The 113222-nt window shown below is 65.4% G+C and carries 104 protein-coding genes, 2 tRNA genes and 1 other RNA gene; 38 read left to right on the top strand and 69 right to left on the bottom strand.

Annotated elements, in window-relative coordinates:
- Window positions 1-120: 120 nt before the first annotated feature.
- The 6 genes from IIE29_RS15105 to aceE form a co-directional block, all read right to left on the bottom strand.
- On the bottom strand, window positions 121-1365 hold the full coding sequence (locus IIE29_RS15105) for a beta-ketoacyl-[acyl-carrier-protein] synthase family protein (protein ID WP_209326126.1): 1245 nt from the start codon (window positions 1363-1365) through the stop codon (window positions 121-123).
- Window positions 1366-1432: 67 nt separating this feature from the next.
- Entirely contained in the window at window positions 1433-1684 is a 252-nt protein-coding gene (locus IIE29_RS15100; protein WP_009882400.1) for an acyl carrier protein, read from the bottom strand.
- A gap of 117 nt (window positions 1685-1801) precedes the next feature.
- On the bottom strand, window positions 1802-2803 hold the full coding sequence (locus tag IIE29_RS15095) for a beta-ketoacyl-ACP synthase III (protein WP_209326125.1): 1002 nt from the start codon (window positions 2801-2803) through the stop codon (window positions 1802-1804).
- Window positions 2804-2820: 17 nt separating this feature from the next.
- A complete protein-coding gene (locus IIE29_RS15090) occupies window positions 2821-3726 on the bottom strand; it encodes an ACP S-malonyltransferase (RefSeq protein WP_209326124.1) in 906 nt (301 codons plus the stop codon).
- Window positions 3727-3781: 55 nt separating this feature from the next.
- Entirely contained in the window at window positions 3782-4981 is a 1200-nt protein-coding gene (locus IIE29_RS15085; protein ID WP_209326123.1) for a PucR family transcriptional regulator, read from the bottom strand.
- 116 nt (window positions 4982-5097) lie between these two features.
- Window positions 5098-7860, bottom strand: a complete 2763-nt coding sequence (aceE, locus tag IIE29_RS15080) for a pyruvate dehydrogenase (acetyl-transferring), homodimeric type (protein ID WP_209326122.1) — start codon at window positions 7858-7860, stop codon at window positions 5098-5100.
- A gap of 262 nt (window positions 7861-8122) precedes the next feature.
- On the opposite strand from aceE, the gene IIE29_RS15075 reads away from it, so the two are divergent.
- The 3 genes from IIE29_RS15075 (at window position 8123) to IIE29_RS15065 (ending at window position 9495) form a co-directional block, all read left to right on the top strand.
- Window positions 8123-8566 (top strand): DUF3052 domain-containing protein, encoded by a 444-nt coding sequence (locus IIE29_RS15075; protein WP_209326121.1) that lies wholly within the window; start codon window positions 8123-8125, stop codon window positions 8564-8566.
- The gene (locus IIE29_RS15070; protein ID WP_209326120.1) at window positions 8563-9027 is read left to right on the top strand and encodes a redoxin domain-containing protein; all 465 of its coding nucleotides are present in this window, start codon (window positions 8563-8565) and stop codon (window positions 9025-9027) included. The genes IIE29_RS15075 and IIE29_RS15070 overlap by 4 nt, the downstream gene beginning before the upstream one ends.
- 63 nt (window positions 9028-9090) lie before the next feature.
- Window positions 9091-9495: an HIT family protein gene (locus tag IIE29_RS15065; protein WP_209326119.1), complete on the top strand. Its 405-nt coding sequence runs from the start codon at window positions 9091-9093 to the stop codon at window positions 9493-9495.
- On the opposite strand, the gene IIE29_RS15060 is transcribed toward IIE29_RS15065, so the two are convergent.
- Window positions 9483-10250 (bottom strand): MerR family transcriptional regulator, encoded by a 768-nt coding sequence (locus IIE29_RS15060; RefSeq protein WP_209326118.1) that lies wholly within the window; start codon window positions 10248-10250, stop codon window positions 9483-9485. The two genes, IIE29_RS15065 and IIE29_RS15060, sit on opposite strands and share 13 nt — an antisense overlap.
- A gap of 92 nt (window positions 10251-10342) precedes the next feature.
- Entirely contained in the window at window positions 10343-11524 is a 1182-nt protein-coding gene (locus IIE29_RS15055; protein ID WP_209326117.1) for a trans-sulfuration enzyme family protein, read from the bottom strand.
- 109 nt (window positions 11525-11633) lie between these two features.
- Between IIE29_RS15055 and IIE29_RS15050 the strand changes: the two genes are divergently transcribed.
- Window positions 11634-12110: an Lrp/AsnC family transcriptional regulator gene (locus IIE29_RS15050; protein WP_209326116.1), complete on the top strand. Its 477-nt coding sequence runs from the start codon at window positions 11634-11636 to the stop codon at window positions 12108-12110.
- A 48-nt stretch (window positions 12111-12158) separates the two neighbouring features.
- Here IIE29_RS15050 and IIE29_RS15045 read toward each other — a convergent pair whose 3' ends face one another.
- On the bottom strand, window positions 12159-12749 hold the full coding sequence (locus IIE29_RS15045; RefSeq protein WP_209326115.1) for a DUF2249 domain-containing protein: 591 nt from the start codon (window positions 12747-12749) through the stop codon (window positions 12159-12161).
- A gap of 48 nt (window positions 12750-12797) precedes the next feature.
- On the opposite strand from IIE29_RS15045, the gene IIE29_RS17255 reads away from it, so the two are divergent.
- A complete protein-coding gene (locus IIE29_RS17255) occupies window positions 12798-13481 on the top strand; it encodes a helix-turn-helix transcriptional regulator (protein WP_209372802.1) in 684 nt (227 codons plus the stop codon).
- A 38-nt stretch (window positions 13482-13519) separates the two neighbouring features.
- A complete protein-coding gene (locus tag IIE29_RS15035; protein WP_246475975.1) occupies window positions 13520-13867 on the top strand; it encodes a cupin domain-containing protein in 348 nt (115 codons plus the stop codon).
- A 92-nt stretch (window positions 13868-13959) separates the two neighbouring features.
- Here IIE29_RS15035 and IIE29_RS15030 read toward each other — a convergent pair.
- Window positions 13960-14033: transfer RNA gene (locus tag IIE29_RS15030), tRNA-Val, on the bottom strand.
- Between the two features lie 81 nt (window positions 14034-14114).
- Window positions 14115-14612 (bottom strand): TetR family transcriptional regulator, encoded by a 498-nt coding sequence (locus IIE29_RS15025; protein ID WP_209326113.1) that lies wholly within the window; start codon window positions 14610-14612, stop codon window positions 14115-14117.
- An 82-nt stretch (window positions 14613-14694) separates the two neighbouring features.
- On the opposite strand from IIE29_RS15025, the gene IIE29_RS15020 reads away from it, so the two are divergent.
- Window positions 14695-14771 (top strand) — tRNA-Pro (locus IIE29_RS15020).
- 111 nt (window positions 14772-14882) lie between these two features.
- Here IIE29_RS15020 and IIE29_RS15015 read toward each other — a convergent pair.
- Together IIE29_RS15015 and IIE29_RS15010 are read right to left on the bottom strand one after the other, a co-directional pair.
- A complete protein-coding gene (locus IIE29_RS15015) occupies window positions 14883-16346 on the bottom strand; it encodes a uracil-xanthine permease family protein (protein WP_216629807.1) in 1464 nt (487 codons plus the stop codon).
- A gap of 138 nt (window positions 16347-16484) precedes the next feature.
- Window positions 16485-18026 carry a fatty acyl-CoA synthetase gene (locus tag IIE29_RS15010; protein WP_209326112.1) on the bottom strand — a complete coding sequence of 514 codons (1542 nt, stop codon included), beginning with the start codon at window positions 18024-18026 and terminating at the stop codon, window positions 16485-16487.
- Between the two features lie 102 nt (window positions 18027-18128).
- Between IIE29_RS15010 and IIE29_RS15005 the strand changes: the two genes are divergently transcribed.
- Together IIE29_RS15005 and IIE29_RS15000 are read left to right on the top strand one after the other, a co-directional pair.
- A complete protein-coding gene (locus IIE29_RS15005) occupies window positions 18129-18983 on the top strand; it encodes a Nif3-like dinuclear metal center hexameric protein (RefSeq protein WP_209326111.1) in 855 nt (284 codons plus the stop codon).
- Window positions 18984-18997: 14 nt separating this feature from the next.
- Window positions 18998-19726 carry a zinc ribbon domain-containing protein gene (locus IIE29_RS15000; protein WP_209326110.1) on the top strand — a complete coding sequence of 243 codons (729 nt, stop codon included), beginning with the start codon at window positions 18998-19000 and terminating at the stop codon, window positions 19724-19726.
- 28 nt (window positions 19727-19754) lie between these two features.
- Here IIE29_RS15000 and IIE29_RS14995 read toward each other — a convergent pair whose 3' ends face one another.
- The gene (locus IIE29_RS14995) at window positions 19755-20531 is read right to left on the bottom strand and encodes a YaaA family protein (protein ID WP_209326109.1); all 777 of its coding nucleotides are present in this window, start codon (window positions 20529-20531) and stop codon (window positions 19755-19757) included.
- Between the two features lie 140 nt (window positions 20532-20671).
- On the opposite strand from IIE29_RS14995, the gene rnpB reads away from it, so the two are divergent.
- An RNA gene (gene rnpB, locus IIE29_RS14990) (RNase P RNA component class A) lies at window positions 20672-21035 on the top strand.
- 18 nt (window positions 21036-21053) lie between these two features.
- Here rnpB and IIE29_RS14985 read toward each other — a convergent pair.
- The 3 genes from IIE29_RS14985 to map are packed head-to-tail and all read right to left on the bottom strand — an operon-like array spanning window position 21054 to window position 23088.
- Complete coding sequence (locus tag IIE29_RS14985) at window positions 21054-21293, bottom strand: hypothetical protein (protein ID WP_209326108.1); 240 nt, start codon at window positions 21291-21293, stop codon at window positions 21054-21056.
- Between the two features lie 48 nt (window positions 21294-21341).
- Window positions 21342-22163 (bottom strand): polyphosphate--glucose phosphotransferase, encoded by an 822-nt coding sequence (ppgK, locus tag IIE29_RS14980; protein ID WP_343071922.1) that lies wholly within the window; start codon window positions 22161-22163, stop codon window positions 21342-21344.
- Window positions 22164-22179: 16 nt separating this feature from the next.
- Window positions 22180-23088: a type I methionyl aminopeptidase gene (gene map / locus IIE29_RS14975; protein WP_209326106.1), complete on the bottom strand. Its 909-nt coding sequence runs from the start codon at window positions 23086-23088 to the stop codon at window positions 22180-22182.
- Between the two features lie 191 nt (window positions 23089-23279).
- On the opposite strand from map, the gene IIE29_RS14970 reads away from it, so the two are divergent.
- Window positions 23280-24005 carry a FadR/GntR family transcriptional regulator gene (locus IIE29_RS14970; RefSeq protein WP_209326105.1) on the top strand — a complete coding sequence of 242 codons (726 nt, stop codon included), beginning with the start codon at window positions 23280-23282 and terminating at the stop codon, window positions 24003-24005.
- Window positions 24006-24087: 82 nt separating this feature from the next.
- Here the strand turns inward: IIE29_RS14970 and ald are convergent, their stop codons facing one another.
- The gene (gene ald / locus IIE29_RS14965; RefSeq protein ID WP_209326104.1) at window positions 24088-25206 is read right to left on the bottom strand and encodes an alanine dehydrogenase; all 1119 of its coding nucleotides are present in this window, start codon (window positions 25204-25206) and stop codon (window positions 24088-24090) included.
- A gap of 296 nt (window positions 25207-25502) precedes the next feature.
- On the opposite strand from ald, the gene IIE29_RS14960 reads away from it, so the two are divergent.
- The 3 genes from IIE29_RS14960 to IIE29_RS14950 are packed head-to-tail and all read left to right on the top strand — an operon-like array spanning window position 25503 to window position 30119.
- Window positions 25503-25706 (top strand): hypothetical protein, encoded by a 204-nt coding sequence (locus tag IIE29_RS14960; protein ID WP_209326103.1) that lies wholly within the window; start codon window positions 25503-25505, stop codon window positions 25704-25706.
- 4 nt (window positions 25707-25710) lie between these two features.
- Complete coding sequence (gene glnA / locus IIE29_RS14955) at window positions 25711-27069, top strand: type I glutamate--ammonia ligase (protein WP_209326102.1); 1359 nt, start codon at window positions 25711-25713, stop codon at window positions 27067-27069.
- Between the two features lie 5 nt (window positions 27070-27074).
- Entirely contained in the window at window positions 27075-30119 is a 3045-nt protein-coding gene (locus IIE29_RS14950; protein WP_209326101.1) for a bifunctional [glutamine synthetase] adenylyltransferase/[glutamine synthetase]-adenylyl-L-tyrosine phosphorylase, read from the top strand.
- Between the two features lie 9 nt (window positions 30120-30128).
- On the opposite strand, the gene IIE29_RS14945 is transcribed toward IIE29_RS14950, so the two are convergent.
- Both IIE29_RS14945 and glnA (IIE29_RS14940) read right to left on the bottom strand, forming a co-directional pair.
- On the bottom strand, window positions 30129-31598 hold the full coding sequence (locus IIE29_RS14945; RefSeq protein ID WP_209326100.1) for a mycothione reductase: 1470 nt from the start codon (window positions 31596-31598) through the stop codon (window positions 30129-30131).
- A 125-nt stretch (window positions 31599-31723) separates the two neighbouring features.
- Window positions 31724-33148: a type I glutamate--ammonia ligase gene (gene glnA / locus IIE29_RS14940; RefSeq protein WP_209326099.1), complete on the bottom strand. Its 1425-nt coding sequence runs from the start codon at window positions 33146-33148 to the stop codon at window positions 31724-31726.
- A 141-nt stretch (window positions 33149-33289) separates the two neighbouring features.
- Between glnA (IIE29_RS14940) and IIE29_RS14935 the strand changes: the two genes are divergently transcribed.
- Window positions 33290-33730 (top strand): RDD family protein, encoded by a 441-nt coding sequence (locus IIE29_RS14935; protein ID WP_209326098.1) that lies wholly within the window; start codon window positions 33290-33292, stop codon window positions 33728-33730.
- Between the two features lie 298 nt (window positions 33731-34028).
- Here the strand turns inward: IIE29_RS14935 and IIE29_RS14930 are convergent, their stop codons facing one another.
- Genes IIE29_RS14930 through lipB form a run of 3 tightly spaced genes read right to left on the bottom strand, consistent with a single transcriptional unit; the run spans window position 34029 to window position 36517 of the window.
- Window positions 34029-34760 carry a DUF4191 domain-containing protein gene (locus tag IIE29_RS14930; RefSeq protein WP_209326097.1) on the bottom strand — a complete coding sequence of 244 codons (732 nt, stop codon included), beginning with the start codon at window positions 34758-34760 and terminating at the stop codon, window positions 34029-34031.
- Between the two features lie 55 nt (window positions 34761-34815).
- On the bottom strand, window positions 34816-35868 hold the full coding sequence (gene lipA, locus IIE29_RS14925) for a lipoyl synthase (RefSeq protein ID WP_209326096.1): 1053 nt from the start codon (window positions 35866-35868) through the stop codon (window positions 34816-34818).
- 10 nt (window positions 35869-35878) lie between these two features.
- The gene (gene lipB / locus IIE29_RS14920; RefSeq protein ID WP_209326095.1) at window positions 35879-36517 is read right to left on the bottom strand and encodes a lipoyl(octanoyl) transferase LipB; all 639 of its coding nucleotides are present in this window, start codon (window positions 36515-36517) and stop codon (window positions 35879-35881) included.
- A gap of 157 nt (window positions 36518-36674) precedes the next feature.
- Between lipB and IIE29_RS14915 the strand changes: the two genes are divergently transcribed.
- Window positions 36675-38084, top strand: coding sequence for a hypothetical protein (locus IIE29_RS14915; protein WP_209326094.1), 1410 nt, complete (start codon window positions 36675-36677; stop codon window positions 38082-38084).
- A 57-nt stretch (window positions 38085-38141) separates the two neighbouring features.
- Here IIE29_RS14915 and sucB read toward each other — a convergent pair whose 3' ends face one another.
- The 3 genes from sucB to IIE29_RS14900 all read right to left on the bottom strand — a co-directional run bounded on the left by sucB (window position 38142) and on the right by IIE29_RS14900 (window position 43030).
- The gene (gene sucB, locus IIE29_RS14910; RefSeq protein ID WP_209326093.1) at window positions 38142-39992 is read right to left on the bottom strand and encodes a 2-oxoglutarate dehydrogenase, E2 component, dihydrolipoamide succinyltransferase; all 1851 of its coding nucleotides are present in this window, start codon (window positions 39990-39992) and stop codon (window positions 38142-38144) included.
- Window positions 39993-40013: 21 nt separating this feature from the next.
- Window positions 40014-41402, bottom strand: a complete 1389-nt coding sequence (lpdA, locus tag IIE29_RS14905) for a dihydrolipoyl dehydrogenase (protein WP_209326092.1) — start codon at window positions 41400-41402, stop codon at window positions 40014-40016.
- Window positions 41403-41554: 152 nt separating this feature from the next.
- The gene (locus IIE29_RS14900) at window positions 41555-43030 is read right to left on the bottom strand and encodes a leucyl aminopeptidase (RefSeq protein WP_209326091.1); all 1476 of its coding nucleotides are present in this window, start codon (window positions 43028-43030) and stop codon (window positions 41555-41557) included.
- A 97-nt stretch (window positions 43031-43127) separates the two neighbouring features.
- Here IIE29_RS14900 and IIE29_RS14895 point away from each other — a divergent pair, with 97 nt between their 5' ends.
- The gene (locus IIE29_RS14895) at window positions 43128-44234 is read left to right on the top strand and encodes a quinone-dependent dihydroorotate dehydrogenase (protein ID WP_343071921.1); all 1107 of its coding nucleotides are present in this window, start codon (window positions 43128-43130) and stop codon (window positions 44232-44234) included.
- Here the strand turns inward: IIE29_RS14895 and IIE29_RS14890 are convergent.
- Complete coding sequence (locus IIE29_RS14890; RefSeq protein ID WP_209326089.1) at window positions 44209-44820, bottom strand: DUF3043 domain-containing protein; 612 nt, start codon at window positions 44818-44820, stop codon at window positions 44209-44211. The two genes, IIE29_RS14895 and IIE29_RS14890, sit on opposite strands and share 26 nt — an antisense overlap.
- Window positions 44821-44843: 23 nt before the next feature.
- On the opposite strand from IIE29_RS14890, the gene IIE29_RS14885 reads away from it, so the two are divergent.
- From IIE29_RS14885 to IIE29_RS14860, 6 genes are all read left to right on the top strand, one after another.
- Complete coding sequence (locus tag IIE29_RS14885) at window positions 44844-46220, top strand: dipeptidase (RefSeq protein ID WP_209326088.1); 1377 nt, start codon at window positions 44844-44846, stop codon at window positions 46218-46220.
- A 79-nt stretch (window positions 46221-46299) separates the two neighbouring features.
- Window positions 46300-46653: a HesB/IscA family protein gene (locus IIE29_RS14880; protein ID WP_209326087.1), complete on the top strand. Its 354-nt coding sequence runs from the start codon at window positions 46300-46302 to the stop codon at window positions 46651-46653.
- A gap of 29 nt (window positions 46654-46682) precedes the next feature.
- On the top strand, window positions 46683-47360 hold the full coding sequence (locus IIE29_RS14875) for a leucyl/phenylalanyl-tRNA--protein transferase (protein WP_209326086.1): 678 nt from the start codon (window positions 46683-46685) through the stop codon (window positions 47358-47360).
- A gap of 109 nt (window positions 47361-47469) precedes the next feature.
- Window positions 47470-48342 (top strand): aa3-type cytochrome oxidase subunit II, encoded by an 873-nt coding sequence (gene ctaC / locus IIE29_RS14870; RefSeq protein ID WP_209326085.1) that lies wholly within the window; start codon window positions 47470-47472, stop codon window positions 48340-48342.
- Window positions 48339-50036, top strand: a complete 1698-nt coding sequence (gene ctaD / locus IIE29_RS14865; RefSeq protein WP_209326084.1) for an aa3-type cytochrome oxidase subunit I — start codon at window positions 48339-48341, stop codon at window positions 50034-50036. The genes ctaC and ctaD overlap by 4 nt, the downstream gene beginning before the upstream one ends.
- On the top strand, window positions 50033-50434 hold the full coding sequence (locus IIE29_RS14860) for a cytochrome c oxidase subunit 4 (protein ID WP_209326083.1): 402 nt from the start codon (window positions 50033-50035) through the stop codon (window positions 50432-50434). Before ctaD ends, IIE29_RS14860 begins: the two co-directional genes overlap by 4 nt.
- A 1477-nt stretch (window positions 50435-51911) precedes the next feature.
- Here IIE29_RS14860 and qcrB read toward each other — a convergent pair.
- Genes qcrB through ctaE form a run of 4 tightly spaced genes read right to left on the bottom strand, consistent with a single transcriptional unit; the run spans window position 51912 to window position 56108 of the window.
- Entirely contained in the window at window positions 51912-53537 is a 1626-nt protein-coding gene (gene qcrB, locus IIE29_RS14855) for a cytochrome bc1 complex cytochrome b subunit (RefSeq protein WP_209326082.1), read from the bottom strand.
- Window positions 53534-54577, bottom strand: a complete 1044-nt coding sequence (qcrA, locus tag IIE29_RS14850) for a cytochrome bc1 complex Rieske iron-sulfur subunit (protein ID WP_209326081.1) — start codon at window positions 54575-54577, stop codon at window positions 53534-53536. Before qcrA ends, qcrB begins: the two co-directional genes overlap by 4 nt.
- Before the next feature lie 49 nt (window positions 54578-54626).
- A complete protein-coding gene (qcrC, locus tag IIE29_RS14845; RefSeq protein WP_209326080.1) occupies window positions 54627-55412 on the bottom strand; it encodes a cytochrome bc1 complex diheme cytochrome c subunit in 786 nt (261 codons plus the stop codon).
- Window positions 55413-55469: 57 nt separating this feature from the next.
- Window positions 55470-56108, bottom strand: coding sequence for an aa3-type cytochrome oxidase subunit III (gene ctaE / locus IIE29_RS14840; protein WP_436627487.1), 639 nt, complete (start codon window positions 56106-56108; stop codon window positions 55470-55472).
- A gap of 216 nt (window positions 56109-56324) precedes the next feature.
- On the opposite strand from ctaE, the gene trpD reads away from it, so the two are divergent.
- Complete coding sequence (gene trpD / locus IIE29_RS14835) at window positions 56325-57446, top strand: anthranilate phosphoribosyltransferase (RefSeq protein WP_209326079.1); 1122 nt, start codon at window positions 56325-56327, stop codon at window positions 57444-57446.
- On the opposite strand, the gene IIE29_RS14830 is transcribed toward trpD, so the two are convergent.
- Genes IIE29_RS14830 through IIE29_RS14820 form a run of 3 tightly spaced genes read right to left on the bottom strand, consistent with a single transcriptional unit; the run spans window position 57414 to window position 60493 of the window.
- A complete protein-coding gene (locus IIE29_RS14830) occupies window positions 57414-59171 on the bottom strand; it encodes a DEDD exonuclease domain-containing protein (protein ID WP_209326078.1) in 1758 nt (585 codons plus the stop codon). The two genes, trpD and IIE29_RS14830, sit on opposite strands and share 33 nt — an antisense overlap.
- 49 nt (window positions 59172-59220) lie before the next feature.
- On the bottom strand, window positions 59221-59673 hold the full coding sequence (locus tag IIE29_RS14825; RefSeq protein WP_209326077.1) for a hypothetical protein: 453 nt from the start codon (window positions 59671-59673) through the stop codon (window positions 59221-59223).
- Window positions 59674-59701: 28 nt separating this feature from the next.
- Complete coding sequence (locus tag IIE29_RS14820) at window positions 59702-60493, bottom strand: alpha/beta hydrolase (protein ID WP_209326076.1); 792 nt, start codon at window positions 60491-60493, stop codon at window positions 59702-59704.
- 105 nt (window positions 60494-60598) lie between these two features.
- Here IIE29_RS14820 and IIE29_RS14815 point away from each other — a divergent pair, with 105 nt between their 5' ends.
- Both IIE29_RS14815 and IIE29_RS14810 read left to right on the top strand, forming a co-directional pair.
- Complete coding sequence (locus IIE29_RS14815) at window positions 60599-61405, top strand: lysophospholipid acyltransferase family protein (RefSeq protein ID WP_209326075.1); 807 nt, start codon at window positions 60599-60601, stop codon at window positions 61403-61405.
- Between the two features lie 257 nt (window positions 61406-61662).
- The gene (locus IIE29_RS14810; RefSeq protein WP_209326148.1) at window positions 61663-62214 is read left to right on the top strand and encodes a MerR family transcriptional regulator; all 552 of its coding nucleotides are present in this window, start codon (window positions 61663-61665) and stop codon (window positions 62212-62214) included.
- Window positions 62215-62435: 221 nt separating this feature from the next.
- On the opposite strand, the gene IIE29_RS14805 is transcribed toward IIE29_RS14810, so the two are convergent.
- A complete protein-coding gene (locus tag IIE29_RS14805) occupies window positions 62436-63278 on the bottom strand; it encodes a ParA family protein (RefSeq protein ID WP_209326074.1) in 843 nt (280 codons plus the stop codon).
- A gap of 177 nt (window positions 63279-63455) precedes the next feature.
- Here IIE29_RS14805 and IIE29_RS14800 point away from each other — a divergent pair, with 177 nt between their 5' ends.
- Genes IIE29_RS14800 through IIE29_RS14790 form a run of 3 tightly spaced genes read left to right on the top strand, consistent with a single transcriptional unit; the run spans window position 63456 to window position 68246 of the window.
- Window positions 63456-66857, top strand: coding sequence for a pyruvate carboxylase (locus IIE29_RS14800; protein WP_209326073.1), 3402 nt, complete (start codon window positions 63456-63458; stop codon window positions 66855-66857).
- Window positions 66850-67356: a peptide deformylase gene (locus IIE29_RS14795; RefSeq protein ID WP_209326072.1), complete on the top strand. Its 507-nt coding sequence runs from the start codon at window positions 66850-66852 to the stop codon at window positions 67354-67356. The genes IIE29_RS14800 and IIE29_RS14795 overlap by 8 nt, the downstream gene beginning before the upstream one ends.
- Before the next feature lie 35 nt (window positions 67357-67391).
- Window positions 67392-68246 carry a 3-hydroxybutyryl-CoA dehydrogenase gene (locus IIE29_RS14790; RefSeq protein ID WP_209326071.1) on the top strand — a complete coding sequence of 285 codons (855 nt, stop codon included), beginning with the start codon at window positions 67392-67394 and terminating at the stop codon, window positions 68244-68246.
- A gap of 122 nt (window positions 68247-68368) precedes the next feature.
- Here the strand turns inward: IIE29_RS14790 and IIE29_RS14785 are convergent, their stop codons facing one another.
- Complete coding sequence (locus tag IIE29_RS14785) at window positions 68369-69628, bottom strand: aspartate aminotransferase type Ic (RefSeq protein ID WP_209326070.1); 1260 nt, start codon at window positions 69626-69628, stop codon at window positions 68369-68371.
- Window positions 69629-69760: 132 nt separating this feature from the next.
- Here IIE29_RS14785 and IIE29_RS14780 point away from each other — a divergent pair, with 132 nt between their 5' ends.
- Window positions 69761-70480 (top strand): class I SAM-dependent methyltransferase, encoded by a 720-nt coding sequence (locus tag IIE29_RS14780; protein ID WP_209326069.1) that lies wholly within the window; start codon window positions 69761-69763, stop codon window positions 70478-70480.
- A 107-nt stretch (window positions 70481-70587) separates the two neighbouring features.
- On the opposite strand, the gene IIE29_RS14775 is transcribed toward IIE29_RS14780, so the two are convergent.
- Window positions 70588-71052: an Hsp20/alpha crystallin family protein gene (locus IIE29_RS14775; RefSeq protein ID WP_209326068.1), complete on the bottom strand. Its 465-nt coding sequence runs from the start codon at window positions 71050-71052 to the stop codon at window positions 70588-70590.
- Window positions 71053-71135: 83 nt separating this feature from the next.
- Between IIE29_RS14775 and IIE29_RS14770 the strand changes: the two genes are divergently transcribed.
- Window positions 71136-72068 carry an AEC family transporter gene (locus tag IIE29_RS14770; protein WP_209326067.1) on the top strand — a complete coding sequence of 311 codons (933 nt, stop codon included), beginning with the start codon at window positions 71136-71138 and terminating at the stop codon, window positions 72066-72068.
- Window positions 72069-72204: 136 nt separating this feature from the next.
- Here IIE29_RS14770 and IIE29_RS14765 read toward each other — a convergent pair whose 3' ends face one another.
- From IIE29_RS14765 to IIE29_RS14695, 15 genes are all read right to left on the bottom strand, one after another.
- Window positions 72205-72720, bottom strand: a complete 516-nt coding sequence (locus tag IIE29_RS14765; RefSeq protein ID WP_209326066.1) for a ferritin — start codon at window positions 72718-72720, stop codon at window positions 72205-72207.
- Between the two features lie 135 nt (window positions 72721-72855).
- The gene (locus IIE29_RS14760; RefSeq protein WP_209326065.1) at window positions 72856-74289 is read right to left on the bottom strand and encodes an amidase; all 1434 of its coding nucleotides are present in this window, start codon (window positions 74287-74289) and stop codon (window positions 72856-72858) included.
- 4 nt (window positions 74290-74293) lie between these two features.
- Entirely contained in the window at window positions 74294-75526 is a 1233-nt protein-coding gene (locus IIE29_RS14755; protein ID WP_209326064.1) for an amidohydrolase, read from the bottom strand.
- 95 nt (window positions 75527-75621) lie between these two features.
- Window positions 75622-76350 (bottom strand): hypothetical protein, encoded by a 729-nt coding sequence (locus IIE29_RS14750; protein WP_209326063.1) that lies wholly within the window; start codon window positions 76348-76350, stop codon window positions 75622-75624.
- Window positions 76351-76360: 10 nt separating this feature from the next.
- Window positions 76361-77107, bottom strand: coding sequence for a DUF5058 family protein (locus IIE29_RS14745; protein ID WP_209326062.1), 747 nt, complete (start codon window positions 77105-77107; stop codon window positions 76361-76363).
- Between the two features lie 240 nt (window positions 77108-77347).
- Window positions 77348-77857, bottom strand: a complete 510-nt coding sequence (locus tag IIE29_RS14740; RefSeq protein ID WP_209326061.1) for a hotdog fold domain-containing protein — start codon at window positions 77855-77857, stop codon at window positions 77348-77350.
- A 56-nt stretch (window positions 77858-77913) separates the two neighbouring features.
- Window positions 77914-78363, bottom strand: a complete 450-nt coding sequence (locus IIE29_RS14735; protein WP_209326060.1) for a DUF1801 domain-containing protein — start codon at window positions 78361-78363, stop codon at window positions 77914-77916.
- Window positions 78364-78612: 249 nt separating this feature from the next.
- Complete coding sequence (locus IIE29_RS14730; RefSeq protein WP_343071920.1) at window positions 78613-79083, bottom strand: transglycosylase family protein; 471 nt, start codon at window positions 79081-79083, stop codon at window positions 78613-78615.
- A 170-nt stretch (window positions 79084-79253) separates the two neighbouring features.
- On the bottom strand, window positions 79254-81629 hold the full coding sequence (locus tag IIE29_RS14725; RefSeq protein ID WP_209326058.1) for an ATP-binding cassette domain-containing protein: 2376 nt from the start codon (window positions 81627-81629) through the stop codon (window positions 79254-79256).
- A gap of 5 nt (window positions 81630-81634) precedes the next feature.
- Window positions 81635-82045: a VOC family protein gene (locus IIE29_RS14720; protein ID WP_209326057.1), complete on the bottom strand. Its 411-nt coding sequence runs from the start codon at window positions 82043-82045 to the stop codon at window positions 81635-81637.
- A 19-nt stretch (window positions 82046-82064) separates the two neighbouring features.
- Window positions 82065-82472, bottom strand: a complete 408-nt coding sequence (locus IIE29_RS14715; protein ID WP_209326056.1) for a helix-turn-helix transcriptional regulator — start codon at window positions 82470-82472, stop codon at window positions 82065-82067.
- The gene (locus IIE29_RS14710; protein WP_209326055.1) at window positions 82469-83992 is read right to left on the bottom strand and encodes an APC family permease; all 1524 of its coding nucleotides are present in this window, start codon (window positions 83990-83992) and stop codon (window positions 82469-82471) included. Before IIE29_RS14710 ends, IIE29_RS14715 begins: the two co-directional genes overlap by 4 nt.
- Window positions 83993-84050: 58 nt before the next feature.
- Complete coding sequence (locus IIE29_RS14705; RefSeq protein WP_209326054.1) at window positions 84051-85403, bottom strand: flavin monoamine oxidase family protein; 1353 nt, start codon at window positions 85401-85403, stop codon at window positions 84051-84053.
- A 284-nt stretch (window positions 85404-85687) separates the two neighbouring features.
- Window positions 85688-86497 carry a septal ring lytic transglycosylase RlpA family protein gene (locus IIE29_RS14700; RefSeq protein WP_209326053.1) on the bottom strand — a complete coding sequence of 270 codons (810 nt, stop codon included), beginning with the start codon at window positions 86495-86497 and terminating at the stop codon, window positions 85688-85690.
- A gap of 239 nt (window positions 86498-86736) precedes the next feature.
- On the bottom strand, window positions 86737-87060 hold the full coding sequence (locus IIE29_RS14695) for a hypothetical protein (protein ID WP_209326052.1): 324 nt from the start codon (window positions 87058-87060) through the stop codon (window positions 86737-86739).
- Between the two features lie 55 nt (window positions 87061-87115).
- On the opposite strand from IIE29_RS14695, the gene IIE29_RS14690 reads away from it, so the two are divergent.
- Complete coding sequence (locus IIE29_RS14690) at window positions 87116-87889, top strand: glycerophosphodiester phosphodiesterase family protein (protein ID WP_209326051.1); 774 nt, start codon at window positions 87116-87118, stop codon at window positions 87887-87889.
- A gap of 62 nt (window positions 87890-87951) precedes the next feature.
- Window positions 87952-88293: an RNA polymerase-binding protein RbpA gene (locus IIE29_RS14685; RefSeq protein WP_209326050.1), complete on the top strand. Its 342-nt coding sequence runs from the start codon at window positions 87952-87954 to the stop codon at window positions 88291-88293.
- Between the two features lie 117 nt (window positions 88294-88410).
- Here IIE29_RS14685 and IIE29_RS14680 read toward each other — a convergent pair whose 3' ends face one another.
- Together IIE29_RS14680 and IIE29_RS14675 are read right to left on the bottom strand one after the other, a co-directional pair.
- A complete protein-coding gene (locus tag IIE29_RS14680) occupies window positions 88411-89166 on the bottom strand; it encodes a polyprenol monophosphomannose synthase (protein ID WP_209326049.1) in 756 nt (251 codons plus the stop codon).
- Window positions 89167-89442: 276 nt separating this feature from the next.
- Entirely contained in the window at window positions 89443-90375 is a 933-nt protein-coding gene (locus IIE29_RS14675) for a metal-dependent hydrolase (RefSeq protein WP_209326147.1), read from the bottom strand.
- A 77-nt stretch (window positions 90376-90452) separates the two neighbouring features.
- On the opposite strand from IIE29_RS14675, the gene IIE29_RS14670 reads away from it, so the two are divergent.
- Together IIE29_RS14670 and secA2 are read left to right on the top strand one after the other, a co-directional pair.
- On the top strand, window positions 90453-92195 hold the full coding sequence (locus tag IIE29_RS14670; RefSeq protein ID WP_343071919.1) for a 5'-3' exonuclease H3TH domain-containing protein: 1743 nt from the start codon (window positions 90453-90455) through the stop codon (window positions 92193-92195).
- 42 nt (window positions 92196-92237) lie between these two features.
- Window positions 92238-94499: an accessory Sec system translocase SecA2 gene (gene secA2, locus IIE29_RS14665; RefSeq protein ID WP_209326048.1), complete on the top strand. Its 2262-nt coding sequence runs from the start codon at window positions 92238-92240 to the stop codon at window positions 94497-94499.
- Between the two features lie 26 nt (window positions 94500-94525).
- Here secA2 and IIE29_RS14660 read toward each other — a convergent pair whose 3' ends face one another.
- From IIE29_RS14660 to IIE29_RS14640, 5 genes are all read right to left on the bottom strand, one after another.
- Window positions 94526-97246 carry a DEAD/DEAH box helicase gene (locus IIE29_RS14660; protein ID WP_209326047.1) on the bottom strand — a complete coding sequence of 907 codons (2721 nt, stop codon included), beginning with the start codon at window positions 97244-97246 and terminating at the stop codon, window positions 94526-94528.
- The gene (gene tatC / locus IIE29_RS14655) at window positions 97239-98081 is read right to left on the bottom strand and encodes a twin-arginine translocase subunit TatC (protein ID WP_425491478.1); all 843 of its coding nucleotides are present in this window, start codon (window positions 98079-98081) and stop codon (window positions 97239-97241) included. Before tatC ends, IIE29_RS14660 begins: the two co-directional genes overlap by 8 nt.
- The gene (gene tatA / locus IIE29_RS14650; protein WP_209326046.1) at window positions 98078-98359 is read right to left on the bottom strand and encodes a Sec-independent protein translocase subunit TatA; all 282 of its coding nucleotides are present in this window, start codon (window positions 98357-98359) and stop codon (window positions 98078-98080) included. The genes tatC and tatA overlap by 4 nt, the downstream gene beginning before the upstream one ends.
- A gap of 85 nt (window positions 98360-98444) precedes the next feature.
- Window positions 98445-99332: a WYL domain-containing transcriptional regulator gene (locus tag IIE29_RS14645; protein WP_209326045.1), complete on the bottom strand. Its 888-nt coding sequence runs from the start codon at window positions 99330-99332 to the stop codon at window positions 98445-98447.
- The gene (locus IIE29_RS14640) at window positions 99316-100338 is read right to left on the bottom strand and encodes a helix-turn-helix transcriptional regulator (RefSeq protein WP_343071918.1); all 1023 of its coding nucleotides are present in this window, start codon (window positions 100336-100338) and stop codon (window positions 99316-99318) included. Before IIE29_RS14640 ends, IIE29_RS14645 begins: the two co-directional genes overlap by 17 nt.
- A gap of 40 nt (window positions 100339-100378) precedes the next feature.
- Between IIE29_RS14640 and IIE29_RS14635 the strand changes: the two genes are divergently transcribed.
- Window positions 100379-101503, top strand: coding sequence for a DUF3866 family protein (locus IIE29_RS14635; RefSeq protein WP_209326044.1), 1125 nt, complete (start codon window positions 100379-100381; stop codon window positions 101501-101503).
- 127 nt (window positions 101504-101630) lie between these two features.
- Here the strand turns inward: IIE29_RS14635 and IIE29_RS14630 are convergent, their stop codons facing one another.
- From IIE29_RS14630 to dop, 7 genes are all read right to left on the bottom strand, one after another.
- The gene (locus IIE29_RS14630; protein WP_209326043.1) at window positions 101631-102005 is read right to left on the bottom strand and encodes an FKBP-type peptidyl-prolyl cis-trans isomerase; all 375 of its coding nucleotides are present in this window, start codon (window positions 102003-102005) and stop codon (window positions 101631-101633) included.
- A gap of 70 nt (window positions 102006-102075) precedes the next feature.
- Window positions 102076-103032, bottom strand: a complete 957-nt coding sequence (locus IIE29_RS14625; protein ID WP_343071917.1) for an FKBP-type peptidyl-prolyl cis-trans isomerase — start codon at window positions 103030-103032, stop codon at window positions 102076-102078.
- Window positions 103033-103100: 68 nt separating this feature from the next.
- A complete protein-coding gene (gene pafA / locus IIE29_RS14620) occupies window positions 103101-104504 on the bottom strand; it encodes a Pup--protein ligase (protein WP_209326042.1) in 1404 nt (467 codons plus the stop codon).
- The gene (prcA, locus tag IIE29_RS14615; RefSeq protein WP_209326041.1) at window positions 104505-105194 is read right to left on the bottom strand and encodes a proteasome subunit alpha; all 690 of its coding nucleotides are present in this window, start codon (window positions 105192-105194) and stop codon (window positions 104505-104507) included. It lies immediately after the preceding gene.
- A 31-nt stretch (window positions 105195-105225) separates the two neighbouring features.
- Window positions 105226-106026 carry a proteasome subunit beta gene (prcB, locus tag IIE29_RS14610; protein ID WP_209326040.1) on the bottom strand — a complete coding sequence of 267 codons (801 nt, stop codon included), beginning with the start codon at window positions 106024-106026 and terminating at the stop codon, window positions 105226-105228.
- 1 nt (window position 106027) lies between these two features.
- Window positions 106028-106219 (bottom strand): ubiquitin-like protein Pup, encoded by a 192-nt coding sequence (locus tag IIE29_RS14605; protein WP_209326039.1) that lies wholly within the window; start codon window positions 106217-106219, stop codon window positions 106028-106030.
- Window positions 106220-106230: 11 nt separating this feature from the next.
- Window positions 106231-107760 (bottom strand): depupylase/deamidase Dop, encoded by a 1530-nt coding sequence (dop, locus tag IIE29_RS14600; RefSeq protein ID WP_209326038.1) that lies wholly within the window; start codon window positions 107758-107760, stop codon window positions 106231-106233.
- Between the two features lie 32 nt (window positions 107761-107792).
- On the opposite strand from dop, the gene IIE29_RS14595 reads away from it, so the two are divergent.
- Window positions 107793-108197, top strand: a complete 405-nt coding sequence (locus IIE29_RS14595) for a DUF3054 domain-containing protein (RefSeq protein WP_209326037.1) — start codon at window positions 107793-107795, stop codon at window positions 108195-108197.
- Window positions 108198-108267: 70 nt separating this feature from the next.
- Here the strand turns inward: IIE29_RS14595 and arc are convergent, their stop codons facing one another.
- Genes arc through IIE29_RS14580 form a run of 3 tightly spaced genes read right to left on the bottom strand, consistent with a single transcriptional unit; the run spans window position 108268 to window position 112208 of the window.
- Window positions 108268-109917: a proteasome ATPase gene (gene arc, locus IIE29_RS14590; RefSeq protein WP_209326036.1), complete on the bottom strand. Its 1650-nt coding sequence runs from the start codon at window positions 109915-109917 to the stop codon at window positions 108268-108270.
- Window positions 109914-111002 carry a tRNA (adenine-N1)-methyltransferase gene (locus tag IIE29_RS14585; protein ID WP_209326035.1) on the bottom strand — a complete coding sequence of 363 codons (1089 nt, stop codon included), beginning with the start codon at window positions 111000-111002 and terminating at the stop codon, window positions 109914-109916. The genes arc and IIE29_RS14585 overlap by 4 nt, the downstream gene beginning before the upstream one ends.
- Before the next feature lie 45 nt (window positions 111003-111047).
- Window positions 111048-112208 (bottom strand): site-2 protease family protein, encoded by a 1161-nt coding sequence (locus IIE29_RS14580; RefSeq protein WP_209326034.1) that lies wholly within the window; start codon window positions 112206-112208, stop codon window positions 111048-111050.
- Window positions 112209-112335: 127 nt separating this feature from the next.
- Here IIE29_RS14580 and IIE29_RS14575 point away from each other — a divergent pair, with 127 nt between their 5' ends.
- A complete protein-coding gene (locus IIE29_RS14575) occupies window positions 112336-113145 on the top strand; it encodes a RecB family exonuclease (protein ID WP_209326033.1) in 810 nt (269 codons plus the stop codon).
- The last annotated feature ends 77 nt before the right edge of the window (window positions 113146-113222 follow it).

The following is a 113222-nucleotide window of genomic DNA, read 5'->3' as shown; positions in this document are numbered from 1 at the left end:
CAAGCCCGAAACTGGGCTGACCGTCCTCAAATGGGCCTTATCGCAACCCGGTGCGTTCTGGGCCGATCTCCGGTGCCGTTGATGACGCGCGGATACCGGCCGAACGTTCCAGGTGCCGACTCAGACGGAGCGGAACGCGACGACGGCGTTATGGCCGCCGAAGCCGAACGAGTTCGTGATCGCCGCAATATCACCAGCAGGCAGATCTGCAGGCGTGTCGCGGACGATGTTGATCCCGACGACCTTCGGATCGACCTCATCGATGTTGATGGTCGGGGGAGCGGTGCGATCCTGCAGCGCCTTGACCGTGAGTATCGCTTCGACGGCGCCCGTGCCACCGAGGAGGTGGCCGGTCATCGACTTCGTGGCCGAGACGAGGGTATCGCCGACGTTGTCTCCCAACAGCTCGCTGATCGCCAACGATTCCGGAATGTCTCCGACCGGGGTCGAGGTCGCATGGGCATTGACGTGCTTGATATCGGCCGCGCCCAGTCCGCCGGCTTCGAGAGCCTGCTGCATGGCTTTCAGGGCGTGCTTGCCCTCGGGCTCGCCGCCGGTGATGTGATATGCATCGTTGGAGATGCCCCATCCGGCCACCTCGGCGTAGATCTTCGCTCCACGGGCCTTCGCGTGCTCTTCGGTCTCGAGGATGAGAGCACCCGATCCCTCGCCCATGACGAAGCCATCGCGGTCGGTGTCATAGGGGCGCGATGCCGTCTCGGGCGAGTCGGTGCGGCGCGAAAGAGCCTGCATGGAATTGAACGCGGCGAGGGTGATCGGATGGATCGCGGCTTCGGAGCCGCCGGCGATGATGACATCGGCCTTGCCCGAGGCGAGTACGTCGTAGGCATGTCCGAGGCTCTCTGTGGACGAGGCGCAGGCAGAGACGAGCGTCTGCACACCGGCGCGAGCCTTGAACTCCATTCCGATGGCTGCTGCGGGGCCATTGGGCATGAGCATGGGAACGGTCAGGGGCATGACCCGCCGAGGGCCCTCTTCCTGCAGGGTGTCCCAAGCGTCGAGCAGGGTCCAGACGCCGCCGATGCCTGTTGCCCAGGAGACGGCGGTGCGTTCGGGATCGGTCTCTTCGAGACCAGCGTCCGCCATCGCTTCACGAGCGGAGATGAGCGCGAACTGGCTCGAGGGATCGAGGCGCTTGGCTTGGACTCGTTTGAGATTGTCGGGGACGACCTGTGGGTCGACCTGTGCGGCGAAGTCCACGGCGAGGCCGTACTTCTCAGACCAATCATTGTCCATTGTGTGGACGCCTGAGGTGCCGGCCAGAATGGCTTGCCACGTGGCATCGGCATCTGCGCCCAGGGGGGTTACCGCACCGATGCCGGTGACGACAACTTTAGCTGTCATGGTACAAACCTCGTCGATAGTGTGGACACGGCCCGCCGGTGGACGGGCCGTGTTCGGCTGCTCTGGTTCAGGCTTCCTGAGCCTTGTTGATGTAGTCGACAGCGTCCTGAACGGTGACGAGGTCCTTGACGTCGTCATCGGGGATCTTGACTCCGAACTTCTTCTCAGCGTTGACGACGATGGTCATCATGGAGATGGAGTCGATGTCGAGGTCGTCGGTGAACGACTTGTTGGCCTCGACTGCTTCGACAGCCAGGCCGGTCTCTTCGTTGACGATCTCTGCCAGCCCTGCGAGGACTTCAGCTTCGGTGAATGCCATTTCTTTCCTACTTTCTGATTTCGGCCGAGGGTCTTCGACCGTGTGAGGAACGTTTCGACGAGTGTCCCGCCGAATATCTTAGGACATTCACGGAGAGTTTTCCGTGAATGGTGTGTCTCAGGGCAGGCGCACGACCTGCGCACCGAAGACGAGCCCTGCGCCGAAGCCGATCTGCAGCGCGAGGCCGCCGCTGAGCTCAGGCTGTTCGCGCAGGAGGCGCTCCGTGGCGAGAGGAATCGACGCCGCCGAGGTGTTGCCGTTGTCGGCGATGTCCCGGGCGATGACGACGGACTCCGGCAGCTTCAGCTGTTTGGCCAATTCGTCGATGATGCGCATATTCGCCTGGTGCGGGACGAACGCGGCAAGGTCACCGGCCTCGATGCCCGCAGCCGTCAGGGCCTCCTTGGCCACCTCGGCGCCGTCCCAGACTGCCCAGCGGAAGACGTTGGGACCGTCCTGACGCAGGGTCGGGAACGGAAGCTCACGGTTGTCGCGGATGTCGAGGAGGGAATCGGTCATGCGAATGGTCGACCAGCTCTCGCCCTTCGAGCCCCACACGGTCTTCGAGATGCCCGGCTCGTCGGAGGAGCTGACGACGACGGCTCCGGCCCCGTCACCGAGGATGAAGGAGATCGAACGGTCCTCGGGATCGATGATGTCCGAGAGCTTCTCGGCGCCGATGACCAGAACGTTGTCCATCGTCCCTGCACGCACCAGGGCATCGGCCTGCGAGATGCCGTAGCAGTAGCCCGCACAGGCGGCGCTGATGTCCCAGGCGGGAATCGGGCCGGTGCCCAGCCGGTCGGTCAGCGCTGCAGCGGCCGAAGGGGTGAAATACGGGAACGTGACTGTGGAGATGATGATTCCGCCGATGTCCTCCGGCTTGAGCCCGGAGGAAGCGATGGCCTCGAGTGCCGCCTCTTCGCACATGTCGAGGACGCCGACGTCCTTGCTCGCCCTCCGGCGGGTCACGATGCCGGTGCGCTGACGGATCCATTCGTCCGAAGAGTTGATGGGACCGGCGATGTCGTCGTTCGTGACGAGGTTCTCCGCCCGGTAGGCGCCGATTCCCGCGATGCGGGAGAAGGTGCCGAGCTCGGCTGTCTTCAGTGTTGGCATGTCTCTTCCTTCGGTTCTCAGGCGTGGGCTGCCGCGAACTCACGCGCGCCGTCGAGATCGGCGGCTGTTTTGATGGCGAATGTCTCCACGCCCTTCATGGCGCGTCGAGCGATGCCGGTGAGCGTGCCACCGGGGACGAGTTCGATCATTCCGGTGACTCCGGAAGCCAGCAGCGTCTCCTGGCACAGGTCCCAGCGCACCGGGTTCGTGACCTGCCTGACCAGACGATCGACGTATTCGCGGCCCTCTGTCACCGCTGCGCCGTCGGAGTTGCTGAGGATGCTCACGACCGGGTCCGAGATCTCCAGATCTGCGGCGGTCGCGGCAAGCTTCTCGGTGGCCGGCGCCATGTACTCTGTGTGGAACGCACCGGCGACCGGAAGCGGGATGACACGGGCGCGCTCCGGCGGGTTCTCGGACAGCGCGGACAGTGCCTCGAGCGAACCGGCAGCCACAGTCTGCCCTCCGCCGTTGACATTGGCGGGGCTGAGGCCCGCGGCCGCGATGGCGGCGAGAACGTCCTCCGGCTCGCCGCCGACGACAGCCGACATCCCTGTCGGGGTGGAGGCTGTGGCCGAGGCCATGCCCTGCCCGCGGACGGATACGAAGCCCATTGCGCCGACGGCTGAGAAGATGCCGGCGATCTGTGCGGCCGCGATCTCGCCCACCGAATGTCCGGCCACGACCCCGGGGCTCACACCGAGCTCTGCGGCGCAGGCGATGGCCGAGGCCACGAGTAGAGGCTGAGCCAGCGCGGTGTCCTTGATGGTCTCGTCATCGGATTCGGTTCCGTGCAGACGCAGGTCGATCCCCGAGGCGGCGGAGAGTTCGTCGATCTGCGCGGAGAAGGTCGCGAGTTCGAGGAAGGAGCTCAGGAATCCGGACTTCTGGGCTCCCTGGCCCGGGCAGGTGATTGCTAGCACTCAGTTCTCTTTTCGTTGGGTTGCGTTGCTCAATCTAATGGATTCTGTGTCCGAATCAATGAGATTTGTCGCTGTTCGACAATACCCCGTCCTCTGACAGTCGCCCGTACACCAAAGCGATATGGATGACGAACGCATCACGCGAGGTCGTCGGATCGAGTCCGATGGCGTCGGTGATCTTCCGCAGACGGTAGCGCACGGTGTTCGGGTGGACGGACAGCGCCTTCGCAGTGGCCTCGAGGGACGAGCCGAACTCGACATAGGCGCTGACGGTTTTGAGCAGCTGGCCCGTGCCCGCGGTGAGCGGTTCGTAATAGCGCTCGATGAGTTCGTTCAAGGCCATCTGATCACCGGACAGGGCACGTTCGGGCAGCAGGTCGTCGGCCTTGACGGGTCGCGGGGAATCCGGCCGGGCGGTGGCCGCCTTGAGAGCCCGGATCGCCGCCTTCGCCGAGGTGGCCGCTTCGGCCAGAGCCGGCACCGTGGGGCCGACGATCACCTCCGAGGGGCCGAAGCATTCGGAGAGGTCCTCGACGGCATCGTCGAGGTCGGAGACCCCGCCCAGGACGATGAGCAGCCGACTGTCGTGGATTCCCAGCAGGGCGTCGTCGGCCCAGCGGCGGGCTTTGCGCCGGATGCCGTCGAGCCCCTTCTTCGCCGCGCGCTGCGGTGCCCGGCCGACGATGACGCAGACCGGCCCTTCGGACTGCCACCCGAACGCCGCGGTGCGACTGGCGAGTTCGTCGACGGAGTCCCCGCGCACGAGCGCGTCGATGACCATGGCTTCGAGCCTGGCGTCCCAACTGCCCCGCGCCTCGGCCGCGCGGGCGTAGACATCGGCGGCGGCGAAGGCTATCTCGCGCGAATACACGAGCACTGCCTCGCGCAGGGCCGGCTGCTCGGCCGGGCGAGCGATGTCGGGAACCCTCTCCTCGACGACCTCGACGACGATCTTGAGCAGCTGCAGGGTCTGCTGCAGGCTGATCGCGCGGATCAGGTCACGCGGGGCAGTCTTGAACAGGTCGGAGACCACGCGCAGGTTCGTATCGGGTTTGCGGTACCAATCGACGAAAGACGAGATGCCCGACTGGGCGAGCAGTCCCACCCAGGACCGGTCGGAGGAGGACATCGAGCGGTACCAGGGCAGTTGGGCCTCGAGGCGCTGGAGAGTCACGGAGGACAGCACTCCCACCCCGGCGCGCAGTCGCCGGGCGGTCTCGGCGCGACGGCGCAGAGTCTCGGCATCGGACATCATGGACACGACTTTAGACGACTGGTGACAAGTTTGTTGTCAGCGACATACAAAAAGTCGGAAGCGGCAGAAGAAATGGCCGGAGTCTTGGAGACTCCGGCCATATCTGTGGGCAGTGATCAGGCTCCCGCCCCCTCCGTCGACCCCGTGCTGCCTGCACGCACGTCGTCGAGCTGGTACTTCTTCGCGGCCTCTGCCGCCTTCTCAGGCGGCACCTGGCCGGTGTCGGCGAGCGAGATGAGCGCCTGGGTGACCACGGACGGTCCGTCGACGAGGTAGTAGCGACGGGCCGCCGGACGGGTGTCCGAGATCGCATAGCCGTCGGTGCCGAGCGAGGTGAAGTGACTGGGCACGTACTGGCGGATCTGATCGGGGACCGCGCGCATGTAGTCCGAGGTCGCGATGACCGGCCCCTCGGCCTCGGCCATCTTCTCGGTCACATAGGGCACGCGGGCTTCCGCCTCGGGATTCCTCAGTCGGTCGTTCTCGGCGTCCAGCCCGTCACGGCGCAGCTCCGTCCACGAGGTCACGGACCACACATCGGCCGAGACGCCCCAGTCCTCATCCAGCAGCTCCTGCGCTTCGAGGACCCACGGCACCCCGACGCCCGAGGCCATCAGCTGCACCTTCGGGCCGCCGTTGTCGGGGCCCTTCTTGAGCAGGTAGAGGCCCTTGAGCACGCCTTCGACGTCGAGTCCCTCCGGCTCGGCGGGTTGGACCATCGGCTCGTTGTACATGGTGATGTAGTAGAGCACGTCAGGGTCGCGTTCATCGGCCGGATCGTACATCCGATGGATGCCGTCCTTGACGATGTGGGCGATCTCGTAGCTGTAGGCCGGGTCGTAGGAGATGACCGACGGATACGTCGAGGCGAGCAGGTGCGAGTGTCCGTCACCGTGCTGGAGGCCCTCGGCCACAAGCGTCGTGCGCCCGGCGGTGGCGCCGAGGACGAAGCCGCGGGTCATCTGATCGCCGGCGGCCCAGAAGAAGTCGCCGGTGCGCTGGAACCCGAACATCGAGTAGAAGATATAGAACGGGATCATCGGCTCACCGTGGGTGGCGTACGAGGTTCCTGCCGCGGTCAGGGCGGCAGTCGCTCCGGCCTCGTTGATGCCCACGTGCATGAGCTGCCCGTCCGTGGCCTCCTTGTAGGCGAGGAACAGATCACGGTCGACGGAAACATAGTTCTGGCCGTGCGGGTTGTAGATCTTCGCCGTCGGGAAGAACGAGTCCATGCCGAAGGTGCGAGCCTCGTCCGGGATGATCGGCACGATCCGGTGACCGAACTCCTTCTCGCGCATGAGGTCCTTGAGCACGCGCACGAAGCCCATCGTGGTAGCGATCGACTGCTTGCCCGAACCGCGGCGTCCGGCTTCGAAGGCCTTGTCGGAGGGCATCTTGAGATCGATGTGGGTGCTGCGGCGCTCGGGGGAGTAGCCTCCGAGCGCGGCACGGCGCTCCTGCATGTATTTGATCTCGGGGGCATCGACCCCCGGGTGGTAGTACGGCGGGAGCTGCGGGTTGTCCTCGAGCTCCTTGTCGGAGATCGGGATCTGGAAGTGGTCGCGGGCGAGCTTGAGGTCGTCGACCGTCATCTTCTTCATCTGGTGCGTGGCATTGCGGGCCTCGAAATGCGGCCCGAGCGAGTAGCCCTTGACGGTCTTGACGAGGATCGCGGTCGGCTGACCGGTGTGCTCCACGGCGGCCTTGTAGGCGGCATAGACCTTGCGGTAGTCGTGTCCACCGCGCTTGAGGTTCCAGATCTGCTCGTCGCTGTAGTCCTCGACCATCGCCTTGGTGCGCGGATCACGGCCGAAGAAGTTGTCGCGAACGAATCCGCCGGACTCTCCCTTGTAGGTCTGGTAGTCACCGTCGGGGGTGGCGTTCATGAGGTTGACCAGCGCGCCGTCGCGGTCCTTGCCCAGCAGGGCATCCCACTCTCGGCCCCAGACGACCTTGATGACGTTCCAACCGGCGCCGCGGAAGTACGATTCGAGTTCCTGCATGATCTTGCCGTTGCCGCGGACCGGTCCGTCGAGGCGCTGGAGGTTGCAGTTGATGACGAAGTTGAGGTTGTCGAGCTCTTCGAATGCTGCGACATGCAGCATGCCGCGACTCTCTGGCTCGTCCAGCTCACCGTCGCCGAGGAACGCCCAGGTCTGCTGGTCGGAGGTGTCTTTGATGCCGCGGTTGTGCAGGTACTTGTCGAACTGCGCCTGCGCGATCGCGTTCATCGGTCCCAGCCCCATGGACACCGTCGGGTGCTCCCAGAAGTCCGGCAGCTGATGCGGGTGCGGATAGGACGGCAGTCCCTGCGGCTTGCCGTCGATGAAGTGCGACTGCTGCTGACGGAAGCCGTCGAGCTGGTCAGCGCTCATGCGGCCCTCGAGGTAGGCCCGGGCATACATGCCGGGGGAGGCATGCCCCTGATAGAAGATGTGATCGCCGCCGCCGGGATGGTCCTTGCCGCGGAAGAAGTGGTTGAGCCCGACCTCGTAGAGAGTAGCCGAGGAGGCATAGGTGGAGATGTGGCCGCCGACCTCGACGCCGGGACGCTGGGCGCGGTGGACCAGCATGGCTGCGTTCCAGCGGTTCCACCGACGATAGCGACGCTCGACCTCTTCATCACCGGGGAACCATGGCTCGTTCTCGGGTCCGATGGTGTTGACGTAGTCGGTGGCGGTGAGGCTCGGTACGCCGATCTGCTTCTGACGTGAGCGCTCGAGCATACGCAGCATCACGTAGCGTGCGCGTGACCGACCGCTCTCATCGATGAGGCCGTCGAGGGAGGCCAGCCATTCCTCGGTCTCCTCCGGGTCGATGTCGGGCACCTGGCTGGGAAGCCCGTTGAGGATGGGCCCGCCTTGATTCCGATTGTCCACGATGTGGTCCTCTCTTCAGCTCCACGATCTTCGTTGGTGTAGAGATCATGTCGATCAGATGGAGTGCGGTCCGCAGGATGTCTGTGCCCAGGGTCCATCCGATACATTCATCAGCCTAGTACGCGCAGGCAAACTTCGCTGTCCCGAGTTCTTGTGATCTCTCTGACGCATTCATGCCCTTGGATGCGTTTTGGCTTCGCTTGCGGTGCGCAGACGCGCCGGACATTTGCACCTTGACCACAGTTGACGGAACAATACAGGCATGAGCAACTCCGCTTCTGAAAGGACATCCTCCACGTCGACCCTCGCAAACGAGCTGGGCCACAATCTCGGCTTCAGCAAGGGGGACTATGTGCAAGAGATCGGCTATGACGACGACGTCGACCAGGCACTCTGCGAGGCGATCGAGAACATCATCGGTGACAAGATCGCTGACGGCGAAGAGGACGATGTCTACGACGTGATCCTCATGTGGTGGCGGTCGGACGACGATGATCTCATCGACGGTCTCGTCGACGCGCAGGCCACGTTGAAGGAGGGCGGAGTCGTGTGGCTGCTCAGCCCGAAGGCCAATCGTCCCGGACACATCAGCCCGGCCGAGATCTCCGAAGCGGCTCCGACAGCCGGCATGCACGTGACCTCGACTGTCAGCGCCGCCGACGACTGGGCCGGCTTCCGGCTCGTGGGCAAGAAGAACTATTCATGATCCTGCGGCCCGGTGACAGGGCCCCGGATCTCACGCTTCCCGATCAGCATGGATCGGTCATCACCCTCGCCGAGGCGGCCACCTCCTCCGTACTCGTGCTCGCTTTCGTGCCCTTCGCGTTCTCTCCGATCTGCGGGGACGAGCTGGCAGCTCTCGATCGCTGGCAGGCGTCGATGCGCGAGGACGCGAAGCGGGTCGACGTCCTCGTGGTGTCGGTCGACTCGAAGTACACCTTGGCCGCGTGGTCGCAGCAGACGGGCACCGGTCTGCTGCTGGGCTCGGACTTCTGGCCCCATGGGCAGGCCGCTCGTGCCTTCGGTGTCTTCGATCCGGTCCACGGGGTGGCCGAACGAGGAGTCTTCGTCATCTCGGCGGGTACGATCGTGAGAGGCAGGCAGGTCGCCCGCGGGGTGATGCGGGATTTCTCCGGCGATTTCGACGCGGCGCTCTCCAGCCTCTGACACTCAAGCCATATTCTGCGCGCCGAACCACGGCCCGTCGGACACTGCAAGGAGGACTCCATCATGGCCACGCTGTTCACCAAGATCATCAACGGTGAGATTCCCGGCACCTTCGTCCACACCGACGACAAGTGCGTCGTGTTCCTCGACGTGGCGCCAATGACGGAGGGACACGTCATGGTTGTGCCGCGGGAAGAGATCTCGCACTGGATCGATGCGGACCAGGAGCTGCTTGATCACCTCATGGCGGTGGCGAAGAAGGTCGGGGAGGCCCAGAAGCAGGCGTTCGACTGTGAGCGCATCGGCCTGCTCGTCGTCGGTTACGAGGTCCCCCACCTCCACATCCACGTGCTGCCGACGAACTCGATGGATGATTTCGACATCAGTGATCGGGCACCGATGCAGACTCCGGAACAGTTGGAAGGGCCGGCGGAGAAGATCCGTCAGGCTCTCTCTCAGCTGTCCTGACCTGCCGTGGCAAGGCGGGCCAGGAGCGAATCCCGCACCAAGCTCGCACCGCGGACCCCGCCGTAGTTCGCGGCGAAGCGCTCATCCGCAACGTACATCTCAGCCAGTCCGGTCACGTATCCGCACAGATCTCCGTCAGGATCGGCGGCGGGAGTCCCCGGCGTCTCGGACAGCCAGGCGATGTGTCTCCTGGCCAGTTCCTGGCACCTCGGCGATTCGGGATCCTCACCGTCATCGGAGGCGGCGATCCAGTCTCGACGGAGTTCATCGACCTGGGACTTGAAGTCGCAGCGCTCCTGAGCTGACAGACCCGTCCACCACTCCGCGGAGCGCCGATAAGCTTCACCGCCCCAGCGGGCGGTCACTTCCTCTTCGTGGTCGCGGTGGTCGAAACCGTCGAACATCTCCTCAGCCATGAGCGGCTCACCTGCTTTCAATCGTGTGATGGTCGCAGTGACGGCAGCGATCTGCCGACCGAGGCGCTCCTGCTCGTGTCCGAGTGAGAGCACGTGTTCGGACAGAGCCTTGACCGGATCCTCGGTGCGGTCGAGCACCTCGGCGATCCTGGTCAAAGGCAGCCCCAGCTCCCTGAGCAGCAAGATGCGCTGCAGGCGCACCAATGCCGCTTCGTCGTAGCAGCGGTAGCCGTTTGCGGCGATGTACGTCGGCGGCAGCAGTCCGATCGCGTCGTAGTGACGCAGGGTGCGGCTCGTCGTTCCCGTCAACTGTGCTGTTTCCTGAATGGACCAATCCATGATCGACAGCCTAGAAGTTGACGCAACGTCAAGGTCAAGTGCAGCGGTCGGTTCCGTCCCGACTGGGGCTCCTGCCCGACCGCGGAATTCCCTCAGGCCGCGGATCTGAGGGAGTCGAGGGCTGAGAAGAGGTCCCGAGCGAGGTCGTCGACGTGTTCGAGACCGACCGAGAGCCGGACCAGGCCATCTCCCGGCTTCGCCGTGGCGGCGACGGGCCGGTGGGTCAGCGAAGCCGGATGCTGGATCAGGGTGTCGGCTCCTCCGAGCGACACCGCGTGGACGATGAGGTCACAGTGTTCGACAAAGGTCCGAGCGGCTTCGAAGCCGCCGGTGAGCTCGATCGCGATCATCGCGCCGCCTCCGGACATCTGCCGGCCGATGAGACCCCGGGGGTCCCCTCCGGCCAGGCCGGGATAGTGCACTCGCGTGACCTCCGGGCGCGAACTCAGCCGGCGCGCGAGTTCAGCCGCCGTATCCTGTGCCGCGCGCATCCGCACGGCCAAGGTGCGCAGGCCGCGATGGAGCATGTAGGCACCCATCGGATGCAGCAGTGCGCCAGTGATCGCACGCACTCGACGCAGCCGGGTGGCCCACTCGTCATTCGTTGCGATGATTCCGCCCATAGCGTCGCCATGACCGCCGAGGTACTTCGTCGCACTGTGGAGGACGAGGGCGGCCCCATGCTCGATGGGACGCTGCAGGACCGGAGTGCAGAAGGTGTTGTCGACGAGGACCGGGATGTCACCGGCCGCGGCGACGACCGCCTCGAGGTCGACGAGGTCGAGGCTCGGATTGGCAGGCGTCTCGACGATGACGAGTCCGGTGTCCTCACGGATGGCCGCGGTGATCTCACTCTCCTCAGCCCAGGACACAGAGGTTCCGAGCAGACCCGATTCGAGCAGGTGGTCGCTGCCGCCGTAGAGAGGACGGACCGCCACGATGTGCGGAGTGCCGGCCTCGACAGCGGCGAGGAGCGCGGCAGTCAGCGCGGCCATGCCGGTGGCGAAGGCCACTGCTGACTCCGCGCCCTCGAGTTCGGCCAAGGCCGACTCGAATCGCGCCACGCCGGGCTGCCAGAGACGCTGGTAGACGGCCGAATCGCCCTCCTTGAGCGTCTGTCCGGTGGCAAGCCGTTCGTAGGAGTCCCCGCCGGTGCGGACGTCGTTGACCGGGTTGGTGGTGGACAGATCGATGGCGGGGACGTGGACGCCTGACTCTGTGAGGCCGTCCATCCCGCCGTGGACCATTTGGGTATCGAGATGCATAGAGGTCATAGCGGCATTCAAACCACTTCTCCCGAACAACGCAATCATCATTGAATGACCTGTGAGGAAACAGGCCGAAAATGGAGGATCTGCGAGGACGTGTGCCAGACTGTGACTCATGTCGCAGAATGTCTCACTCGATGCCACCGATCGCCGTCTGCTGCAGGAGCTCAACGCGGATTCTCGTGCCTCGGGAGCAGCATTGGCAGAGTCGGTCGGGATCTCCGAGTCGACGGTCTCTCTGCGTCTCAAGCGGCTCAGGTCGCTCGGTGTCATCCGCGGGTTCCGCATCGATGTCGATCCCGCGTCCCTCGGCGTCGGTCTGCAGGCGCTGGTCTCGATCCGATTGGCCAAACACGATCGCGCCGAGATCGACGCGTTCACTGCGGCAGCACCGAACTTCCCCGGTGTGGTGAGGATGTATCACATGGCCGGTGCCGACGACTATCTGCTGCACATCGTGGCCACCGACACCGAGGCGGTGCAGTCGTTCGTCCTCGACTATCTCACCCGCTACCCGGCGGTGGCCCATACGCGGACGAATCTCATCTATCGGGTCGAGGACGGTTCGGCCTGGATCCCCGGAGAGCCGTGAGCCAGCGCCAAGCGCTCGAGGAGCGATCTTCCGTGACCGAGCACAGGCTCAGCCCCGTGCGGTGATCGTCAAGCCCTGCTTGCGCTGGTGGACGGAGAAGTACTGCAGTCCGGCTTCGGCGTCGGCGACGATCCGTCGACGCGAACGGCGAGGCAGCCAGACGATCTGACCGGGGGAGAGGGCGATCGTTCCGGTCTCGGTCTCCAGTGTGCCCGCACCTGCGAGGACGTGGATGAGCACATCGAGATCGGGTCCGGTGTGCTCTCGGATCTCTCCGCCCGGGGTGAGGGCGATGACATTGGCGTCGAGGTCACGCTGCTGGGGCGGCAGCTGCCACACGGAACCGGAGGTCTCGGCCTCTGCCGAGAGTTCGTCGACATCGAGGACGACTCGCGGTGCCGAAGTCGACGCCTGCTTGCTGATGCGCACTCGCACCTCGTCCTCGGTGCTCTCAAGCGGCTCCCAGCCCACCGCATCGGCGAACTCTCGAAACATCTCGACGCGCAGTCCTTCGGGCACATGGTCATTGACGAGGATGAGCCCGGCTCCGACCTCGAGCTGCTGATAGGCCTTGATGATGTGCGGATGGCGCTCGGGCTTCGGAACGGTCCGGACGTCGATGACGGCTTCTTCTGCCATAGCGGCTCCTCTGCTTTGTTCCAATGGATTCTTGTATAAACTATCACCATGGATCCGCAGGAGTGCTCGCGCGCAGGTCTGTCGCGTACGAGAGGGGTCTCCGAAATGGGGAGGACCCGTCGAGCCGAGATCCTGCGTGTCCTGCGCGAACGCACTACGGCGACTGCAGCCGAACTCGCCGATGCTGTCGGGGTTCACCCGAACACAATCCGTTTTCACCTGCGGATCCTTGAGCGCAGCGGTGATGTCGTCCGCGAACAGGTACCGAGCCGTACCCCGGGGCGACCGGAACTGCGGTTCCGTCTCTCGCCGTCGCATGGCTCCACAGAGCTGCGGGCGGATCTGCTCGCACGCATCCTCCTCAACCGGATCGCCGCAGCGGCTGATTCCGAGCGCGAAGCCGAATCGGCAGGGCGCCAGTGGGGAAGTGGTGCAGCCGCCACCGCCGGGGCATCAGCGGCCGATGCGGTCGAAGGACTGGTCGACACACTCGAGGCAACAGGCTTCGCCCCCACGTGCTCTGAGGCGGACATGATCGAGTTGCACAATTGTCCGCTCCGGGAATTCCTCGCCACTCACGGTCGACTGGTCTGTTCCATTCACCGCGGGTTGATGTCGGGCTATCTCGATGCCGCGGAGTCGTCCAGTGCAGTCGAATCGCTCGAGCCCTTCGCCACCGCATCGAGCTGCCGGGCCCGACTGCGGCGGCGAGCGCCTGCCGCGGGGAATTGAAAACCATCACCACCATCGTCGAACGAAAGAGAATGCAGATGACCGATGAACCGACCGGGCAGAACCTGCGCGGGCTCAGTGCCGAACTGTTGGACAAGGCTCATGCATCCCGCAGCGGTCGTGCGGCACGCGGTGTCTTCACCGGCACTTATCTCCGGCAAGTGATGCTCACCCTGACCGAGGACTCCGAGCTCGCCGACCACGATTCTCCGCCCGAGGCGTCTCTGCAGGTGATCGAAGGGCGTGTTCGACTTGCGACAGCGGAAGCGTCCTGGGAGCTGTCCACCGGCGACTTCATCGCGATCCCACCCGAACGGCACTCGGTCACAGCCCTGGAAGATTCTGCCTTCCTGCTCACGATCCGCACGGAAGTCCACGGCGGCTAGTGCGCGCCAAGCGCCACGTCTGCCGCGGCGGCAGAACTCCAGCGTCACAGATATGACGAAGGCACCCCGCTTCCACGGGGTGCCTTCTGCTGTGGGCCCAGAGGGACTCGAACCCCCGACCCTCTCGGTGTAAACGAGATGCTCTAGCCAGCTGAGCTATAGGCCCCACTGCGCTGTCGGAGCGTCCGAGAGCGCCTGATCAGTATGCCACACCCGAGGTGCTGCGACGAATCCGGATGTGCGCCGATCAGGGGCAGGAACGGATGCCGCTGAGCATCTGTGCTGCGTTGGCAGTGTAGTTCTCTGCGGCTGCCGAGGGATCGACGTCGAAGAGCCGGCGGTTCTGCTCCACAGCGACGCCTCCCAAGGTCAGTGTCATGATGCCCTGCGCCACTTCCGCGCCCAGACGCTGACCGGCGAGCGCCTGCGGTGTGACATCGGCGGGGGCGATCGAATACCCCAGAAGCAGGATCTCGGCACCATCCCTGTACTTCAGCAGCACCTCGCGCAGGGACATGGCTGCAGCCAGGGGATCGGCGGTGGCGGGGCACCGGGCGTCGACTTCCGCCCTGAGGCTCTTCGAGATGAGGACGAGGAGGGACTGCTTGTCCTTGACGTGCCAGTAGAGAGCAGATGGCTGAACCCCGAGTTCTCGGGCCAGACGGCGCATCGAGAGGTCACCGAGGCCGTATCGCGAAAGGATGTCCAAAGCAGTGTTCGTGATGGTCTCGACGGTCAGTGCCAATGAGACATTCCTTTCATTCAGCGTCCGTGTCCGGTCCCGATTTTTCAGATCGCGTTCCCCTCGCTATAGTAGTTCCTGGTCACGGGATATAGCGCAGCTTGGTAGCGCGCCTCGTTCGGGACGAGGAGGTCGTGGGTTCGAATCCCGCTATCCCGACCAAGGGAATGTGCCGCAACTTCGCTCAGGCGAGTTGCGGCACTTCTGGTCTCCGGCGTCATTCGGTCCCTCTCTTCCCCACGGGGACGGGCCGTTGCGCGGCGAGGGAGCGGATCAGCCGACTCCGCCCTGTCCGGGATCTGTGCCGCCGACACCGTCGGCTTCCGACCGGCCGGCCTCTGCGTGTCGCGGACGGTCGTTCGCATCGGGGTGATCGGCTGCCTCGGCGAAGTTCTCGATCACAGCGTCGGGATCCGTGCCGCGCCACCGACCGATCGCCTTCATCACTTGGTAGACGACGATCGCCGAGGCTGTGCCCAGCGCGATCCCCTCGAACTGCAGTCCTCCGGGCGTCCACGTGAAGTTCGCGATGGCCACGATGAGCGAAACCGCGGCGGTGTTGAGGTTGATGGGATTGGAGAAGTCCACCTTGTTCTCCACCCAGATCCGCACGCCGAGCATGCCGATCATGCCGTAGAGCACGGTCGCAGCACCGCCGAGGACGCCGGGAGGGATCGTGGCGATGATCTCACCGAACTTAGGAAGCAGGCTGAGGAGGAAGGCGATGACGGCTGCGCACAGATAGGCAGCAGTGGAGAAGATCCGTGTCGCGGCCATGACTCCGATGTTCTCCGCGTAGGTCGTCGTCCCCGAACCGCCGCCCGAGCCGGCGAGCATCGTCGAGAAGCCGTCAGCGAAGAGGGTTCGTCCGGCGAGCGAGTCCAGATCCCGTCCCGTCATGGCGGCCACCGATTTCACATGGCCGATGTTCTCTGCGATGAGTACGAGGACCACGGGGAGGAACAGTCCGAGATAGCCGAGGTCGAACGCCGGAGCGTGGAAGGCGGGAAGGCCCACCCAGTCGGCTCGGGAGACGGTGGAGAAGTCGATCTGTCCCTGCAGCCATGCGGCTGCGTAGCCGACGAGCACGCCGATGAGGATCGAGAGCCGCCCGAGCATGCCACGGAACAGGACCGTGGTCAGCAAGATGGCGGCGATGGTGATCACGGCCGTCAGAGGAGCTGCCTGCACCCAGTCCCACGCGGCGGGAGCGAGATTGAGGCCGATGAGCGCGACAATGGCCCCGGTGACGACAGGCGGCATCGTCACCTCGATCCAGCGCACACCGACGAAATGGACGACGAGCCCGACGAGTGCGAGCGTGACGCCGACCGAGATGATGCCGCCCTGCGCCAACGCCATGGCATGGGAGTCGAGTTCCTCGCCCGCGGTCGCGGAGAACCCGGTGACCGCGCCGATCGGGGCCAGCAGCCCGAAGGACGAGCCGAGGTAGGACGGCATCATGCCCTTGGTGATGACGAGGAAGAGCAAGGTGCCGAGCGCTGTGAAGAACAGGGTCGTCGAGGGCGGGAAACCGGTGAGCAGAGGCACGAGGAACGTGGCGCCGAACATCGCCACGACATGTTGGGCTCCGACGCTGATGGTGCGCGGCCAGCTCAGGCGCTCCTCGGGCAGCACCCGCTCGCCAGGGGCGATCGTCCGTCCGTCACCGTGCAGCGTCCAGCCGCGACGGTGCCCTCGCCGCTCTTGTGCGTCCGTCTGCTTCGATTCCACCATTGTGCTCCTTGCCCACTGCTCGTCGCCGGTGATCGGGACTCGCGCCGATCCGTCGGAAGAATACTACGCGCCGGACCGCCGCGCGCAGCGCTGTTGCGGAGCAGCACGCCTGCGGATCCCCGGCGACCAGCCCGCGGATCAGCTTTCGCGCAGGCTGCGCTTGAGGATCTTCCCGGCTGAGTTCTTCGGCAGCTCCGAGACGAAGTCCACGCGTTTGGGCACTTTGAAACCTGCCAGGCGTGTCTTGACGTGCGCGATGACCTCCTCGCCGCTCAGCTCGCCCTGATCGGGTTTGCAGACGATGAAGGCGGATACCGCCTCGATCCATTTCTCGTCTGCGATACCGACGACGGCCACCTCGGCGACCTGGGGCAGTTCGAAGATCGCGTCTTCGACCTGCCGGCTGGCCACCAGGACACCGCCGGTGTTGATGACGTCCTTGACCCGGTCGACGACCTCGACGTAGCCGTCCACGTCGACTCTGACCAGATCACCGGAATGGAACCAGCCGTCGTCGAAAGCCTCGGCCGTGGCATCGGGGCGATTCCAGTAGCCTTCACACAGCTGCGGGGAGCGGTAGAGCATCTCTCCCTCCTGGCCGGGACCGACATCCTCACCGGCGCTGTCGACGACGCGCGTCTCGACGAACATGACCGGGCGCCCGGCCGAGCCGGGGTGGGAGTCGTGGTCTTCGGGGCGCAGCACGGTGCACAGCGGGCCGAGCTCGGACTGCCCGAAGCAGTTGAAGAAGCCGAGCTCGGGCAGTCGCGCACGGAGACGATCGAGGATCGGTCCGGGCATGATCGATGCGCCGTAGTAGGCCTTGCGCAGACTGTCGAGGTTCCGAGTCTCGAGCTCTGGGCTGTTGGCCAAGGCGACCCAGACCGTGGGAGCGGCGAAGAACGAATTGATCTCCCGCTCCTCGAACAGGGCCAGCAGCTGGTCGGGCACCGGTGCCGGCACGATGATGTTGTGCGCGCCGATCGACAGCAGCGGGAGGAGGAAGACATGCATCTGCGCGGAATGATAGAGCGGCAGCGCATGCACGGCGCGATCGGTGGTCGCGAAGTCGAGGGCGAGCAGCGAGGACAGGTACTCGTGGACCAGGGCGCGATGGGTCATCACCGCTCCCTTCGGCGCCGAGGTGGTGCCGGAGGTGTAGAGGAGCTGAGCGATGTCCGTGTCGACGACGGAGAACTCCGCATCATCGGCGGGAGCGATGGTGTCCGCCGAGGCGACGGGCACCAGTGAAGCCAGATCGATGACCTGTGTGGCCGCCCCTGTCTGCGTGGAGGCCACGGCATCGACGAGATCGGCATCGGCGAAGACGATCCCTGCCCCGGCATTGTCGAGGATGTACTCGAGCTCGTCGTGCTTGAGCTGGAAATTCACCGGTACGTGGATCATGCCTGCGCGGGCACAGCCGAGATAGAGGAGGACATAGGCGTCGGAGTTCTTGCCGTAGGCGGCGATCCTGTCGCCTTTTCCCGCCCCGAGGCGGAGGAGCTCGCGGGCGACTGCCGTGACGGCCGCGTCGAGTTCGGCGTAGGTCCACGTCCGATCTCCGAATTCGATGGCTGTGTCGGTGGAGAAGCGACCGGCGCTGCGGCGGATGAGATCGGCGACCGTCGACGTGTTGCTGAAGGCGGGGGATGCGGTGTCCGTGTGTGAAAATGACATGACCCAAATATATGAGCGAACGCGAGCGGAGTGAACTGCGTCTCATTTTTCGGGGCGGCGCTCAGTGATTTCCCGGCTTCCCGGATGTAATAGTGTGGACCCATGAAGCATCCGAAGGTGAGTGACTGCGTCGAAGTCTTCGACTCGCTGTGGCCGACGGCCCTGGCCGAGCCCTGGGACTCGGTCGGCCTGTCCGTCGGTGATCCCGCTGCCGAGGTCCGCTCGATCCTGCTGGCTCTCGATCCGATGGACGCGGTCATCGCGGAGGCGGTGGTGCTCGGAGCCGACCTGGTGTTCACCCATCATCCGCTCATACTCAAGCCCGTGAAAACCGTCAGCGCCTCCACCCTCAAAGGAGGGGCAGTGCACACGCTGATCAGCAACGACATCGCACTGTTCAATGCGCACACGAACGCGGACTCGGCCCGTGAGGGCGTCTCCGATGCGCTCATCTCGCTTTTGGACATCAGGGATGCCGTACCGCTGGCTCCGCACGCTCCCTCTCCGCGGACTGGGGCCGAAACCCTGCCGACCGGGATCGGTCGCGTCGGTGATCTGGCCCGCCCGACGCCGGTGCGCGACATCGCTCGCACGCTGGCCGAGAAGCTGCCCCGGACGACGACGGGAGTGCGCATCGCCGGTGATCCTGGCGCGACGGTCACCCGGGTCGCGGTGTGCGGCGGGGCCGGTGACTCGCTCTTCGACGAGGTCCGTGCCAGCGGCGCGGAGGTCTACATCACCGCCGACCTGCGCCACCACCCAGCCACCGAGGCGCGCGATACCGCTAACCGCGGTGACGGGCGCCCCCAGCTCATCGACGTCTCTCATTGGGCCTCGGAGACGGTGTGGTTGGAATCCGCTGCCCGGGCTCTCGAGGCGGAGTTCGGCGAGCGCGGCTTCACGGTCGCCCTGCAGCATTCGGCCGTCAACACCGACCCCTGGGTCGAACGCTACTGAGGAGGAGATCGACGATGCGCATCACCGACGACCAGCGAACCGCCCTGCAGAACCTCATAGAGCTCACGCCCAATGGCCGCGCCCTGCGACACGAACACGACAACCCGAAGCGCGGAGCCGAACTGCAGGACCTCGTCCGGACCCACAAGGAACTCGGGGAGGAGAGGACGCGGGCGTCCGAGGGCGTTGACCGTCTACGTTCGGCGATCGGGGAGACGAATGCGCTCATCGAGGCGCAGCGGACGCAGATCGAGAAGAAGACCGCCGAACTCAATGACGGCACGGGTCTGACCAGCCGAGACCTCGTGAACCTGCAGAACGAGATCGCGGGCCACGAGGACCGCGTCTCCGAGCTCGAAGAATCCCAGCTCGAGGAGATGGAGAGGCTCGAGACTGCCGAGGCGGAGCTGTCAGGGGTCGATGACAGGATCGCCGAGGTGACGACTGCCGGCAAAGAGGTGCAGACCGCGGTGAAAGACCGCAAGGCCGAACTCCGAGACCTCATCAGCGCGAACGAAGTCTCTGCCGGTGGGGCGAAATCGTCGCTGCCGCAGCAGCTGGTCAGCGCTTTCGAAGCGAATGTGGCACAGGGCGGGCCCGGTGCGGCCCTCCTCACCGGACCGAACTGTCAGGCGTGCGGCCAGGAGATCGGAGCAGCCGTCTGGAAGGCGATGCTCGGTGGGGATCTGAACGAAACCTACGAATGCGAAGAGTGCGAGGCGGTGCTGCTGCGGCGCAGCTGAGGCTGCGCAGCTGCGCGACACGAGAGACTCAGCCGCGCAGGACAACCGTCAGAGCCGCCGGCTTCTTCGGGGCAGACGGGGTGAATTCGACCTCATAGATCTCTTCGGCCCTTGCCACCAGCTCATCGACGGTCGTCGGCAGCGCACGCGCGTCAGCGAGCAGTCGACCCGCGAACTCCCCGCGATAGAACTTCGCCCAGTGCGAGACCACACGACGTTTGCCGTCCTTGACGGTGACGGCACCCATGGTGACGACCTGGTCATTCGGACCGGGCCAGGCCGATCGGTAATCACTCGAACGGCAGTCGAGGGCCACCTCGGCGGTGTCGAGCGGAGAGGATTCCGCAAGGATCGGCTTCCAATACGAGGTGAGGCGGCCCAGGGTTCCCAGCTCGGTCTTCATCGCCAGTCGGTAGGCGGGGATGACGTCGAGGCCGTTCACCCGACCGAAGAGCGCGGAGAAGACGAGCACCTGCCGCAGGCGCGCGTGCAGGCTCTCGTCCTCGGCCGCCCGGGCGACGAGTTCGGAGGCGCCCATGGCCTCGTAGAGGACGCCGGAATAGGTGAGGAGGGCCGGTGCGCAGGGAATGACGTCGAGGACGGTATTGCGTTCGACGTCGTCGGCCAGCGAGGCACCGACGCCGAGGACTTCGAGCGCATCGCGGCGCTTCGAGGCCTTCTGCAGCGCGGAGAGGACCCGCTTGCGTTTCGCGGTGAGCTCCGGGGACGAAAGCCTGTCCAGGTCGAGCACAGGGCCGGTCGGAGCCGGCGTCTTGCCCTCGGAGGGCGGCAGCAGGATCTTCACCCTTCCATCGTATGATCACCGACGAAGGCGAGCGGCGGTGCCTGCGGATGAGCTTCGTCACGTTCGCAGACTTGGCGGACGAACGGGCGCGGCTCCGGTCAGCGGAACGTATTCGAAGCGGTAGACTGGGTTGCTTGAGGACAGGTCACCAGACGGTCGCGGCCGATTTCGGCTGAGGAACGTCCGGGCTCCACAGAGCAGGGATGGTGGGTAACACCCACCCGGGGCAACCCGCGGGCAAGTGCAACAGAGAGCAGACCGCCCGGCTTCGGTCGGGTAAGGGTGAAACGGTGGTGTAAGAGACCACCAGGGTGTCGGGCGACCGGCGCCGCTGGGTAAACCCCATCCGGAGCAAGATCAGACAGACGACGTTCGAGGCTGCTCGCCGAGTCGTCGGGTGGATCGCTCGAGGCCGGTGGCAACATCGGTCCCAGACAGATGACCGTCAGGCGAGAAGGGTGACCGACTCGTCGACAGAACCCGGCGTATCGGTGGCCTGTCCTCTTCTCTCCGCCCGCGTCCTCACAAGGGGCGGCCGGCTTGCGCATGCTGGCGCAGGAGCCGACCGTTGAGTCCGACGACGAGTACGAGGATGCCGAAGGCGCCGATGGCAGCGACGCCGCCGACGACGAGGACGTAACCGTCTTCGCCGCGGTAGATCAGCGGCTGCTTCAAGGGCCTGCCGTCGGTGTCGTCGAGAGAATAGGTGAGCGTGTCGACCGTGCGATGCTTCCGGGAGGTCGAGTCAAGGACCTTCCTCACCTCGACCTCATGATCGGCGACGACCGCGGCTGCCCCGGACGCTTCTCATCAATGCGAGTCGCTCTTCTTCACCTTCGTTTTGCCGTCATTGACGGCGACCATCGCAGCTCCCACGATTCCGGCGTTGTTGAAGAGCTTGGCGGGTTTGAGTTTGGCCCGAGTCGAGATGAGCGGGAGGAACTCGGCATGGGACTTCGAGACTCCTCCGCCGACGATGATGACATCGGGGGCGACGAGCAGCTCGATGAGTGAGAAGTACTGCTGCAGGCGCTTCGCCCATTCCTCATAGCTCAGTCCCAACCGCACCTTGACCGATTCGGCCGCCTGCGTCTCCGCATCGGCACCATTCATCTCGATATGCCCGAGTTCGGTGTACGGCACGAGCCGTGCCTGCGTGAACAGAGCAGTGCCGATGCCTGTTCCCAGAGTCGTCAGAAGCACGGTCTTCTTCCGGTGGGCGCGCCCGGCTCCGAAGATCATCTCGGCGAGTCCCGCAGCATCGGCATCGTTGAGGAAGTGGACCCTGCGTCCGGTGCGGTCGCCGATGACGGCCGCGATCGCGGATCCGACCCAGCTCTGATCGAGGTTGGCCGTGAACTCGACGAGGCCGTCGCGGATGACGCCGGGAAATCCGCAGCCGACAGGAAGCGAGTCGAGATCGGTCCTGTCGGTGACGATTTCGAGTTCCAGGGCGCGGGCGGTGAGGACTTCGAGCAGTTCGGCAATCGTCTCGGCCACAGCGCTCGGTGTGCTCGGTTTCGGCGTGAGCACCCGCAGGCGTTTGAAAGCCAACTGCCCGGTGACCGTGTCCACGAGGGCCGCTTTGATGCCGGTTCCGCCGATATCGATGCCGATGGCGAATCGGTGCACTGTCTCCTCCGCCATCTCAGTTCCCGTGATTCAGCGGTCCGTGGGCGATGGCGGTGTCGGCATCGGCCAGGGTGAGGATGTCGGCGCCCGTCTCGGTCACCACCAGGGTGTGCTCGAACTGCGCCGAGCGCTTCCGGTCCTTCGTCACCACGGTCCAGGAATCGTCCCAGACATCCCATTCGATCGTGCCCAGATTGAGCATCGGTTCGATGGTGAAGATCATTCCCGGCTCCATCGTCTCGGAGTGCGCGGGCGCGGCATCGTAGTGGGGGACGATGAGACCGGAGTGGAATTCGCGACCGACTCCGTGCCCGCTGTAGTCGCGGACGACGCCGTAGTCGAAGCGTTTGGCGTACTTCTCGATGACGCGGCCGATGACATTGATCTCGCGGCCGGGTCTGACGGCTTTGATGCCGCGCATCATCGCCTCGTAGGTGCGTTCGACGAGGAGACGGGAGGCCTCGTCGACCTCGCCCGCATAGAACGTGTAGTTCGTGTCCCCGTGCATGCCCTCGAAATAGGCGGTGATGTCGACGTTGACGATATCGCCGTCCTCGATCACCGTGGAATCGGGGATGCCGTGGCAGATGACCTCGTTGACGGAGGTGCACACCGACTTCGGGAACCCCCGATAGCCCAGGGTTGACGGATAAGCCCCGTGGTCGCACATGAACTCGTGGGCGACGGCGTCGATGTCATCGGTGGTGATTCCCGGCACGATCATCTCGCCGACTGCGGCCAACGCATTCGCCGCGATCCGTCCTGCGGCCCGGACGATCTCGATCTCTTCGGCGGAGTAGAAGTTGTTTCCGCGACCTTCGTCGGCGTCGGCACGTCCGACGTATTCGGGGCGGGCGATGTTCTTCGGCACTCTGCGTTCGGGAGAGAGGGTTCCGGGAGTGAGCAGGCGGGTGTGAGCTGTCATGATGCAATCGATTCTATGGTGGTTGCCCGGCTTTGCCCACTTCGGCGGTGCCTGTCGATGTTCTGGTCCGGTGCAGGGCGCGTCTAGAATCGAAGCAGCCGGGCACAGGCGTGAGGCTCGACTCGGCGAACCGATCGGTCGCGGATGCGGGCCGTGAGCGGGACAGGCGGATGAGGACAGCGGGAGGCGTGTTGAGCGACGAGACGGATGCTGCCGGTCATGAGTTCTCCGGCCTCGGCGATGTGGTGAGCCTGACGAGCGCTCCACAGCAGATTGCGGACCACATCCTGTCCGGAATCGCGGTCGGGGCGCTGCCGGAGGGCACTCTTCTGCCCGGTGAGCGGACTCTCGCCGCCGATCTGCAGGTATCTCGTTCGAGCGTGCGTGCCGCTCTGCTGCGCCTCGAGCGTCTCGGAGTCGTCGAACGACGCCGGGGGCGCGGGGGAGGGACTTTTGTGAAGAACGCCCGCCCGGAGGCGTTGGCGCCGATGGCGGGAAGGATCGAGGAATTCCATGCGGAACGGCGGAACCTCCTCGACGCCCGTGCCGTGTTCCAGAACTGCCTGGCCGCGACCGCGGCACGAAGGCGCACCGAGGACGAGCTCACGGAGCTCAGGCAGCTCGCCGCAGACTATTCCCGACGCGCCGAGGCGGCGGCGGCTCGGACAGCGGACGCGCAGTTCCATTTCGCCGTCGCCCGGGCCGGCCACAACCCCGAGCTCGTGCGCATGGCCATCGACATCGACACGAAGATCAACGCCGGATTCCGGCACGATCCGTTCTCTGCCGAACTCTTCGACCATGCCGTGGCCGATCATGCCGCGATCGTCGAAGCGATCGCCGAACAGGATGCCGAAACAGCAGGACGGCTGTGTGAAGAGCACTTCCGCTTCACCACCATCGTGTCCCAGGGGTGAAGCCCGAGGACTCGCATGACGTCGGCCGGCACCCCGATGGGGCACCGGCCGACGGCGGAGAGAGGCGGTGAGCGCTGTGGGCTCAGTTCGCCAGAGCGTGCTCGACGGACACCGTTTCGAGCCCGAAGGCGTCGGCGACGTTGCTGTTGGTGACGTGGCCGTTGTGGATGTTGAGCCCACGGGCCAGAGCGGAATCGTTCGACAGGGCCTTGTGCCATCCCTGATCGGCGATCTTGACCGCGAAGGGCAGCGTCGCGTTCGTCAGCGCCGCGGTCGCGGTGCTCGGCACGCCGCCGGGCATGTTCGCCACACAGTAGTAGACCGAGTTGTGGACGGGGAAGGTCGGATCGTCGTGCGTGGTCGGGTGCGAGTTCTCGAAGCAGCCGCCCTGGTCGATCGCGATGTCGACGAGGACCGAGCCCGGCTTCATTCCCGCGACCATCTCATCGGTGACGAGCTTCGGTGCCTTCTTGCCCGGGATGAGCACGGAACCGATGACGAGGTCGGCATTGGCCAGGGATTTCGTGATCTCGTACTTGTTCGACACCTTCGTCGCGATCGCACCCGCGAAGGTTTCGTCGATCTGCCGGAGGCGAGGGATGTTGATGTCGATGACCTCGACGTTCGCTCCGAGGCCCAGAGCCATCCGGGCGGCATTCGTGCCGGCGACGCCGGCGCCGATGACGACGACGTTGGCCCGCTCCACCCCGGGCACGCCGGAGAGCAGGATGCCGCGTCCGCCGTTGGCCTTGAGCAGGCTGTGCGCGCCGACCTGCGTCGAGAGTCGGCCGGCGATCTCGCTCATGGGAGCCAGGAGGGGGAGCCCTCCGCCGTCGGGCTGCACTGTCTCATACGCGATCGCCGTCGTGCCGGCTTCCATGAGCGCCCGTGTCAGGGCCTCGTCGGCGGCGAGGTGGAGGTAGGTGAAGAGGATGAGGTCCTTGCGCAGGAACTCGTACTCCTGCTCGATGGGTTCCTTGACCTTGAGCACGAGGTCGCCTGCGGCCCAGGTGGCGGCGGCGTCGGCGGCGATGCTGGCTCCGGCGGCGGAATACTCCTCGTCGGTGATGAACGATCCCTCGCCGGCTCCCGCCTGCACGGTGACCTCATGACCGTGGGCGACGAGTTCGTGGACGCCGGCAGCGGTGATGGCGACTCGGTGCTCGTTGTTCTTGACCTCGGTGGGCACTGAAATGCGCATTGCGTTCCTTCTCTCTCGATCTTGCGCCACTCGCGCGGTGGCGGCCGACTTCGCCGTCGGCCGACTATGGCTCCAACTCTATTCCTTAGAAGGTTTGCAGAGCAAACCTTTATCGCTGTTTTCGTCAGCAATAGTGCGAAATCCGTGGATTCGAGTACCAGATGACGCCGAAAACATGATTCCAGTGCGAGTAGGAGTGCAGGGTCGGCGAACCACACGGGTACTCCGCGTTCACAGCCCGAAACGGTAAGCTGACAGTGTCAATGCAGAACCCCACCAAGGAGAGAAGGCTCGCCATGGGACTCTACGAAGATATCGACGATCCGAATTCGAAGTACTACTTCAATTTCGAGACGAACACCGTCGAAAAGGGCCTGGTCAGCGACTGGAATCACCGCATGGGTCCGTACGAGACGGAGGAAGTGGCACGCGCTGCCCTTGAGAAGGCTCGGGAGCGCAACCGGAAGTGGGACGAAGACGACGAGAAGTGGAACGGCTGATCGAATGTCGCGTCAGGAGGAATTCGTACTCAGGACCGTCGAGGATCGTGAAGTGCGATTCATCCGCCTCTGGTTCACTGATGTCCTCGGACAGCTGAAGTCCGTGGCCATCGTTCCGGCCGAACTCGAAGGCGCCTTCTCCGAAGGCATCGGATTCGACGGTTCGGCCGTCGAGGGACTGTCACGGGTGTACGAGGCCGATATGGTGCTCAAACCCGACCCCTCGACGTTCTCCCTGCTGCCCTGGCGGGGAGAGACCGAGCCCACCGGGCGGATGTTCTGCGATATCCACGTGCCTGGCGGAGAGCCCGCGCCGGCGGATCCGCGCAATGTCCTCAAACGCACACTCGCGAAGGCTGCCGAACGCGGTTTCACCTTCTATGTGCATCCGGAGATCGAGTTCTATCTGTTCAAGACCGATAACCTCGATCCGGTCAGCGGAATCACCGACGGCACCGCGCCGATGCCGGTCGACACGGCCGGCTACTTCGACCATGTCAATGGCGGTACGGCCAATGACTTCCGCCGGGAGGCGGTGACCATGCTCGAAGCGATGGGGCTGTCGGTGGAGTTCTCCCACCACGAGGCCGGGCCCGGGCAGAACGAGATCGACCTGCGCTACGCGGATGCTCTGACGATGGCCGACAACGTCATGACCTTCCGCTCGGTCATCAAGGAAGTTGCGATCTCGCAGGGTGTGTACGCCTCGTTCATGCCCAAACCGCTGTCGGCGCATCCAGGCAACGGCATGCACACGCATGTGTCGCTGTTCGAAGGTGAGAACAATGCGTTCTTCGAACCGGGAGCCGAGTATCAGCTGTCGCGGACCGGACGCCAGTTCATCGCCGGGCTGCTCATGCATGCGGCAGAGATCTCGGCGGTGACCAATCAGCACGTGAATTCCTACAAACGGCTGTGGACCGGACATGAGGCGCCGTCCTACATCTCCTGGGGGCATCGCAACCGGTCCGCCCTGGTCCGGGTGCCGCAGTACAACTCGGGCAAATCTTCCTCTGCACGGGTGGAGTACCGGGCGCTGGACTCCTCGGCCAACCCCTATCTGTCCTACGCGCTCATGCTCGCGGCCGGCCTCAGAGGAATCGAGGAAGGCTATGAGCTGCCAGACGAGGCCGAGGACAACGTCTGGCTGCTCTCGGACACCGAGCGTCGCGCGATGGGCATCGAAGCGCTGCCCCGCAGCCTCTCGCATGCTTTGGAGATCATGGAGAGCTCAGATCTCGTGGCCGAGACTCTGGGCGAGGAGGTCTTCGACTTCTTCCTGCGAAACAAGCGCCAGGAGTGGAACGACTACCGCGCTCAGGTGACTCCCTACGAGCTCGCCAAGCACTTCACCGCGATGTAGCTCTCATGGCAGGAATCACCTCACGCACCACCAGCGTCCCGGATCCGACCGCACGATTCCTCCGCGAGCTCGACGAGCTGCTGGGTCAGCCGCTGGCCACGGACTCCCGATTCGTCGACCTGCTCATGGCAGCTCCCGATCCGCACGCTGCCGCCCTCGGGCTGCTGCGGGTCGTCGAAGCAGGCGGAGCGGAGTCCGCACGGCTGCTGCTGGCCGCGGTCCGGTCCGGTTCGGCTGGGCGGTTGGCCGAAGACGAGCTCAATCGTCCTCTGCTGGCTCGTCTGCTCGCGGTCATGGGCACTTCCGAGGCGATGGTCGACCACCTCGTCAGGCATCCGGACTCGCTGCCGCTCCTGCTCGCCGAGGACCCGTTCCTGCTCATCTCCACTCCGGCCGCCTCGGCGGCGTCCCTGCGCAGCGAGCTGCTCGCCAGTGTGGGCGCCGACCCCGAAGACCCGGCCCCCCGTGCCCGGCTGACCGGTGATGAGGGGATCCAGGCGCTGCGTCGTGTCTATCGAGACGCGAGCCTGCGCCTCGTGGCCGACGACGTCGCAGCGGAAGCGCCTGTCGAGATCGTCGACCAGGTGATGGCAGTTCTGTCCGATCTGGCGGCCGCGGCTCTGGATGGGGCGCTGGCGGTCGCCCGCGCAGAGCTCGATCCGGTCGCAGAGGTCGGCCTCGCGGTCATCGCTCTGGGCAAGACCGGGGCGAGGGAGCTCAACTACGTCTCTGATGTCGACGTCGTCTTCGTCCTCGATTCGAGTGCGAACGACGAGCAGCGACATCTGGCCACAGAACTCGCCCAGCGCATGCGCAGCATCCTGTCCGACGCCGGGCCCGAACCCGCGCTGTGGGAGGTCGACACGGCCCTGCGTCCTGAGGGCAAGGCGGGCGCACTGGTGCGGACCCTGTCGGAATACGAGCACTACTACGCCGATATCGCGAAGAACTGGGAATTCCAGGCCCTGCTCAAGGCTCGTCCCGTGGCCGGGAGCGCCGAGGTGGGCCAGCAGTTCTCCGAGGCGCTGCTGCCACTCGTCTGGCAGGCCGCCAGCCGCGCCGGATTCATCGATGGCATCCGATCGATGCGTCGGCGCGTCGTCGACCTCATCCCCGCTGCCGAGGCGCCGCGTCAGATCAAGCTCGGGCGCGGAGGGCTGCGCGACGTCGAGTTCTCTGCTCAGATGCTTCAGCTCGTCCACGGGCGCACCGATGAGGACATCCGCACGCCGAACACGCTCGTGGCGCTCGAGGAACTCGGCGAACACGGATACATCGGGCAGCAGGACGCGGCTGTGTTCTCAAACGCTTACAGATTCATGCGCGTCGTCGAACACCGGGTGCAGATGCCGCGGATGATGCGCAATGCCCTCATCCCCGACGACGAGATGAAGCTGCGCGTGCTCGCCCGTTCGGTCTTCCGTTCCGGATCCCGCACCGGAGCACGGCTCGAAGAGACCAGGCGCGACTATGCCAAACAGGTCACGCGCCTGCACGAACAGATCTTCTACCGTCCGATCCTCGACGCCGCAGTCGGTGTGCACGGCGCCGTCGTCGACGCGCACAAACGCGGTTCGAGTCTGCAGGCCGCGGCGGATCGTCTGCATGCCTTCGGCTATCGCGATCCGCACGGCGCCCTCTCCCATATCAAGGCCCTGACGACAGGGATGTCGCGCACGGCGATGGTCATCAGACAGGTTCTGCCTGCTCTGCTCGATTGGTTCTCCGATGGAGTGGAGCCCGACCGGGCCCTGTTGGCCTTCCGTAGGCTCAGCGAGTCGCTGTCGTCATCGGGATGGTTCCTCAAGATGCTGCGCGATTCGGGCCTGGCGGCGAAGTCGGTGGCTGAAGTGCTGTCCCTGTCCGGCTATGCCACGGAGCTGCTGTTGCGCCAGCCGGCCGCCGTGGCCTGGTTGGACAAGTACGACAACCTCGCAGCTCGCGATCCCGAGGTGCTCGCTGCCGAGGTCGACGGACTGCTCAAACGCCACGGTTCCGCTGCCGTCACCCCGATCCGGGAGACGTACAGTCGAGAGCTGCTGCGCATCGCCCTGCGCGATGTCCTCGATGTGGGCGAGCGCGCGGGGGTCCCCGGTGATCTCTCGGACCTCATGGACCTCGCGGTCAAGGGGGCGCTGCGCGCTGTGCGGCTCGACCTCGACGAACCCGAGACCCCCGGGTACGAGTTCGTCCTCATCGCCATGGGACGGTGGGGCGGAAGGGAGATCGGGTACTTCTCCGATGCAGATGTCATGTACGTCTACCGACCGCTCGACGATGACCTCGACTCCGAGGCGAAGGCGAAACTGAGCAAACACGTCAGCAAGATCGCGCTCCAGCTGTCCAGCCGACTGAAAGCCAACGAGAGCGCGCAGGGTGTGGACCTCGATGCCGATCTCCGTCCCGAGGGCAAGAACGGTCCACTCGTGCGCAGCTATTCGTCTTATCAGGCCTACTATGCGAAGTGGTCGCAGCCGTGGGAGGCGCAGGCCCTTCTGCGCGCTCGTCCCGTCGCCGGCGACGAGCCGCTCATCGCTGATTTCGCCGCTCTCATCGATCCGCTGCGCTATCCTCCCCACATGCCTCAGAAGGCGATGACGCAGGTGCGCACTCTCAAGGCGCGGATGGAGGACGAGCGTCTGCCGCGCAGCGGGGACAAACGCAGGCACCTCAAGCTGGGCCGGGGCAGCCTCTCCGATGTCGAATGGACGGTGCAGCTGCTGCAGCTCGAACACGCTCATGCGCTTCCCGGTCTGCGAACGACTTCGACGCTGGAGGCGCTGCAGGCTGCCACGGACGTCGGCTGCATTCCTGCGGAGGACGCCGAGCAGCTCGCCGCGGCGTGGCGACTGGCCACCGACGTCCGATCCGCCGTGATGCTCTTCCGCGGACGGACAGCCGAGGCTCTGCCGGTCGATCACACCGAACTCGAGGCCACTGCTCGGCTGTTGGGCTACCCGGCCGGCGGTGGGCACGATCTCGAGGACGACTACCTGCGCACGACGCGGCATGCGCGCAGCGTCATGGAGCAGCGGTTCTACGGATTCTGAGCCGCCGGCTCAGTCCTCGTCGAACTCGAGTCCGAGCAGAGCGTTCTCGATGACTTCGGGGAGGGCCGGATGGATCCAGTACTGCTCGGTGGCCACCTCATCGGCTCTCTGCCCGAAGGCCATGGCCTGGATGAGGGGCTGGATGACGATCGATGCTTCATGGCCGACGATATGGGCCCCGAGGATGAGCCTGGTTCGACGGTCGGCGATGATCTTGACGATGCCGGGATCATCGGCCATCGCCCAGCCGTAGGCGACATCCGAGTACTTCTGCACCTTGACGGTGATGTCGTGCCCGGCCTCACGGGCTTCCTGCTCGGTCATACCGAGGAACGCAACCTGAGGCGACGAGAATACGGCTCCTGGGACCGCGTGATGATTGACTGTGGCCAGGTCCTCTTCCACCGCGCTGCCGGGACCGCCGGCGGCGACATCGGCGGCGAGGTTGCGCCCGACGATCTTCGCCTCGTGATTGGCCACATGCTTCAGCTGGTGCGGTGAGCAGATGTCACCGAGTGCGAAGACACCGGGCACAGGCTCGCCGCCGGAGAGCACACGCTGCTGCTCGTCAACGGCCAGGCGGAGGTCCTCCCGGACGTCGAAACCGGCGGCATCGACGGACAGTTCGCTCGTATTGGGCGTCCTTCCGGTGGCGATGAGGACTCCATCGGCGGTGATCGACTCGGGCAGATCGACCTCCTCGACTCGTCCGGTGGGCTCAAGAGTGAGCGTCACCTCCCCGTCGTCGACGCTGACAGCCGTAGCCTGGGCGCCGTGGAGGACAGTGTGTGAGGAACCGAAGACTCGGGTGAACTCCGCAGACGCCTCTTCATCGATGCTTCCGAGCAGGCGGGGGCCGCGTGCGAGCACGGTCACCTCTGTGCCCAGGCCGGCGAATATATGAGCGAACTCCATGGCGATGACGCCTGAGCCGATGATGACCAGGCGTTCGGGCTTCTCCTCAACGCGCATGATCGTGTCGGAGGTGTAGAACGGGTAGCCGTCGGTGTCGACGCGCTTCGGGTCGAGGCCTTCGACCGGGGGAAGGAACGGGTGAGCGCCCGCGGCGATGACGATGCGGTCGGCGGTGATGTCCTCGCCCGAGGCGGTGCGCACACTCTTCTGGCCGGTGAAGTGAACGTGTTCGGCAACGACGGTGACGTTCGGCTGCCGGTCGCTGCTGCGGTAGTCGCGACCTCCGGCTTCGATGGCGTCGATGCGGGAGAAGATGCGTTCCTGGAGTCCGGCCCAGTCGATCCGAGGCTGAGTGGGGGAGAGGTTGTAGCGGGCGGCCTGTTCGGCCTGCTCGGCCACCGTCGCGGGGTAGACGAACATCTTGGTCGGGATGCATCCGACGTTGAGGCAGGTGCCCCCGAAATGCCATTCCTCCGCGATGGCCGTCTTCAGGCCGGCAAACCGTTTGTCGAGGAACATGTTTCCCGAACCGGTGCCGATCAGCAGCAGGTCGTAGTGCGTCAAAGTCCATCCCTCCAAGGGTCAGTGGTCCGGCCGAATGAGAATCGGGCTGCAGAGGCGAAAGGGCGCCACGGGGGAAACCCGCGGCGCCCTCACTCTATTCCCCTGCGTCATCGAACAGGTGCAGCTCAGAGCGCATAGTAGAGTTCGAACTCCGTCGGTGTCGGACGCAGGCGGGCCACGTCGAGCTCGTTCTCGCGTTTGATCCGGATCCAGGTCTCGATCAGATCCGGAGTGAAGACGTCGCCGGCCGTGAGGAAGTCGTGGTCCTTCTCCAGCTCGTTGAGTGCTTCGTCGAGGGTGCCGGGCACGAGCTTGATGTCCTTTGCCTCCTCGGGAGGCAGTTCGTAGAGGTCCTTGTCGATCGGCTCCGGCGGCTCGATCCGGTTGCGGATGCCGTCGAGACCCGCCATGAGCTGAGCCGAGAAGGCGAGGTACGGGTTCGAGGAGGGGTCCGGCACACGGAACTCGAGGCGTTTGGCCTTGGGGGAGGCGCCGGTCACCGGAATGCGGATGGCAGCCGATCGGTTGCGTGCCGAGTACACGAGGTTCACCGGTGCTTCGTAGCCGGGGACCAGACGCCTGTAGGAGTTGATCGTCGGATTCGTGAACGCGAGGACGGCACCGGCATGCTCGATGAGGCCGCCGATGTACCACCGCGCGAGGTCCGACAGGCCGCCATAGCCGTTCTCGTCATAGAACAGAGGTTCACCGTTCTTCCACAGGGACTGATGGCAGTGCATACCCGAGCCGTTGTCGTCGAAGAGGGGCTTTGGCATGAACGTCGCGGACTTGCCGAGCTCGAATGCCGTGTTCTTGATCACGTATTTGAAGTCGAGCAGCTGATCGCCCGCATGCTGCATCGTCTTGAATTTGTAGTTGATCTCCTGCTGACCCGCAGTGCCGACCTCGTGGTGGGCGCGCTCCATCTCGAAGCCGATCTGCTCGAGTGTCAGCGACATCCGATCGCGGATATCGGCGTACTGGTCCTGTGGGGAGACGGGGAAGTAGCCGCCCTTGAAAGGAGTCTTGTATCCCTGGTTCCCGCCGGGCTCATCCGTGCCCATGTCCCATGCGGCTTCCTGCGAACCGATCTTGTAGAAGCTGCTGCCGGGGGTGTTCTCGTAGCGGATGGAATCGAAGAGGTAGAACTCGGCCTCGGCGCCGAAGAACACGGTGTCGGCGATCCCGGTCGACTCGAGATAGGCCTCGGCCTTGGCGGCGACCTGGCGCGGGTCGCGGGAGTAGGGCTCGTCGGTGAACGGGTCGACGATCGAGTGGGTGATGACCAGCGTCTTGGCCTCACGGAACGGATCGATGTAGGCAGAGGTGACATCGGCCAGGAGCTTCATATCCGATTCGTGGATTCCCTGGAAGCCTGTGATGGAGGACCCGTCGAAGAGCAGACCTTCGGTGATCTCGTCCGTGCCGTAGGAGGCGGCGGGGAGGTTGAAGTGCTGGACCACTCCGGGCAGGTCGCAGAAACGGACGTCGACGAATTTGACGTCTTCGTCCGAGATGTAGTTGACGAGTTCTTCAGCAGACGAGAACACTTAGTCTCCTAGTTAGGTTACGGTGGCCGTTTGTCCTGACCACGAACAATCCTAGTCGCCCGCGAATGAAGCGGTGATGACGCCCATGTTTCGGGCATGTTTCTGAGGATCCGCTCAGGGCGGATTGCGTAGGCTGGTGGGGTGATCAATCGTGATGACCTTGGTTCCTGGCTGGAAGGACCCCGGTTCGACAGGGAGGCCGGCGACTGGCCGGGCAAACGGCTCGGACTGCCCGCCACCGGTTCGCATTCTCTGGCTCCGGCATGGAAGCGCATCCTCGCTCTGCTCGTCGACTGGCTGATGTGCCTGGCGATCGCGAACCTCGTCGACCCGGCGAATCCGTTCATCGCCCCAGGACTGTTCGCCCTCGAGAATTTCCTGCTCATCGGCACGCTCGGGTACTCGGTGGGCCACCGGATCTTCGGCATCGAGGTTCGCCGCCTCGACGGCCATGTTCCCGGGATGCTCAAGTCCCTCATCCGTGCCCTGCTCGTCGTGCTCGTCGTTCCTGCACTCATCTTCGACCGCGACAATCGGGGACTGCACGATCTCGCCGCCGGCACCGTGATCCTCCGCCGCTGACGGACCCCGACCACGACGCCGGCTGAGCCGCCTCAACCACGACGCAGAGATCATTCGCACGGGATGTGGACCCCGTCTTCGCCGACTGTGCATCCCTACTCACCAGCGGCATACCCTCCTGTTGCACCGCGATGACCTGCCACGGGCGGTGCGTGATGGTGGGCAGACGGTAGGAGGTGCCACTGGCGGTGCGTGATGGGGGCGAAACGTGTAACGCATATGCAAAGGGCGCCGACTCACGTGGAGTCGGCGCCCTCCTGCCGAGTGGGGCAGTGCCGGGAGGAGCAGCTGCAGTCGATCAGCGTCCGCGCATGGCTTTGTGATTCGGTCGGGCCTTGTTCGGGTCGATGCCCTTCGGGATCGGGGGACGCGATCCCTGGGTGCCCAGCGCCGCCAGACGGTTGCGCACGGCGAGCACCTCGGCGCGGTTGAGCTTGCGCGGCAGCTTCTGCACAGTCGGAACGACCTGCTTCATCGTCAGCTGGCCCTCTTCCTTTCCGCCCTGGAAGGTGTGGATCGGAACGTTCGGCAGAATGCGTTCGTGCCGCTTCTTCTCCTTGGCCAGCAGCTTCGCGCTGCGTCCCTTCGGTCCTTCGCTGAGCAGCACCACTCCGGAGCGACCGGTCGAACGGAAGACGAGATCACGGCTCTTCGGGTCGATGGCGATCGGCTTGTCGTCCATGAGGTAACCGCGGCGAGCGGTGTTGAGGACAGCGCCGAATGCCCCGGGCTGACCGTCCATCTGAGCGAAGGCGGCGGTCTCGGCGAAGCGGCCGAGCATGAACATGCCCAGCAGGATGCCGACCATGAGACCGAGGATCGTCGTGAAGATCATCCCGCCGAACACGAAGCCGGCACCGACTCCGAGGGCCGTGCACCCGAGCACAGCTGCGGCCAGCAGCCATGGTGTCGCCTTGTTGTGCTTGGCGGACAGCTCGTAGACCTGACGCATCTGCGCCAGGCGACCGGGCTTCTTGTTCGGATCCTTGGGCTTGCGCCGGAAAAGTCCCTTACGCGGTTCTTCGCTCATTCTCTCACTTGCTCTTGAAGGGCGTTGCGACGCCGTCATGCGGTGACGGTCGCCTTCATTGCTCAGCAGTCAAGTCTACCTCTTCGCCGGGGCCGAAGGTATCAACAACGGCCTGGGCCTCCTGTTTGGCGGGAGTGTGCTTGTCCAGATGCGCCAAGTGTGAGGGGATCGGCTCCCCGCGGCGGCGCATCGCGGTCGCCCACAGACGGCCTGCTCGGTAGGACGAACGCACAAGTGGCCCGGACATCACACCGAGGAAGCCGATGTCCTCGGCGGCATCGCGCAGCATGACGAAGTCCGCGGGCTTGACCCATCGGGTGACGGGATGGTGCCGCGGGGAGGGGCGCAGATACTGGGTGATGGTGATGAGGTCGCAGCCGGCGTCGTGAAGATCCTGCAACGCGTCGATGATCTCCTCGTTCGTCTCGCCCATGCCGAGGATGAGGTTCGACTTCGTCACCAGCCCGGCCTCGCGGGCCTGGGTGATCACGGACAGCGAGCGCTCATAGCGGAAGGCCGGTCGGATCCGCTTGAAGATGCGCGGCACCGTCTCCACGTTGTGGGCGAGCACCTCGGGCCGGGAGGAGAAGACCTCGGCCAGCTGATCCGGCTTCGCATTGAAGTCGGGAATGAGCAGCTCGACTCCTGTGCCGCGACCATCGATGTATTCGAGATCGTGGATCTGGCGCACGGTCTCGGCGTAGAGCCAGGCACCGCCGTCCTCGAGATCGTCGCGAGCGACGCCGGTGATCGTCGAGTAGCGCAGACCCATCTCCGCCACCGAGGCGGCCACACGGCGGGGCTCATCCGCGTCGAAATCCGCCGGTTTGCCCGTATCGATCTGGCAGAAGTCACAGCGACGGGTGCACTGTTCGCCGCCGATGAGGAACGTGGCCTCGCGATCCTCCCAGCATTCGAAGATATTCGGGCAGCCGGCCTCTTCGCATACGGTGTGCAGGTCCTGCTTTCGCACGAGCGACTTCAGGGAGGTGTACTCCGGGCCGATATGTGCCTTCGCCTTGATCCAAGCGGGCTTGTCCTCGATCGGGGTTTCGGAGTTGCGGGCCTCGACCCGCAGCATCCGGCGGCCTTCTGGTGCAATCGTCATCTGAGTTCTCCTAGGCGGTGATGGTCTCGTGCAGGATCTCGTCCAGTCGTGCCGCCGTATCCTCCGGCGTCACCGTCCGTCCGAGTTCGGCACTGATGGAAGTTGTGTCGGCGTCAGTGATCCCACACGGGATGATGTTCTCGTAGGCGCCGAGTTCATTGCTGCAGTTGAGGGCCAGACCGTGCATCGTCACTCCCTCGTGGATGCGGATGCCGATGGCCCCGATCTTGCGGTCGCGGCGAAACCCGTCGCCGACGAGCCAGACGCCGGCGCGGCCTTCGATCGTCGTGGCATCGATGCCGTACTCCGCAAGCAGGGCGATCATCGCGTCCTCGAGCTGGGAGACGAAGAGGCGAACCTCTTTCGGGTCGTTGAGCCGGTAGATGAAATAGGCGACGAGCTGTCCGGGGCCGTGCCAAGTGATCTTCCCGCCGCGGTCGACGTCGATGACCGCGGTGCCGTCGTTGGGCCGCTCGTCATCCTCGGTCCGTTTGCCGGCTGTGTAGACCGGGGAATGCTCGAGCAGCAGGATCGTCGATTCGCGTTTTCCTGCGAGCACTTCTTCGTGATATCTCTTCTGCATGTCCCAGGTCTGCCGATAGTCCGAAAGGACAGGGGCGAACCCGAGCTTCTCTGTGGCCAGGGGCATATCACCACACTATGACTCTTGCCGCGAGGGTTCAATTTGCCCGGAGATGACCCTCGACGCCATTCGTCGGAGCCCTGCTATTGACATGCTTCCGTGATGCGACCACTATTGATAAGCATCAAATGCATCCAAACATCATCAATGGAGATGACGAACGATGACATGGGAATTCCAGGCAACGATCGCGGATGACATCCATCGGGTGCTCGGTCCCGATGGTGAGAGCGCGTGGGGGATCGACCACCGCGGTTTCGATGCGGTAAGTCCCCGAGCACTGGGCTCAGCGGAGGTGGATCTGCCGACCGGTCGGACGTCTCTGCTGCTCGTCCCCGCGGCGCCCGGGGGACTGGTCCTCGACGTCGTGCGGGCCTATCAGGGTCTGACCGAAGGGGAACTGTGCACCCTCTTCCTCGGCATCGCCTCCGCGCTCCGGGACTGCACCGTTCCCGAGGATCGCCTGACGCTCAAAGCCTTCGGACTCGATGCGCGGGGCCGTCCGGTCCTCATCCCCGGCGTCTCGGCACCGCTGGCGACCTCAGCGCGGCGGGCGATGGGCGAGATGCTCTACCACGCCGGCCACGGCAGCTCCTGGTCCTCCTGCCTGCTCCCCGTCAACCTGGCGCTGGCCGATTCCTCACCGGCACTGCGATCGGTGGTCGGCGAATTTCTCACAGAATCGTCTTCCGACACCGGACTGTCATCGGCCCTCGCCGAAATGGCTGAGTCGATGCGATTGCTGGCTGAGCCTGCGCCGCTTCCGCTCGTGCCTGCCGAGCGGGAATTCGATCCCGAGGCCGCTCTGACTGCTCGGCTGCGTGCCGCCTCGGGACACGTGCGAAGCCGCAGCGATGCCTCAGCGGCATCGGAGGCCGTGGCGGCTTCGGCGGCCGAGACACTTCGTGCTGCCAGCCGGCGTCCGCGGCTCCGCCGACGTCATCGGCGAAGGCAGTCCCGCCTCGGACGTTGGTCTCCATCAGCTCTCAGGGAGGCAGTCAGAGCCGGGTTCGTGCGCATGAGGGGTGCCCGCTCCGGTCGTCCGCTGGTCATCGGGGCCGTCTGTCTGACACTGTGCGGTGGTGCCGTGCTGTGGGGCTCGTGGCCGGGAGCGGATGCCGGGGCAGGCGAATCGTCGAACAGGCAGGCGGCTGACTACCGGACAGAGCCTCCTCGTGAGGGCACCGGTGCCGGTGAGACAGACGGGATGCCCGAGGATGAAGACGAGGTGGCGCGCGTGCTCCAAGAGCTCTGCTCCGCTCGTGCCGAAGCCCTCAGCGACGGTGACGAGGCCGCCCTGCAAGTGCTGACCGTGCCCGGATCCGCCGCAGCCGCTGCAGACGAACTCATCGATCCCCTGGACTTCGCCGGTTCCGACTACGCCATCCGAATCGACGAGGTCGATGTGATCAAAGCGGGAGAGGACCGGATCGTGGCCACTGCACAGATGCACTCGTCGGCCGGCAGCGGCCGGTCTCTTGAGGAATTCGATCCTCTGGCTGTGGAGTTCGAACTCAAGAGACTCGACGGGCAGTGGAAGGTCGAACAGGTCATCGAGACGGGCCGTGAATGACCCGAGGGGCCGACCGGAAACGGTCGGCCCCTCGCAGGGCTGGATGGGGAGACTGACTCAGAGGTCGAGATCGGCCTCGAAGTTGCCCTCTTCCAGACGCGCCTTGATCGTCTGCAGGAAGCGTCCCGCATCTGCGCCGTCGACCAGCTGGTGATTGTAGGTCAACGGCAGGTAGACCATGTCGCGCACGGCGATCGACTCGTCTCCATCGGCTGTCTGCACGACGATGGGGCGACGGACGATGGCGCCCGTGCCGAGGATGCCCATCTGCGGCTGGTTGATGATCGGCGTATCGAACAGCGCTCCCACGGAACCGATGTTCGTCACGGTGAAGGTTCCGCCGGAGAGCTCGTCCGGTCCGATCTTGTTGTTGCGGGTGCGATCGGCAACGTCATCGATCGCCTTGGCCAGCCCGGCGACGCTGAGATCACCGGCGTCCTTGACCACGGGCACCAGCAGGCCGCGGGGGGTGTCCACGGCGACAGCGAGGTGTTCGTGATCGAAGTAGGTGATCTGCTGCGATTCGAGGTCGTACTGAGCATTGACCTTCGGGTGCACCTGGAGTGCCTCGACGATGGCCTTGGCGAAGAACGGCAGATACGTCAGCTTCGAACCGTGCTTGGCCTGGAATGCCTCTTTGTTGGCCTTGCGCAGTTTGACGACGCGGGACATATCGACCTCGACGACCTGCGTCAGCTGGGCCGAGACCTCGAGGGACTCGCTCATGCGCTTCGCGATGGTCTGGCGGATTCGCGAGGCCTTCTCCGTGGTGCCGCGCAGCTTGGCGACTTCCTCGGGGATCTCGACCTTGAACGGAGCCTTGGATGCACCGGCGGGTGCGGCTGCGGCAGATCCTGCCGCCGGACCGTTCTTGGCCGCGGTCTCGACGTCCTGCTTGCGGATGCGACCACCGACACCGGTGCCGGTGACCTGCGAGAGGTCGACGCCCTTCTCGCGTGCCATGCGGCGCACGAGCGGGGTCACATATGCAGCGTTCTCGCCCACGGTGTCGGCGGCACCGGAAGCCGGAGCAGTCGTCGATTCGACAGGCTCCTCGGCCTGTGCGGCCGATGCGGACTGCGCGGATGCAGTCTGTGCCGGCTTCGGGGCGGCCTCCTCCTTGGGGGCTTCCTGCTTCGGAGCCTCCGGAGCCTTCTCGGCGGGAGCCTCTTCCTTCGGTGCCTCCTCGGCCGCGGGTGCTTCCTCGGCTGGAGCCTCCTCCGCAGGTGCTTCCTCCGCGGCGGATGATTCCGCAGCGGGAGCACCCGAACCGACGCGAGCCAGAGGTGCGCCGACCTCGACAGTCTCGTCCTCTTCGGCCAGGTGCGCCTGAACGGTTCCGGCGACGGGGGAGGGCACCTCGGTGTCGACCTTGTCGGTCGAGACCTCGAGCAGCGGTTCGTCGACCTCGACCTCCTCACCGACCTCCTTGAGCCAGCGGGTCACGGTGCCTTCGGTGACGGACTCACCGAGTGCGGGCATCGTGATCTCGGTGCCCTCATCTGATGACTGAGAGGCAGCAGGCGCGGATTCGGAGCCGGACGAGGAATCGGCCGGTGCCTCTTCCTGCTCTTCAGCCGCAGCAGGCTCCGCGGACGCGGAGTCCTCGGACGAAGCGGTCTCCTCGGCCGGTTCGGCCGCGGGCGCAGACTCCTCGGAATCTGAGCCGCTGCCATCGCCGATGTAGGCGAGATCTCCGCCGACTTCGACGACATCGTCCTCGTCGGCCAGGATCTTCTCGAGAGTTCCCGCATAGGGGCTGGGGATCTCAGTGTCGACCTTGTCGGTCGACACCTCGAGCAAAGGCTCGTCTACCTCGACTTCGTCGCCGACGGACTTGAGCCAGCGAGTGACCGTGCCCTCGGTGACCGACTCTCCGAGAGCCGGCATCTGAACGGAATTCGACATGAGTATTCGTCTCCTCGGATCTTATGAATGGAAGTGCAGGGGTTTTCCGGCCAGGGCCAGGTGGGCCTCGCCGATGGCTTCATTCTGCGTCGGGTGGGCATGAATGAGTTGCGCCACTTCCTCGGGGAAGGCCTCCCAGTTGACGATGAGCTGGGCTTCACCGGCCTGCTCACTGAGGCGGGCGCCGATGCCGTGCACGCCGACGACGGGTCCGTCCTTCTCGCGGATGACCTTGATCAGTCCGCTTGTGTTGAGGATGACCGACTTGCCGTTGCCGCCGAGGTTGTACTCGAGCGATTCGACCTTGTCCTTGCCGTACTTCTCCTCGGCCTGAGCAGAGGAGAGTCCGACGGAGAAGATCTCCGGTTCGCAGTAGGTGACGCGGGGGATGCCGCTCTCCAGGACGGGAACGGGGTTGAGCCCGGCGATCTCCTCGGCGATGAAGATGCCCTGCCCGAATGCGCGGTGCGCGAGCTGGAGCCCCGGGACGATGTCGCCACAGGCGTAGATGTTGCCGACGCCGGTGTGCAGGCGCTCGTTGGCCAGGACGAATCCCCGCTCCATCGGAATGCCCTGCTCTTCGAAGCCGAAGCCCTCTGTGACGGGACCGCGGCCCACAGCGACGAGGAGGTACTCGGCTTCGAGGGTCGAACCGTCTTCAAGAGTGACCTTGACGCCGTCGGCGGTCTCTTCGACGCTCTTGAACATGACACCGAGCTTGAAGCCGATCTTGCGCTTCTTGAAGGCGCGCTCGAGGTTCTTCGAGATCGTCTCGTCCTCGTTCGCGACGAGGTGCTTGAGACCCTCGACGATGGTGACGTCGGCTCCGAAGGAGTTCCACACGCTGGCGAACTCGACGCCGATGACGCCGCCGCCGAGGACGATCGCCGAGCCGGGCACCTTGTCCAGCTGCAGTGCCTCGGTGCTCGTGATCACGCGATCGGTGATCTCGAGTCCGATCGTCTTCGATGTCGAACCGGTCGACAGCAGCACGTTCGTGCCCGTGACGGTGTGGTTGCCGTCCTCGCCGGCGACCTCGACGGAGTCCTTGCCGACGAGCTTGCCGGTTCCGAAGTACGTGTCGATGCCGCGAGCCTTGACCAGTCCCTGCAGACCTTTGTAGTTGCGGGAGATGACGCCGTCCTTGTACTCGAGCACCTTCGTGATGTCGATGCCCTTGAACTCGGCTTCGACGCCGAAGGTTTCCGAGCTCTTGGCGGAGTCGGCGACTTCGGCCGCGTGCAGGAACGCCTTGGTCGGCACGCAGCCACGGTGCAGGCACGTGCCGCCGACCTTGTCGCGTTCGATCAATGCGACCTTCATGTCGAGCTCTGCGGCTCGCAGAGCAGCGGCATAGCCACCTGTTCCGCCTCCCAGAACGACAAGGTCGTAGGTCAATGAATCACTCACGGATTACTCCTCGTAGCTGTGAATAAGCCTGCGGTAAGCAGCTTTCTGTCTTATCTTTCCACTTTTCTCGCCGGGGGCGAAAGGAAATGCTGTCTGATTGGACACAGGTGGTCATGATCACGTCCGTGTCGACAGCGTGTAGAATCGGATGCTCAGCCTTGCGTCTTCGCAATCTGGATGAGCGTGCGCACAGCGGCACCGGTGGCCGCCTTCGGGGTGTAGCCGAAGGCCGAGGACGAGTTGAAGCTCGGCCCCGCGATGTCGATGTGCGCCCAGTTCGTGTCGTCGCCGACGAACTCGCGGAGGAACGCGGCGGCGGCGAGCATGCCGCCCGAGCGTGGCCCCGAGTTCGTCAGATCTGCCGCGGTGGAGTCGAAGCCCGAGAGCATCTCCTCCGGGATCGGCATCGCCCACATGCTCTCTCCCGCCACCGCCGCCGAGGCGATGACCTCCTCGCGGGCGGCCTCTGCACCCATGACGCCGCTGGTGCGTTCGCCGAGGGCGACGATCTGGGCTCCGGTCAGCGTGGCCACGTCGATGAGCAGATCGGGCTTCTCGGCGTCGGCGTCGGCGAGGGCGTCAGCGAGCACCAGGCGTCCCTCGGCGTCGGTGTTCGTCACTTCGACCCTCTTGCCGCTGCGCATCGTCAGGACATCGCTGGGACGTTGTGCAGAGGAACCGGGCATGTTCTCCGCCAGAGGCAGCCAGGCGGTGACGCGTACCGGCAGGCCGAGGTCGGCGATGCCGAAGAGAGCCTGGACGACTGCGGCGGACCCGGCCATGTCGGACTTCATGTCCTCCATGCTCTTCGCTGGTTTGAGGGAGATGCCTCCGGAGTCGAAGGTGATGCCCTTGCCGACGAATCCCAGGTGGCGCTTGGCTCCCTTCGGCGCATATTCGACCTTGACGAGTCGCGGCCCGCGGGTGGATCCCTGTCCGACTCCGATGATGCCGCCGTAGCCTCCCGCCTTGAGCTCCTTCTCACCGAGGACGGTGACCCGGAGCTTGCGGTCCTTGGCCTGGGACCTCACGATCTCGGCGTAGGACTCCGGATAGAGGTCGAGCGGGGGAGTGTTGACCAGATCGCGCGCTCGGTTCGTCGCGGCGGCGATGACGGCGCCGGAATCGTGAGCGGCGGTGAAGGACTTGCCCTTGGGGCCGAGGACGGTGACGTCGCCCGGAGTCTTGCCCTCGCTGCGGTATTCGAGGAAGCGGTAGGCACCGAGAGCTGCGCCCACGGTGACCGCTTCGACCTCGGCAGGTGTCGCGGCCGGAAGCGCGAGAGCGACCGAGTCGGCGCCGTCGAGGGCACGCAGAGCGGAGCCGGCGCCTCGGCGCAGGGCCTCGTGATTGCCGGCGGCATCCTCGGAGGAGGCATCGAAGTCTCCGAGACCCACAAGCATGACCGATTCGGCGGAGACTCCCTTCGGGGCGGGAACGCGGGCGGTGGTTCCGGCCGAACCGGTGAAGCCGATGGCTCGTGCCGCGTCGTCGAGTGCCTTCTGCACCGCCTTCGCCCCCTCGAGTCCGAGCACTGTCGAATCCGCTGCTCCCAGCACCAGCACGGAGGCGGTGGCCTTCACCGGAGAGGTGGTGGAATAGCTGCTTGGGGTGGATGCACCAGCCATGAGTTGCCTTTCAGTCGTCTTTGAACGTTGATTCGATCCTAATGCCAAACCGCTCAGGATGCGGAAGCGGCCGGGATGTCTGACCTATTCTGGGAACGTGTACTCATTGATCTTCAGAATTCTCTTCGCACCGATGGACGCCGAGCGCGCCCATCACCTCTCCTTCTCCGCCCTGCGCTTCCTCGACTCGATCCCGCTGCTCGGGCGTCTGCTCCGCCGGATCTGCGCGGCGGGCACCGTCAGCCCGGTCGAGGTCCTCGGTCTCCCATTTCCCAACCGCGTCGGACTCGCCGCAGGCTTCGATAAGAACGGCGTCGGTGTGCGTGCGCTGTCTGCGCTGGGGTTCGGACACATCGAGGTGGGAACGATCACGGCGCACGCCCAGCCGGGCAACGACAGACCGCGGCTGTTCCGTCTCCGCGACAGTCTCGCGCTGCTCAACCGCATGGGTTTCAACAATGACGGGGCCCGGCAGGCCTCGTTCAACATCGCGGCCGAGCGGAAGAGGATCGCCTCCCTTCCGCAGCATCTGCGTCCGGTGGTCGGAATCAACATCGGCAAGACGAAGGTCGTCGAGGCCGCCGATGCCGTGAGCGACTATGCGTCCTCGACGCGCGCGCTGGCTCCGCTGGCCGACTACCTCGTCATCAACGTCAGCTCGCCGAACACTCCCGGGCTGCGGGATCTGCAGTCGGTGAGCAGCCTCGAGCCGATCATCGAAGCCGTGCGCTCCACCGCCGCCGAGGTGGTCGAGAACCCGCGATCGACGCTGGGTCATGTCCCGCTGCTCGTCAAGATCGCCCCTGACCTCGCAGACGACGACGTCATCGACATCTGCGATCTCGCCCTGCGAACGGGAGTCGACGGTCTCATCACGACGAACACGACGATCGACCGTTCCGTCCTGACCGGCTCGGACGCCGAGTTCGCGAGCGCAGAGCCCGGAGGGATCTCCGGACGTCCGCTGGCCGAACGCTCTCTCGAGGTGCTGCGTCTGGTCAGAGGCCACGTGGGAGGAGCCCTGACGGTCATCTCCGTCGGGGGAGTCGCGAACGCGAAAGACGCCCGGGCTCGGGTGGCCGCGGGCGCCGATCTGGTGCAGGTCTATTCGGAGATGATCTACTCGGGTCCGTTCTTCCCCGGCCGCGTCATCCGCGGCCTCGAGTCGAGCCGACTGCTCACTCGGGGTACTGGCGGCGCTTGACCTGCGGTTTGGGCATGCGCAGAGGGCGCAGCTGGATGCTGCGCATGATCGCGTAGAAGGTGATGCCGCGCTCGACCGAACCGAACTTGGTCCGCAGACGGTTCTTGAGGATGTAGTTGAGCACGAACCCGTCGAGGACGATGAGAGCGATGAGGCCCCACACCGCGTAGGTGAAGTACTGCTGGATCTGCACGGACTGGGTGAAGGCGATGACCAGGATGAGGATCGCGGCGGGGATGAAGATCTCCCCGACCGAGAACCGGGCATCGATGTAATCGCGGATATAACGGCGCTGGGGGCCTTTGTCGCGTCTGGTGAGGTACTTCTCCTCGCCATTCATCATGCCGATGCGCGCGCGATCGCGGTCCTGTCGCTGCTGCTCCTTGGCTTTCCTGTTCGCGACCTTGCGATCCTTGTTCACCAGGGGCTGACGGCGCAGAGACTCCTGTTCGCTGCGCTTCGGCGTCGGCCGTCCCTTCTTCCGCTCCGCTTCGCGCCGACTCGCGGCGTCCGTGGGAGATTCGTCATTGACTGGCTGAGAGGCGGAGGATTCGTCCTCCGCACGAGATTTTTTGCTTCCGAACACCTGATGAATACTACCTTTGGAGAATGAGCGAATCGACTTCAGCACTTGACAGTGCACAATTGCATGCCGAATTGGACACCATCTTCGATGAGGTCGTCCAGGATCTCACGGAACTCGTGGCCATTCCCTCCGTCGCCTGGCCGAGCTTCGACGCCTCCAGAGTCACCGCCAGCGCCGAGGCGGTCGCTGACCTGGCGAAGGGGCTCGGCCTGAAGGTCGACATCCTCACCGCCGAGCAGTCCGACGGCACCGACGGCTATCCGGCCGTGGTCGCTTCGCTCGCTGCTCCCGAAGGCGCCCCGACAGTCCTCCTCTACGCCCATCACGATGTGCAGCCGCCGGGACGTGAGGAGGACTGGGACACCGAGCCCTTCGTCGCGACCCGCAAGGGCGACCGACTCTACGGTCGCGGCGCAGCCGACGACAAAGCCGGCATCATGGTCCACCTCACAGCGCTGCGTCTGCTGGCCGACCGCCTCGGCGTGGGCGTGACCCTCTTCTTCGAAGGCGAGGAGGAGGCCGGCAGTCCGAGCTTCCGCAGCTTCCTCGAAACCTATCGGGAACGTCTGCGCTCCGATGTCATCGTCGTCGCCGACTCCGGCAACTGGGCCGCAGGCACTCCGGCGCTGACGACGAGCCTGCGCGGCATGTGCGCGGTCGAGTTCGAGATCTCCACACTCGACCATGCCGTCCATTCGGGCATGTACGGAGGCGTGGCTCCGGACGCGATGATGGCGATGACGAAGGTCCTGGCCAGCCTCCACGACGAGAACGGCTCCGTCGCGGTCGCCGGGCTCCACAGCGAAAGCGTCAGCGAGATCGATTACGACGAGGCGACTCTGCGCGCCGATTCCGGAGTGCTCGATTCCACGGAGCTCATCGGCTCGGGCACGCTGGCCTCGAGGCTGTGGACACAGCCGGCGATCACCGTCATCGGTCTCGACATCCCCGATGTGGCCGTGTCCTCGAACACCCTTCAGTCCTCGCTCAAGGCGAAGCTCTCGATCCGGCTCGCACCCGGCGACAGCCCCGCCTCGGCGGTCAGGGCCGTCGAAGCGCACCTGCGGGCCAACCTGCCCTTCGGCGCGCAGCTGAGCATCGGGGAGACCGAAGGCGGCAGCCCGTGGCGGGCCGAGGAGACCGACCCCGTGGTCAAGACCGCACGACAGGCACTCACCGACGCGTGGGGCACCGAGTCCGTGACGATGGGCATCGGCGGGTCCATCCCATTCATCGCCGATCTGCTCGAGGTGTTCCCGGATGCGTCGATCCTCGTCACCGGAGTCGAAGATCCCGACGCCCGTGCCCACAGTGCGAACGAATCGCTGTATCTGCCCGATTTCAGGGCTGCGATCGTCGCCGAGGCCCTGCTGCTGCAGCGCCTCGGCTCGCAGCAGTGAGAGGATCGGGGAATAGCTTCCGCGCCGGAGGTGTTGTTTGCGGTGTAGCCTGGAGGCAGGAACGAGAGAAGGAGTAACCATGACTGTGACTGACAATGCCGAGGCCACTCACGAGGTGGAGCTCTCGTCGACCGCCGCTGACAAGGTCCGGAGCCTGCTCGAGCAGGAAGGCCGCGACGACCTGCGTCTGCGTGTGGCCGTCCAGCCCGGCGGATGCTCCGGTCTGATCTATCAGCTCTACTTCGACGAGCGCTACCTCGATGGTGACGCGGTCCGGGACTTCGACGGGGTCGAGGTCATCGTCGACCGCATGAGCGTTCCCTACCTCAGCGGCTCGACCATCGACTTCTCCGACACCATTGAGAAGCAGGGCTTCACGATCGACAACCCGAACGCCGGTGGATCCTGCGCCTGCGGCGACTCGTTCCACTGAGCCTCGGCTGACGAGAAGGAACTCTTCTCATGGACCTGGAGGATCTGCGCGCCGTGTCCTACACGGCAACGCAGCCCCAGGTCCTTCTGTCGTATAGGGCGGGTCTCTTCCCGATGGGCGTCGGCGCCGGCGGCACGGGTCGGATGGGATGGTGGGCTCCGCGACAGCGGGGTGTCCTCCTGCCCGGAGATCTGCATGTGACCAAGAGCCTGCGGAAGTCGATGAAGCACTTCGCCTTCAGCTCCGACTGCGCTTTCGAGCGGGTCATCCGTGCCTGCGGCGATCCGAGTCGGCCCGGTGCCTGGATTACCGAGGAGATCATCAGTCTCTACCTCGGTCTGCACTCCGACGGCTGGGCGCATTCGGTGGAGGTCTGGGCCGGTGACGAACTCGTCGGCGGCCTGTACGGAGTCGCGATCGGATCATTCTTCGCAGGCGAGTCGATGTTCCACACCCGGCGTGACGCATCGAAGGCGGCGTTGGCCCACCTCGTCGGTCTGCTCGACAACGCCGTCGCCGCCGACGAGCGCGGACGGACAGATTCGCGAACCGCTGCTCCCGAGGCAGGGGAGTGGCTCATCGACACTCAGTGGCAGACATCACATCTCAAGAGTCTCGGCGTGTCGGAGATCAGCGGCCTCGAGTACTCAGCGCGGCTAGATTCCGCGCTCCGCGGCAGTCTCTGTCAGGATATTCTCAACAAATGAACATTCGCAGGTGAATTTCTACCGCTTGTAGCGGTAGTCTTGGGGATGACAGAGTAAGTACACGTCTCTCGGCCTGACCAGAGACGAAGAACGTTGTGAAAGGCTGCACGTGGATTCTCCGAATCAGTCAGGACCGCAGCGGTCCTGGGCGAAGCGGCTCGGCATTCTGAGCGCCGTGTTGATACCGGCGTTGCTATCGGGTTGCACTAAAGAGCAGATCGCTTCAGGCTTCTACCCCGTCGAATCCAAGGGTGCGACGAACCACACGGATGCCTACACATCACTGTGGAACGGCGCCTGGATCGCCCTGCTGATTGTGGGCTTGATCGTGTGGGGCCTCATCCTCTGGGCGATGGTCGCCTACCGCCGCCGCAAGAATGATCGCGGCCTGCCGGTCCAGATGCGCTACAGCATGCCCATCGAGATCCTGTTCACCGTCACCCCGGTTGTGCTCGTCCTCGGATTCTTCTTCCAGAACGTTCAGGTCATGGAGCAGACGACCGATGACGAGACTCCTGGCGAGCAGGTCATCGAAGTCGCAGCCAAGCAATGGGCCTGGGACTTCAACTACGAGACCGAGAACGTCTACTACGCCGGCAGGCAGGTCGAACTCGACGGCACCGAAAAGCCCGAGGAGTCCGCTCCGGTCCTCTACCTGCCGGTCGACACCGACCTCGAGATCCGTCTGCATTCCCGCGACGTCATCCATTCGTTCTGGGTCCCCGCCTTCCTCGAGAAGCGGGACATGATTCCCGGCCACGACCAGAGCCTGCATCTGCGTGCCGAGAAGGAAGGCGAATACGTCGGCAAGTGTGCGGAGCTGTGCGGCGAGTACCACTCTGAGATGCTTTTCAACGTCAAGGTCGTGTCGAAGGAAGAATTCGCCGACTACACGAAGTCGCTTGCCGAACAGGGCAACACAGGCCAGCTGGGACCGGAGTACGATCGCAACTGGTACCCGAAAGAAGGTGCTGAACAATGACCGCCACGATGGATCAGGCGGCTCTTGACGCTCCCGTGGTTCCACGGAGCAAGGGCAAGATCATCGTCGACTGGATCACGTCGACGGACCATAAGACGATCGGGTACATGTACCTCATCGGCTCGTTCTTCTTCTTCTGCGTCGGCGGCGTGATGGCGCTGATCATCCGCCTCGAGCTCTTCGAGCCCGGCATGCAGATCGTCGAGACGAAGGAACAGTACAACCAGCTGTTCACCATGCACGGCACTCTGATGCTGCTGATGTTCGCCACTCCGCTGTTCGCCGGTTTCGCGAATGTCATCATGCCGTTGCAGATCGGTGCCCCGGACGTGGCGTTCCCGCGTCTGAACGCCTTCGCCTTCTGGATGTACCTCTTCGGCAGCCTTGTGGCCATCTCCGGATTCCTCACCCCCCAGGGTGCGGCGTCATTCGGCTGGACGGCATACGCACCATTGAGCAATACGACATTCACACCGGGCGCCGGCGGCAACCTGTGGGTCCTCGGTCTTGCGCTGCAGGGCTTCGGCACGATCCTCGGCTCGGTCAACTTCATCACCACCGTCATCACGATGCGTGCTCCCGGCATGACCATGTTCCGCATGCCGATCTTCACCTGGAACGTCCTCATCACCGGCGTGCTCGTGCTCATGGCCTTCCAGCCTCTGGCCGCGGCGCTGCTCGTCCTCGGCGCCGACCGAGTGCTCGGTTCGCATGTATTCAGTCCGGGCAACGGGGGCCCGATTCTCTGGCAGCACTTGTTCTGGTTCTTCGGCCATCCCGAGGTGTATGTGATCGCGCTGCCTTTCTTCGGCATCGTGACCGAGATCTTCCCCGTCTTCAGCCGCAAGCCGGTGTTCGGGTACAAGGAGCTCGTGTTCGCGACCATCGCGATCGCCGCGCTGTCGGTCACGGTCTGGGCCCACCACATGTACGTCACCGGTGTGGTCGCGCTGCCGTTCTTCGCGTTCATGACTATGCTCATCGCGATTCCGACGGGCGTGAAGTTCTTCAACTGGATCGGCACGATGTGGCGAGGGTCGATCACCTTCGAGACTCCGATCGTGTGGGCGATCGGCTTCCTGGCGACGTTCCTGTTCGGCGGACTCACCGGTGTGATCCTGGCCAGTCCCGCACTCGATCAGCAGGTGTCGGACACCTACTTCGTCGTCGCGCACTTCCACTATGTCGTCTTCGGCACGGTCGTGTTCGCGATGTTCGCCGGGTTCTATTTCTGGTGGCCGAAGTGGACCGGCAAGATGCTCAACGAGAAGCTCGGTCACATCCACTTCTGGATGCTGTTCATCGGCTTCCACGGCACTTTCCTCGTCCAGCACTGGCTGGGTGTCGACGGCATGCCTCGCCGTTATGCCGACTACCTGCCGCAGGACGGCTTCACCTGGATGAACCAGGTGTCGACGGTCGGATCGCTGCTGCTGGGTCTGTCGATGGTTCCGTTCTTCTGGAACGTGTGGATCACCGCCCGCAACGCGCCGAAGGTCACCGTGGATGATCCGTGGGGCTACGGAGCCTCGCTCGAATGGGCGACCTCCTGCCCACCGCCGCGCCACAACTTCACGTCGCTGCCGCGGATCCGTTCCGAGCGTCCTGCATTCGACCTCAACCATCCCGAGCTGCTCGAATACTCGGGTCACAGCTCCTCTGAGGAACAGCTGGTCGGAGGTGGCGCCAAATGAAGTCATCGATTGTCGTCTTCATGGTCAACGCCGTGTTCTTCGTCGTCATCTCCGTCGTCTACGGGTTTGCGACGAGTTTCGATGAGATGGTCGGCTTTCCGGCGCTCCTCCTGACCGGCGGTATGTCCGGAATGATCGGGATCTACTTGTGGCTGACGGACCGTCGTGTCGGACGTCAGCCGCAGGACAACGACGATGCCGAGATCTCCGACGCGGATGCCGACTACGGGTTCTTCAGCCCCTGGAGCTGGTGGCCGATCGTCTGTGCAGGCGCCGCTGCCGTCTCGTTCTATGGCATCGCGATGGGTTGGTGGATCTTCCCATTCGGTGCACTGCTCGGGATCATCGCTCTTGTGGGCCTGTCCTACGAGCATGATCGTGGGGACTTCGCCCACTGATCGCCGACGCCGTATGGTGACGCTGTCAGGCAGGTGATCGACTCACCCGCGTGACACAGTTGCACAGTTTCTGTGGCCCGGACTCATTTCGAGTCCGGGCCACACTGCTATTCACAGCCGGCAACGGAGATACGGGCCGACGCCGAAACTTGTGATGGCGGAATCTGTGGACTGCAGTGTACGTGATGGTGACGGGTATATGAATCGCAGGGGCAGGTCGCGCCTCACCGGTCATCCCGAGCCACGTTTGTGGTCACTCCGCCGAGGAAAATAGGTGGTTCTCGCCGTGTTCCCTCGGCGGAGTGACCTCATTCGCAAACGGGAAGGCGGCAGGGAATGCCGAAGACGGGCCGAGGCGCCCGCGGCAGTGATTGGTCATGGCCTGCCCGGGCACCAGCTGCCGAGCATGGCTTCTGCGCCGGGTCGCGATGCGCACCGACTCCTCGGGAAGCCAAATTGCTGCCGACCAAGCCCTCCCGCTGACCCGAACCCGTCCGCCGTCGGCTCCAGACGTGCCGCTGACCCGAACCCGTCCGCCGTTGAGCCGAGGTCGTGGGACAGCCGATCCTACGGAAAATGTCTGCTCGCGTCCGATATGTCCGAGCCGCGAAACAGGGGTCACGCTGCACGACTGGTCCCCGCAGGTGCGATCTCTGTGGCGTCGGGTGATCGTGGCCACCTATGCGCAGATCCCCGCGCCATCTATGGGCAGTTCCGCTGGCCACCACCAGTGGGCAATTCCGCTCGCCAGCTATCGGCAGTCCCACTGGCCGCCAGTGCCAGTTCTCGCGGCCGTTGAGCAATTCCTGCTGGCCGTTGACACTCCATCGAAGCCGGGACCGGTCATGAGGTCATAGCGGCACTACGCCGGCTTTTTGACCTGTGCGACGACTCTAGGCGGCGTCAGGGGCTTGTTTCATGGGTCTGGGTGCGACGACTCTCCGGGCAGAAGCGCGACCGGCGCAGCAGCGCGGCTTGACGGCTATTGAGCGGCGAGCTCGGGGTGTCCCCCGGGCGCCGGTGTCGTTGTTTCGTACCAACTCGGGGTCGGGCGACCCGTCCACTCGTCGAGGAACGTCAGGAGGGAGCGTTTGTGTGGCAGCCAGAACCAGCCGAGAAGAGTGCACGGTCGACGAACGGTGTCCCGGGGGCTGTCATGGACATGGTGGCAGAATCACCTCACTGAAGCTCGCGAGAGCTCGTGAGGCGCCAGGAAGTGGGAACAGCGTGAGCCGAAGTTGCAGTGCGCCCGGTCGAAAGAGCAAGAGTGCAGGCTCGCACGCGAATAGTCGGGCCCGATGCAGGTCAGAGGGTTCTGTGCAGAGTTCACTCGGGTGCGCGTGTGCAGGCGGCAGGATTCGCCTCTCGAAGCGGCTGCCGAACCCGACGCAGAAGTGCCAGTCTTGTAGGGCAGTGAATGCGCGAGGGGCCCAGCAGACAATCTGCTGGACCCCTCGCGTCTGAGGACTGCTGCCGGTCAGTGACCGAGCTGCTGGTGGCTCGAGCCCTCGACGGTATCGTGCTCGTGGTGGGAAGCCTCGAGTTCCTGCTTCGTCACCGGTGCCACACGATCCTCGAAGAAGAACCGCGAAAGGCGTGCACGAAGCTTCTCCATCTTCGTCACCTTGCCTTCGGCGTTCGGCTGCGCCGGGATGTATTCCGGCGATTCGAACGCGGTGATCTTCCACAGCTTGTGCGGCGGCAGAGCCTCGTGGCGTTCGAGGAACTCACCATGGGGGAGACGGATGATGTGTGCTGTCTCCCGCCCGTGCAGTGCGATCTCACGATCCTTGCGCTGCAGAGCGATGCACATGCGCTTGGTGATGATGTATCCGAGGATCGGTCCCAGGAAGAACACGGTGCGGAAGATGTAGATCATATCGTTGAGCGACATCTGGAAGAAGACCGCGACGATATCGCCCGAGGCGGCCGCCCACATGTTGCAGTAGAAGATGATCCCTGCGACGCCGATGGCGGTCCGCGTCGGGTTGTTGCGGGGGCGATCGAGGATGTGGTGCTCACGATTGTCCTTGAGCAGCCACGACTCGAAGAACGGATAGATGAACATCACCGCGAAGACACCGCCCATGACGATGACAGCGCTGTTGATGTTGAACGAGATGGGCCATCCGAAGATGTAGAACTCGAACCAGCCCGGCACGATGCGGAGGAATCCGTCGGCCCATCCGATGTACCAGTCCGGCTGGGTGCCGGCGGAGACCGGGGACGGGTCGTAGGGACCGTAGTTCCAGATCGGGTTGATCGTGAACAGAGCCGAGATCAGCGAGAGGAGACCGAAGATGAGGAAGAAGAATCCTCCGCCCTTGGCCGCGAACGTCGGCAGGACGGGCTCGCCGACGACGTTCTTCTCTGTGTTTCCGGCTCCCGGGTACTGGGTGTGCTTGTGTACGACCACGAACATCAGGTGGATGCCGATGAGCGCGATGAGCAGCGCCGGCACGATCATGATGTGCAGGGTGTACAGACGTGCCACGATGTCGATCCCGGGGAATTCCCCACCGAAGAGGAAGAACGAGATGTAGGTGCCGACCAGGGGCAGCGATTTGAGGATGCCGTCGATGATGCGCAGACCGTTGCCGGAGAGCAGGTCATCAGGCAGCGAGTAGCCGGTGAAACCGGCGGCCATGCCCATGATGACGAGCAGCACACCGACGACCCAGTTGAGTTCGCGGGGGCGACGGAACGCTCCGGTGAAGAACACACGCAGCATGTGCACGCTCAGCGCTGCGACGAACAGGAGTGCGCCCCAGTGGTGCATCTGGCGAATGAACAGACCGCCGCGAATCTCGAGGGAGATCGCCAGAGTCGAGTTGTAGGCCTCGGAGATCTCGACGCCGCGCAGCGGCAGCCAAGGACCTTCGTAGTGCATCTCGCCCATGGCGGGCTGGAAGAAGAACGTGAGGAACGTTCCCGACAGAACAACGATGATGAAGCTGTAGAGAGCGACCTCACCGAGCATGAAGGACCAGTGGGAGGGGAAGATCTTGCGACCGAACTCGCGGACGAGGACCGATGCCCCGACGCGGGTTTCAGCGAAGTTCGCTGCCTTCCCGATGGTGGTGGTTGGCTGTGTAGTACTCATGGGTGGTTGATCTCCCAGAACGTAGGTCCGACAGGCTCAGGGAAGTCCGACTGGGCAACCAGATAGCCTTCGCTGTCCACGGAGATGGGCAGCTGGGGAAGCGGTCGTTTGGCCGGGCCGAAGATGACCTTGCAGTGTTCGGTCACGTCGAAGGTCGACTGGTGGCACGGGCACAGCAGATGGTGGGTCTGGTGCTCGTACAGAGCCACCGGGCATCCGACGTGGGTGCAGATCTTGGAGTAGGCGACGATTCCGTCGTGCGACCAGCTCTTGCGGTCCGGATCCTCCTTGAGCTCATTCGGATTGATGCGCATGAGCAGCACGGCGGCCTTGGCCTTCTCGTTGATCGGGTGCTCGCTTGCTTCACGATCGCCGATGCCCGAGGGCAGAACGTGGTAAGCGGAGCCGATCGTGACTTCCTCAGCCTTGATCGGCCGCTCTGAGTCGACCGAGGGGATGCCGCCCGGGTCACGGATGAGGCGTGTGCCCTTCTCCCACAGCGTGTTGAACATCTTGTCGCCCGGCAGGGGTCCGAGGTCCCGGAAGACGAGGACAGCCGGCAGGGGAGCGATGGCCAGAGCAGCGATGAGCGTGTTGCGCAGCAGCGGACGTCGGGCGATGCCCGACTCCTCCTTCGCCTGATGGAGGATCTCCAGGGCGATCGCCTGGTCCTCTTCGCTGCCGGCGATGTCATGGCGTTCGTCGATGCCCTCGTGATCGCTCATGAGGTTCTTCGCCCACAGCACGGCGCCGAAGCCGATGGAGAACATCGCAACAGCGGCACCGAGGCCGACGAACATGTTGTGGAGGCGGATGCTCTGCATCGACTCGCCGGGAGTGAACAGGAAGTAGGCGATGATGAACCAGATGGTTCCGATCATCGACAGGACGAACCAGGCCGCAACCTGACGTTCGGCGACCTTCTCCGCACGCGGATCCGCGTCGGACAGGCGTGGCTTGTGCTCAGGCAGGCCTGGGTTGACGAACCCGTTCAACTCCTCGAGCTGGCTGCCGCCGCCGGAGTGCTCTTTCGAGGTCATTGAATTCCCCGTCTATTCTCGTGATGGATGATGAACGACACTGCCGGACTCACTTCGACCTGGATGACAGCCACACTGTCATACCGATGACGGCTGCCAGTCCGAAGAACCAGATGAACAGACCCTCTGCCACTGGTCCCAGCGATCCGAGCTTGAATCCGCCGGGCGAGGGGTTCTCCGAAACTTCCTTGACGTAGGCGATGACGTCGCGCTTATCGTCGGGAGTCAGGTTCGCATCGTTGAAGATCGGCATGTTCTGCGGGCCGGTCTGCATCGCTTCGTAGAGGTGCTTCTCCGAGACCTCGGAGAGGTTCGGTGCGTACTTGCCGCGGGTCAGGGCACCACCGGAGCCGACCACGTTGTGACACATGGCGCAGTTGGTGCGGAACAGGCCGCCGCCAGCGGCGGGATCGCCCTTCGACGCGTCGAGGTACTCGTCTTCGGGCACAGCAGGTCCGGGACCGAGTGAAGCGACGTAGGCGGCGAGCTGAGAGGTCTGCTCCTCATCGAACTGAGGTTCCTTGACACGTGCCTGCGGGCCGTTGGCCTGCAGGGGCATGCGTCCGGTGCCGACCTGGAAGTCAACTGCGGCGGCGCCGACGCCGATGAGGCCGGGACCGGCCTTCGAGCCTTCGGCGTTGAGGCCGTGGCAGGTGGCGCAGTTGGCCGCGAAGAGCTTCTTGCCCTCTTCGATGTCCGAGGCGCTGGCCGTGTCCGCCTTGGCGCTCGATGTCTGTGTGAAGAGTGCGTAGGCTCCGCCTGTCAGCAGCAGTGCCACGAGAAGAAGCGCAACCAGAGCCATGGGATGTCTGCGGCGATCTGCTAGAAGCTTCACTTGATCGTCCTTTGCTTGAAGTGTTGTAAGTCCTGGGGGCCGAGCATCTCAGGCCGGCTACTGAAGCAGGTAGATGACGCCGAACAGACCGATCCAGACGACATCGACGAAGTGCCAGTAGTAGGACACGCAGATTGCGAATGTGGCTTCGTGATGGCCGAACTTCTTTGCTCCGTAAGCACGTCCGATGACGAGCAGGAAGCAGATGAGTCCGATGGTCACGTGGATGCCGTGGAACCCTGTCGTCAGGTAGAAGACGGAACCGTAGCCGTCGGAGTTGATGGCGATTCCCTCGCTGACGAGGGTCGCGTACTCCATGACCTGGCCCGAGACGAAGACCGCGCCGAGGAGGAAGGTGAGGTAGAACCACTCGACCATTCCCCATTTGGCGATGTTGAACAGGGAACCGGTCCGCCGTGGGCGGAACCGTTCGGCTGCGAACACACCGATCTGGCAGGTGAACGAAGACGACACCAGGATCAACGTGTTACCGAGGGCATAGGGGATGTCGAGGATCTGGGTCCTCGCCTCCCACAGCTCCGGCACAACGGACCGAATGGTGAAGTACATGGCGAAGAGCGCGGCAAAGAACATCAGGTCGCTCGCGAGGAACACGATGAAGCCCACCGTGGTCACATTCGGACGATTGACAACCGGATGCGCTGGCGCTGTTTGAGATGCAGTGGCAGTTGACACAACCCCATTATTACCCGTCTGGGGGTGAGTTTTCATCTTTTACCCAGGTTTCGGGAAAGAAATTTCTACACGATGTAGCGAAATCCGCGAACTGGTGCCGGAATCTCGATCCGGAACTCCCTTCCGCCCGCGTGTCGAACACAGGATAGGATGCCGCAGGTAAGGTCCGCCCCCATGTCGAGGGGCGGCTGCGAAGCCTAGCGAGAGTTCATACGGATGACCGATTCCACGCCCCTGACCACCTCGGCAGCCCATGCCGGCGAGGCCCGCAGCGAGGTCCAGGCAGCCACTCACAACTGGCCGGATCTGCTCATGGCGCTCATGCACCAGCAGGATCTCGACGGGGAGCAGGCGGCATGGGCGATGGATCAGATCATGTCGGGCAAGACCCCGGATGTGACAATGGCCGCATTTCTCGCCGCACACCATACGAAAGGGGAGACCGTCGAGGAGATCGCCGGGCTCGTCTCCGCGATGATGGACCATGCCGTGCCCCTGCCCGGTCTCGCCGACTCCGTCGACATCGTCGGCACGGGCGGCGACCGGGCGAAGACTGCGAACATCTCGTCGACCGCGGCAATGATCATCTCCGCCACGGGGCAGCGAGTAGTCAAGCACGGCAACCGGGCGACCTCTTCGGCGTCGGGCTCGGCCGATGTGCTCGAGGCGCTAGGCGTGAGATTCGACATCACTCCCGAGCAGACCGGGCAGATCGCCAAGGAGGTCGGGCTGGCGTTCTGCTTCGCCAATGTCTTCCACCCCTCGATGCAGTTCGTCGCTGCCGTGCGTCGTCAGATCAATGTGCCCACTGCGTTCAACATCCTCGGGCCCCTGACGAATCCGGCGCGGGCCCGGCACACGGCGATCGGAGTCGCGGACGCCCAGATGGCTCCCTTGGTAGTCGGCACCTTGGCCAAGCGCGGACACCAAGCGGTCGTCTTCCGCTCCCGTGACGGGCTCGATGAGCTGAGCAACACCGCGGTCAACGACGTCTGGGAGGTCCGGCACGGAGAGATCGAGCACACAACCTTCGATGCTCTCGACCTGGGGATCGAGCGAGTGACGAAGGAGGATCTGCGGGGCGGAGGTCCGGAGGAGAACGCCGCGATCACCCGGGCCGTCCTCGACGGGCACCGCTCGCCTGTGCGCGATATCGTCGCGATCAATGCGGCGGCGGCCCTGGTGGCAGCGGACGAATCCGCGGTCGGCAGCTTCACCGAACGGTTGGCGGCGAAACTCCGAACAGCCATCGAGACCATCGACGACGGCCTCGGAGCCGCGAAGCTCGATCAGCTCATCGAGGTCTCACACCGGGTCGCCGAGACGAACCGCTCCTGAGGCCCGCGCATGCGAGTTCGCTCCCGTGGTCGGCAGTGACCAGCCGGGGTCGTCCGGCGATCCTGCGGAGACCAATTCGGCCGTGGACAGCCACGCCGCCAAGAGGCAGGTCTCCTCGGGCAGCGAATCGGTGTCCTGCGGCAGCGGTCCAGGAGACGGGACCCACTCTGCAGTCGACTGCAGAGCGGTGAGAGCCTCGGCCACGCCCCGGCGAGCGGACACATGGCTCGCTCCGGCGAGCCTGCCGTGACGGATGACGACGAGATCCCATCCCGAATCGAATCCGGGGGCGGCTGCCGCGAGTTCCGGCACCCGGCGCAGCGCGGACACCTCCTCTGCGCGCGCGGCAGTGGAGACGGCTGCCCGCAGGGCGTCGCGGACCTCTGCAGCCGTCTCGTAGCGGGATTCGCTCGCCAGCCTCTGCATGCGTTCGGCACCCAGCCGGTGCAGGGTGGAGAGGTCTCCGGCGAGGACGGCGAAGAGTTCGCCGATGCTCGTGCGGTAGTCATCGGCGTCGGTGACTCCCGCGCAGGGGCCGCCGCACTGGCCGACCTGTGAGCTGACGCATGGCCGGTGCGTGCTGAGGCTGCGCTTCGTCACGTTCGTCGTGCACCTCTTCACCGGATAGAGCGTGTCGAGGAGCTCCTTGACCGTCTGGGCACTCTTACGGGACCGGAACGGCCCCAAGGGTGGGGCGGGCGAGCGTTCGAGCGCGGAATTCGAGCGGACCACCGACAGTCGGGGGAAGAGTTCGTCACTGAGCACGATCCAGGAATTCCGCTCCGGATTCTTCGACCGGCGGTTGTAGGGCGGGGCGAGTTCCCCGATCAGGCGGATCTCACGGACCTCGGCTTCCAGCGCGTGCGCACAGGGCAGGCAGCTGACCTCCTGCGCCGCAGTGATCATCTCGGCCATCCTGCCCCGGTTCTCCGAGGCGTTGAAGTAGCCGCGCACACGCCGAGCCATATTGCCCGACTTGCCGATGTAGAGGACACGGCGCGTGCCGTCGAGGAACATGTAGACGCCGGGCTCGGCGGGCACCCCCTTGGCCAGATGGGATTTCGCCTGTCGTTTGGCCCAGCCGGACTGGCGCACCGTCGACAGCTCCTCCAGAGTCGTCACGCCGTAGCCGCCGAAGCGTTCGAACAGATGGTGGAGCAGCTCTCCTGTCGCCCGGGCGTCGGACAGGGCGCGGTGATCGGGGGTGACCTCGGTGCCGAAATGCGCAGCGAGCGTCGACAGCTTGTGATTGCGCACTTCGTCGCGGCCGATGACCCGGCGGGCCAGCGTGACGGTGTCGAGGATCGTGGGGGCCGGCCAGTGGTAGTCGAGCCGCTCGCAGGCCGAGCGGAGGAATCCGATGTCGAACGGAGCGTTGTGAGCGACGAGAACCGCGCCGATGGAGAACTCGAGGAAGCTCGGCAGCACCGACCTGATCGACGGCGCGTCGTCGACCATCGCGTGCGTGATCCCGGTCAGGCACGCGACGAAGGGGCTGATGACGGACTGTTCGGGTTTGACCAGGGATTGGAATTCCCCCACGACCTCCCCGCCGCGCGTCTTGACCGCGCCGATCTCCGTGATCTCCGACTGACCGGCGCGGGTGCCCGTGGTCTCGAGGTCGACGACGACGAAGGTGACCTCCGACAGGGGAGTGCCGAGGCTGTCGAAGGACAGCTGCGTGTTCTGCAGGACGCTGGGAGCGCGGTCGAATGGGGCGGTCATGAACCCAAGTGTGTCACCCGGTGGTGACATGGATGGGCGGGCACCTCGATCACACGGAGGACCCGTCGCCGTCGTCGGAGGAACGGTGCTGAGGCAGATGGAAGAACAGGCCCACCGCTCCGCCGACCCCAACGGCGAGGCCGATGAGCAGATACCAGCCGGGCAGCGGCCGGAAGAAGATGATGCCGACGAGCAGGAGCAGGACCGCGCCGAGGGCGGCCGCCCATGAGAGCACGAGTGTGGGCGAGGCCGTACGCCATCCGATCGGTTCGGCGGGACCTGGGTGCCAGTGCTCGGAGTCATCGAGCGCCTCACGGACATCCTCGACGGGCATCTCGCCCATCACCGCCGAGGGTTCGGCGATCTGCTCGACGAGGGCCTCCCATTCCTCGTCGCTGATGCGAGAACGGTCCTTGCCGATCCGTTCGGAATCGGGCACGTCCTGCCGCCAGTCCTCACCGTCTTCGTCACCGGGAGTCGCAGGGGGCTCTTCGTCGTTCATATCCGTCACAGCAATTCTCGCCCCGAGGCTATTCCCCGTCCCCGGCGACTCGGGAGGCACCGCCGGCACCGGCTCGTGCGCTGGACAGAACCGCCTCGGCGATCAGAGGTGCGTCGAAGTCGAGAGTGGCCACGTGGCGCGACCGACGCAGAGCGACGATGTGCGGCGGGTGCGGCAGATTCGAGCGCAGACTGCGCAGCGTCCGCGGCCCGACCACATTGTCCTCCCCGGAGACCATCGCGGTGACCGGGCACTCGACCTTCCACAGATCCTCACGCAGGATCCGCAGCGCCTGGTGGAAGGAAGCCAGCGGTGCGAGCGGCGTCCGCGGGTAGGCGTATTCGTCGCGATCCGGATGAGCGATGTCGCCTCCGATCGACGGAATCGTCCGCACCACTCTGCGGAGCACGGGCAGAAGCGGGGCGAAGGGCGAGTCGATGTGGAGCGCAGGATTGACCACGACGAGCCCATCGGGCGCGGCCGCGGTCGCGCCCAGGGCCAAGGCCAAGGCCCCGCCCATCGACAGACCCGCGACGACGACCCGGTCGTGATCGGCCTGCAGCCGACCCAGCTCCGTACGCGCCTCACCGAGCCAATCCGCCCAACCGGTCGGGACCATCTCCTGCCAGGTGGTGCCGTGCCCGGGCAGCAGCGGCACACTGACATCGACTCCTTCGGCCGCGACCGCCCGCGCGATGGGCACCCAGACGACGGGGGACCCGGTGATCCCGTGCAGGAAGAGGACCGCAGTCGAGGAGCGGGCGTCGAGGCTGCGGAAGGCGGCCGTCGGATCCGACCGCAGGGTGAAATCGATCTCCATGCCCCCAGGATGGCACGAACGACTTGTCCCTGGCGTGGCCGTTCATGCTTCGTGTCGATATATGATTGCCGAGGACGACAAGGAGTCGTACATGGAAGGGTGCGCGTGTTCTACTGGTTTCTCAAGCGAGTCCTCGCCGGACCCATCCTGCGGATCCTGTTCCGTCCCTGGGTGCGCGGCCTGGACAACCTTCCGTCGGAGGGCCCGGCGATCATCGCGGGAAACCACAATCACTTCATGGACTCGATCTTCGTCCCGCTGCTCGCGCCCCGCCCGGTGGTCTACCTCGCGAAGAAGGACTATTTCACCGGCCGTGGGATCAAGGGCGCGGTCACCCGCTGGTTCTTCAAACTCAACAACCAGCTGCCCATGGACCGAGGCGGCGGATCGGGCTCGCGGGCCTCGCTCGAATCGGGGCTGAAAGTGCTCGGCGAGGGCAATTGCCTGGGCATCTACCCCGAGGGCACCCGATCGCCCGACGGCAAACTCTATCGGGGCCGGACGGGAATCGCACGGCTGGTCCTCGAGTCCGAGGCGCCGGTCATCCCCGTGGCCATCATCGGCACCGACAAACTCCAGCCCGCCGGCCGGCTGGTGCCCAAGCTGCGCCGAGTCGGCGTCGTCTTCGGTTCTCCGATGGACTTCTCGAAGTACGCCGGCCTGCCCACCGACCGCTTCCTGCTGCGATCTGTCACCGATGAGATCATGTACGAGATCATGCGGCTGTCCGGGCAGGAGTACGTCGACACCTATGCCTCGACGGTCAAGACCAAGCTGCTGACCAGTGCGAAGCCGAAGAAAACGGACAGCGTCGGGGACGCCGCCCGGGATTCGACGAGGAAGTCGAAGGGCACCGGAGCCGCGACGACGTCGGGCAGAGAGGACGACGGGCCGGCGGCACCGGCCGAGTGAGCCTCTCGCCACGGCCTCACGACGGCTGCATGACATGTTCGAATACTGCGGTAACGGCGACACGCAGAAATCGTTACCTTCAGGTGTTTGTCCTGACCGGACCGGCAGAATAGCTTGGAGTTGTTGAATCCCACTGTAGGTTCGCTGGGAAGAGGGCTAGAATGACTGTGTTCTCGGTCCTTCCAAGCGACCTTCGCTTCCCCCAGGGACTTTAAGGAGGAGTCGGTGTGAACCGCTCAAGTCACGAAAGCGTCGACATGACGTCGATGCCGGCAGCGGCCCAAGGGCTGCTGTTCGATGATGATCTGCCCGTTCTCGACGAAGAGGCCGGCTACCGCGGTCCCACCGTGTGCAAGGTCGTCGGCATCAGCTATCGTCGTCTCGATTACTGGGCGCGCACCGACCTGGTGACCCCGTCGATCAGGAACGCGACCGGTTCCGGCAGCCAGCGTCTCTACAGCTTCCGCGACATCCTCGTCCTCAAGATCGTCAAGCGGCTCCTCGACACCGGTGTCGGGCTGCAGTCGATTCGCACCGCGGTCGAGCACCTGCGCTCCCGGGGCGTCGATGATCTCTCCCAGATCACCCTCATGTCCGATGGGGCCAGCGTCTTCGAGTGCACGTCGCCGGACGAGGTCGTCGACCTCCTCCAGGGGGGCCAGGGTGTATTCGGCATCGCCGTCGGCCGCGTCTGGAACGAGGTCGAAGGCACCCTGTCCGAACTTCCGAGCGAACGGCTGCCGGAAGACGGTGCGGCCATCGAAGCGATGGACGAGCTCGCCGCCCGTCGCGCCCGCAAGAGCGGCTGATTCCAGCGCGGCTCTCCACAATCTGAATCGCCGAGGCGGTCCGTCCACTGGACGGGCCGCCTTCGCTGTTGACTGCGGGCGCCGGATTCCGGATGGCTCCCGATGACCACGGTTCCCGCGGACCCACCGGGATTCGCGCTCGGGTTCCGCCGCCTGAACATGAAGCTGCCGCCCGAACCGAGGGTCAGGGCGGCAGTCGCATAACTGTGCTGGGGGAGAGGCTACTTCTTCTCAGGCTTCGCCTGGTTCGACTTCGCATCCCCACCGCGCCGGCTGCGGATGTTCTCCGAACGCAGCGCCCGTTCGAGGAGCGAATCGAATGACCCTGCCACCTCCTCAGCCGGTTTGCCCGGCCAGGAGTGGATCGGACGAGCCGAGCCCTGGGCCTGCTGCATCACTGCACGCTCGGCCAAAGGCGGGTTGAGCACGAGCGGGCCGAACATCTCGCGCATCTCCTGGATGCGATAGTCATGCTCCGTCGATCCCGCGCGGACTCGGTTGACGACCAGACCCAGCGGCTGCAGGTCGCTGGCCCCGCGCTGCCTGAGCTCATCGGCGGCGCGGAGGGCTCGATCGGCCGCGGCCACGGAGAAGAGGCTCGGTTCGGTGACCACAGCGACTCTGTTGCTCGCCGACCAGGCCGTGCGAGTGAGCCCATTGAGGCTCGGGGGACAGTCGATGAGGACGAGGCGATACCCCTTCGCGATTCGGCTCAGGGCGTCCTCGAGCCGGCGCAGGTAGCGCTCGGACAGCGAGGGGCGGTCGAACTCCGCAGCACGAGGCGAACCGGAGATCACGTCGAGATGGCCGAGTCTGTCGCCGACCCACCCGGACGGGATGATCGCCTCGGACAGGATCTTCTGGGACTTCGGAGCAGCGAGAACATCGGCGATGTCGACCCGCGTCGAGGTCGGCACATCGAGGCCGGTCGACGAGTCCGCCTGTGGGTCCATGTCGACGACCAGGGTCGGAATTCCCCTGTTGTAGGCCGCCGAGGCCAGACCGAGCGTCACGGACGTCTTACCGACTCCGCCTTTGAGGCTGCTGATACTTAGGACAAGCACCCTCCTACGGTAACGTATCGGGCCCGGCGAGGCCGTCCCGACCACGCCGAGACCCATGTCTCAATAGTGAGTGGACCCCCGGTCGCAGAGGTGGCGCAGGTCACTGAGTAGAGTATGTTCCCGACAGCTTGTCGACCAGTCGCCCCAGTGCGGCCGTTACAGAAGTGAGAGACACCTATGTTCTCCAAAGTTCTTGTGGCCAATCGCGGAGAGATCGCCGTTCGCGCGTTCCGTGCCGCTTATGAGCTCGGAGCCTCCACCGTTGCGGTCTTCCCTTACGAAGACCGCAACTCCGAGCACCGCATGAAGGCCGATGAGGCCTATATGATCGGCGAGGAGGGGCACCCCGTCCGTGCCTACCTCAGCGTCGAGGAGATGCTGCGCGTCGCGAAGGAGAGCGGCGCAGATGCGATCTACCCCGGTTACGGCTTCCTGTCCGAGAACCCGGATCTGGCCCGCGCCTGCGCTGAAGCGGGGATCACCTTCGTCGGCCCGAAGGCCGACGTGCTCGAACTCGCCGGCAACAAGGTCCAGGCACTGGCCGCGGCCCGCAATGCCGGCATCCCGGTCCTCGACTCCACTCGGCCCTCGGCCGATATCGCACAGCTGCTCGCCGATGCCGAGTCGATGGAGTATCCGCTCTTCGTCAAGGCCGTCGCCGGCGGCGGCGGGCGCGGGATGCGCCGCGTCGCGCAGGCCTCGGATCTCGAGGACGCGCTCAAGGCCGCCATGCGCGAGGCCGAGGGTGCCTTCGGCGACCCGACGGTGTTCATCGAACAGGCTGTGCAGCGTCCTCGTCACATCGAGGTCCAGGTCCTGGCCGACAACGACTCGAACGCCATCCACCTGTTCGAACGCGACTGCTCCGTGCAGCGTCGCCACCAGAAGGTCGTCGAGATCGCCCCGGCACCGGATCTCGATCCGGCGATCGCCGAGGCACTGCACACGGACGCCCTGAAGTTCGCGCAGGCGCTGGGTTACCAGAACGCCGGAACCGTGGAGTTCCTCCTCGAGACCGAAGGCCCCAGGGCCGGCAAGCATGTCTTCATCGAGATGAACCCGCGCATCCAGGTCGAACACACCGTGACCGAGGAGATCACCGACATCGATCTCGTCGCCTCGCAGATGCGCATCGCCTCGGGCGAGACGCTCGAGGAGATCGGGCTGCGCCAGGAGGACATGCGCATCAAGGGTGCGGCTCTGCAGTGCCGCATCACCACAGAGGACCCGGCGAACTCGTTCCGACCCGATACCGGCACCATCACCGCCTACCGCTCCGCAGGCGGTGCCGGTGTCCGTCTCGACGGCGGCACCGTCCACGCCGGCGCCGCGGTCAGCCCGCACTTCGACTCGATGCTCGTCAAGCTCTCCTGCCGGGGACGTGACTTCGCGCAGGCTGTGGGCCGGGCGAAGCGCGCACTCGCCGAATTCCGGATCCGCGGCGTCTCGTCGAACATCGGCTTCCTCCAGGCCGTCCTCGACGACCCCTCCTTCGTCGTCGGTGATCTGTCGACGGCATTCATCGAGGAGCGCCCGCATCTGCTCGACGCCCGCGTCAGCGCCGATCGCGGATCGAAGCTGCTCGACTACCTCGCCGATGTCACGGTCAACCGGCCCCACGGCGAACCGGGCCTGCGCATCCGTCCGACGGACAAGCTCCCGGACATCGACCTCTCCGCCGCTCCGGCCTCGGGCAGCCGTGACCGGCTCCTCGACCTCGGTCCTGAGGGGTTCGCCCGGTCGCTGCGCGAGCAGACCGCGCTGGCCGTGACCGATACGACTTTCCGTGATGCCCACCAGTCACTCCTGGCCACCCGCGTGCGCACCCGCGACCTGCTGGCCGTGGCCGGTCACGTGTCCCGGATGACACCAGAGCTGCTGAGCATCGAGGCGTGGGGCGGAGCCACCTATGACGTGGCCCTGCGCTTCCTCGGCGAGGATCCCTGGGAACGCCTCGAGGCACTGCGGTCGGCGGTGCCCAACATCAACCTGCAGATGCTGCTGCGCGGACGCAACACCGTCGGATACACCCCGTACCCGACCGAGGTCACCGACGCCTTCGTCGACGAGGCCGCACGCACCGGCATCGACATCTTCCGCATCTTCGACGCCCTCAACGACGTCGAGCAGATGCGTCCGGCCATCGAAGCCGTGCGTGGAACGGATTCCGCACTCGCCGAGGTGGCCCTGTGCTACACCTCGGACATCCTCGATCCGCGTGAGGAGCTCTACACCCTCGACTACTACCTGCGGCTCGCCGAGCAGATCGTCTCCGCCGGCGCCCATGTGCTCGCCATCAAGGACATGGCCGGACTGCTGCGTCCCGCCGCGACGGCGAAGCTCGTGACCGCGCTGCGGGAGAACTTCGACCTGCCCGTCCACGTGCACACCCACGACACCGCCGGCGGACAGCTCGCGACGCTGTACGCAGCCGCAGGTGCCGGTGCCGACGCCGTCGACGCTGCCTCGGCGGCCATGGCCGGCACCACCAGCCAGCCCAGCCTCTCCGCCCTCGTCGCGGCCTTCGAGAACACCGACCGGGATACGGGCATCAGCCTCGACGCCGTCAGCGACCTCGAACCGTACTGGGAATCCGTACGCAAGGTCTACGCCCCCTTCGAGTCCGGGCTGGCCGGACCCACGGGGCGGGTCTACCGGCACGAGATCCCGGGTGGACAGCTGTCGAACCTGCGCCAGCAGGCAGTGGCGCTGGGCCTGGGGGAGAGGTTCGAGGACATCGAGAAGATGTACGCGGCCGCCGACTCGATCCTCGGGCATCTGGTCAAGGTCACCCCGTCGTCGAAGGTCGTCGGCGATCTCGCTCTCCACCTCGTCGGTGCGGGAGTCTCGCCGGAGGAGTTCGCGGAGAACCCCGAGAAGTTCGACATCCCGGACTCGGTGATCGGATTCCTCAGCGGCGACCTCGGTGATCCGCCGGGCGGATGGCCGGAGCCCTTCCGGACGAAGGCGCTGGCCGGTCGCGCTCACAAGCCGCTGGTCGAGCACCTCGAAGCCGATGATGCCGCCGCTCTCGAGGAGCCGGGCCGGGAACGCAAGGACAAGCTCAACCAGCTGCTGTTCCCCGGACCGACCAAGGAGTTCGAACAGATGCGGGAGAACTACGGCGATCTGTCCGTGGTCGAGACCTCCGAGTACCTCTACGGCCTCACCGCGGGCGAAGAGCACGCGGTCGAGATCTCCAAGGGCAAGAACCTGCTCATCGGTGTCCAGGCAGTCGGCGGCACCGACGAGCGCGGAATGCGCTCGGTCATGTTCACCCTCAACGGACAGCTGCGTCCCCTGCAGGTGCGCGACCGCTCTGTCGAAAGCGAAGTCAAGACCGCCGAGAAGGCCGATCCGAACAACGCCGGCCATGTCGGCAGCCCGTTCGCCGGAGTCGTCACGATGCAGGTCCACGAGGGCGATCAGGTGGCGGCGGGGGACACGATCGCAACGATCGAGGCCATGAAGATGGAAGCGACGATCACCACGCAGACCGCGGGAACGGTCTCGCGGGTGGCCATTGCCGACGTTCAGCAGCTCGAGGGCGGCGATCTCGTCGCAGTCGTCGATGCCTGAGAGAGAGATCCGCCTCTGGGGCGACCCCGTGCTGCGCAGCGTCTGCGATCCGGTGACGGTGTTCGATGACACCGTCGAGGCTCTGGCCGCCGACCTCGTCGACAGCTCCCGGCCGGAAGGCCGCGCTGCGGTGGCCGCCCCGCAGATCGGGGTCGGGCTGCGGGCCTTCGGCTACGACCTCGATGGCCGCACCGGCTATGTCATCAACCCCGAGATCGTCGAAGTCGGCGGGCGGCTGCGTGACATCGAAGAGGGCTGCCTGTCCGTCCCCGGACTGTTCTTCCCCACTCCGCGCTACGAGTTCGCCCGAGTGCGCGGAGTGGATGCGAAGAATGAACCGATCGAGATCGAGGGCACCGAGGTCTTCGCCCAGATGCTCCAGCACGAGGTGGCCCACCTCGACGGGCAGGTCTATGTCCAGACCCTGCCGAAGGAGCGTCGCCGTGAAGCGATGAAGGCCATCCGGTCGAGCGACTGGTTCCTCGCCCGCATGGCCTGAACACCGACTCATCCAGACCAATGAAGGAGAAGCTTATGAGCATTCAACGCACCGCCGTCATCGGCAGCGGACTCATGGGAGCCGGAATCGCCGAGGTGCTGGCGAAATCCGGACTCGAAGTGATCGTCCGCGAGATCAACGAGGAGGCCTCCGCCGCCGGGAAGGCCCGGATCGAGAAGTCGCTGGGGCGGGCCGTCGAGAAGGGCAAGCTCGACGAATCCGCCCGCGAAGCCGCACTGGCGAACCTGCGGTTCACCACGGACATTGGCGATCTGGCCGACCGCCAGCTCGTCATCGAAGCCGCCAGCGAGAACGAGGAGATCAAGAAGTCGATCTTCGCCGAACTCGACGAGGTCGTCACCGACCCCGAGGCGATCCTCGCCTCGAACACCTCGTCGATGCCGATCGTTCGGTTCGCGCAGTCGACCTCCCGGCCCGAGCGGGTGCTCGGAGTCCACTTCTTCAACCCGGCTCCCGTGCAGCCGCTCGTCGAGATCGTGTCCTCCGTGCTCACCGCTGACGAGGTCCGGGACACCGTGACCTCGTTCGTCGCCGATGTGCTCGGCAAGAATCCGATCCAGGCCCAGGACCGGCCCGGCTTCATCGTCAACGCCCTGCTCATCCCGTACCTGTGCAGCGCCATCAGAATGCTCGAGTCCGGCTTCGCCACGAAGGAGGACATCGACGCGGGAATGGTGGGAGGCTGCGCGCATCCGATGGGTCCGATCAGACTCGCCGACCTCGTCGGGCTCGACACCTGCCTCTATGCGGCCCAGAGCATGTACGACGAGACCGGTGATCTGGCGACCAAACCGCCCGTTCTCCTCTCGCGCATGGTCGACGCCGGTCTGCTCGGCGTGAAATCGGGCCGCGGCTTCTACGACTACTGACTTCGGGCAGGACCGAAACCACCGTCACTGAGCTGCGGGCACACGAGCCCGTCAGCGGTCGAAAAGGGGGCCGCCGGCGAACCGTTGAGTTCGCCGGCGGCCCCCTTTTCCGTCGGTGTCCGTCAGCCGGCCATGAGCTTCTCGAAGCTGGCGAGCCTGACGCAGGCGACGAGGCCCTGAGCCGCCAGTTCCACCTCGTCGAGGCTCGGCATCGTCGGGGCGATGCGGATGACGCTGTTGCTCGGGTCCAGACCGTAGGGGTGTGTCGCCCCGGCCGGGGTGAGCTTCACGCCGGCCTCGGCGGCGAGCTTGACGACACGGTCGGCGATGCCTTCCATGGTCGTCAGGGTGATGAAGTAACCGCCCTCGGGACGTGTCCACCGCGCGAGGCCGTCGTGTCCGAGACCGTCCTCCAGTGCGCGCAGCACCGCTTCGAACTTCGGTGCGATGATCTCGGCATGCTTGCGCATATGCGCCTCGACTCCGGCAGCGTCGGAGAAGAAGCGCTGGTGACGCAGCTGGTTGATCTTGTCCGGTCCGATCGCGATCTTGCCGAGGTTCGAGATCATCCAGTCGACCGTCGCCGGGCCTGCCCCGAAGAAGGAGACGCCGGCACCGGCATGAGTGACCTTCGAGGTGGAGGCGAAGATCCACGCCCGTTCGGGGTGACCGGCTTCGGCGCACAGCGAGAGGATGTCGAGGTTGTCCGGATGGTCTTCGCGCAGATGGTGCAGCGCATAGGCGTTGTCCCACAGCAGGGTGAAGTCTGCTGAGGCCGCGGGCATCGCCGCCAACTCTCGTGCGCGCTCGGCGGTGATGGTGATGCCCGTCGGGTTCGAATACATCGGCACCAGCCACATGCCCTTCACGGCGGGGTCCTCGGCCAGGCGCTGCGCCTCGGCGACGTTCGGGCCCTGCTCGTCCATGGGGATGCTCAGCAGTTCGAAGCCGAGCGACTCGGCCAGGGTGAAGTGCCGATCGTAGCCGGGCACCGGACACAGGAGCTTGTGCGGACCTCGGCCCCAGGGGCGGTCGTCGACCGCGGTGCCGTGCAGGAGCGCGAAGGTCAGCGCCTGGGCCATGAACGTCAGCGAGGCGTTTCCGCCGGCCAGCAGCTGAGCGGTCGGGACCTTGAGCAGCGGAGCGAAGATCTCCCTCAGTTCGATGATTCCTTCGATCCCCCCGTAGTTGCGGGTGTCGACCCCGCTGGGTGTGTACACGTCATCGCCTGAGACGGCGGTGAGCAGTTCGGCGGAGAGGTCGAGCTGCTCCGGCGAGGGCTTGCCGCGGGTGATGTCGAGCTTGAGACCGCGCGAGGCGAACTCCTCGTAAACGGCGGACGCCTCATCCAGGCGTGCTTGAAGATCGGACGGTGAGGACATGCTGGCTCCTTCGAGCTGGGGTCGGGCCGTTGGTCCCATCCTATCGACTCACCGGACACCGCCGACGTTAGAGTGGTGCCTGATCGTCCGCCGGCGGGCGGGGCAGCTGGGGAAGTGGAGGACAGGAACGAGATGAGACCGCGCGCACAGGCGTCCCACGGGCGTGGCTTCGGCGCCCAAGCCGCTGTCTACGACGAGGTCCGGCCGGGGTATCCCACGGCCGCACTCGACCTGGCGGGCCCGGACTGGCAGGGACTGCGGGTGTGCGATCTCGGAGCGGGAACCGGAATCCTCAGTCGCACACTGATCGGACGCGGCTGCGATGTCGTCGCCGTCGATCCCGATCCCGCAGTGCTCGAGCGCAACTCGGCGCCGAGTCGGATCGGGACCGCCGAGGACACCGGTCTGGCCTCGGCCGATTTCGATCTCGTCACCGTCGCCCAGGCCTGGCACTGGTTCGACGAGGAGGCCGCTGCGACCGAGATCTGCCGCATCCTCCGGCCCGGCGGCAGACTGCTCATCCTCATCAACCAACTCGACGTGCGCATCGACTGGGTGCTGCGGCTGAGCAGGATCATGCACGCCGGAGACGTCTACCGCCCCCAGTACCGGCCGCAGCCGGGAGAGGGGCTGCGGCTGACGGACCGCAGCCTCGTCGAGTTCACCACTCCGATCGGCGTCGACGGGATCGTCGACCTCGCCCGCACGCGCTCGTACTGGCTGCGGTCGAACGAGACGACCCGGGCGCGAGTCGAGACGAATCTGCGGGAGTACTTCCGTGACGAGCACCCGGTCACCGGTGCGATCGAGCTGCCGTACATGTGTCTGGCGTATCTGCTCGAACGCACCTGAGCATTCCCTCCTTCCGCACCGGGTGCAGGTGCCTGAAGCCAACCACACACGCAGGGCCGCACCCGATATGGGTGCGGCCCTGTGCAGTCGTGCGTTGTGAGGCCGGGTCAGCCTTCGGCGCCCCGGGCCTCATCTGTCGATGTCGACTCGACGACGTCTGCGTTGCGGTCGGACGAGGTGTGGGACACAGTGATCTTGCGAGGACGCGCCTCCTCTGCGACGGGGATCGTCAGAGTCAGGACGCCATCGCTGTAGTCGGCACGGATCCTGTCCAGAGCAACCCGATTGCCGAGGGTCAGCTGGCGGGCGTAGGTGCCGTTCGTGCGCTCCCTGGTCAGCCACTTCACGTCCTTGTCCGCGACCTCGGATTCACGCCGCGCACGCACGGTGAGGGTGCGGTCCTCGACATCGACATCGATGCTGCTCGGGTCGACGCCGGGCATGTCGATGCGTGCGATGAAGACCTCGCCGTCGCGGTAGAGGTCCATGGGCAGGGTCGTCGAATTCGGTGTGCGAGTGACCTCGGAGAAGAATCGATCGAGATCACGGATGGGGTCGAATCGTGTAGCCATGTGCTTCCTTTCGCTCGGTTCCTATATTGAGTCAAACACACTCAACTTTGAAATGATTCCGAACTCATGAAACTCTCAGTTCTGTGAGTCTGTCACCGGTGCTTCTCGCCCTCCTCCCCGTCACGGTGCTCATCGCCTTCGGCTTCGTGCTCAGGCGGCTGCCGGGCTTCGGCAGTGAGGAATTCTGGTCCGGTGCGGAGAAGCTCGCGTACTACTGCCTGCTGCCCGTCCTCCTCTTCACCTCCGTCGCCGAGGTGGACGTGGCCCACGTTCCGCTTGTGCGCTTGGCAGCGGCGCTGATCATCCCCACGGTGATCGTGTCCGTCGTCATCGTCCTGGCTCGCCGGGTCATCGCCGGCGATCTGCCCGGCTTCACTTCGGTGCTCCAGGGCGGCATCCGGTTCAACACGTATATCGGTCTGTCCCTGGCCGCAGGTCTGTTCGGCTCCGAGGGTTCGGCCGTGGCCGCGATCGTGGCCGCGGTCCTCGTGCCCCCGGTCAACGTCGTCTCGAGCCTCGGCTTCGAATTCCTGCGCACCGGCCCGAGTTCGCTCATCGCCCTGTTCCGAGCGATCATCACGAATCCGCTGGTCCTCGGCTGCGCTGCCGGGGGAGCGGCCAATGTCACTGGGCTGGGTCTGCCGTCGCCTGCCGCCACTGTCCTCGATCCTCTGGCGGCGGCTTCGCTGCCGATCGGCCTCCTCTGCGTCGGGGCGGGGCTGCGCCCGTTCTCCTTCGGCGAGCAGGCGCGCGCGATGATCGTCTCGACCGTGACCAGACTGCTCGTGCTGCCCGGTCTGACGCTGCTGACCCTGCTGGCCTTCGACGTCCCAGCCGTGCCGGCTCTGGTCGGCATGATCTTCCAGTCGATCGCGACGGCGAGCTCCGGCTATGTCATGGCCCGGCAGCTCGGCGGCGACGCGAAGCTCATGGCCGCCCTCATCGCGGGACAGACCGTGGCCATGCTCCTCACGCTGCCGCCCGTGCTGCTCATCTCCCAGGCCGTCCTCGGCTGAGCCCGCCCGGGCCCCGGCAGGCAGGCGGCATGAGACGCACAGCGGCCGGCCCCCTTGGGACCGGCCGCTGCTTCACACGCCGTCAGGCTGCCGCACGCATTCGATGTGCGCGCGACTCAGATGAGAGGAGCTGGGATCACTCGCTGTCGGCGCTGATATCGGGATGACGCGAACCGAGTTCGGCATCGATGCGCAGCACGCCGGAGCCGTCGTCGCCGACGCGCTCGAGGCGGCCGATGATCTCGGAGATGCTCGACTCCTCCTCGACCTGCTCGTCGATGAACCAGTGCAGCAGCGGCAGAACATCGAGGTCGGCCTCGGACTGCGCGGTGCGGTAGAGGTTGCGGATGGATTCGGAGACCTTCTCCTCATGAGCCAGTGCGGCCTTGAAGAAGTCGATCGGCTGCGAACCGGAGACCTTCGGTGCGGCGATATCGCCGATCTGCGGGGCGAAATCGCGATCGAGGCAGTGCTGTGTGAACTTCGCGGCGTGTACCTGCTCCTCCTCGGACTGCGCGCGCATCCAACGCGTCATTCCGGGCAGGTCGAGATCGTCGAGCTGAATCGACAGCTGCAGGTAGACCAGCGAGGCCTCGAGTTCGAGGGTGACCTGCTCGTTGAGGACCTTCTGCATGGCGGGGCTCAGGTGCATCTGTTACTCCTTTGCGTTTCGAGACGGATCCATTCCGCCTGCTTAGACAATATCGTGGCACCTTTTCTAGAACGATTCCAGTGTGGAAAGGCTCGGCAAACTCCGCGCAGGTTTGCCAAACCTGCTCTTCCGTCCTCAGAGGCGCGGGTGCCGACCATGGTGCCCGGTGGCAGACTCGAAGGCATGGGCGATGCGCAGCAGCTCGACGTCGGCACCCGGTCGGGAAACGATCTGCACACCGACCGGAAGCCCGGAGTCGGAGAAGCCCGCCGGGACCGAGATCGCCGGACACCCGGTGGCAGAGATCAGGCACAGGGCGCGCATCCAGTCGAGATAGTTCTCCAGCCGCACCCCGTTGATCTCCGTGGGGTATTCGATCCCCGCGTCGAAGGGCAGTACCTGACAGGTCGTGAGCACGAGCGCGTCGTGGTCTGCGAAGAATCGGTCGACCTCCGAATGCAGGCGCGCCCGCGCCGCCTCGGCCGACGCGACCTCGGCGCCGGTGAGCCCCAGCCCCATGCGGATGTTCCACACTACCGAGTCCTTGATCCGGTCGGGGTGAGCCTCGTAGAGGCCGCCCCAGGACCCCACGAAATCGAGTGCGCGGCGGACGCCGAAGACCTCGTCGGCATCGCTGAGATCCGGAATCGCGCCGTCGACGCGAGCGCCGAGTCCGGAGAAGACCTCAGCGGTGCTGCCGACGATGCTCGCCACCTCGTCCTCGATCGGAAGCAGACCGTCGAGGTCGGGACTGAACCCGATCCTGACCCCGCTCAGATCAGGGGAGACCTGCTTTTCGAGACCGAACTCCGGGAGGTCGAACACGCTTCCCGGTTCGGGCAGCGAGGCGGGTGCCGAGGGTTCCGGCCCCGAGGCGACGCTCATCAGCAGTGCGACATCGGAGACGGTGCGAGCCATGAACCCGCTCTGCGCGAGCCAGGCGTAGGGATCCGCCGGCGGCGTGTGCGGGATGCGACCGTTGCTGGGCCGGAATCCGACGACATTGTTGAAGGAGGCGGGGGAGCGCAGCGAACCACCCATGTCCGAACCGTCCCCGGAGGCCTGGATGCCCGCCGCGAGCGCGGCGCCGACCCCGCCGGAGGATCCCGAGGCCGACTTCGTCGGATCGAAGGGGTTCACAGTCGTGCCGAACACCTCGTTGAAGGTATGCGAGCCCGCGGCGAATTCGGGCACATTCGTCTTGCCCGTCGTCGTGATCCCGGCCTGCTTGAGACGGGCGATGATGAGCGAGTCGGTCTCGGGCACGCGATCTGCCATGAGGGGTGATCCCCAGGTCGTGCGCATCCCGGCTGTGTCGTGCGTGTCCTTGTGCGTCATCGGCACACCGTGCAGGGGACCGAAGCTCTCCCCGCGGGCCGATGCCGCGTCTGCCGCCTCGGCGCGGACGAAAGCGGCCTCGTCGTCACGGGTGACGACGGCGTTGAGCACGGGGTTGACCGCATCGATGCGATCGAGGTGGGCCTGCAGCGCCTCGCGGGCGGAGATCTCCTTGGCAGCGATCCGGGCCGCGAGCTCCCGAGTCGAGCACCAGAGCAGTTCCTCACTCATCCTGTCACTTCCCGAGCTTGCTCAGCATCGCGGACAAGCCGGTGCGGATGCCCGTCGCCAGAGTGGTCTCGACGTCATCGGGAGCGAACTCGGGGGAGTGGTTGCCCGCAGGAGGTTCGGCGCCGTCGAACTTCTCCGGTGTATAGGCGCCGAAGAACCAGTAGACATAGGGCACACCGATCTCATCGCCGAAGGCCCCGAAGTCCTCGCTGCCGGTCGCCGGCTGCTGGAAGCGAAGATTGTCCTCACCGATCTCAGCTCGTGCCGCGGCGACGAAGCTCTCGGTCTCATCGGGATCGTTGTAGCAGCGGGGGAATCGGTACATCTCCTCGATCGCCGGTTCGGGCGCACCCGAGGCCGTCGCCTCGGCGAGGATGATGCGGCGGACGCGGTCGAGGACGACCTCGCGGACCTCCTCGGTGAAGGTGCGGATGTTGAGCGTGAACTCCGCGGACTCCGGGATGATGTTCTCCTTGAGTCCTCCGTGGAAGGTGCCGACCGTGACGACGGCCATATCGCGACCGGAGATCTCACGGGAGACCACGGATTGCAGACGAGTGATCATATAGGCGCCGAGGACGATCGGGTCGACGGAGTTCTCCGGCTGGGAACCGTGTGCCTGCTTTCCCCTGACGATGACCCTGAGGCAGTCGGACATGGCCATCGCAGTCCCCTTCGTCACATAGATATGGCCGGCCCGCCCCGGCCACACATGCTGACCGTAGACCACCTCGGGCCTGGTGATCTGGTCCCAGAGCCCGTCGTCGAGCATGGCGCGCGCTCCCTGTCCGGTCTCCTCACCGGGCTGGAAGATCATGACCGCCGTGCCCGACCACAGGTCCCTGTGCTCGGCGAGGTATTTGGCCAGATAGAGGCCGACGGTGATGTGGGTGTCGTGTCCGCAGCCGTGCATGACCTTCGTCGTCGTACCGTCGGGAAGGGTGCCTTCGGCGCGGGAGGCGTAGTCGAGTCCTGTCGCCTCATCGATGGGCAGCCCGTCGATGTCGGCCCGATAGCCGACGACGGGGCCATCGCCGTTCTCGATGACCGCGACGACTCCGGTGCCGCCGAACGAATGGGGTTCGAGGCCGAGTGCTTCGAGGCGCCGGCGGATCTCCGCAGCTGTGTTCGTCTCCTGCATCGACAGTTCGGGAGTGCGGTGGAAGTGCGTGTAATCGGCGACGACCTGATCGAGATCGCCGGTGATCGCCTCGCGCAGTGCGGGTCGGAGAGACATCGGGGGTCCTTTCCCTCGGGGCTGTTGTGTTGCGGTCTGCTGTCATCCTCGCAGGCCGGTGCGGTTTCGGTCGGAGTGTTCGCGGTGTGGATGGATCAGTTGATTCCCACGGTCTCGCCGCCGTCCTTCTTGTCGGTGACGGCCTTGTTGCGGGTGAACCACGTGATGAGGATGGTGAGGAAGACGACGATGGCGACGTCGCCGGGAGCGAGCACCGGCACCAGCGGGATGAGCACGAGGATGACCAGCGCCGCGAGGCCGAGCGCGATGATCGTCGACTTGACCTGTCTGAGGGAGGCGATGAGCTGGACGGTGACGCCGCCGAGGATGGCCGGGAGGATGTAGAGCTTGGCCACGAGAGTGACGGGCTCGGGGATGAGCGAGACCAGCCAGGTGCCCAGCAGCCCGACGAAGACGACCATCGAGGCCACGTGGATGATGGCGGCGCCGCAGATGGCCATGGTCGCCGCATATTCGCCCTTGCGGGTGCCCGGCTTCGCTCCGATCGCATCCTGGGCGACGATGGCCGACGGCAGCAGTTTGTTCGAGACGTTGCCGATCATGAATGCCTGGTACATTCCGGCCGGCCCCAGAATTGGGAAGTAGGTGAGCGGTTCGACGATGTAGAACACACCGTAGACGGCGAAGACGGCGAGGAATCCCTTGAGGATCTGACCGAAGTCGATGTTCGCATCGGCGACGAAGAGCAGATAGAACGGCACCGAGGTGGCGATGAGGAATCCGATGAACAGCGTGATCGAGCCCCACCTCGTCGTGGTGCGTTCGAAGGCCGCATGGGAGGGCGATGTGATGATCGATGACATGGCTGTCTCCTCAGGCGTCGGGAAGGCCGAGACCGGCGTAGTGGGCGAAGTAGGCCGCGACGAGGCCGATGAGCAGGGAGATGCCCAGGCCCCATTCCTTCAGCCAGTGCTGTCTGAAAGTGTGTGCCAGGAGCAGGCAGATGCTCATCACGATGGCCGAGACCACAACGGCGATGACATGGGTGGGTGACTTCGGGATCTCGCGGAAGGTCAGTGCTGCGAACGCCGCGAGGAGTGCGGCACCTGGGATGATCGACATGAGCGCGGGATTGACCTTCTCGAGCCGGTTGGAGCTGCGCTTGAAGATCGGGGTGAGGATGAGCGTGGAGATCATCCAGCCTGCGCCGGAGAGGCTCATGGCCATGAGGGCGACGATGAAGACGCCGCGGGTGAAGGTCTCGTCGCCGAGATTGGCGCCCATGGTGCCGGCGGCGAGCGAGGCGGAGGCCACTTCGGTGGCGGCCGAGCCGATGAGACCGACCCGGACGATGACCGGGGGAGTGCCGAACAGGGGCAGGAGTGCGATGGCGACGAGCACCACGGACAGGGACGGGCCGATCGCGGCGACTCCGCCGGCGCGGAAGGCCGAGCGGACCTCCTGCTGGCTCATCCCGGCCGATTCGGCGTTCTTCTTCACTGCGGACATGTAGATGAGCGACTGGACGACCACGACGCCCATCACCGCCATCGCCAGGATCCACAGAATCGGTGCATTCGCGAGGCCGATGTAGTCGGCCGATCCGCTGGCTGCAGCCATGGCAGGCTCCTCACTTCGCTGTCGTCGGAATCGCCGCGCGATGAGTCCACGACCTCGTGTACTCCATCACGTGTTCCAGTAACGTATCGCGAGTGAGGCCCAGATCACAGACTTGAGGCGATAGTTCCCAATTGCCGAGAACGAAGATGCCGATGATGGTCATGAGCAGAATCGACCGGACTGCGCAGCGGATGGTCGGCGGGGGAGTGCTCCGTGCGGAGCCGGCGGCGGGAGCGCCGGTTATCGATCCTTCTTCTTGGAGATGCGCATGGTGATCGCGGCGGTGACGAACGCATTGCCGGCAGCGTCGAGGACGTCGACGGGCACGACGAGGTCGAACTTCTCGTCGCCGAACTCAGGGAGCTGATCGAGCCGCGCGATCGCGGTGACTGCCGTGGTGGCCTTGGCGTTGTAGTCGACGGTCATTCCGGTCGGAATCCAGCGGTGCGTGGTCGGAACCGTCGCCTCGGTCATGACGCCCGCGGCGATCTCCGCCATATTGCACGAGGCGATGGCATGAAAGGTGCCGATGTGGTTGTGCACCCCGCGGCGGTTGGGGGCGCTGACGCGGCACAGACCCGGGCGGAGTTCGCGGATGCGGGGATGGACGGTGCGGAAGTACGGCGCCTTGAAGCAGACGCCCTGAGTGAAGAGCCATCTGCCCAGCGGCTGCCTGCTCAGCTTCTGCCAGAGTCTGTAGATCGCCGGTGCGCCGTCGGTCTCTGCTGCGGTCGTGGTGTCTGCGGTCATGGGAGGATCCTTTCCGGAGTTACCTATCGGTAGACCCTAGCAGTCCCGCTGACCGACTATGCGCTGTCGCCCGTCGCGCGCTGATTCGACCATTCGTCCCGCGTGTGAGCGAGCGTCCTCTCGAGCAGCTGCCTGAGGACATCGCGGTCGACTCTGCTCAGGCGTGTGAGATAGAGGCAGGCGGTCCCGCGGCGGTGCTCGCCGAGCAGGTCGACGAGATCGGGCCATCGCTGCGCGAAGTCGCTCGTCAGATAGATGGTGTGGCGCGTCGCCGTGGGGGAGAAGGCGAGCAGGGGCATCGTTCCGCCGTGTCCGGACTCGTACCGGTATTCGACCTCGCCGAAGCCGATGATCCGTGAGGCCCAGACGACAGGCTCCTGGCCGGAGACCTCGGCGAGGAGTGCGCAGAGCTCATCGGCCTCCGGGCGCCTGGGGCCGCGGGCGCGGTCGAGCACATCGGCCACGGGTTCGCCGGTCGGCCGCATCGCGGGCTGTCTGTGCGCCATATCGATTCCTGTCGGTGTCGGTGTTCATCGGCAGTCGGGAAGGGGTCCACCGATATCTACTTAACATAATGTATATTATCGGCGATATACTGGAGGGGCTGCACACTCGCAGACACTCGGTTCGCTGCAGCTTGCCAGTTCTCGTCATGCACCAGCATCTCATCGCAGAGACGACGATGGCCGCGAACGACATGCGCGTCGTTCGCGGCCATCGCGTCGTGCATCCGAGTCAATCGGACCGGCAGATCATCAGCCGCTGACGGTGACGTTTCCGCCGAGGCCGACCTTCCCGTCGTCCTTCTTGCCACCGTCGTCCTTTGAGCCGCCGTCGTCCTTCTTGCCGCCGCCGTCATCGGCGGCTCCGTTGGACTTCGTCAGGCCGGCCTTCTTGCCGCAGGTCGGCCAGGCACCCGGGCCCTGCTCCTTGAGGACCTTCTGAGCGATGCGGATCTGCTCCTTCTTGCTGTGCTGGTCGGCCGTGCCGCTTCCGCCGAAGGCGTTCCAGGTCTGCTTGGAGAACTGCAGGCCGCCGTAGTAGCCGTTGCCGGTGTTGATGTCCCAATCGCCGCCGGACTCGCATTCGGCGACCTTGTCCCAGACGCCGCCCTCGGATGCCTGGGCCGGCTGGCCTGCGCTGAGGCCGGTCATTCCGGCGGCGGCGATTGCGCCGGCACCGACGAGCAGGCCGACCTTGCGAAGGCTTGTGCTGTAGAGGTTCACTGTGTCATCTCCAAAGTACGACTGCATTTCGGTTCTGTAACCCGGCCGTTACCGAGCCGTTATACACCGTAACGAATTCGTCTCGCTGAGTGAACCCGAAAGAGCGATTATGGCATCCGAATCGTCTCCGCAGAGCCTCAGCAGAGCCTGAGAGGGACAGCTCCCCCGCGTCATCCGCGTACGTAGGCCGCCAGATGCCGCGCGGTCAGGGTCGCCTCCGGCTGCGACGCTGCGGCGACGAGTTCGACAGGGCTGCCTTCGAAGACGATGCGCCCGCCGTCGTGCCCGGCACCCGGACCGAGGTCGATGATGTGGTCGGCATGGGCCATGACTGCCTGGTGATGTTCGATGACGATGACCGTGCGCCCTCCGTCGACGAGACCGTCGAGCAGGCGCAGCAGATTCTCCACATCGGCGAGGTGGAGTCCGGTGGTCGGTTCGTCGAGGATGATCACCTGTGCGGAATCGGCGGCCTTGGCCGACAGCTGCACCGCGAGCTTGAGCCTCTGACGCTCTCCCCCGGACAGCGTCGTCAGCGGCTGTCCGAGGCTGACATAGCCCAGGCCCACCTCGGCCAGGACGGTGAGGACCCTCGCCGCGGCGGGGATCCGCGACTCCCCCGAGCCGAAGTGCTCGAGGGCCGAGATCACGGGCAGGTCGAGCACCTGCCGGATATTCAGCCCTCCGAGCGTGTACTCGAGCACCTGGGACTGGAAGCCTCGTCCCTCGCATTCGTCGCAGGGCGCGGACACGCCGCCCATGAGCGCCATATCCGAGTAGATGATGCCGGCCCCGTTGCACACCGGACACGCACCCTCGGAGTTCGCACTGAACAGGGCGGGCCGGACTCCGTTCGCTTTGGCGAAGGCCTTGCGAACGGGGTCGAGCAGTCCGGTGTACGTCGCCGGGTTGCTGCGCCGCGAGCCCTTGATCGGAGCCTGATCGATCATCACGATGCCGTCCCGACCCCGCAGCGACCCCTCGATGAGGCTGCTCTTGCCCGAACCGGCGACGCCGGTGACGACGCTGAGCGCACCGAGCGGCACGTCGACGTCGACGTCGCGCAGATTGTGTGAGGCCGCTCCCCTGATCTCCAGCGCCCCCGAAGGCCTGCGCACCGTGTCCTTGAGCGCGGCGGTGTATCCGAGGTGACGACCGGTGAGGGTGTCGCTCTCGCGCAGCTCGGCGACCGTGCCGGTGAAGGTGACCTCTCCCCCGCTGCTCCCGGCGCCGGGACCCAGGTCGATGATGTGATCGGCGATGAGGATCGTCTCGGGCTTGTGTTCGACGACGAGGACCGTGTTGCCCTTGTCCCGCAGCGCCAGCAGCAGCTCGTTCATCGCCTGGATGTCGTGCGGGTGCAGGCCGATGGTCGGTTCGTCGAAGACATAGGTCACGTCTGTCAGCGAGGAGCCGAGATGGCGGACGAGCTTGATCCGCTGCGCCTCGCCGCCGGAGAGCGATCCCGCCGAACGGTCGAGTGAGAGGTAGCCGAGCCCGATGTCGATGAAGGCCTGGACGTCGGCGCGCAGCGATTGGAGCAGGGCCGTCGCCGCCGCGTCGTCGATCCGCGCCAGCCACTCGTCGATGTCCGAGATCTGCAGGGCGCACACCTCGGCGATGGACTTCCCTGCCACCAGGGAGCTCCGGGCGGCGGAGTTGAGACGGGTGCCCGCGCATTCGGGGCATTCGGCATAGACGACGGCGCGGTCGACGAATTCCCGGACATGCTTCTGCATCGCTTCCCGATCCTTCGACAGGAACGAGCGGCGGATCCTGGGGATCAGGCCGTCGAAGGTCATGTTCGTGCCGTTGATCCTGATCTTCTCGCCCTCGGCGTACAGGAGGATGCGGCGTGCCTTCTGGTCATAGTCGGAGATCGGTGCGTCGGCGTCGAAGAACCCGGATTCGGAGTAGAAGCGGACGTTCCAGCCTCCGGGCTTGTACCCGGGAATCATGATCGCTCCCTCATTGAGGGATTTGGACTCGTCGATCACCTCGGCGATGTCGATGTCCGTGGACGTGCCCATTCCCTCGCAGTGCGGACACATGCCGCCGTTGACGGAGAAGCTCCGGCGCTCGACCTGCTTGCCCTCCCCTTTCTGGGTGGTGACGGCGCCCTTTCCGCTGATCGTGGCGACATTGAACGAATAGGCGTTCGTCGAGCCGAGGTTCGGTTCGGCCAGGCGGGCGAAGAGGGTGCGCAGCTTCGCGTTGATGTCGGAGACGGTGCCCACCGTCGACCGCGGGTTCGCCCCGATCCGCTCCTGATCGACGAGGATCGCGGTCGTCAGCCCCTCGAGGACATCGACCTCCGGGCGGGCCATGGCCGGCATGAATCCTTGGACGAAGGCCGAATACGTCTCATTGATCATCCGCTGCGATTCGGCGGCGATCGTATGGAACACCAATGAGCTCTTGCCCGATCCGGAGACTCCGGTGAACACTGTCAGCCGACGCTTGGGGATGTCGACGGTGACGTTCTTCAGATTGTTCTCCCGCGGCCCGCTGACGCGGATGAGATCATGGCTGTCGGCCGCGTGCACCGGCTTCACCCCTTCTGCTGGATGCGGATCATGTTCCCTGCAGGATCGCGCAGGGCGCAGTCGCGCAGCCCATAGGGCTGGTCCATCGGCTCCTGGACGATATCGGCGCCTTTGGCCTCGACCTCGGCGAAGGTCGCGTCGACGTTCGTGCTCGCCAGCACGATCGCGGCGAAGCTGCCCTTGGCCATGAGGGATTCGATGACCTCGCGCTCGGCGGAGCTGATGGTCGGATCGGTGACGGCGGGAGTGAGCACGATGGACGTGTCGGGCTGGTCGACGGGACCGACCGTCAGCCAGCGCATCCGGCCGGAACCGACATCGAGCCGAAGCTCGAAGCCGAGCACGTCCCGGTAGAAGGCGAGGGATTCTTCGGCATCGACATGGGGCAGGAAGCTGGCGCTGATCGAGATATCCATGTGAGCAATCGTAGACCGCTCACGACGGCGGGGCTTCTCGATTCCTGACCGGTCTCAGCGCATTCTTCACCACGATCGTCGGCAGCCGGTGCTCACCGGCGATGACGCCGTCGCGGTACTGGCGGGGCGAGACGCCGACGAGCTCGCTGAAGCGGGTGCTGAAGGTGCCCAGAGAGGAGAAGCCGACGGTGAAGCAGATCTCCGTGATCGTGAGGTCTCCGCGGCGGATGAGCGCCATGGCGCGTTCGATCCTGCGCGTCATCAGATAGGAGTACGGGGACTCCCCGAATGCGGCTTTGAACTGCCGACTCAGGTGACCGGCGGACATGTGCTCGCCCGCAGCGAGGGCCTCGACGCTCAGAGGCCGGTCGAACTCCCGGTCGATGCGGTCGCGGACCCGCCGCAGAGCGACCAGCTGCTCTCTCATCCCGCGTCGACGCCCTGGCGCAGGGTCTGTCCCCGGAAGAAGGCCGGGTGGCGGATCGATTGGACGATCATGATGACCACGCCGAGGAGGAGGACCCCGATGCCGAGCACGAAGACGAGACCGATGCCGAAAACGGAGGAGCCCGAACCGTAGTCGGGGTCGAGCGAATCGATCGCGGTCGTGAAGAAGATGATGAGCAGGGTCACTCCCCCGATGAGGGGGAACAGGAACCGGAAGAACAGTGTGTGCGCCGATGTGAAAAGCGTGCGGCGGAAGTACCAGATGCAGGCCAGGCCGGTGATGCCGTAGTAGAAGCAGACCATGAGCCCCAGGGCGGTGATCGTGTCCCACAGGGCGTTCTCCGACAGCAGCCGCATGACGACGTAGAAGATGATCGCCGCCCCGGCCGAGGTGATCGTGGCAACCGAGGGCGACTTGTACCGCCGTGAGATGCGTCCGTACTTCTCCGGCAGGGCACCGTAGTGGCCCATCGCGAGGATCGTGCGCGAAGGCGAGACCATCGTCGCCTGCAGAGACGACAGGGAGCTCGAGAGGACGGCGATCGAGACGAGCACCGCGAACGGGCCCATCACAGGACCGGCGAGGGAGGCGAAGATCGATTCCTGGTTGTCAGGATTGCCTGCGCCCAGGCCTTCGCTGCCGACTCCCGCGAAGGAGATGACCGCGACGGTGCAGGCGATGTAGATGATGACGATCGCGAGGATCGTGAGCAGCGCGGCCCTGCCCGGGGTCTTCTCCGGGTTCTTCGCCTCCTCGTTCATCGTGATCACCGTGTCCCAGCCCCAGAACAGGAAGATCGACAGCGACACCGCGGCGGCGACAGTGGAGAAGTCACCGGCGGACAGCGGGTTGAACCAGTCGAGTGAGACCGGTGTCGCGTCGAAGGCCGTGCCGCCGGCGACATGGACGAGCGCGGCGATGACGAACCAGCCCAGAGCGAGGACCTGGAAGGCGACGAGCCACACCTGGAGCTTCTCCGTGGCCTCGACCCCTCGGTAGGACACCCACGCCGCGGCGGCAGTGAGGAGCACGGTGACGGGGATGTTGATCCACAGGACACGGGTGAGTTCGGCGATCTGCGGATCGGAGAACACCTGGGACAGGAGGAGGAAGAGGAAGTCCACCGCCACGGCCGCGAGGTTCGAGAGTACCAGGACGGTGGCCGCGACGAGCCCCCAGCCGCCCATCCAGCCGAGCCACGGTCCGAAGGCCCGAGTCGCCCAGGTGAAGGTGGTGCCGGAGTCCGGCATCGCCGTGTTCAGCTCTCGGTAGCCGAAGACGACGAGGAGCATGGGCACGAAGCCGATGAGCAGGACCGCTGGGGTGTGGACTCCGACTTCGGAGATCGTCGGCCCCAGTCCGGACGTCAGGGTGTAGGCCGGAGCGATGCAGGAGATGCCGATGACGGCTCCCCCGATGGCCCCGATCTTGCCGGCGGAGAGTCCCTTCGAACTCAGTCCGCCCGAGGTGGGCGACGGTGACGTCGATGTGCTGCTCATGGCTCGGTCGTTTCAGGCTCGGTTCGGGCGGTCGGACGCAATGTCTGTGACGGCTGGGTCAACCCTCGAGGATCCGCTCGGCGGTGGCGGTTCCGATCCGCACCGCTCCGTCGACATGCTGATAGCCTTCGGCCGCGATGTCGGAGCTGGCGAAGTGCAGCGGGCCGACCGGATCGTTCTGATACCGGCCCCACCGGTGGAGCCCGCCGAGATCATAGCTCGTCGCATACGCACCGCGGGTCCATTCCTCGGCACCGAAGTCCGAGAGGTAGAACACCCGGGGCTCGAGGGCCTGTGGGCCGAGGAACTCGGCGAGGGAGCGGAGAATCTGCTCCCGCCTCGTCTCCTCGTCGAGTGCCCACATGGCGTCGGCGCGGACATCGGAGATGAAGCCGACCAGCGTGCCCTGCTCCTCCCCGTGGTTCGTGTTGTCGTAGACCTCCTGGACGAGGCGTCCGGCACCGAATCCCGTGCCGGACAGGCCCTGCTCGCGCCAGAAAGGGGTGTCGTAGGTGGCGTGGACCTTGATGACCAGGCCCATCGACTGATGCTGGTGGAAGACCTGCTGCAGTCGCGGCAGCGGTGGGTCGAAGGTGATGCGCGAGTAGAGGTTCGGCGGGACTGCGATGATCGCCCGGTCGGCGCGAACGGTGAGTTCATCCGTGGAGGCCGTCACCGCGTCGGCGGTCCAGTCGATCCTGCGCACCGGCTGTCCCAGACGCACGGTGTCCTCGCCGAGCTCGGCGGCCATCTGCACGGACACCGACTGCATACCGCCGACGACGCGACGGTCGAGGATGAAGTGGTCGTCGACGAGGTGCGTGAAGGACCCCGCCGAGGCGGCCATCAGCACCGCTTGGAGGGCGGAGAAGGCGGTGGCCGGCTTCGTCAGCATGCCGCCTGCGATGAACAGTCCGATGTTCTCACAGGCGAGTTCGTCGTCCGACTGCTCTCGCAGCCAGTGGTGGAAGGAGATCGAGTCGAGTTCGGCCGCGTCGGGAGCGTGCCAGGGTGCCTTCGGTCCGATCCTGGCAGCGAGCTCGTCGAGCACGGCGATGAGCCGCTCCATCTCGGCCCGGGTCGACTCCGCCACGGGGAACATGTCGCCGCTGTAGACGGTGCGGGTCCCATCGGGAGCGATGTAGACGCTGTCGCCGTCGCGGTACCTCGGGTAGGTCTCTTTGCCGAGTTCTGCGACGAGTTCGAGCAGTGCGGTCTGGTCGGGCGAGATCCATTGGCCGCCGAGCTCGTACATCTGTCCGTCGATGTGATCGGTCCAGGTGCGGCCTCCGACGCGGTCGCGGGCTTCGAGGACGATGACGCTGCGTCCCTCCCTGCGCAGTCGCCGGGCGGCGCTCAGGCCGGTCGGGCCCGCTCCGCCGATGACGACATCACAGGCTTCTTCCGACATAGCGATCTCCTCCGACAGGTGTTTGGATGGGTTCAGACTAGCCAGCCCATGCGTTTCTGCCAAGGCGAGAACCCGGGGGTGCGGAATCCGCATCGGCTCTCGGCCGCTGACGAACACGCACGTCTGGGCCGAAGCGTCGACCTCGCCTGCGGACCTCGGCGGTCGGAAAAATTCTTGCCCCGGCCCGAATCATGGATTCCGCAGATGCGCACACGCGGCCCGTGCAGAATCGCACGGACCGCGTGGTGGGCAGTCACTGAGGCATCAGAGGCCGTCGGCGCGGATCACTGCACCTCGTACTTGCCGTTGATCTGACCGGCGCCGACTCCGCCGACGGCTTCCATGGCGGCCTTGGACAGGTCGAAGCAGCGATTGCCGTGGTACGGGCCGCGATCATTGACGCGCACTGTCACGGACTTGCCGTTCGCGGTGTTCGTGATCTTGACCTTCGAGCCGAAAGGCAGAGACTTGTGCGCCGCGGTGAGTTTGTTCGTGTCGAAGGCCTCTCCGTTGGCGGTCTGCCTGCCGTCGAATCCGTCGCCGCCTCCGTAGTAGGACATCGGGCAGCTGCCGGACTCGCCGGCCGATTCCCCGGACTTCGAGGGCTGATCGTTGTCGTCGGAGGCGGATCCGCCCTTCGCGGGCTCACCGCCGCCGGCGGACCCGCCCGTGTCGGCCGGCTGCTCGGGTTCGCTCTGCTTCGGCTTCTCGGGCTCGGGGTCCGGGGTCTCGACCTTCGTCTCGATGGTGATCTCGCCGGGCTTCTGCTTGGCCTGCTTCTTCGCCTTGGCCAGGAACTCGTCGGTGGCCTTGGTCGGCTCGGCGGTCGCCACGGCGGGCGCTTCGGCGATGACCTCTCCGCCCGGGGCGGCGTCCTCGGGAGCCATGGCCAGGCTCGAGGCGACGACGGCGGCAGTGGCGGCGGTGGGCACGATGAATGCTGAGAGCACCGGTCGTGTGCGTACGGCGGCCAGCACTCCCCCGGCCGTGTTCGCGCTGCGGTCGGGAGAATGCCGACCGGATCTCTTCTTCGCGGTCAGAGCCGAGAAGATCGAACCGCTCCGTTTGGTGCTCGGTGCTGAGTGTCTGCCCACAGTTGTGTTCCTCGTCGTCGTCACAGAATGTCTCGTCAACTCGGAGATGCGGGGGAAGTCCTCGTCGCAGCACTGCTCGCGAGGAAAGACTCCAAGTTATCGGATCGTTACCTGAGCACAGTCTAATTAAGGAACTGTTACAAATGCAATGTGGCACACCGGATCGGTGTGCCACAGCGAGCGACGGCTTCCGCCTCCGAGCGGAGCCGCTCAGGGCGAGGAGTGAGCGTCCGGGGAGATCAGCGGGACCTGCGGGAGACCAGCTTGCGCACCCCTTCGGCGCCCGAGGTCACGGTCGCCTGCGCTCTGTCGAAGGCGCGTTCGACCTTGCCGCTGCGCACTGCATCGTCTATTGCGTGAGAGACGCTGCCCAGCGCCCGATTCATCGTGTTCTCCGCGGACTCGATGAGGCGGGAGGACGAAGTCGCCTCGCGCACATTCCTCACGCCGCTGCTGGCTGCGCCGTAGGCGCGACCTGCCGCCCAGCGGACGCGCTCGGTCGGTGTCTTCGAGGTCGAGTCGATGACGTCGTCGGGTTCGATGGGTTCGCGATGTGAGCTCATGTGACCATCCTTGACGACGCCCCTGTCGAAATCAACACCCGGATAGGATCGGAGAATGAATTCCCAGCCGGAGGTCACCGCAGACCCAGAGATCATCGCGCATCGTGGCGGCCGGTGGCCGGACATGAGCGAGAACACGCTCGACGCCTTCCGCGCTGCTGCCGCAATGGGCGTCCGCTGGATGGAGACAGACGTCCATGTCTCCGCCGACGGTGTTCTCTTCGCCGCACACGATTCCGATCTGCAGCGCATCGCCGGACGCGCCGACAGCATCGTCGAACTCACCGCCGCCGAGCTCGACGATGTCGAACTCATCGCAGGAGGGCGCCTCCCGCGTCTCGAGACCCTGCTCGGGGAGCTTCCCGGGGTCGAGTGGAACATCGATGTCAAGGCTGCGCACAGCATCGGACCGATGATCCGGTTCGTCCACAATCATGATGCCGCTGCTCGCATCCGCCTGGCGTCGTTCGACACGGCGACCCTGCGCAGGCTGCGCGCTGCCCTGCCGGGAGTGCGCACCTCCACCGGCAGGGCCGAGACGGCGCTGTTCGCGCTCGGGCGGCTCCCTGGGCTCCCCGCACACGGCGCGGCACCGCTGGCGCCGGAGGTCGATGCCCTGCAGGTTCCTGAGCGGTTCAAGGGGCTTCCCGTCGTCACGGCCGACTTCGTCGATCGCGCGCACCGTTCGGGCCTGCTCGTGCACGTGTGGACGGTCAACGAGGCCGAGTCGATGCGGTCCCTGCTCGAGCTCGGTGTCGACGGCATCGTCACCGACCGGGTCGAAATGGGCCTCGAGGTGCTCGCCCGCACGCGGCGTTCCGGGGAATAGGAGGAAGCGGTAGACTGTTACATTGCGTCCAAGGTGTGCAGTCGAGTCGGAAGGTCTTAGATATGAGCGAACGCAGTCTCCGCGGAACACAGTTGGGCTCACGCAGCCTCGAAAGCGAAGAGGGCGTCGAGCCGGCACCGCGTCAGATGGTCGAATTCGAATGCGAGGACGGAACGCGGTTCAAGGTGCCCTTCTCCATCGAAGCCGAGGTCCCTTCGACCTGGGACTCCGGACTCCACGGCATCGGCGTGCGCGTCGGCATGAACGAGCCCGACGGTGAACCTGTCAAGCACGTGCGATCCCACTGGGACATGCTCCTTGAGCGTCGGTCCTTCGACGAACTCCAGGTGCTCCTCGACGAGCGTCTCGCGATCCGACGCGGAGAGGTTCCCGCACAGGGCTGAGCCCGTGTCGGGAGAACAGCCGAGAGGGGGTGCAGGTCATCGGACCTGCACCCCCTCGGTCGTCTCAGCGACGTGCCCGGGGCCTCCGAGCGGCGGGGAGAGTCGCTCGGTGCGCCCTCAGCCCGTCTTCGACCGCCGGAGCAGACGACGCAGCTGATTGCGGCGGCGAGTCAGACCCCAACCGGCGACTTTCGTGAAGGCCTCGGTGATGATCGATCCGCTCATCTTCGACTCGCCGAGCTCGCGTTCGACGAAGACGACGGGCACCTCGGCAATGCGGAACCCGGCCTCGAGCGTGCGATAGGTCATGTCGATCTGGAAGCAGTAGCCCTGCGACTGCACGCCCGAGAGGTCGAGCGCCTCGAGCGCCGGACGTGTATAGGCGCGGAAGCCAGCGGTCGCGTCCCTGACGCCGAGTCCCATGACTGCATTGACATAGACATTGGCGCCGCGAGAGAGGAGGAACCGGGATCTCGGCCAGTCGACGATCGCGCCCCCGGGCACCCATCTGGACCCGATGACGAGGTCGGCCCGACCCGAGCGGGCGACGTCGAGCAGCTGACCGAGGTCGAGGGGGCGGTGCGAACCATCGGCATCGAATTCGCAGATGATGTCGTAATCGCGCGCGAGCGCCCATTCGAAACCGGCGATATAGGCCATGCCGAGGCCGGACTTCTCACTCCGATGGAGAACATGGATGCGCGGATCGGACGCGGCCCGTTCCTCCGCCCACTCCCCCGTGCCGTCGGGTGAGCCGTCGTCGACGACGAGGACGTCGACCTCCGGCTGCTGGTCGAACAGCCCGGAGAGGGTCACCGGCAGGGCGAGGCGTTCGTTGTAGGTCGGGATCACGATGAGAGTCTTGGAAGGCACGGACCCCACGATACGCGTTCACACCCCGGACAATGAGTCGACACCCCCGCCTTCGGACCACGCCGCTGCCGCGGTGAGTTATCTAATGACGGGAGTGCCGACCCCATCCCACGTGCTGTGGGATGTTCAACTCGAATCTAGCGGCCGGTCATGACTTTGCAAAATCGCTGTGACCAGGGACGATGCCTGAATCCGCTGGTCAGGAGCGCAGATCTCCGGAAGAAAAGTCTCCGCCTCTCGGCGTGTCGGCTGGACACGTCTGCGGGCGCGGAGATCTCAGAGCTCCACGCGAGTGGGAAGCGGCACTTCCGGCGCCAGCTCCGGCAGGCCCGGCGTCCCCGAGCGCGGATCGGTGCTCCACGCGGCGACGCGCGGATCGGCGACCTGGACGACCAGACGCTCGACATTCCAGCGGACGATGTCAGCCGCCGCGCCCGGAGCGAGCACACCGCCCTCGGGGTTGCCCGCCGCTCGATGAGCGAAGCGAGTCGCGGCATTGAAGCCTGCTCGAGCGCCGATGCCGTTCTCGCCGACGACGGCGTCGCGCACACTGGCCCAGGGCGAGGACTGCGAATGGCTGAGCGAGACCTGGGCTCCCGCGGCCAAGAGCTGAGACAGCGGCTGCGGTCGCGCGGGATCGAGCGTGATCGCCACTCCGGAGCGGCCGAGCGCCTCGACCTGCGCCTCGGCCACGGCGAAGTCGAGCAGCAGCCGAAAACCGTGGCGCTGGGCATGAGCGGCTTCGTTCCCCAGACGCTCGAGCACCTGTTCGAGGCGGTCGTTCGACTCCACGCGGACGAAGAGACTGAGCGCCGGAAGGCTCTGCCGCGACAGCAGATCCGCCGCGTCCGTCGACGCCCGCACCGCCTCGGCATCCGCGGTCTCCGCATTCAGGGTCGGGTAGTCGATGATCGACAGACCCTGCGGGGCCCCGGCGGAGAATTCGGCGATCGCCTCGGCGCTGCCGAGGGCATGCACGTGGGTGAAGCCCTGTTCATGCAGTTCGCTCGCCGTCGGAGCCGATCCGTCGAGGACCAGGCCCGCGTGGACGAACCCCGGGGTGAGGAAATCATCGGCCAGGTCGACCGCTTTCGGGTCGAGGGCCTTCGCGGCCTCGTCGGAACCGATGAACGAGATCGCGCCGTCCTCGCACCCGAGCGCCGTCGCGAAGGGATCGACGCTGCTGTACACATCTCCGCCAAAGTACATAGTCACAGCCGACAGGCTACACCGTCCGCCGCCCGCGGCTACACCTGTGTCAGGACCGTCGGGTATCGTCATCCGATGTGAAGCCCTTGGTTCTGCTCGATACGCCCGCACTGTACTATCGCGCCTTCTACTCGGTGCCGGATTCGATCGTCAACGACGACGGTCAGCCGGTCAACGCCGTCAGAGGCGTGCTCGACACCGTCGCACAGATGATCCGCCGCTTCGAGACCGACCGAGTGGTGGCGACGATGGACGCGGATTGGCGCCCCGCCTTCCGCACCGCGATCATGCCCGAATACAAGGCGGCGCGGGTCAAGGATGAGGAAGCCGGCACGGAGATCCCGCCCGAACTCGCGGCACAGCTGCCGATTCTGAACCGGGCGCTCACCGCAGCGGGCATCCCCATCGCCGAGGTGGAGGGCACCGAGGCCGATGATGTCATCGCGACGATGGCCGCCGAGTCGCGCTCCCCCGTCGTCATCGTCTCCCCGGACCGGGACCTGCTGGCGCTGCTGGACTCGAACACCGAGGTGAGCGTGCTCCGACCGCGCAAGGGAGGAGAATGGGAGGCAGTGACGCAGGCCGATCTGCCCGCCGCGTACGGAGTGCCGGACGGCAGGCGCTACCGGGAGCTCGCCGCCCTGCGCGGAGACCCCTCCGACGGACTGCCCGGCGCCCCCGGCATCGGGGAGAAGACGGCGGCGACCCTGCTGGAGAACTTCGGTTCGCTCGACTCGATCATCACAGCCGCCAAAGCAGGAGTGAAGACCGGCGGTCTGAGCCCCAAACGCGCGGCCACCATCATCGAGGTCGAGGACATCCTGTACAAGACGCTCGAGGTCATGCGCTGCCTGACCGACGTCGACCACGGAATCGACCTCGAATCCGTGCCGAACGCCTTCGACCGCGTCGCTCTCGCGCAGGCGGCGGAGGGACAGAACATCCGCCGCTCCGCGGATAATCTCGCCTCGGCTCTCGAAACCATCTCCAGCGTCGCATCATCCGCGTCCGTGATCGTTGTCGAGACTCAGGACGCAGTTGCGCACACCTCCGTTCCATCAGCGACAGTGCCCTGCCTCGACGCTCCCCCGACGACATCGGCACCGGCACCTACGATGACCGAAGAGCCGATCAGCGCAGCGCCGCCCTGGGTGCAGTCGCGACTCGTCGGCTTCGATCTCGAGACCACGGGGGTCGATCCGGCGTCCGCTCGCATCGTCACCGCCGCCTTCGTCGACTCCGCAGCCGAGGTGCGCACCTGGCTGTCCGATCCCGGAATCGAGATTCCCGAGTCCGCGCGCGCCGTGCACGGCATCACCACTGAGTTCGCACAGGCCAACGGGGCTCCTGCCCAGCAGACGGTGACCGAACTGTGCGAGGTGTTCTCCGCGCTCAGGGACGAAGGGGCAGTCGTCGTCGGCCACAATGTCGTCTACGACCTCAGCGTCATGGCCGCCGAGGTGGCCCGGCACCGTCCGGACATCGACTTCGCCGCGATCATCCCCACGATCGTCGACACCTTCGTCCTCGACAAGCAGATCGACCCCTACCGCAAGGGCAAGCGGACTCTGATCGAGACTGCGAAGATCTACCGGGTCGATCTCCTCGATGCTCACGATGCCGCCGCGGACGCGCTGGCCGCGCTGGACATTTCCCGTGCATTGGCCGAAAAGTCCACTGAAATCGCGGTGCTCAGCAATGCCGAGATCATGGCCGCACAAGCCGACTGGAAGCGCTCCCAGGCCGCCGGACTGCAGGCCTGGCTGCGGAAGAAGAGCAACGCCGAGGCCGTCGTCGACGGTTCGTGGCCGATGGCCTGAACGCTAGACTCGACACCGACTATCACACGACGAAGGACGACAATGGGATTCTTTTCTCGCCTGCTCAACCGCCCCGGCTCCCATGCGGAGAAGACAACGGGCTGGTTCGAGCGAGCGACCGATGACCTCGCCGCAGCCGGACGCGAATTCGCCGAGCTCAGCGACGAAGAGCTCACCGAAGCTGCTGGAGAGGTCTTCGCCTCCGGCTCGCAGCAGAAGACGCTGACCCGGTTCTGCGCTCTTGCCCGCGAAGCCGGAGAACGCGCTCTCGACGAACGCGCCTACGACACCCAGATGCGCGGGCTCGTCGGACTCCTGCAGGGCAGCGTCGTGCAGATGGCCACCGGCGAGGGCAAGACCCTCGTCGGGGCACTGGCCGCTGCCGGCTATGCCCTGCAGGGACGCCGGGTCCATGTCGTCAGCGTCAACGACTACCTCGCTGTCCGCGACCGCACATGGATGAAGCCGCTGTTCGACCTCCTCGGAGTGCGGTCTGCGGCGATCTCGGGGACGCAGGGCGATGCCGAGCGTCGTGAGGCCTATCGAGCCGAAGTACTCTACGCCTCCGTCACGGAGGTCGGGTTCGATGTGCTGCGCGACCGATTCATCACCGACGATGCGGATCAGCGAGTGCCCGAGCGCGATGTCGTCATCGTCGACGAGGCTGATTCCGTGCTCATCGACGAGGCCCGGGTGCCCCTGGTGCTGGCCGGCTCGGCCCGCGTCGAGGACGCTGACGAGACCATCGCGGCGCTCGTCGCCGACCTCACGCCGGAGACCGACTTCGAGATCAGCACCGACCGACATGCGGTGTCGCTGACCGACGCCGGAGTCGACCGCGTGGAAGCCGAGCTCGGGGTCGAGCTCTTCGGTGAGGACTCCGAGACCCTGGCTGCCGTCAATCTCGCCCTCTACGCGCGAGCGCTGGTCAAACGCGATGTCGACTACCTCGTCGTCGACGGACGCATCAAACTCATCTCCTCCTCCCGCGGTCGTGTCGCCGAACTGCAGAGGTGGCCCGACGGACTGCAGGCCGCCGTCGAGGCGAAGGAGAGCCTCGGCACCACCGACAGCGGGGAGATCCTCGACCAGATGACCGTCGAGGAGCTCATCCACGGCTATGAGACCGTATGCGGGATGACCGGCACCGCACTGGCCGTCGGTGACGATCTGCGGGAATTCTACTCGCTCGAGATCGTTCCCATCGACACCCACCTGCCGGTCATCCGCATCGACGAGCCCGACCGCCTCTTCACCTACCAGGAGTCGAAGGAACGCGCGATCGTCGAGGAGGTCGCGGAGAACCACGGACGCGACCGCCCCGTGCTCATCGGCACCTCCTCGGTGGCCGAGAGCGAGTCCCTGGCTCGGCGATTGGGCGAACGCGGAATCGAGGTCGCGGTGCTCAATGCTAAGGACGATTCGCGAGAGGCCGAGATCATCGCCCGTGCCGGTGCCCCCGGTGCGGTGACGGTGTCGACCCAGATGGCCGGGCGCGGCACCGACATCCGCCTGGCGAACGAGGAGGTGGCCGAGGCCGGCGGACTGCTCGTCATCGGCGCAGGTCGCTACCCTTCGTCGCGCCTCGACGATCAGCTGCGCGGTCGCGCCGGTCGTCAGGGCGATCCGGGCACTTCGGTGTTCTTCACCAGCCTCGAGGACGAGCTGCTCACTCGTGTGCCGGAGATCCAGCGCTTCGTCACCGAAGGCGACGAGACCGGGCTGATCGAATCCAAACGAGCCCGCGGGCTCGTCGAACACGCCCAGCGGATCGCCGAGGGCCAGAACACCGCCCTGCACCGTGACACCTGGCGCTTCAACGAGCTCATGGCCAAGCAGCGCGATCTCGTCCTCGAACGCCGCGCCGAGATCCGCAAGGACGAAGAGCCGGTGGCCCAGCTGCGGGCCGAGATCGGCGAGCGGGCCGACGAGATCGTCGAGCAGCAGTCGGAGGAGATCCTCGACAGCGTCCTGCGCGAGGTCATGCTCTTCCACCTCGATGCCCGCTGGGTCGACCACCTCGCGTTCCTCAACGATCTGCGGGAAGGAATCCACCTGCGCACCTTCGCCAGGGAGAAGCCGCATGAGGCCTTCAATGCGGAATCCATCCGCGTCTTCTCCTCGTTCTGGTCCGATGTCATCGCCGATTCGGCGGCCACGATCGCAGAGGCCGAGATCACCGCCGAGGGCATCGACCTCGACTCGCACGGTCTCAAGCGACCGTCGTCGACGTGGACCTATCTGACCACGGAGAACGCCTTCGGCTCGGACATCGAGAACATCGTCAAGAAGGTCAAGCGCTGAGGACGGCAGGGGTCGCCGCCCCGTGATCAGGAATCGGCGACGACCCCGCGTCGGATCGCGTTGACGGTGCGGCGGATCCGCACCGCAGTGTCCTCCTCGGCGACCTCGGCGATCTGACCGAGCAGGTCGAGGCTCTGCTTGGCCCAGCGGACGAAGTCACCGGCGGCGATATCGCTGCCGCGCAGAGATTCGGACAGCGTCTTGCCCTCGGTCCACCGGTACATCGGAGTGATGAGCCCCCGGTCCGGTTCCTCCGTGGTCGCCAGCGCGTGCTGCTCCTCGAGATGGAAGAGGCGCCGCCAGATGTTCTCGGACTCATCGCAGACGGTCTTGAGGTCGGCACTGGGCGCCCGATGCGCATGCAGGGTGTCTCTGCGGGATTGGAAGACGAAGTTCGAGGCGAAGGCCGCGAGTTCGGGCTCATTGAGCCGGTCCCAGAGCCCCGCGCGGATCGTCAGCGCCACGAGCAGATCCCGCTCGCCGTAGATGCGGCGCAGCATCGTCGAATGCTCCGGTTCGAAGCCGAGCCCCCGCAGCACGTCCTGGACCCGCTCGAACACCAGCGCGATCGAGGTCGTGCGTCCTTCGATGCGGGCGATGAGCGAATCGTTCTCCCTGATGAGCTTGTCGGCCCGGTTGGCCCACCGCGCATGCATCTCCCTATCGGGGCAGTCGTGACAGGGGTGGGCGCGCATCTGCGCCTGCAGTTCCGAGACGGTCGTGCTCACCCCCTGCCCGTCGCGCGCCGATTCCCACTGCGCATCGGGATCGACCCGGCCGTCGTCGACGGCCTGTTCGAGGATGGACAGCAGCTGCCGCCGGTCGCCGGCCTGGCGGTGATTGAATTTCTTCGGCACTCGGATCCGGCCCTGCGCGGCGACCGGTTCGGTGACTTCGTGCGGACGCAGATGCCAGACCTTGCCCTGTTCGGTGAGCACTGTCGGCAGCCTCGAGGTGCCGTCGCGATTGCTCATCGGGGAGATGATGACGGCCCGGCCCCCGACGCGTTTGGCGGGCATGGTCACGACATCGCCGATCTTCAGCGCAGTGAGCGATTCGACGATATCGCGTTGGCGGTTGCGCGAACGCGTTCTCGTCTCCTGCTTCTGAGTCTCCGAGATCGCGCGGCGCAGTCGGGCGTATTCGGCGAAGTCGCCGAGCTCGCAGTGCATGGACTTCTCGTAGGCTTCGATCGTCGCTTCGTTCTTGCGCACCTTGCGCGCCAATCCGACGACCGCCTTGTCGGCCTGGAACTGCGCGAAAGAGGTCTCGAGGACCTTCGCCGCTTCGGCAGAACTCATCCGGGAGAGCAGATTCGCCGTCATATTGTAGGTGGGCCCGAAGGCCGAGTTGAGGGCATAGGACCGGTTCGAGGCCAGGGCCGCGAGCTCGCTGACCTCGACGGTGGGGTGCCAGACGACCACCGAATGCCCGATCCGGTCGATGCCGCGGCGCCCGGCCCGGCCGGTCAGCTGGGTGTACTCGCCCGGAGTGATCGTCACATGGGCTTCGCCGTTGAACTTCACGAGCTTTTCGAGCACGACGGTCCGGGCAGGCATATTGATGCCCAGGGCCAGCGTCTCGGTGGCGAAGACGACCTTGATGATGCCCTGCGAGAACAGGTCTTCGACGAGCTGCTTGAACTGCGGGATCATACCGGCGTGGTGCGCGGCCACTCCGAGCAGCAGCCCCTCCCGGAAGGTGTGGAAGCCGAGGATGCCCAGGTCCTCTTCGGCGAGCTCCTCGCGCAGCGACCCCAGCGCGGCGTTGATGATCGTCTTCTCCTCCCGCGAGTTGAGGTCGACGCCGGTGCTCAGGTACTGCTCGACGGCCTCGTCGCATCCATTGCGGGAGAAGATGAACATGATAGCCGGCAGCATGGCCGCCTCGGCGAGGGAGGACACCACCTGCGTGCGGCTGGGACGGCGGAACCGGGCCCGCGTGGCTCGGGCGCGCTTCGACCTCGGACCCCCGTGGGTCCGTGTCGCGTGGTTGAGCGCAGGGTCGATGCGATCGGAATCCGAGTGAGTGAACAGGTCGAACATCCGATGCCCGACGAGCACGTGGTTGACCAGCGGCACGGGACGATGGCTCGTGGACACGATCGTCGTCGGTCCTCTCACCTCTCGCAGCCAGGCCCCGAACTCCTCGACATTGGACACCGTGGCCGACAGCGAGACCATCTGGACGCGGTCGGGCAGATGGATGATGACCTCTTCCCACACCGGGCCGCGGAAACGGTCGGCCAGGTAGTGGACTTCGTCGAGGACGACGAATCCGAGATCGGTCAGACCCGCCATGTCGTTGTAGAGCATATTGCGCAGCACTTCGGTGGTCATCACGATGATCGGCGCGTCTCGGCGGATCGAGGTGTCGCCGGTGAGGAGACCGACGTTCTCGGCGCCGTGGACCTCGGAGAGGTCGTTGAACTTCTGGTTGCTCAGTGCCTTGATCGGCGTCGTGTAGAAGACGCGTTTGCCTTCGACACGGGCCAGTTCCACAGCGAATTCGGCGATCAGGGTCTTCCCGGAGCCGGTGGGCGCCGTGACGAGGACGTCCTCGCCTTCCTGCAGATGGCTGCACGCCTCGACCTGGAAATCGTCGAGCTCGAACTCGGTTCGAGCCATGAAGCGGCCCAGCGGCGTGCGCGCGAAATCGGCGCGCGCCCGGAAATCGGCATACGCCTCGGCGGGGCTCAGCGTGTCCTCCGCAGGCGTTCGGTCAGTGTGGTGCGTGGAATCAGTCATTCTTCTCTTCGTCGGTGAATTCGTTCGGGTCGACCCACAGGCCCTGTGCGATGAGGCGCTTCCTGCGTCGTCGGTCGTTGAGCACGCAGACCGCCCAGGCCAGGCAGAACAGCGTCATCATGGGAATGACCAGGAAGAACATGGACATGGCATCGGGTGTCGGGGTGGCGATCGCAGCGAACAGGAACACGAGCATGACGATGATGCGCCAGGACTTCTGGATCCTCTCGGCCGAGAGGATGCCCAGCATGTTCAGCCCCACCATGAGGACCGGGAGGACGAATGCGAGGCCGAAGACGACGATGATGATCATCACGAAGCTCAGGTAGTCCTGAGCGGGGATGATGTTCGTTCCGCCCTCGGGTGTGAAGGAGGTCAGCGCCTTGACGGCATTGGGCAGAGCGAAGAACGCCATCGTCGAGCCGCCCAGGAAGAGAGGGATCGCCGCACCGAGGAATCCGAGGGAGTACAGCTTCTCCTTCCGTTTGAGCCCGGGCACGATGAAGGCCCAGATCTCGTAGAGCCAGATGGGGCAGGAGATGAAGAGGCCGATGAAGAAGGAGAGCTTGATCTTCAGATCGAAGGGTGAGGCGACTCCGGCGAAGTTGATCTCCGCCATCCGGCCTCCATCCGCGCGGATGGTCCGAATCGGCTCCTGCAGGATGTCGAGGACAGGATCGTAGAGGAACCAGCCCGCGACTGCGCCCAGTGCGATGGCGATCGCAGCGATGATGACTCGGTTGCGCAACTCGACGAGATGCCCGACGACGGGCATCTTCTTCTCAGGATTGCTCTTCCGTGAGCGAGAGGGCTTCCGCTGACTGTTCTCTTTCACTTCTCGTGTGACTGCGGGTCCTGCTTCTCTCGTCGCGACTGCTCGGTGCCGGTGGTGCTGTCGGCGGCTGAGGACGAGTCGGTCGAGGAATTCCTGTTCAGCGCTCCCGGCTCAGTGGTCTTGTCGGTATCGTCCTCGTCCCGCAGGTCCTTGACCTCGGACTTGAAGATCTTCATCGACTGTCCCAGGCTTCGGGCCAGCTGCGGCAGTTTGGGCGCGCCGAAGATGATCACGATGATGAGGATCACGATCGCGATCTGCACGAAACTTGGTTTCATTGGGAGCTCCTTGGATTGTTGCGGCTGCGAACGATTCTACGCTGTGCGGCTGAGCCTTTCATCCTCATCCGCAGGCTTCATCGGCTCAGCCGAGACGGCGCAGTGCCGCCGCCACCGCCTCGGTGTCGTCGATCTCCGTGATCACGTCGGCATGGCAGAGCAGGAATCGGCTCAGCCAATCGACGGAGTGGACGATGAGACGGATGCGCACGTTCGTCTCCCCGCTGTCGAAGTATTCACGTTTCGTCACATCGAGTTCATCGGCCAGCCATGCTCCGCGGGCGGACAGTCCGAGGGTGACCTCGTGGGAGTCCGTCGTCGTCTCGTTCACCGACAGGGGCGGATGACAGGCCCGCTCCCAGGAGCGGATGCTGCCGAGGGCGAAGCGGCGCGGCGCCCCGGCCGAATAGCACCAGGCATCGACGTACCAGTCGGAGCCGGGAACCAGGCGGGTCGGCGCTATCGTGCGTCGGGTGAGTTCGTCCCGCGATCCGACATAGTAGTCGATCGTCAGTGCCGCCTCCTCGTCGATCGCCTCCTTGAGCACTGCCAGGAGCTCCTCGTCGGTGTCGATGGGACTGACGTCGACCGAGGTGCGCAGGTTCTCCCCTGCCGCTCGCCGCAGCTTCTCCGCCGCGGTGGCCACCGCGGCGGAATCGAGTCCGGGCAGGGACGAGAGCAGCTCGAGGGCGAGGACGAGGACGCCCGCCTCTTCGGCGCTCAGGCGCACCGGAACGGAGACCTCCTCCGCGTTGGAGATGAAGATCTGCCCGCCTTCCCATGAGGCGTCGATGAGGTCATCGGGCATATGCCCGGGACGGCCGGTGACGAAGAGCAGCTGGAGGTCGTCGATGAGGGTGTCGGAGTCGATGCCGAAATAGGCGGCGGTCTCCTCCAGGTCCGCACCGGGATGGGCATCGAGATAGGGCACGAGGCTGAGCAGCCTGGTCAGCCGCTCACGCGCTGAGGACACTGGCACCTCCCAAGCGTCTGAGAGAGTCCCGGATCGTCTCGCGCCGCTCGTCGACGGCACGGACGAGTTCGGGCGGCGCGAGAGCCTCGACGGCATCGCCGAAGCCGATGATCTCGGCCGCCAGCGCATGGGCATCACTGAATTCGATGATGACGGCACCGTCCTCGGTGCGCACCTGCCGGCGTCTCAGCGGATCGGCGCGATGAGCGGCGATCGACAGCTTCGCCTCGGCGACCACGGCCATCTCCGAACTCGACTGCAGCGCCAGGTGCGGGGAGAAGTCCTCGGGGATCGAATAGTCCCCGGGCTCGCGACCGCCGAGTTTGGCGATTCCGCCCTCGACTCGGGAGAGACGGAAGGTGCGCTGCGCCTGACGGTCGAGATCGAATCCGAAGAGGTAGACGCGGTCGCCGCGGCTGAGCAGCGCGTAGGGTTCGAGACGCACCTTCCGTGCGCTCTGCCCGGGCTTGTGATACGTGAACCCGACGGCCTCGCGTGCGTTGATGTGATGCAGCGCAGAGGCGAAGTTCGCACTGGCGAGTCTCCTGGCCGCCGTCCCCGGATCGATCGGTCCCTGCCCGGCACCGTCCTCGTCGAGGTCGATGCCCAGGGCCCGCAGCTTCGTCAGCGCCTGGGCGCTCGAGGCGCCGAGGTCGGTCTCGGACCAGAAGGCCGCCGCCACGGTCACGGCGGCGACCTCGGCCGCGGTCAGATCGACCAGGTCCATGGCGTAATCGGCCGCGGAGATCCGGTACCCGGTCTCCCCCGCGTCGCCATAGGCATCATGCCCGGCACGAGTGGCGATGGTGATGCCCATGTGTCGCAGCAGGTCCTTGTCACGGGAGAACTTGCGGTCGAAGGCGACCTCGTCGAGGCCGCTGTAGCCGTCGATGGCGTTCATCAGCGTCGAGCGCGAGACCCAACCGCGGGAGGCGCGCAGAGCGATCAGCAGGTTCAGCAGACGTTCGGTCTGCTGTCTCTGTCTGCTGGGACGGGGTGTGTTCACGATTCCACCGTAACTTAGGCCGGGCGATAGTCTTGGGACCATGATTCATTGGCGCAAAGGAATCGCCGCCGCGATTCGCTCCACCCGGCCAGGATACACAGAGACCGAGGTCGACCTGGACCGACCGCTGCCGGGCACCGATGTGCGATCCATCCGCGCGATCGCCTACACAGACGCCGTCGGACATCCTCGGGTGGGAGATGCGGTCATCGTCAATGTCTCTGCTCTGGCCAAGCGGCTGGGCACCGGCGGCTTCGGACTCATCGTGGCCCTGCCCGAGGCGCTGCCGGCCGATCCGTCCCCGGGGCCCGGCCACCTGGTCAAGGACCGCTATTCGCCGCTGCAGACGATGGTGCTCGGTGTCGACGATCAGGAATCCGAGCACCATGCCACGCTCGCCGAGGCTGACGACCTCGAGGGGATGCCGGTGATCGTCGCAGACCTCCATTCGGCGCTGCCCGCCGCCATCGCCGGCATCCGCGCGGTCGATGAGTCCCTGTCCGTCGCCTATGTCCTCAGCGACGGTGCTGCCCTGCCCGCCGCGTTCTCCCGAGCCGTGGCCGGGCTGAAGGAGGCCGGGTGGCTGACCGGTTCGATCAGCACGGGGCAGTCCTGGGGCGCAGACCTCGAAGCCGTGACCATTCACACCGGGCTGCTCGCCGCTCGTCATGTCATGGGGGCCGATATCGCCGTCGTCGCCCAGGGGCCGGGCAATCTGGGCACGGGCACGAAGTACGGGTATTCGGGACTGGTCACCGGTGAGCACCTCAACGCCGCCGCCCTGCTCGGCGGCCGGCCCGTCGGCCTGCTGCGGATGTCGAACGCCGATGCGCGCGGGCGCCATTTCGGCATCTCCCATCATTCGCTGACTCCCCTGACCGAGGTCGCGCGGCCGGGGATGACCGTTCCTGTGCCCGATTTCTCCACTCTGAGCGCGGCGGAGCGCTCGGAGATGGATCCCGATCCGAGCATCGTCGACGACACCGTGGCCGAACAGCTGCAGGCCCTGGCCATGCACTCGCTCGTCGATGTCGACCTCACCGGGCTGTGGGAGGCGCTGCAGGACTCGCCCGTGGGCCTGTCGACGATGGGCCGGAAGCTGCCGGCTGATGCCGCATCCTTCCTCGCCGCAGCCGCCGCGGGTCGCTGCGCCGCCGAACTCTGAACGGGCGTGTGCCGCGCGCTGCCGTGTTCTCCCCTCCTGTGTTCGCCCGTGAATGCACCGGTGGCCGGACTCTGTCGAGCCCGGCCACCGGTGGTCGTGTCTCAGCGCATCATCGGGTGGTTTCCGCTCAGCGCACGTTCTCGAGATCGCAGACGAAGATCAGGCTCTCTCCGGGCCGGATCACTCCGCCGGCTCCCTGGTCGCCGTAGGCCAGATGCGGCGGGATCTGCAGGGTGCGACGTCCGCCGACCCGCATGCCCTGGATCCCCTGGTCCCAGCCGGAGATGACCATTCCCGAACCGAGTCGGAATTCGAGTGGTGTGCCGCGGTTGTACGAGGCGTCGAATTCCTCTCCCGTGGAATGGGCGACTCCGACGTAGTGCACGCTCACGGTGTCGCCGGGACCGGCCTCGGCGCCGGTGCCGATGACGTCATCGACGATGACGAGTTCGGTGGGTGCTGCGCCGCCGGGGAAGTCGACTTCCGGTTTCTGCTTGTTCATGGTTCCTCCTGTGGTGTTCGTGCGTCGGTGGTGTCCGAGGCCGAATGCGCTGCCGGCCGTCGGGGATGGATCAGCCCTGTGCCGAAAGGATGTCGATGACGAAGATGAGCGTCGCATCGCCAGGGATCGAGGGTTCGCTGCCCTGCTTTCCGTAGCCTTTGTCGGGTGGGACGATGAGCACGATCTGGCTGCCGACCTTGTGTCCGATCAGACCTTCGTTCCAGCCGTCGATGACCTGCGCCTCTCCGACCGGGTCGACGGCGAAGGGCTGACCGCCCTCCTTCCAGTTCGAATCGAAGGTCTTCGACGTGTCGTCCCAGAGCCAGCCGGAGTACTTCACCGCGACGCTCTGGCCCTTCTTGACCTCGGGTCCTTCGCCCTCAATGGTGGTATAGGTCTCGAGCTCCTCGGGCTTCTTGCCCTCGGGCTTCGAGATCGACGGTGCGCCGTCATCGGCCCATTTCACGGTCACGGGGCTGTCCGACTGGTCGGTCTTCTCTCCCTCGGCCCGTTTCAGCGGCTTCGTCGTCTTCTCCACGTCGATGACGTAGACCAGCGTCTGCGATGCCTCACCCTGCTGGGCGCTGCCGTTGAGCGACATCATCACGCGGGAGCCGACCTTGACGTCGATGAGCGCATCGTAGAGGTCGCCGGAGATCTGGGCCTTGTCCATCGGGAATCCGGCCGGTGAATCGGAGTCGTAGCTCGATTCGACGACCTCTCCGCTGGTTCCGGAGACGAGGGTCATCTGCGCCGTGACCTGCTCGCCCTCGGAGATCTTGTCGCCCTTGCCCTCTTTGAGCACCTTCTTCTCGGTCTCGTCGATCACCAGTGGGGCGTCGAAGCTGACCTCGGGCTTCTTCCCGATCTTGCCGTCGACGGTGACGTCGTCGAGGCTGGTCGACTTCGCATCCTGGGCGGCCACCGACGGCGGAGGCGTGGTCGAGTCCTGCGACTGATCGCCCTGACCGCAGGCGGACAGCAGCAGCAGACCCGCCGTGATGGCGCTGAGCACTGTGGTGCGCACTGGTTTCCTTTCGTCACGAATGGCCGCACCCGTACTGCTTCTCGGGCCGACCGCATCACAGGGTGATCTTACAGGCCCGCGATGAGAGTCTCCGCCTGCGGGTGCGAGGTGGCGAACGGGTCCTTGAGCGCCACGGCACGACCTGATTCGTCGTTGAGCCGCAGATGGACCCAGTCGACGGTGTAGTCGCGGCGCGCGTCATGCGCGGCGCGGATGAACTCACCGCGGATGGCTGCGCGTGTGCTCGCCGGAGGCAGGTCCTTGGCTCTCTCCACCGCCTCGGCGGGCACGAGGTTCTTGGCCATTCCGGCCGCTTCGAGCTTCGGGAACAGGCCGGTGGCCGGAGTGATGTCGTGGTAGGCGATGTCGAGGCGGTGCAGGCGCGGATCAGTGATCCTCTCGCCGCCCCGCGCCATGGATCTCTCGATGAGGGTGCGTTTCAGAACCCAGTCGATCTCGGTCTCGACAGCAGAGAAGTCCTGGGACTCCACGGCGGTGAGCATCCTCGTCCACAGGTCGATGACGTAGCGGGCGAGCTCTTCGTCGCCGAGGCTGTGATCGCCGGTCTCCACGAGGCGCTGCGCTCGGTCCCGATAGTCGGCCAGCAGCCGCAGCGGGGTGGTGGTCGAGCCGTCGGTGCGTTCGAGCACGACGCGGCCGGTGAGATCACGGGCGACGAGTCGGATGTCGCGCACCGGGTGGCGCAGTCCGTTCTCCGGGATCCGCGCCCCCTGCTCGATGAGGTCGAGCATGAGCACCGCCGACCCGACCTTGAGCGCCGAGGTGGCCGTCGACATCGACGAATCACCGACGATGACGTGCAGACGCCGGTATTTCTCTGCATCCGCGTGGGGTTCGTCGCGGGCGTTGATGATCGGGCGCGAGCGGGTCGTGGCAGAGGACAGCCCCTCCCACATCACATCCGAGCGGGCGGAGAGGCCGAACATCATCTCCGTTCGGTCCGCCTCCTCGTCGGGGGCGAAGGACGAACGGCGTGGGATGATGGCTCCCGCTCCGACGAGCAGCTGGCGGCTGACGAGGAAGGGCAGGAGCACCGTTGTCAGGCGGTTGAAGTCGAGAGTGCGGCGGATGAGGAAGTTCTCGTGCGAACCGTAGGAGTTCCCGGCCGCATCGGTGTTGTTCTTGACCATGTGCACCCGACCGCCGATCCCTTCGGCGTCGAGGGCGGTCTGCGCCTTCTCGAGCAGATCGGTCATGAGCGCTTCGCCCGCGCGGTCCTGAGCGAGCAGATCACCGAGGTCATCGCATTCGGCAGTCGCGTATTCGGGATGGGAGCCGACGTCGAGGTAGAGCCGGGAGCCGTTGGGCAGGAACACGTTCGACGAGCGTCCCCAGTCGACGACGGGCCGGAACAGGTAGCGGGCGATCTCCTCCGGTCCGATGCGCCGCCCGCCGTCTGCGGCGGTGTGAGCGAGTCCGTATTCGGTTTCGATTCCGAAGATGCGTGCCATTCAGTCCTCCCGCAGCGCACTCATCGCTGCTTCGTCGAGTCGGCGGAATGTTCTCTGCCTGCTCGTCGTACGGTCGAGGACGGCGGCTTCGAGGTCCTCGGTGGGCAGAGTCGAACGTGTGGCCGCGGCCAGCGCCGCCACACCGTGGTCGAACACGGCGGCGAGACCGAGTTCGGAGGTGCGCAGGCCGGCCAGTGATGCGGTGATCGCATCGGCCTGACCGCCGATGGCCACGTGTTCGGCTTCGTCGATGACCGAACCGTCGTAGCTGAGCCGGTAGAGCTGGTCGGATTCGGCGGTGATGCCGAGTTCGGCGACGACGAGTTCGACCTCGAAGGGCTTCGACTCAGTGGTGAATACCCCGGCCAGGGTCTGCGCGTAGGCGTTCGTCAGCCCCCGCGCGGTGACATCTGTGCGGTGATAGGAGTATCCGCGCAGATCCGCGTAGCGGACCCCCGCCTGTCGCAGCGTCTCGAATTCGTTGTACTTGCCGACGGCGGCGAACCCGATCCGGTCGTAGATCTCGGCGATCTTGTGCAGCGTCGGTGAGGGATTCTCCGCCAACAGCAGGATGCCCTCGTCGAAGCGCAGGACCACGACCGAGCGCCCACGCGCAATGCCCTTGCGCGCGAAATCGGCCCGGTCCTTCATCAGCTGCTCGGGCGAGACATAGAACGGCGCCTGACTCATGTCCGGTCCTTTCGCGGTGTGCCGGCGGCGCTCATGACCGCGCGCTCCGGGTCCGGCGGTCGACCACCTCGGTGGCGGTCTCCAGTACGGTGGCCGAGTCGATCTCGGTGACGCCGGAGTCGAGATCGACGGTGAAGATCGTCGGCGCGATCTGCCTGACGAAGTCCGGTCCCCCGGTGGCCGAATCGTCGTCGGAGGCGTCGAAGAGCGCCTCGACGGCCACGGTGATCGCCGCGGCGGTGTCGAGCTCGGCATGCCACAGCTTCTTCAGTGCCCCGCGGGCGAAGCCAGATCCGGAGCCGATGGCATGGAAGCGGTGTTCCTCGTACTTGCCTCCGGTGACGTCGAAGCTGAAGATCTGCCCGTGCGGGGTCGAGTCGTCGACTCCGGCGAACAGGGGCACGACGCTCAGACCCTGCATGGCCAGTCCGAGGTTGCCGCGCAGCATCGAGGCCAGGCGGTTGGCCTTGCCGTGCAGCGACAGTCGTGCTCCTTCGATCTTCTCGTAGTGCTCGAGCTCGAGCTGGAAGAGCCGGATGAGGTCGAGCGCCACGCCTGCGGTGCCGGCGATGCCGATGACCGAGAAGTCATCGGCGGCCTTCACCTTCTCCATCGAGTGGGAGGCGATGAGGTTGCCGATCGTGGCTCTCCGGTCCCCGGCCATGAGGATGCCCGCGGCGGTGCGGAAGCAGATGATCGTCGTGCCCTCCGGAGCCTGTTCGGCCAGGTCCCGGCCCGCGGTCTGCGGCAAGGCCTCGGGCGCCAGGGAGCGGGCGAGTTCGACGAACGAGTTGCTCGTCGAACTCAGAAATGCAGGAGGGAATCCTGACATCTCATTGGCCGCCCTTCTGGACGAAGTTCTTGACGAACTCCTCCGCATTGGATTCCAGCACGCCGTCGATCTCATCGAGGATGGAGTCGACGTTCTGGGTGTTGATCTGCCCCTGTACGGCCTCCGGCGGATCGACGGGTGCGTCTCCCCCACCGCTCGTTCTGTCTCTTTGGAACTGTTCCTGCGAGCTCATCTCACACCCCTTCAGTCGTTCTTCACTGTCAGTCTATCCACTCCGAGTGCCTGCAGCAGACCCTCGGCGGATTCGATTCCCGAGACGCGTTCGGCGAGCAGCTGCCGGGTGCCCTTGAGCGGTTCGCGCATCGGCAGTCGGACGATGCCGAAGTCTCCGGCGTTGAGCACGAGGGAGTCCCAGCTGGCGGCCACGAGATCCTCACCGAGCTGGTTGACCGCCACCGATCGGAGGAAGGCACGGGTGCCGTCGGGCGCATTGACCACGGCCGTCTCGACTTCGGCATCGGTGGTCATCCGACGGATCCGTCCGGCACGTTCGAGCTTGTGGAACAGCCCCTTCTCGGGCCGCACATCGTGATACTGGACGTCGATGAGCGCGAGCTTGGGGTGATCCCAGTCGATGCCCTCCCGGGAACGGTAGTGCTCCAGCAGCACCCATTTGGCGACCCAGTCGATGGAGTCGGCCAGACTGCGGGGGTCGTCGGCCAGTCCGTCGAGGAAGCGCCTCCACTCGGCGAGCACCTCTGCGGTGTCGGCATCATCGGGATCGGCGTGTGCGCTGCAGGCGGCATAGTAGGTCTCTTGGATCTCGAGCGCGGTCATCGTCGAGCCGTCGGTCAGCGGCAGCTGCGCACTGAGGCTGAGGTCGTGGCTGACGGTCTGCAGCGAGGCCAGCGCATCGGCGAGTTCGATCCGCGGGGCCAGGCCGGCCTCGATGAGACCGAGCACCAGAGAGGTGGAGCCGAACCGCACGAAGGTCGCAGGCTCGGCCATGGTGGCGTCGCCGATGATGATGTGCAGGCGACGGTACTTCGCCGGGTCGGCATGCGGTTCGTCACGGGTGTTGACGATGGGGCGGCGCAGGGTCGTCTCCAGACCCACCTCGGCTTCGAAGAAGTCGGCGCGCGACGAGATCTGGTAGCCCGGGAGCTCACCCTCGCGTCCGATGCCCACGCGTCCGGATCCGCAGAGGACCTGGCGGCTGACGAAGAACGGGATGAGTCCGGCGGCGATGTCATCGAAGTCCACCCCGCGGTCGACGAGGTAGTTCTCATGGGTTCCGTAGGACGAGCCCTTGGAGTCGGTGTTGTTCTTGTACAGATTGACCGGTTCGCCGGACTTCTCCAGGGCCCGCACCGAAGCCAGGGCCACAAGGTCTCCGGCCCGGTCGAAGGTGACGACATCGCGGGGCGTGAGCACCTCCGGCGAGGAGTATTCGGGGTGGGCGTGGTCGACGTAGTAGCGCGCACCGTTCTCCGTGACCACATTCGCCAGGTACTGCGCCTCGACGTCGTCCTGGGGGATGTGGGTCAGCTGCGAGGAGTCGGCGTCGGCGATGTTCATGAAGAATCCGCGGGCGTCCGCCAACGGGGACTCGGTGGCGAAGTCCCAGAAGTTCTGGGAGGACCTCAGACCGCGAGGACCGGCGTAGGCGTCGACGACACGCGCCGAGTCACGCATCGGATTCGCTCGCGGGTTCCCCGGCTGGCTGAGACCGAACTCGGTCTCCGAACCCATGACACGCTGGACTCTGAGCATCTGAACTTCCTCCAAGGTCTAGACTCGGGGACGTGGCAACGAAGAAATCTCATCTCCCGATCGCACTGATCGTCGACCTCATCCTCGTGGTCCTCTTCACGATCGTCGGTCACTACACACATTCTCACAATTTCGATCCGCAGGGGCTGATGACCACAGCGTGGCCGTTCGTCGCCTCACTGGTCCTCGCCTGGCTGCTGACCGCCGTCTGGGACCGGCCGATCTCTCCGCTCGCCACGGGCACGGGGGTGTGGGCGGTCACCGTCCTCGTCGGGCTCGTGCTGCGCGGTGTCACCGGTGCCGGCGGAGAACCGGGCACTGTGCCCGTGAGCTTCATGATCGTGGCCACCACGCTCAATCTCATCACTCTCGTCGGTTGGCGCATCATCGCCTCCGCCGTCGCCGGCGGTTCGGGACGCCGCGGACGCAGCCGCTGAGCGCAGCCCTCCACGGGCTCCGGACGGCCGCAGGCCGCCGACGACCTCGGACGTCGGCGGCCTGTACGGCTCAGACGAGGTCGGAGTTCGGGCGCACCTCGGAGATCTCGGTCTCATAGGGCACCGCGGGGGCTCCCCTGGTCGTGTCGAGGTGAATCATCCGCAGGTGGGTGACGCGTTCGCCCTTGCGTCCGGAGATCCGCGCCCATTCGTCCGGATTCGTCGTGTTCGGCAGGTCTTCGTGCTCGCTGAACTCCTCGGCGATGGCGCCCTCGAAGTGTTCGGCGCGCAGACCGCGCTCACCCGTGTCGAGCAGCGACTTGATCGCGGACTTCTTCGCCCGATCGACGATGTTGTGGATCATGGCACCGGAGGCGAAGTCGGAGAAGTGCAGCACTTCCTGTGACCCGTCCGCATAGCTGACTTCGACGAATTCGTTCTCGGGTGTTTCGGAGTACATCCGCTCGACGCAGAACTCGATGAGGGAGGCGACCGCCTCGGCGGAGTCCGGGTGACCTTCGAGCACGCTGCTGTGCAACGGCAGCTCCGGGGTGAGGTACTTCTCGAAGATGTCGCGGGCGGCTTCGACGTCGGGGCGTTCGATGCGGATCTTGACGTCCAGTCGGCCCGGGCGCAGGATCGCCGGGTCGATGAGGTCCTCACGGTTCGAGGCGCCGATGACGATGACGTTGTCGAGCTGTTCGACGCCGTCGATCTCCGTCAGCAGCTGGGGCACGATCGTCGTCTCCACGTCCGAGGACTTGCCGGTGCCGCGGGTGCGGAAGAGCGACTCCATCTCGTCGAAGAACACGACGACGGGGAATCCGGCGGAGGCCTTCTCCCGAGCTCGGGCGAAGATGAGGCGCAGCTGGCGCTCGGTCTCGCCGACGTACTTGTCGAGCAGCTCCGGGCCCTTGATGTTGAGGAAGTAGGTCTTCCGGGACTCTTCGCTGGTGCGGTCGGCCAGCGAGTTCGCCACGGCCTTCGCGATGAGAGTCTTCCCGCAGCCGGGAGGACCGTAGAGGAGTATGCCCTTGGGCGGTTTGAGACCGTGCTCGGTGTAGAGCTCCGGGTGCTCGAAGGGCAGCTCGACGGCGTCCTTGATCTGACCGATCTGGTCGGCGAGACCGCCGATGTCCGAATAGGTGATGTCGGGGACCTCTTCGAGCAGCAGTGAGGACACCTCGGGCTTCTCGACGACCTGCAGAGCGTAGTGGGTCCGGGTGTCGACGACGACGGCATCGCCGACGCGCAGGCCCGAGTCGATGAGGTCGGCTGCGAGGACGAAGACCTGTTCGTCATCACCGGGGGCTCCGACGAGGATGCGGCGGTCGTCGACGAATTCGCGGACGTTGACCACCGAACCCACGGACGGGAAGGCGCCGGTGCCGATGACGACGAGGCCTTCGGACAGGAGCACATCGGCACCGGCCCGCAGCCCGGCGGGATCGACCTCCGGGGCGATGGCCACACGCATGCGGCGACCGCCGACGATGACGTCGGCGGCCACGCCCTTGTCGTCGACGGCGACGAGGGTGCCCCAGTTGTTCGGCGGCTCGGTCAGACGCCGAGCCTCCTCTTTGATCCGGCCCAGTTCCTCGCGGGCCGTGCGAAGGGTCTTCGACAGGGCCTCATTGCGCTTGCCTGCGCTGTAGAGCTGTTGGCGCAGTGACGCGGTGTCCTCGCGGAGACGCTTCACCTCGGTCGTGGTCTCTGTCATCGATCCTCCTTCGGCGCAGTGCTGTTCGTGTTCGGGCTGTCTGTGTCAGCAGCGGCGCGGGTCGTGCCCGCGGCAGCGCCGCCGCTGCCGTCGTCCCCGGTGCGCAGCCGCTTCCCCGCTTCGCGCACCACCCGCCGCAGCTTCTTGCCGTGAGCGGTGCGCGTCCCGATCGCGTGCTCGGTGACCTCGCCGCCTGTCCAGGCCTCGACGTCCTCGGGCGCTGCGGCGGCACCCTGCGGGCGCTTCTTCTTCTCCAGCGGAGCGACACCCTCGGCCATCCGCCGGGCCATGATGAGGAACCCGGTGTGGGCGATCATGCGGTGGTCGGGGCGGACAGCGAGTCCATCGGCATGCCATCCGCGGACCATCGCCTCCATGGATTCGGGTTCCGCGAACCGCTGCGAGGCCCGGACGGCTTCGACGAAGCGGGACAGCTGCGGGACGGTGGCGACATAGGCGATGACGATGCCGCCCGGTGCCAGGGCCCGGCTCACAGCCTCGAGGGTGTTCCACGGAGTGAGCATATCGAGGACGACCCGGTCGACGGAACCCGGGGCGAAGGTCTGCGGGAGCGTCTCTGCGAGGTCCCCGACGGTGACCGACCAGTTCTCCGGCTCTCCGTCGAAGAAGTCCGCGATGTTCCCCGCGGCGATGGTGGCGAACTCCTCGCGCAGCTCGAAGGAATGGACGGAACCGGTGGGACCGACGGCACGCAGCAGCGCCATCGACAGGGCTCCCGAACCGACTCCTGCTTCGACGACGGTGGCACCGGGATGGATGTCGCCGAGGGTGACGATGAGTCCCGAGTCCTTCGGGTAGACGACCGCGGCTCCACGCGGCATCGAGAGCACGAAATCCTCGTAGCGAGGTCGGAAGACCTGGAAGTCCACTCCCCCGGAGTTCGAGACGATGATCCCCTCTGTGCGTCCGATGATGTCATCGTGGCTGATCAGGCCCTTGTGCGTGTGGAAGAGCTCGCCAGGGGCGAGCACGAACGTGTGCATGCGCCCTTTGGGATCGGTGAGCTGGACCTTTTCGCCCCGGGTCAGGACGCGCGGAGGGCGGGAATGGAGTGCCTGAGTCATGATGAGTCCACTCTACGCTGGTGAGGATTGCCTCACACAACCGGCTCAGGCTGCGAGAAGCTCGTCGAAGAACTCCTGCAGATCGATCACGCCGATGAGCGTGTTGCCGTCCATGACCAGGCTGAACTGCGCCTTGGGCCGGTGCGTGAGCGATTCGAGCAGGTGCGGGGCGGTGATGTCCTTGGGCACGCCGATCCACCCGGCCAGGGGACGGGCGACTTCGCCCGCAGGCACGGCTTCGAGGGTCTCTGCGAGCCGGCCCGCGGCGGCGTGGCGGTCGACGAGCCCGTAGGGCAGCCCGCTCTGGTCGAGTACGACGATGAGGGTGCGTTCCTTCGCGTGGCCGAGCGTGTTCGCATAGTCGAGGGTGTCCGCGAGGTCCGCGTCCCAAGTGGCGGCGATCGCCGGCTGGATGACCTGGGACAGATCGTAGGTCTCCATCTTCCTCGCGCGTTTGGCGTGCGTGGCCGCATCGCCTGCGGAGAACCACAGCATGATCGCGATGAGCGACATCCACGCCACGGTCAGCGGTTCCGGCCGTTCACCGGCCAGCAGCGGAGTGATCACCGACCACCCGATGAAGCCGATGGCGATGATGCGTCCGACCCAGCTGGCCACGATCGTGCCCAGGTACTGGGAGCCCGTGATGCGCCACATGATCGCCTGCAGCGCCCAGCCGCCGTCGAGCGGGATGCCCGGCAGCAGGTTGATCGCGCCGAGTGCGACATTGGCGAAGGTGACCGCGATGAGCAGCAGCCACGGCACGGAGGTGGGTGTGGCCGCATTCAGGCACCACCATCCCAGCAGAGCGAGGACGATGTTGACGATCGGACCGACGATGGAGATGACGAAGCTCGTGGTCGCGGCCTTGTCGCGGGGATTGTCCACCTGGGGTTCGAACCGCGTGAAGCCGCCCCAGATGTTGAGCTCGATGGCCGCGACCTTCTGGCCGTAGAACTGCCCGGCCACACCGTGGGCGAGTTCGTGGAGGAACACCGAGGCGAAGAGGAGCACCGCATAGGCGAATGCCACGAACCAGGCTCCGATGCCCAGGTCCGGACGGACCTGGTTGAGCCATGGGGTGAACAGAATGGTGATGACGATGGCGGCGAGGAACCACGACCAGGCCAGGATGACCGGCGCACCGAGGATGGTGCCCAGGCGCAGACCCGAGGACGCACCGGGCTGGTGGTTTTTCGCGGCCATTGAAGGGATTCCTCCGGTCGGTGTCGTGGTGATCGATCCACTGAGTGTCGGTTACTCAGCCTAACAGCGTCGGGCCCGCCGCCGCTGGTCGCCACGGCGAGTCAGTCCAGGTCGTTACAGTGGTGGTATGGCCGAGCTCACCAGTCTTTCGCCCTCCCGGGCCAATGACTTCATCCAATGTCCTCTGAAGTTCCGTTTCCGCAGCATCGATCGACTGCCGGAGCCGCCGTCCCAAGCGGCATTCCGGGGCACCGTGGTCCATTCCGTACTCGAGAAGCTCTTCACCGTTCCGTCTTCCGAACGCACGTCGGAGCTGGCTCAGTCGCTGCTCATGCCCGCCTGGAGCGAGCTCGTCGAGAAGGATCCCGGGGTGCTCGAGATCTTCTCCGCCGAATCGGAGAGGGAGACGTTCTTCACATCGGCACGCCGTCTCATCGACTCCTATTTCGTCCTCGAGTACCCGGAGCACCTCGAACCGGACGAGACGGAGAAGTTCGTGCGCACGACGCTCGACAGCGGTCTCGAGCTGCGCGGCTTCATCGATCGGGTCGACGTCGCACCGGGCGGTGAGAAGCGTCTGGTCGACTACAAGACGGGCAGACAGCCCAAGCCGCAGTACGGTCGCGAGGCACAGTTCCAGATGGGGTTCTACGCCCTCGTCGTCTACCGTCTCTCCGGTGAGCTCGTTCACACGCTGCAGCTGATGTACCTCGGTTCGCGCAGTGTGCTGAAATCACATCCGACGATGAGCGACATCGAACAGACCGAATTCGAGATCGATGCCATCTGGAAGGACATCGTCGCCTCCGCCGAGTCCGATCGGTGGCGTCCGAAGAAGTCACCGCTGTGCAATTGGTGCACGTTCAAACCGCTGTGCCCGGCCTGGGGGAACACTCCCCCGCCGACCCCGGAGATCACGAAGATCGTCGGCGCCTAAGTGTACTTCCCCGTGAGGTTGTGAACACGAGCTGATGGCGTGAGTCCACCGATGCCGGTATGGGGTCGGTGGAAATT

The organism is Brevibacterium renqingii (assembly GCF_017808095.1).
GTDB classification, from domain to species: domain Bacteria; phylum Actinomycetota; class Actinomycetes; order Actinomycetales; family Brevibacteriaceae; genus Brevibacterium; species Brevibacterium renqingii.
The sequence above is the reverse complement of the archived record's forward strand: the minus strand, read 5'-3'. Positions and strand labels throughout refer to the sequence as shown.

What these genes read in the sequence shown, in the direction of transcription:
- IIE29_RS15105 (WP_209326126.1), bottom strand. Translation starts at nt 1,365, where the DNA reads ATGACAGCTAAAGTTGTCGTCACCGGCATCGGTGCGGTAACCCCCCTG.
- IIE29_RS15100 (WP_009882400.1), bottom strand. Translation starts at nt 1,684, where the DNA reads ATGGCATTCACCGAAGCTGAAGTCCTCGCAGGGCTGGCAGAGATCGTC.
- IIE29_RS15095 (WP_209326125.1), bottom strand. Translation starts at nt 2,803, where the DNA reads ATGCCAACACTGAAGACAGCCGAGCTCGGCACCTTCTCCCGCATCGCG.
- IIE29_RS15085 (WP_209326123.1), bottom strand. Translation starts at nt 4,981, where the DNA reads ATGATGTCCGATGCCGAGACTCTGCGCCGTCGCGCCGAGACCGCCCGG.
- IIE29_RS15075 (WP_209326121.1), top strand. Translation starts at nt 8,123, where the DNA reads ATGAGCAACTCCGCTTCTGAAAGGACATCCTCCACGTCGACCCTCGCA.
- IIE29_RS15070 (WP_209326120.1), top strand. Translation starts at nt 8,563, where the DNA reads ATGATCCTGCGGCCCGGTGACAGGGCCCCGGATCTCACGCTTCCCGAT.
- IIE29_RS15065 (WP_209326119.1), top strand. Translation starts at nt 9,091, where the DNA reads ATGGCCACGCTGTTCACCAAGATCATCAACGGTGAGATTCCCGGCACC.
- IIE29_RS15060 (WP_209326118.1), bottom strand. Translation starts at nt 10,250, where the DNA reads ATGGATTGGTCCATTCAGGAAACAGCACAGTTGACGGGAACGACGAGC.
- IIE29_RS15055 (WP_209326117.1), bottom strand. Translation starts at nt 11,524, where the DNA reads ATGACCTCTATGCATCTCGATACCCAAATGGTCCACGGCGGGATGGAC.
- IIE29_RS15050 (WP_209326116.1), top strand. Translation starts at nt 11,634, where the DNA reads ATGTCGCAGAATGTCTCACTCGATGCCACCGATCGCCGTCTGCTGCAG.
- IIE29_RS15045 (WP_209326115.1), bottom strand. Translation starts at nt 12,749, where the DNA reads ATGGCAGAAGAAGCCGTCATCGACGTCCGGACCGTTCCGAAGCCCGAG.
- IIE29_RS17255 (WP_209372802.1), top strand. Translation starts at nt 12,798, where the DNA reads ATGGATCCGCAGGAGTGCTCGCGCGCAGGTCTGTCGCGTACGAGAGGG.
- IIE29_RS15035 (WP_246475975.1), top strand. Translation starts at nt 13,520, where the DNA reads ATGACCGATGAACCGACCGGGCAGAACCTGCGCGGGCTCAGTGCCGAA.
- IIE29_RS15015 (WP_216629807.1), bottom strand. Translation starts at nt 16,346, where the DNA reads ATGGTGGAATCGAAGCAGACGGACGCACAAGAGCGGCGAGGGCACCGT.
- IIE29_RS15010 (WP_209326112.1), bottom strand. Translation starts at nt 18,026, where the DNA reads ATGTCATTTTCACACACGGACACCGCATCCCCCGCCTTCAGCAACACG.
- IIE29_RS15005 (WP_209326111.1), top strand. Translation starts at nt 18,129, where the DNA reads ATGAAGCATCCGAAGGTGAGTGACTGCGTCGAAGTCTTCGACTCGCTG.
- IIE29_RS15000 (WP_209326110.1), top strand. Translation starts at nt 18,998, where the DNA reads ATGCGCATCACCGACGACCAGCGAACCGCCCTGCAGAACCTCATAGAG.
- map (WP_209326106.1), bottom strand. Translation starts at nt 23,088, where the DNA reads ATGACAGCTCACACCCGCCTGCTCACTCCCGGAACCCTCTCTCCCGAA.
- ald (WP_209326104.1), bottom strand. Translation starts at nt 25,206, where the DNA reads ATGCGCATTTCAGTGCCCACCGAGGTCAAGAACAACGAGCACCGAGTC.
- IIE29_RS14960 (WP_209326103.1), top strand. Translation starts at nt 25,503, where the DNA reads ATGGGACTCTACGAAGATATCGACGATCCGAATTCGAAGTACTACTTC.
- glnA (WP_209326102.1), top strand. Translation starts at nt 25,711, where the DNA reads ATGTCGCGTCAGGAGGAATTCGTACTCAGGACCGTCGAGGATCGTGAA.
- IIE29_RS14950 (WP_209326101.1), top strand. Translation starts at nt 27,075, where the DNA reads ATGGCAGGAATCACCTCACGCACCACCAGCGTCCCGGATCCGACCGCA.
- IIE29_RS14930 (WP_209326097.1), bottom strand. Translation starts at nt 34,760, where the DNA reads ATGAGCGAAGAACCGCGTAAGGGACTTTTCCGGCGCAAGCCCAAGGAT.
- lipA (WP_209326096.1), bottom strand. Translation starts at nt 35,868, where the DNA reads ATGACGATTGCACCAGAAGGCCGCCGGATGCTGCGGGTCGAGGCCCGC.
- lipB (WP_209326095.1), bottom strand. Translation starts at nt 36,517, where the DNA reads ATGCCCCTGGCCACAGAGAAGCTCGGGTTCGCCCCTGTCCTTTCGGAC.
- IIE29_RS14915 (WP_209326094.1), top strand. Translation starts at nt 36,675, where the DNA reads ATGACATGGGAATTCCAGGCAACGATCGCGGATGACATCCATCGGGTG.
- sucB (WP_209326093.1), bottom strand. Translation starts at nt 39,992, where the DNA reads ATGTCGAATTCCGTTCAGATGCCGGCTCTCGGAGAGTCGGTCACCGAG.
- IIE29_RS14900 (WP_209326091.1), bottom strand. Translation starts at nt 43,030, where the DNA reads ATGGCTGGTGCATCCACCCCAAGCAGCTATTCCACCACCTCTCCGGTG.
- IIE29_RS14885 (WP_209326088.1), top strand. Translation starts at nt 44,844, where the DNA reads ATGAGCGAATCGACTTCAGCACTTGACAGTGCACAATTGCATGCCGAA.
- IIE29_RS14880 (WP_209326087.1), top strand. Translation starts at nt 46,300, where the DNA reads ATGACTGTGACTGACAATGCCGAGGCCACTCACGAGGTGGAGCTCTCG.
- IIE29_RS14875 (WP_209326086.1), top strand. Translation starts at nt 46,683, where the DNA reads ATGGACCTGGAGGATCTGCGCGCCGTGTCCTACACGGCAACGCAGCCC.
- ctaD (WP_209326084.1), top strand. Translation starts at nt 48,339, where the DNA reads ATGACCGCCACGATGGATCAGGCGGCTCTTGACGCTCCCGTGGTTCCA.
- IIE29_RS14860 (WP_209326083.1), top strand. Translation starts at nt 50,033, where the DNA reads ATGAAGTCATCGATTGTCGTCTTCATGGTCAACGCCGTGTTCTTCGTC.
- qcrB (WP_209326082.1), bottom strand. Translation starts at nt 53,537, where the DNA reads ATGAGTACTACACAGCCAACCACCACCATCGGGAAGGCAGCGAACTTC.
- qcrA (WP_209326081.1), bottom strand. Translation starts at nt 54,577, where the DNA reads ATGACCTCGAAAGAGCACTCCGGCGGCGGCAGCCAGCTCGAGGAGTTG.
- trpD (WP_209326079.1), top strand. Translation starts at nt 56,325, where the DNA reads ATGACCGATTCCACGCCCCTGACCACCTCGGCAGCCCATGCCGGCGAG.
- IIE29_RS14830 (WP_209326078.1), bottom strand. Translation starts at nt 59,171, where the DNA reads ATGACCGCCCCATTCGACCGCGCTCCCAGCGTCCTGCAGAACACGCAG.
- IIE29_RS14825 (WP_209326077.1), bottom strand. Translation starts at nt 59,673, where the DNA reads ATGAACGACGAAGAGCCCCCTGCGACTCCCGGTGACGAAGACGGTGAG.
- IIE29_RS14820 (WP_209326076.1), bottom strand. Translation starts at nt 60,493, where the DNA reads ATGGAGATCGATTTCACCCTGCGGTCGGATCCGACGGCCGCCTTCCGC.
- IIE29_RS14810 (WP_209326148.1), top strand. Translation starts at nt 61,663, where the DNA reads ATGACGTCGATGCCGGCAGCGGCCCAAGGGCTGCTGTTCGATGATGAT.
- IIE29_RS14800 (WP_209326073.1), top strand. Translation starts at nt 63,456, where the DNA reads ATGTTCTCCAAAGTTCTTGTGGCCAATCGCGGAGAGATCGCCGTTCGC.
- IIE29_RS14795 (WP_209326072.1), top strand. Translation starts at nt 66,850, where the DNA reads ATGCCTGAGAGAGAGATCCGCCTCTGGGGCGACCCCGTGCTGCGCAGC.
- IIE29_RS14790 (WP_209326071.1), top strand. Translation starts at nt 67,392, where the DNA reads ATGAGCATTCAACGCACCGCCGTCATCGGCAGCGGACTCATGGGAGCC.
- IIE29_RS14785 (WP_209326070.1), bottom strand. Translation starts at nt 69,628, where the DNA reads ATGTCCTCACCGTCCGATCTTCAAGCACGCCTGGATGAGGCGTCCGCC.
- IIE29_RS14780 (WP_209326069.1), top strand. Translation starts at nt 69,761, where the DNA reads ATGAGACCGCGCGCACAGGCGTCCCACGGGCGTGGCTTCGGCGCCCAA.
- IIE29_RS14775 (WP_209326068.1), bottom strand. Translation starts at nt 71,052, where the DNA reads ATGGCTACACGATTCGACCCCATCCGTGATCTCGATCGATTCTTCTCC.
- IIE29_RS14765 (WP_209326066.1), bottom strand. Translation starts at nt 72,720, where the DNA reads ATGCACCTGAGCCCCGCCATGCAGAAGGTCCTCAACGAGCAGGTCACC.
- IIE29_RS14760 (WP_209326065.1), bottom strand. Translation starts at nt 74,289, where the DNA reads ATGAGTGAGGAACTGCTCTGGTGCTCGACTCGGGAGCTCGCGGCCCGG.
- IIE29_RS14755 (WP_209326064.1), bottom strand. Translation starts at nt 75,526, where the DNA reads ATGTCTCTCCGACCCGCACTGCGCGAGGCGATCACCGGCGATCTCGAT.
- IIE29_RS14750 (WP_209326063.1), bottom strand. Translation starts at nt 76,350, where the DNA reads ATGTCATCGATCATCACATCGCCCTCCCATGCGGCCTTCGAACGCACC.
- IIE29_RS14745 (WP_209326062.1), bottom strand. Translation starts at nt 77,107, where the DNA reads ATGGCTGCAGCCAGCGGATCGGCCGACTACATCGGCCTCGCGAATGCA.
- IIE29_RS14740 (WP_209326061.1), bottom strand. Translation starts at nt 77,857, where the DNA reads ATGACCGCAGACACCACGACCGCAGCAGAGACCGACGGCGCACCGGCG.
- IIE29_RS14735 (WP_209326060.1), bottom strand. Translation starts at nt 78,363, where the DNA reads ATGGCGCACAGACAGCCCGCGATGCGGCCGACCGGCGAACCCGTGGCC.
- IIE29_RS14720 (WP_209326057.1), bottom strand. Translation starts at nt 82,045, where the DNA reads ATGGATATCTCGATCAGCGCCAGCTTCCTGCCCCATGTCGATGCCGAA.
- IIE29_RS14715 (WP_209326056.1), bottom strand. Translation starts at nt 82,472, where the DNA reads ATGAGAGAGCAGCTGGTCGCTCTGCGGCGGGTCCGCGACCGCATCGAC.
- IIE29_RS14710 (WP_209326055.1), bottom strand. Translation starts at nt 83,992, where the DNA reads ATGAGCAGCACATCGACGTCACCGTCGCCCACCTCGGGCGGACTGAGT.
- IIE29_RS14705 (WP_209326054.1), bottom strand. Translation starts at nt 85,403, where the DNA reads ATGTCGGAAGAAGCCTGTGATGTCGTCATCGGCGGAGCGGGCCCGACC.
- IIE29_RS14695 (WP_209326052.1), bottom strand. Translation starts at nt 87,060, where the DNA reads ATGAGCTCACATCGCGAACCCATCGAACCCGACGACGTCATCGACTCG.
- IIE29_RS14690 (WP_209326051.1), top strand. Translation starts at nt 87,116, where the DNA reads ATGAATTCCCAGCCGGAGGTCACCGCAGACCCAGAGATCATCGCGCAT.
- IIE29_RS14685 (WP_209326050.1), top strand. Translation starts at nt 87,952, where the DNA reads ATGAGCGAACGCAGTCTCCGCGGAACACAGTTGGGCTCACGCAGCCTC.
- IIE29_RS14675 (WP_209326147.1), bottom strand. Translation starts at nt 90,375, where the DNA reads ATGTACTTTGGCGGAGATGTGTACAGCAGCGTCGATCCCTTCGCGACG.
- secA2 (WP_209326048.1), top strand. Translation starts at nt 92,238, where the DNA reads ATGGGATTCTTTTCTCGCCTGCTCAACCGCCCCGGCTCCCATGCGGAG.
- IIE29_RS14660 (WP_209326047.1), bottom strand. Translation starts at nt 97,246, where the DNA reads ATGACTGATTCCACGCACCACACTGACCGAACGCCTGCGGAGGACACG.
- tatA (WP_209326046.1), bottom strand. Translation starts at nt 98,359, where the DNA reads ATGAAACCAAGTTTCGTGCAGATCGCGATCGTGATCCTCATCATCGTG.
- IIE29_RS14635 (WP_209326044.1), top strand. Translation starts at nt 100,379, where the DNA reads ATGATTCATTGGCGCAAAGGAATCGCCGCCGCGATTCGCTCCACCCGG.
- IIE29_RS14630 (WP_209326043.1), bottom strand. Translation starts at nt 102,005, where the DNA reads ATGAACAAGCAGAAACCGGAAGTCGACTTCCCCGGCGGCGCAGCACCC.
- pafA (WP_209326042.1), bottom strand. Translation starts at nt 104,504, where the DNA reads ATGGCACGCATCTTCGGAATCGAAACCGAATACGGACTCGCTCACACC.
- prcA (WP_209326041.1), bottom strand. Translation starts at nt 105,194, where the DNA reads ATGAGTCAGGCGCCGTTCTATGTCTCGCCCGAGCAGCTGATGAAGGAC.
- prcB (WP_209326040.1), bottom strand. Translation starts at nt 106,026, where the DNA reads ATGTCAGGATTCCCTCCTGCATTTCTGAGTTCGACGAGCAACTCGTTC.
- IIE29_RS14605 (WP_209326039.1), bottom strand. Translation starts at nt 106,219, where the DNA reads ATGAGCTCGCAGGAACAGTTCCAAAGAGACAGAACGAGCGGTGGGGGA.
- dop (WP_209326038.1), bottom strand. Translation starts at nt 107,760, where the DNA reads ATGCTCAGAGTCCAGCGTGTCATGGGTTCGGAGACCGAGTTCGGTCTC.
- arc (WP_209326036.1), bottom strand. Translation starts at nt 109,917, where the DNA reads ATGACAGAGACCACGACCGAGGTGAAGCGTCTCCGCGAGGACACCGCG.
- IIE29_RS14585 (WP_209326035.1), bottom strand. Translation starts at nt 111,002, where the DNA reads ATGACTCAGGCACTCCATTCCCGCCCTCCGCGCGTCCTGACCCGGGGC.
- IIE29_RS14580 (WP_209326034.1), bottom strand. Translation starts at nt 112,208, where the DNA reads ATGGCCGCGAAAAACCACCAGCCCGGTGCGTCCTCGGGTCTGCGCCTG.
- IIE29_RS14575 (WP_209326033.1), top strand. Translation starts at nt 112,336, where the DNA reads ATGGCCGAGCTCACCAGTCTTTCGCCCTCCCGGGCCAATGACTTCATC.